This window comes from Agaribacter flavus (assembly GCF_042646125.1).
Taxonomy (GTDB): domain Bacteria; phylum Pseudomonadota; class Gammaproteobacteria; order Enterobacterales; family Alteromonadaceae; genus Glaciecola; species Glaciecola flavus.
The window spans coordinates 1-115,343 of sequence record NZ_JBHRSW010000006.1; the positions used below are offsets into that span (position 1 = coordinate 1).

100 protein-coding genes (1 of these 100 running past the window's edge) are annotated in these 115,343 nt (G+C 41.6%); 51 read left to right on the forward strand and 49 right to left on the reverse strand.

All coding sequences use genetic code 11. The features are described 5' to 3' along the window. Nucleotides 1-218: 218 nt before the first annotated feature. From ACFOHL_RS04285 to ACFOHL_RS04305, 5 genes are all read right to left on the reverse strand, one after another. Complete coding sequence (locus ACFOHL_RS04285; RefSeq protein WP_376918966.1) at nucleotides 219-1,115, reverse strand: hypothetical protein; 897 nt, start codon at nucleotides 1,113-1,115, stop codon at nucleotides 219-221. An 84-nt stretch (nucleotides 1,116-1,199) separates the two neighbouring features. Further along, a complete protein-coding gene (locus ACFOHL_RS04290; RefSeq protein ID WP_376918967.1) occupies nucleotides 1,200-2,174 on the reverse strand; it encodes a hypothetical protein in 975 nt (324 codons plus the stop codon). Between the two features lie 42 nt (nucleotides 2,175-2,216). After that, nucleotides 2,217-3,707 (reverse strand): oligosaccharide flippase family protein, encoded by a 1,491-nt coding sequence (locus ACFOHL_RS04295; protein WP_376918968.1) that lies wholly within the window; start codon nucleotides 3,705-3,707, stop codon nucleotides 2,217-2,219. A 180-nt stretch (nucleotides 3,708-3,887) separates the two neighbouring features. Further along, nucleotides 3,888-4,772 carry a glycosyltransferase family 8 protein gene (locus ACFOHL_RS04300; RefSeq protein ID WP_376918969.1) on the reverse strand — a complete coding sequence of 295 codons (885 nt, stop codon included), beginning with the start codon at nucleotides 4,770-4,772 and terminating at the stop codon, nucleotides 3,888-3,890. 56 nt (nucleotides 4,773-4,828) lie between these two features. Beyond that, nucleotides 4,829-5,680: a DUF707 domain-containing protein gene (locus ACFOHL_RS04305; protein ID WP_376918970.1), complete on the reverse strand. Its 852-nt coding sequence runs from the start codon at nucleotides 5,678-5,680 to the stop codon at nucleotides 4,829-4,831. Between the two features lie 264 nt (nucleotides 5,681-5,944). Between ACFOHL_RS04305 and ACFOHL_RS04310 the strand changes: the two genes are divergently transcribed. Then, nucleotides 5,945-6,754 (forward strand): polysaccharide pyruvyl transferase family protein, encoded by an 810-nt coding sequence (locus tag ACFOHL_RS04310; RefSeq protein WP_376918971.1) that lies wholly within the window; start codon nucleotides 5,945-5,947, stop codon nucleotides 6,752-6,754. A gap of 14 nt (nucleotides 6,755-6,768) precedes the next feature. Here ACFOHL_RS04310 and ACFOHL_RS04315 read toward each other — a convergent pair whose 3' ends face one another. Further along, complete coding sequence (locus tag ACFOHL_RS04315; protein ID WP_376918972.1) at nucleotides 6,769-7,704, reverse strand: glycosyltransferase; 936 nt, start codon at nucleotides 7,702-7,704, stop codon at nucleotides 6,769-6,771. A gap of 608 nt (nucleotides 7,705-8,312) precedes the next feature. On the opposite strand from ACFOHL_RS04315, the gene ACFOHL_RS04320 reads away from it, so the two are divergent. Next, nucleotides 8,313-9,146 (forward strand): hypothetical protein, encoded by an 834-nt coding sequence (locus ACFOHL_RS04320; protein ID WP_376918973.1) that lies wholly within the window; start codon nucleotides 8,313-8,315, stop codon nucleotides 9,144-9,146. Nucleotides 9,147-9,340: 194 nt separating this feature from the next. After that, complete coding sequence (locus tag ACFOHL_RS04325; protein WP_376918974.1) at nucleotides 9,341-10,408, forward strand: glycosyltransferase family 4 protein; 1,068 nt, start codon at nucleotides 9,341-9,343, stop codon at nucleotides 10,406-10,408. A gap of 29 nt (nucleotides 10,409-10,437) precedes the next feature. Here the strand turns inward: ACFOHL_RS04325 and ACFOHL_RS04330 are convergent, their stop codons facing one another. From ACFOHL_RS04330 to ACFOHL_RS04370, 9 genes are all read right to left on the reverse strand, one after another. Beyond that, nucleotides 10,438-11,292 carry a glycosyltransferase family A protein gene (locus tag ACFOHL_RS04330; protein ID WP_376918975.1) on the reverse strand — a complete coding sequence of 285 codons (855 nt, stop codon included), beginning with the start codon at nucleotides 11,290-11,292 and terminating at the stop codon, nucleotides 10,438-10,440. 14 nt (nucleotides 11,293-11,306) lie between these two features. After that, a complete protein-coding gene (locus ACFOHL_RS04335; protein WP_376918976.1) occupies nucleotides 11,307-12,632 on the reverse strand; it encodes an O-antigen ligase family protein in 1,326 nt (441 codons plus the stop codon). Further along, nucleotides 12,633-13,730, reverse strand: a complete 1,098-nt coding sequence (locus ACFOHL_RS04340) for a glycosyltransferase (RefSeq protein ID WP_376918977.1) — start codon at nucleotides 13,728-13,730, stop codon at nucleotides 12,633-12,635. Beyond that, entirely contained in the window at nucleotides 13,723-15,690 is a 1,968-nt protein-coding gene (gene asnB, locus ACFOHL_RS04345) for an asparagine synthase (glutamine-hydrolyzing) (RefSeq protein WP_376918978.1), read from the reverse strand. The genes ACFOHL_RS04340 and asnB overlap by 8 nt, the downstream gene beginning before the upstream one ends. Before the next feature lie 69 nt (nucleotides 15,691-15,759). Continuing rightward, the gene (locus tag ACFOHL_RS04350; RefSeq protein ID WP_376918979.1) at nucleotides 15,760-16,341 is read right to left on the reverse strand and encodes an acyltransferase; all 582 of its coding nucleotides are present in this window, start codon (nucleotides 16,339-16,341) and stop codon (nucleotides 15,760-15,762) included. After that, entirely contained in the window at nucleotides 16,328-17,551 is a 1,224-nt protein-coding gene (locus ACFOHL_RS04355; protein WP_376918980.1) for a TIGR03087 family PEP-CTERM/XrtA system glycosyltransferase, read from the reverse strand. Before ACFOHL_RS04355 ends, ACFOHL_RS04350 begins: the two co-directional genes overlap by 14 nt. A 4-nt stretch (nucleotides 17,552-17,555) precedes the next feature. Further along, complete coding sequence (gene xrtA / locus ACFOHL_RS04360; protein WP_376918981.1) at nucleotides 17,556-19,052, reverse strand: exosortase A; 1,497 nt, start codon at nucleotides 19,050-19,052, stop codon at nucleotides 17,556-17,558. Nucleotides 19,053-19,055: 3 nt separating this feature from the next. Continuing rightward, nucleotides 19,056-19,904, reverse strand: a complete 849-nt coding sequence (locus ACFOHL_RS04365; RefSeq protein ID WP_376918982.1) for an XrtA system polysaccharide deacetylase — start codon at nucleotides 19,902-19,904, stop codon at nucleotides 19,056-19,058. A 3-nt stretch (nucleotides 19,905-19,907) separates the two neighbouring features. Further along, nucleotides 19,908-21,317 carry a TIGR03013 family XrtA/PEP-CTERM system glycosyltransferase gene (locus ACFOHL_RS04370; protein ID WP_376918983.1) on the reverse strand — a complete coding sequence of 470 codons (1,410 nt, stop codon included), beginning with the start codon at nucleotides 21,315-21,317 and terminating at the stop codon, nucleotides 19,908-19,910. 255 nt (nucleotides 21,318-21,572) lie between these two features. Between ACFOHL_RS04370 and ACFOHL_RS04375 the strand changes: the two genes are divergently transcribed. From ACFOHL_RS04375 to ACFOHL_RS04390, 4 genes are read left to right on the forward strand one after another with little or no spacing between them, the layout of a single operon-like run. Beyond that, complete coding sequence (locus ACFOHL_RS04375) at nucleotides 21,573-22,205, forward strand: XrtA/PEP-CTERM system exopolysaccharide export protein (protein WP_376918984.1); 633 nt, start codon at nucleotides 21,573-21,575, stop codon at nucleotides 22,203-22,205. Between the two features lie 20 nt (nucleotides 22,206-22,225). Then, complete coding sequence (locus ACFOHL_RS04380) at nucleotides 22,226-23,812, forward strand: XrtA system polysaccharide chain length determinant (protein ID WP_376918985.1); 1,587 nt, start codon at nucleotides 22,226-22,228, stop codon at nucleotides 23,810-23,812. Then, nucleotides 23,809-24,726, forward strand: coding sequence for an XrtA-associated tyrosine autokinase (locus ACFOHL_RS04385; protein WP_376918986.1), 918 nt, complete (start codon nucleotides 23,809-23,811; stop codon nucleotides 24,724-24,726). The genes ACFOHL_RS04380 and ACFOHL_RS04385 overlap by 4 nt, the downstream gene beginning before the upstream one ends. An 11-nt stretch (nucleotides 24,727-24,737) precedes the next feature. Continuing rightward, a complete protein-coding gene (locus tag ACFOHL_RS04390) occupies nucleotides 24,738-26,426 on the forward strand; it encodes a hypothetical protein (protein WP_376918987.1) in 1,689 nt (562 codons plus the stop codon). A 59-nt stretch (nucleotides 26,427-26,485) separates the two neighbouring features. Here ACFOHL_RS04390 and ACFOHL_RS04395 read toward each other — a convergent pair whose 3' ends face one another. Both ACFOHL_RS04395 and hldE read right to left on the reverse strand, forming a co-directional pair. Continuing rightward, complete coding sequence (locus ACFOHL_RS04395) at nucleotides 26,486-27,553, reverse strand: XrtA/PEP-CTERM system-associated ATPase (RefSeq protein ID WP_376918988.1); 1,068 nt, start codon at nucleotides 27,551-27,553, stop codon at nucleotides 26,486-26,488. An 87-nt stretch (nucleotides 27,554-27,640) separates the two neighbouring features. Beyond that, entirely contained in the window at nucleotides 27,641-29,056 is a 1,416-nt protein-coding gene (gene hldE, locus ACFOHL_RS04400; RefSeq protein WP_376918989.1) for a bifunctional D-glycero-beta-D-manno-heptose-7-phosphate kinase/D-glycero-beta-D-manno-heptose 1-phosphate adenylyltransferase HldE, read from the reverse strand. Nucleotides 29,057-29,101: 45 nt separating this feature from the next. Between hldE and ACFOHL_RS04405 the strand changes: the two genes are divergently transcribed. Beyond that, entirely contained in the window at nucleotides 29,102-29,416 is a 315-nt protein-coding gene (locus ACFOHL_RS04405; RefSeq protein WP_376918990.1) for a GIY-YIG nuclease family protein, read from the forward strand. Nucleotides 29,417-29,511: 95 nt separating this feature from the next. Here ACFOHL_RS04405 and ACFOHL_RS04410 read toward each other — a convergent pair whose 3' ends face one another. Next, nucleotides 29,512-30,420: a DUF350 domain-containing protein gene (locus ACFOHL_RS04410; RefSeq protein WP_376918991.1), complete on the reverse strand. Its 909-nt coding sequence runs from the start codon at nucleotides 30,418-30,420 to the stop codon at nucleotides 29,512-29,514. Nucleotides 30,421-30,513: 93 nt separating this feature from the next. Between ACFOHL_RS04410 and glnE the strand changes: the two genes are divergently transcribed. The 3 genes from glnE to ACFOHL_RS04425 all read left to right on the forward strand — a co-directional run bounded on the left by glnE (nucleotide 30,514) and on the right by ACFOHL_RS04425 (nucleotide 35,548). Beyond that, nucleotides 30,514-33,438, forward strand: a complete 2,925-nt coding sequence (glnE, locus tag ACFOHL_RS04415; protein ID WP_376918992.1) for a bifunctional [glutamate--ammonia ligase]-adenylyl-L-tyrosine phosphorylase/[glutamate--ammonia-ligase] adenylyltransferase — start codon at nucleotides 30,514-30,516, stop codon at nucleotides 33,436-33,438. Nucleotides 33,439-33,920: 482 nt separating this feature from the next. Further along, a complete protein-coding gene (locus ACFOHL_RS04420) occupies nucleotides 33,921-34,448 on the forward strand; it encodes a hypothetical protein (RefSeq protein WP_376918993.1) in 528 nt (175 codons plus the stop codon). A gap of 8 nt (nucleotides 34,449-34,456) precedes the next feature. Continuing rightward, nucleotides 34,457-35,548 (forward strand): hypothetical protein, encoded by a 1,092-nt coding sequence (locus ACFOHL_RS04425; protein WP_376918994.1) that lies wholly within the window; start codon nucleotides 34,457-34,459, stop codon nucleotides 35,546-35,548. Nucleotides 35,549-35,614: 66 nt separating this feature from the next. Here ACFOHL_RS04425 and ACFOHL_RS04430 read toward each other — a convergent pair whose 3' ends face one another. The 7 genes from ACFOHL_RS04430 to ACFOHL_RS04460 all read right to left on the reverse strand — a co-directional run bounded on the left by ACFOHL_RS04430 (nucleotide 35,615) and on the right by ACFOHL_RS04460 (nucleotide 41,126). Continuing rightward, the gene (locus ACFOHL_RS04430; protein ID WP_376918995.1) at nucleotides 35,615-36,391 is read right to left on the reverse strand and encodes a YdcF family protein; all 777 of its coding nucleotides are present in this window, start codon (nucleotides 36,389-36,391) and stop codon (nucleotides 35,615-35,617) included. A gap of 87 nt (nucleotides 36,392-36,478) precedes the next feature. Further along, the gene (locus tag ACFOHL_RS04435; protein WP_376918996.1) at nucleotides 36,479-37,099 is read right to left on the reverse strand and encodes a TcpQ domain-containing protein; all 621 of its coding nucleotides are present in this window, start codon (nucleotides 37,097-37,099) and stop codon (nucleotides 36,479-36,481) included. After that, a complete protein-coding gene (gene lpxL / locus ACFOHL_RS04440) occupies nucleotides 37,083-38,024 on the reverse strand; it encodes an LpxL/LpxP family Kdo(2)-lipid IV(A) lauroyl/palmitoleoyl acyltransferase (protein WP_376918997.1) in 942 nt (313 codons plus the stop codon). The genes ACFOHL_RS04435 and lpxL overlap by 17 nt, the downstream gene beginning before the upstream one ends. A gap of 103 nt (nucleotides 38,025-38,127) precedes the next feature. Further along, entirely contained in the window at nucleotides 38,128-38,400 is a 273-nt protein-coding gene (locus ACFOHL_RS04445) for a DUF3081 family protein (RefSeq protein WP_376918998.1), read from the reverse strand. Nucleotides 38,401-38,505: 105 nt separating this feature from the next. Beyond that, on the reverse strand, nucleotides 38,506-39,084 hold the full coding sequence (locus ACFOHL_RS04450) for a hypothetical protein (RefSeq protein WP_376918999.1): 579 nt from the start codon (nucleotides 39,082-39,084) through the stop codon (nucleotides 38,506-38,508). A gap of 8 nt (nucleotides 39,085-39,092) precedes the next feature. Further along, nucleotides 39,093-40,331, reverse strand: a complete 1,239-nt coding sequence (locus ACFOHL_RS04455) for a hypothetical protein (RefSeq protein ID WP_376919000.1) — start codon at nucleotides 40,329-40,331, stop codon at nucleotides 39,093-39,095. A gap of 3 nt (nucleotides 40,332-40,334) precedes the next feature. Next, nucleotides 40,335-41,126, reverse strand: a complete 792-nt coding sequence (locus ACFOHL_RS04460) for an outer membrane lipoprotein-sorting protein (RefSeq protein ID WP_376919001.1) — start codon at nucleotides 41,124-41,126, stop codon at nucleotides 40,335-40,337. Nucleotides 41,127-41,363: 237 nt separating this feature from the next. On the opposite strand from ACFOHL_RS04460, the gene ACFOHL_RS04465 reads away from it, so the two are divergent. The 5 genes from ACFOHL_RS04465 (at nucleotide 41,364) to ACFOHL_RS04485 (ending at nucleotide 49,715) form a co-directional block, all read left to right on the forward strand. Further along, entirely contained in the window at nucleotides 41,364-43,607 is a 2,244-nt protein-coding gene (locus ACFOHL_RS04465; protein WP_376919002.1) for an acyl-CoA dehydrogenase, read from the forward strand. A 122-nt stretch (nucleotides 43,608-43,729) separates the two neighbouring features. Beyond that, on the forward strand, nucleotides 43,730-44,311 hold the full coding sequence (locus ACFOHL_RS04470; RefSeq protein WP_376919003.1) for a thymidine kinase: 582 nt from the start codon (nucleotides 43,730-43,732) through the stop codon (nucleotides 44,309-44,311). 56 nt (nucleotides 44,312-44,367) lie between these two features. Beyond that, nucleotides 44,368-45,960 (forward strand): serine hydrolase, encoded by a 1,593-nt coding sequence (locus ACFOHL_RS04475; protein WP_376919004.1) that lies wholly within the window; start codon nucleotides 44,368-44,370, stop codon nucleotides 45,958-45,960. Continuing rightward, nucleotides 45,957-48,470 (forward strand): PHP domain-containing protein, encoded by a 2,514-nt coding sequence (locus tag ACFOHL_RS04480; RefSeq protein WP_376919005.1) that lies wholly within the window; start codon nucleotides 45,957-45,959, stop codon nucleotides 48,468-48,470. The genes ACFOHL_RS04475 and ACFOHL_RS04480 overlap by 4 nt, the downstream gene beginning before the upstream one ends. Nucleotides 48,471-48,473: 3 nt before the next feature. Continuing rightward, nucleotides 48,474-49,715, forward strand: coding sequence for a hypothetical protein (locus ACFOHL_RS04485; RefSeq protein ID WP_376919006.1), 1,242 nt, complete (start codon nucleotides 48,474-48,476; stop codon nucleotides 49,713-49,715). Here ACFOHL_RS04485 and ACFOHL_RS04490 read toward each other — a convergent pair whose 3' ends face one another. From ACFOHL_RS04490 to ACFOHL_RS04515, 6 genes are all read right to left on the reverse strand, one after another. Continuing rightward, a complete protein-coding gene (locus tag ACFOHL_RS04490) occupies nucleotides 49,716-50,147 on the reverse strand; it encodes a DoxX family protein (protein ID WP_376919007.1) in 432 nt (143 codons plus the stop codon). A gap of 28 nt (nucleotides 50,148-50,175) precedes the next feature. Beyond that, on the reverse strand, nucleotides 50,176-50,952 hold the full coding sequence (locus ACFOHL_RS04495; protein WP_376919008.1) for an HvfC/BufC family peptide modification chaperone: 777 nt from the start codon (nucleotides 50,950-50,952) through the stop codon (nucleotides 50,176-50,178). A gap of 10 nt (nucleotides 50,953-50,962) precedes the next feature. Continuing rightward, nucleotides 50,963-51,853 carry a DUF692 domain-containing protein gene (locus ACFOHL_RS04500; RefSeq protein WP_376919009.1) on the reverse strand — a complete coding sequence of 297 codons (891 nt, stop codon included), beginning with the start codon at nucleotides 51,851-51,853 and terminating at the stop codon, nucleotides 50,963-50,965. A gap of 6 nt (nucleotides 51,854-51,859) precedes the next feature. Beyond that, nucleotides 51,860-52,150 carry a BufA1 family periplasmic bufferin-type metallophore gene (locus ACFOHL_RS04505; RefSeq protein ID WP_376919010.1) on the reverse strand — a complete coding sequence of 97 codons (291 nt, stop codon included), beginning with the start codon at nucleotides 52,148-52,150 and terminating at the stop codon, nucleotides 51,860-51,862. 138 nt (nucleotides 52,151-52,288) lie between these two features. Further along, complete coding sequence (locus ACFOHL_RS04510; RefSeq protein WP_376919011.1) at nucleotides 52,289-52,774, reverse strand: YHS domain-containing (seleno)protein; 486 nt, start codon at nucleotides 52,772-52,774, stop codon at nucleotides 52,289-52,291. 173 nt (nucleotides 52,775-52,947) lie between these two features. Continuing rightward, nucleotides 52,948-53,289 carry an MGMT family protein gene (locus ACFOHL_RS04515; protein ID WP_376919012.1) on the reverse strand — a complete coding sequence of 114 codons (342 nt, stop codon included), beginning with the start codon at nucleotides 53,287-53,289 and terminating at the stop codon, nucleotides 52,948-52,950. Between the two features lie 25 nt (nucleotides 53,290-53,314). Between ACFOHL_RS04515 and ACFOHL_RS04520 the strand changes: the two genes are divergently transcribed. Both ACFOHL_RS04520 and ACFOHL_RS04525 read left to right on the forward strand, forming a co-directional pair. Next, a complete protein-coding gene (locus ACFOHL_RS04520; protein ID WP_376919013.1) occupies nucleotides 53,315-53,725 on the forward strand; it encodes a secondary thiamine-phosphate synthase enzyme YjbQ in 411 nt (136 codons plus the stop codon). Nucleotides 53,726-53,829: 104 nt separating this feature from the next. Next, nucleotides 53,830-56,508, forward strand: a complete 2,679-nt coding sequence (locus tag ACFOHL_RS04525) for an MGH1-like glycoside hydrolase domain-containing protein (RefSeq protein WP_376919014.1) — start codon at nucleotides 53,830-53,832, stop codon at nucleotides 56,506-56,508. Nucleotides 56,509-56,558: 50 nt separating this feature from the next. On the opposite strand, the gene ACFOHL_RS04530 is transcribed toward ACFOHL_RS04525, so the two are convergent. After that, nucleotides 56,559-57,041, reverse strand: a complete 483-nt coding sequence (locus tag ACFOHL_RS04530; RefSeq protein WP_376919015.1) for a YchJ family protein — start codon at nucleotides 57,039-57,041, stop codon at nucleotides 56,559-56,561. 461 nt (nucleotides 57,042-57,502) lie between these two features. Between ACFOHL_RS04530 and nirB the strand changes: the two genes are divergently transcribed. From nirB to ACFOHL_RS04585, 11 genes are all read left to right on the forward strand, one after another. Next, on the forward strand, nucleotides 57,503-60,061 hold the full coding sequence (nirB, locus tag ACFOHL_RS04535) for a nitrite reductase large subunit NirB (protein WP_376919016.1): 2,559 nt from the start codon (nucleotides 57,503-57,505) through the stop codon (nucleotides 60,059-60,061). A 10-nt stretch (nucleotides 60,062-60,071) separates the two neighbouring features. Continuing rightward, complete coding sequence (gene nirD, locus ACFOHL_RS04540; RefSeq protein WP_376919017.1) at nucleotides 60,072-60,413, forward strand: nitrite reductase small subunit NirD; 342 nt, start codon at nucleotides 60,072-60,074, stop codon at nucleotides 60,411-60,413. 2 nt (nucleotides 60,414-60,415) lie between these two features. Further along, the gene (locus ACFOHL_RS04545) at nucleotides 60,416-63,184 is read left to right on the forward strand and encodes a nitrate reductase (protein ID WP_376919018.1); all 2,769 of its coding nucleotides are present in this window, start codon (nucleotides 60,416-60,418) and stop codon (nucleotides 63,182-63,184) included. Then, nucleotides 63,184-64,080: a uroporphyrinogen-III C-methyltransferase gene (gene cobA / locus ACFOHL_RS04550; RefSeq protein ID WP_376919019.1), complete on the forward strand. Its 897-nt coding sequence runs from the start codon at nucleotides 63,184-63,186 to the stop codon at nucleotides 64,078-64,080. Before ACFOHL_RS04545 ends, cobA begins: the two co-directional genes overlap by 1 nt. After that, a complete protein-coding gene (locus ACFOHL_RS04555) occupies nucleotides 64,077-65,075 on the forward strand; it encodes a glycosyl transferase family protein (RefSeq protein ID WP_376919020.1) in 999 nt (332 codons plus the stop codon). The genes cobA and ACFOHL_RS04555 overlap by 4 nt, the downstream gene beginning before the upstream one ends. A gap of 310 nt (nucleotides 65,076-65,385) precedes the next feature. Further along, the gene (locus ACFOHL_RS04560) at nucleotides 65,386-65,991 is read left to right on the forward strand and encodes an ANTAR domain-containing response regulator (protein WP_376919021.1); all 606 of its coding nucleotides are present in this window, start codon (nucleotides 65,386-65,388) and stop codon (nucleotides 65,989-65,991) included. A gap of 3 nt (nucleotides 65,992-65,994) precedes the next feature. Further along, on the forward strand, nucleotides 65,995-67,038 hold the full coding sequence (locus ACFOHL_RS04565; protein ID WP_376919022.1) for a CmpA/NrtA family ABC transporter substrate-binding protein: 1,044 nt from the start codon (nucleotides 65,995-65,997) through the stop codon (nucleotides 67,036-67,038). Nucleotides 67,039-67,324: 286 nt separating this feature from the next. Further along, nucleotides 67,325-68,728: a CmpA/NrtA family ABC transporter substrate-binding protein gene (locus tag ACFOHL_RS04570; protein ID WP_376919023.1), complete on the forward strand. Its 1,404-nt coding sequence runs from the start codon at nucleotides 67,325-67,327 to the stop codon at nucleotides 68,726-68,728. 101 nt (nucleotides 68,729-68,829) lie between these two features. After that, on the forward strand, nucleotides 68,830-69,756 hold the full coding sequence (locus ACFOHL_RS04575) for an ABC transporter permease (RefSeq protein WP_376919243.1): 927 nt from the start codon (nucleotides 68,830-68,832) through the stop codon (nucleotides 69,754-69,756). A gap of 27 nt (nucleotides 69,757-69,783) precedes the next feature. Then, the gene (locus tag ACFOHL_RS04580) at nucleotides 69,784-70,641 is read left to right on the forward strand and encodes an ABC transporter ATP-binding protein (protein ID WP_376919024.1); all 858 of its coding nucleotides are present in this window, start codon (nucleotides 69,784-69,786) and stop codon (nucleotides 70,639-70,641) included. 101 nt (nucleotides 70,642-70,742) lie between these two features. Then, nucleotides 70,743-71,951 (forward strand): alginate export family protein, encoded by a 1,209-nt coding sequence (locus ACFOHL_RS04585; RefSeq protein ID WP_376919025.1) that lies wholly within the window; start codon nucleotides 70,743-70,745, stop codon nucleotides 71,949-71,951. A 101-nt stretch (nucleotides 71,952-72,052) separates the two neighbouring features. Here ACFOHL_RS04585 and ACFOHL_RS04590 read toward each other — a convergent pair whose 3' ends face one another. Further along, on the reverse strand, nucleotides 72,053-72,715 hold the full coding sequence (locus ACFOHL_RS04590) for a methyltransferase domain-containing protein (RefSeq protein ID WP_376919026.1): 663 nt from the start codon (nucleotides 72,713-72,715) through the stop codon (nucleotides 72,053-72,055). A 74-nt stretch (nucleotides 72,716-72,789) separates the two neighbouring features. Continuing rightward, nucleotides 72,790-74,871, reverse strand: coding sequence for a TonB-dependent receptor plug domain-containing protein (locus ACFOHL_RS04595; protein WP_376919027.1), 2,082 nt, complete (start codon nucleotides 74,869-74,871; stop codon nucleotides 72,790-72,792). A 313-nt stretch (nucleotides 74,872-75,184) separates the two neighbouring features. On the opposite strand from ACFOHL_RS04595, the gene ACFOHL_RS04600 reads away from it, so the two are divergent. From ACFOHL_RS04600 to ACFOHL_RS04615, 4 genes are read left to right on the forward strand one after another with little or no spacing between them, the layout of a single operon-like run. Beyond that, nucleotides 75,185-76,030: a MipA/OmpV family protein gene (locus ACFOHL_RS04600; protein WP_376919028.1), complete on the forward strand. Its 846-nt coding sequence runs from the start codon at nucleotides 75,185-75,187 to the stop codon at nucleotides 76,028-76,030. Continuing rightward, nucleotides 76,020-76,427, forward strand: a complete 408-nt coding sequence (locus ACFOHL_RS04605) for a DUF3019 domain-containing protein (protein ID WP_376919029.1) — start codon at nucleotides 76,020-76,022, stop codon at nucleotides 76,425-76,427. Before ACFOHL_RS04600 ends, ACFOHL_RS04605 begins: the two co-directional genes overlap by 11 nt. Nucleotides 76,428-76,451: 24 nt before the next feature. After that, nucleotides 76,452-77,162: a response regulator gene (locus tag ACFOHL_RS04610; protein ID WP_376919030.1), complete on the forward strand. Its 711-nt coding sequence runs from the start codon at nucleotides 76,452-76,454 to the stop codon at nucleotides 77,160-77,162. A 15-nt stretch (nucleotides 77,163-77,177) separates the two neighbouring features. Continuing rightward, a complete protein-coding gene (locus ACFOHL_RS04615; protein WP_376919031.1) occupies nucleotides 77,178-78,482 on the forward strand; it encodes a sensor histidine kinase in 1,305 nt (434 codons plus the stop codon). 83 nt (nucleotides 78,483-78,565) lie between these two features. Here ACFOHL_RS04615 and ACFOHL_RS04620 read toward each other — a convergent pair whose 3' ends face one another. The 4 genes from ACFOHL_RS04620 to ACFOHL_RS04635 form a co-directional block, all read right to left on the reverse strand. Beyond that, nucleotides 78,566-79,036 (reverse strand): DUF3718 domain-containing protein, encoded by a 471-nt coding sequence (locus ACFOHL_RS04620; RefSeq protein ID WP_376919032.1) that lies wholly within the window; start codon nucleotides 79,034-79,036, stop codon nucleotides 78,566-78,568. A gap of 396 nt (nucleotides 79,037-79,432) precedes the next feature. Further along, on the reverse strand, nucleotides 79,433-79,747 hold the full coding sequence (locus ACFOHL_RS04625; RefSeq protein WP_376919033.1) for a GyrI-like domain-containing protein: 315 nt from the start codon (nucleotides 79,745-79,747) through the stop codon (nucleotides 79,433-79,435). Nucleotides 79,748-79,753: 6 nt separating this feature from the next. After that, nucleotides 79,754-80,365 carry an SRPBCC family protein gene (locus tag ACFOHL_RS04630; protein ID WP_376919034.1) on the reverse strand — a complete coding sequence of 204 codons (612 nt, stop codon included), beginning with the start codon at nucleotides 80,363-80,365 and terminating at the stop codon, nucleotides 79,754-79,756. Between the two features lie 153 nt (nucleotides 80,366-80,518). Next, nucleotides 80,519-80,980: a hypothetical protein gene (locus ACFOHL_RS04635; RefSeq protein ID WP_376919035.1), complete on the reverse strand. Its 462-nt coding sequence runs from the start codon at nucleotides 80,978-80,980 to the stop codon at nucleotides 80,519-80,521. 119 nt (nucleotides 80,981-81,099) lie between these two features. On the opposite strand from ACFOHL_RS04635, the gene ACFOHL_RS04640 reads away from it, so the two are divergent. Beyond that, the gene (locus ACFOHL_RS04640; RefSeq protein ID WP_376919036.1) at nucleotides 81,100-82,686 is read left to right on the forward strand and encodes a sugar porter family MFS transporter; all 1,587 of its coding nucleotides are present in this window, start codon (nucleotides 81,100-81,102) and stop codon (nucleotides 82,684-82,686) included. A gap of 89 nt (nucleotides 82,687-82,775) precedes the next feature. On the opposite strand, the gene ACFOHL_RS04645 is transcribed toward ACFOHL_RS04640, so the two are convergent. Next, nucleotides 82,776-85,142, reverse strand: coding sequence for an Ig-like domain-containing protein (locus tag ACFOHL_RS04645; protein WP_376919037.1), 2,367 nt, complete (start codon nucleotides 85,140-85,142; stop codon nucleotides 82,776-82,778). Nucleotides 85,143-85,594: 452 nt separating this feature from the next. Here ACFOHL_RS04645 and katG point away from each other — a divergent pair, with 452 nt between their 5' ends. The 3 genes from katG to ACFOHL_RS04660 all read left to right on the forward strand — a co-directional run bounded on the left by katG (nucleotide 85,595) and on the right by ACFOHL_RS04660 (nucleotide 89,497). Then, complete coding sequence (katG, locus tag ACFOHL_RS04650; RefSeq protein WP_376919038.1) at nucleotides 85,595-87,871, forward strand: catalase/peroxidase HPI; 2,277 nt, start codon at nucleotides 85,595-85,597, stop codon at nucleotides 87,869-87,871. A 65-nt stretch (nucleotides 87,872-87,936) separates the two neighbouring features. Then, nucleotides 87,937-88,923: a cytochrome-c peroxidase gene (locus ACFOHL_RS04655; RefSeq protein ID WP_376919039.1), complete on the forward strand. Its 987-nt coding sequence runs from the start codon at nucleotides 87,937-87,939 to the stop codon at nucleotides 88,921-88,923. Nucleotides 88,924-89,023: 100 nt separating this feature from the next. Then, a complete protein-coding gene (locus tag ACFOHL_RS04660; protein WP_376919040.1) occupies nucleotides 89,024-89,497 on the forward strand; it encodes a Dps family protein in 474 nt (157 codons plus the stop codon). Nucleotides 89,498-89,510: 13 nt separating this feature from the next. On the opposite strand, the gene ACFOHL_RS04665 is transcribed toward ACFOHL_RS04660, so the two are convergent. Beyond that, nucleotides 89,511-90,494 carry an alpha/beta hydrolase family protein gene (locus ACFOHL_RS04665; RefSeq protein ID WP_376919041.1) on the reverse strand — a complete coding sequence of 328 codons (984 nt, stop codon included), beginning with the start codon at nucleotides 90,492-90,494 and terminating at the stop codon, nucleotides 89,511-89,513. Nucleotides 90,495-90,633: 139 nt separating this feature from the next. Here ACFOHL_RS04665 and ACFOHL_RS04670 point away from each other — a divergent pair, with 139 nt between their 5' ends. Then, a complete protein-coding gene (locus ACFOHL_RS04670; RefSeq protein ID WP_376919042.1) occupies nucleotides 90,634-91,107 on the forward strand; it encodes an NADAR family protein in 474 nt (157 codons plus the stop codon). Nucleotides 91,108-91,160: 53 nt separating this feature from the next. On the opposite strand, the gene arfB is transcribed toward ACFOHL_RS04670, so the two are convergent. Further along, entirely contained in the window at nucleotides 91,161-91,574 is a 414-nt protein-coding gene (gene arfB, locus ACFOHL_RS04675) for an alternative ribosome rescue aminoacyl-tRNA hydrolase ArfB (protein ID WP_376919043.1), read from the reverse strand. A gap of 155 nt (nucleotides 91,575-91,729) precedes the next feature. Here arfB and ACFOHL_RS04680 point away from each other — a divergent pair, with 155 nt between their 5' ends. Then, complete coding sequence (locus tag ACFOHL_RS04680) at nucleotides 91,730-92,041, forward strand: SEC-C metal-binding domain-containing protein (RefSeq protein WP_376919044.1); 312 nt, start codon at nucleotides 91,730-91,732, stop codon at nucleotides 92,039-92,041. Nucleotides 92,042-92,112: 71 nt separating this feature from the next. On the opposite strand, the gene ACFOHL_RS04685 is transcribed toward ACFOHL_RS04680, so the two are convergent. Then, the gene (locus ACFOHL_RS04685) at nucleotides 92,113-92,469 is read right to left on the reverse strand and encodes a DUF1428 domain-containing protein (RefSeq protein ID WP_376919045.1); all 357 of its coding nucleotides are present in this window, start codon (nucleotides 92,467-92,469) and stop codon (nucleotides 92,113-92,115) included. 561 nt (nucleotides 92,470-93,030) lie between these two features. Further along, entirely contained in the window at nucleotides 93,031-93,222 is a 192-nt protein-coding gene (locus ACFOHL_RS04690) for a hypothetical protein (protein ID WP_376919046.1), read from the reverse strand. 649 nt (nucleotides 93,223-93,871) lie between these two features. Here ACFOHL_RS04690 and ACFOHL_RS04695 point away from each other — a divergent pair. The 11 genes from ACFOHL_RS04695 to ACFOHL_RS04745 all read left to right on the forward strand — a co-directional run bounded on the left by ACFOHL_RS04695 (nucleotide 93,872) and on the right by ACFOHL_RS04745 (nucleotide 106,228). Further along, on the forward strand, nucleotides 93,872-94,207 hold the full coding sequence (locus ACFOHL_RS04695) for a hypothetical protein (RefSeq protein ID WP_376919047.1): 336 nt from the start codon (nucleotides 93,872-93,874) through the stop codon (nucleotides 94,205-94,207). Between the two features lie 22 nt (nucleotides 94,208-94,229). Then, nucleotides 94,230-95,021: a DUF2145 domain-containing protein gene (locus ACFOHL_RS04700; protein WP_376919048.1), complete on the forward strand. Its 792-nt coding sequence runs from the start codon at nucleotides 94,230-94,232 to the stop codon at nucleotides 95,019-95,021. Nucleotides 95,022-95,181: 160 nt separating this feature from the next. Further along, the gene (locus tag ACFOHL_RS04705) at nucleotides 95,182-95,421 is read left to right on the forward strand and encodes an HTH-like domain-containing protein (RefSeq protein WP_376919049.1); all 240 of its coding nucleotides are present in this window, start codon (nucleotides 95,182-95,184) and stop codon (nucleotides 95,419-95,421) included. 34 nt (nucleotides 95,422-95,455) lie between these two features. After that, nucleotides 95,456-97,978, forward strand: a complete 2,523-nt coding sequence (locus ACFOHL_RS04710) for an N-6 DNA methylase (RefSeq protein ID WP_376919050.1) — start codon at nucleotides 95,456-95,458, stop codon at nucleotides 97,976-97,978. Then, a complete protein-coding gene (locus tag ACFOHL_RS04715; protein ID WP_376919051.1) occupies nucleotides 97,975-99,021 on the forward strand; it encodes a PDDEXK nuclease domain-containing protein in 1,047 nt (348 codons plus the stop codon). Before ACFOHL_RS04710 ends, ACFOHL_RS04715 begins: the two co-directional genes overlap by 4 nt. Then, on the forward strand, nucleotides 99,011-99,154 hold the full coding sequence (locus ACFOHL_RS04720) for a hypothetical protein (RefSeq protein WP_376919052.1): 144 nt from the start codon (nucleotides 99,011-99,013) through the stop codon (nucleotides 99,152-99,154). The genes ACFOHL_RS04715 and ACFOHL_RS04720 overlap by 11 nt, the downstream gene beginning before the upstream one ends. Beyond that, nucleotides 99,151-100,551: a restriction endonuclease subunit S gene (locus ACFOHL_RS04725; RefSeq protein ID WP_376919053.1), complete on the forward strand. Its 1,401-nt coding sequence runs from the start codon at nucleotides 99,151-99,153 to the stop codon at nucleotides 100,549-100,551. The genes ACFOHL_RS04720 and ACFOHL_RS04725 overlap by 4 nt, the downstream gene beginning before the upstream one ends. Nucleotides 100,552-100,553: 2 nt before the next feature. After that, the gene (gene darT / locus ACFOHL_RS04730; RefSeq protein WP_376919054.1) at nucleotides 100,554-101,204 is read left to right on the forward strand and encodes a type II toxin-antitoxin system toxin DNA ADP-ribosyl transferase DarT; all 651 of its coding nucleotides are present in this window, start codon (nucleotides 100,554-100,556) and stop codon (nucleotides 101,202-101,204) included. Then, a complete protein-coding gene (gene darG, locus ACFOHL_RS04735) occupies nucleotides 101,204-102,268 on the forward strand; it encodes a type II toxin-antitoxin system antitoxin DNA ADP-ribosyl glycohydrolase DarG (RefSeq protein WP_376919055.1) in 1,065 nt (354 codons plus the stop codon). The genes darT and darG overlap by 1 nt, the downstream gene beginning before the upstream one ends. Nucleotides 102,269-102,305: 37 nt before the next feature. Next, nucleotides 102,306-105,482, forward strand: a complete 3,177-nt coding sequence (locus tag ACFOHL_RS04740; RefSeq protein ID WP_376919056.1) for a type I restriction endonuclease subunit R — start codon at nucleotides 102,306-102,308, stop codon at nucleotides 105,480-105,482. Next, on the forward strand, nucleotides 105,482-106,228 hold the full coding sequence (locus ACFOHL_RS04745) for a M48 family metallopeptidase (protein WP_376919057.1): 747 nt from the start codon (nucleotides 105,482-105,484) through the stop codon (nucleotides 106,226-106,228). Before ACFOHL_RS04740 ends, ACFOHL_RS04745 begins: the two co-directional genes overlap by 1 nt. A gap of 91 nt (nucleotides 106,229-106,319) precedes the next feature. On the opposite strand, the gene gcvP is transcribed toward ACFOHL_RS04745, so the two are convergent. The 3 genes from gcvP to gcvT form a co-directional block, all read right to left on the reverse strand. After that, entirely contained in the window at nucleotides 106,320-109,259 is a 2,940-nt protein-coding gene (gene gcvP, locus ACFOHL_RS04750) for an aminomethyl-transferring glycine dehydrogenase (protein WP_376919058.1), read from the reverse strand. Nucleotides 109,260-109,404: 145 nt separating this feature from the next. Beyond that, on the reverse strand, nucleotides 109,405-109,794 hold the full coding sequence (gene gcvH, locus ACFOHL_RS04755; RefSeq protein ID WP_376919244.1) for a glycine cleavage system protein GcvH: 390 nt from the start codon (nucleotides 109,792-109,794) through the stop codon (nucleotides 109,405-109,407). A 36-nt stretch (nucleotides 109,795-109,830) separates the two neighbouring features. After that, nucleotides 109,831-110,919, reverse strand: a complete 1,089-nt coding sequence (gene gcvT / locus ACFOHL_RS04760; RefSeq protein ID WP_376919059.1) for a glycine cleavage system aminomethyltransferase GcvT — start codon at nucleotides 110,917-110,919, stop codon at nucleotides 109,831-109,833. 147 nt (nucleotides 110,920-111,066) lie between these two features. Between gcvT and ACFOHL_RS04765 the strand changes: the two genes are divergently transcribed. Beyond that, on the forward strand, nucleotides 111,067-111,912 hold the full coding sequence (locus ACFOHL_RS04765) for a LysR substrate-binding domain-containing protein (protein WP_376919060.1): 846 nt from the start codon (nucleotides 111,067-111,069) through the stop codon (nucleotides 111,910-111,912). A 493-nt stretch (nucleotides 111,913-112,405) separates the two neighbouring features. Here the strand turns inward: ACFOHL_RS04765 and ACFOHL_RS04770 are convergent, their stop codons facing one another. The 3 genes in view from ACFOHL_RS04770 to pepP are tightly spaced (each overlapping or abutting the next) and all read right to left on the reverse strand, a layout consistent with a single transcriptional unit that may run on beyond the window. After that, on the reverse strand, nucleotides 112,406-113,614 hold the full coding sequence (locus tag ACFOHL_RS04770) for a UbiH/UbiF/VisC/COQ6 family ubiquinone biosynthesis hydroxylase (RefSeq protein WP_376919061.1): 1,209 nt from the start codon (nucleotides 113,612-113,614) through the stop codon (nucleotides 112,406-112,408). Next, a complete protein-coding gene (locus ACFOHL_RS04775; RefSeq protein WP_376919062.1) occupies nucleotides 113,611-114,807 on the reverse strand; it encodes an FAD-dependent monooxygenase in 1,197 nt (398 codons plus the stop codon). The genes ACFOHL_RS04770 and ACFOHL_RS04775 overlap by 4 nt, the downstream gene beginning before the upstream one ends. Beyond that, nucleotides 114,807-115,343 carry the end of a Xaa-Pro aminopeptidase gene (gene pepP, locus ACFOHL_RS04780; protein ID WP_376919063.1) on the reverse strand. It continues 786 nt past the right edge of the window, so only the last 537 of its 1,323 coding nucleotides appear in the window; its start codon lies off the right edge, out of view — the gene reads right to left on this strand; its stop codon occupies nucleotides 114,807-114,809. The genes ACFOHL_RS04775 and pepP overlap by 1 nt, the downstream gene beginning before the upstream one ends.

Genomic DNA, 115,343 nt, shown 5'->3' on the forward strand with positions numbered 1-115,343 from the left:
AAGTGAAAGGCACATTATCAAATCATTGCTGGGCGTTAACTAGGTGTAATTGTTTTGACTGACACCAGAGTTCAGCGCTTTGCCTAGTTGTAATGGTCAGATCACTCAAGAAAACTTGCCTGAGAATTGACCATGAGACAACAGGCATGGTCGATTTGGTCTGATCACATCTAAGTAGGTGTTTTAAGACAGGCGATAAAAAGTATCCGATTTATGGTTCAATTCTTTCCAAAAAAGGCTCGCCTGAGCCTCTGAGTCATAGGAAAAATTCCGATACCACCGCGTGGGTCTCCTCGCAGACCACGTTTTATTCCCTTTGCTATACTTAATAATCTATACAGAACGCTTCCAGTTTTTGAAGATAGGCGTGAATTAGCAGAAAATCTTGTAAGTGAGGCATTTGTGTGTTGAACACGATATATTACCGCTCTAAAGGGCACCGCAAGCCAATGCCCTTCCTCAACTTTGAAGCGCTTGAATATTAAATGATGACTTCCGATCTCAGCGATACCGTAATCATGGTTTACCATACCCAGTGAGTTCAACTCATTCTCGTTGAACATAGCATAAGCATTCTTAGGAAGTATCAAAGTGGATCCGCAAAATTTGTGGATATTGTCAATTTTACCAAGGCGCTTGGTTCCGCTCTCCCAAAAGTATCCTTTTTCGACATAAAAAAATTTCTGTTCAACCTTATCTGTAATGAAAGAAACCAAATTCTCGTGTAACAAATCATCGTCGTCAACTACCATCACTAGCTCGTCGTCTTCCACACAGTCCATAGCTGCAGCGATTCTGCTACCTTTATCATGGCGAATCGCAACAAACATTTCTTCCCTAGTCAAGCTCGCAACCTCATGGTTTGAAGGTCTAATGTTAACGTAAACGACATGAAAATTCTTTGGTAATTCAGGGAGTTTCTGCTCTGTATTGCAAGCAATATACACTTTCCAAGCATTGCAGTTTTGATTGTCAAAAGAACGAAATAGTTGAGATAAGCAGTCTTGCTGGTGTTCTTTGTCCTTTACCGTATCTGGGTGACGTATTGGTACAATAAAATTTAATACTCGAGACTTTCCAAGCGAGTTAGTTCTGAGCCGAAATTCTTTGTGCATATTTAAGTGTAACACTGCTGTTTGTGTTACATACTATCACTTCTTTAAAAAAAATACTGTTGTCTTTTTTATCAAATTGTAGCTTTAAAGGTAGGTAACAATAGATAACCATCGAGATTCAATTCTTGCATCATTAAAGTTGTTTTGCGACTGCTGAACCAAGGCCTCTCTATCAATATCCGCCAATAATTCGAGATCATTGGCTATCGTCGTTCTAGAAAACAAGGGGGTATCACCAATCTCAGATTTTATGTAATGCCCAAAATCACCTTTAGAAATCAAACATGGCACACCTAAACTGATCGCATGAAAGTATACGCCGGTGACTAGCATTGAGTTATCTGCATGCGGTAGTACAACAAATTTCGCTGACTTTATTTCGCGTTCAAGCTCTTCTGCCGACAAAAAGGCGTTTACAAATGTACAGTTTAGCTTTCGACTCTGTATTACCGTATGTATTTCTTTTTCTAAGTCTGAGTCACTGCACTTACCGACTACTCTAATCGTTAAGTTTGCGGGCCACACCGATAATAACTCGACTATACCTTTATACTTTTTTACCACTCCCACAATAAGAAATGGTGCAGTGGCACTTGCTCGTGATACAAGTACCGCTTTTGGTAGATACAGTGGATGAGGTATATATTCTATATCTAACTGCTGCGTTGGCCGATGAGCAACAACTGCGTCAGAGAAGCTTGACAATAGCTTCCTCAATAGTGAGAACCACCTGAAAGCTTTGCCACTATGTGGGTTTAGATTGTGCCGCACCCAAATAATTTTTCTAAACTTAAACCGACATACAATTAGAATGAAAGTAGATTTGATAATTTCAAGTAACGCAGAGCTTCGATAAGATACACGGTCTTCAAACCAGTTTAATATCAGCACACTCTGTTTATCAATAGTAAGAACATGGCGAATTTCACTTAATAAAAGATCGGTTTGTTCCACCGAAAAGCCGCAACCTTTCCATATCCGAGTATTTAAGTCTATATATTGATTTGTATTGTTTACTCTTGGGTAACAAACTATATGTGTTTTTTTTGCGTTGGCCATAATTTACTCAAACATAATAGTCTAAAGGTAATGCACCTAGCTTTATTCGACAAAAGGCTTGTTTCGTCCAAGTCTAAGCTGAAGAGTCTGCATAAATTTATGGAACAAATTAAACAGATATTTCCAAACTCGGCTGCGTTTCTTCATCACGATTAGCATAGTATAAGTAAGGGGCAGATAAACGCACAAGAACAACAAACCGCATAATAATGCCTCAACGAGCAAAGGTAAGGTACTAGGTACAACTGCATTTGTGATGGACGCAAGGACTACAATAATTGATATTAAGGCGAACTGGAAAAAAATTTGCAAAAGTGTTTTCCAACCAAAATATTTTACAATGATAACTACGGAAAACAGAGTAGCAAGCGTGGCTTCTATTGCGACTTTTGTTATCGCGAATGCTTGAATAGAATCCAAACTTAACAACAAAAGTGCGCTGTATATCGCCACGAAACTAAATGTTTCGATAATAAAACACATTCGAGTATTGCCATCAATAATGAGTAGTTGGATTGTATTTCCAAGCAAAGTTGAACTTATCAATGATATTGAGAAAACAGCGAACAAAATCGAGTACTCCGTCCAACTACCTCCTAAAAAAACTTCTGTTATCAACAAATGATTCCCAATCATAAATCCAACTATTGGCGCAGCGAATAAAAATAAGGCAATCATAATGACAGCAAACTGTTGTTCAAAATATGATTTATTATCTCGAATTTCTGATAATTGAACGAGGAGAGGTTGCGTTGCTGGACCAATAAAATAAGTTACTGGAAAAGAAGACAAGTATTTGATGGTGTGATAGGAGCCAAGACTGGCACTAGAAAATGAGGAACTCACAATTATTGTATCAAGCTGAGCCTTGCCATACCCCATCAAAGACTGTAGCCACAACCAACTTGAAAAACTCCACTGCGCTTTAAAGTTCACCAAGGTAAATTTGGGTCTGTGGGAATGTATAATATATGAGCCGGCACTTGCTACAATAGCCATCGTAAACTGCCCTGCAATCAAAGCCCAATAATTTTTCAAGGTAAAGGCTAAAGTCACTGAAATAATAACAGCCAATACTTTTCCAGCAATACTAACCTTCGTAATCGGTACGTAGTTCTGTGCTCGCTTTAAGTGGATTATTCCAGGATTTGCTAAACCAGACACAATAAACATACTGGCGCACACGTATAGAATATTTTGTAGCCTATCGTCTCCGTAATAGCTAACAAAGAGGGGTGAAAAAATGATGAGCATTGACGATGTAAATACGTTGCTAATAAAGCTGATTGTCCAAGTAGTGTTTATCATATCGTCATTAATAGTTTTAGAGCGCATCAAGTATGCTCCTCCACCAAGCTGTTTTAGAGCGTCAAAAAAGCCCATCACCAACAACGCGATTGCAATAATACCGAAATCTTCAGGTACTAATAGTCTTACAAGTATTAATGTGCTGACCAAGCCAACCATTTTTCGAAATACTTCTGCTCCACTCAACAGCATACTTGCTGAAAAAAGTTTTTTAACATTTGCCATAAAAGTGAATGTCCAGTTTGGTCAAATTAATAAGAAATGAAAATAGCTCATAATGCAATGTTAGCATTACCGTAAAAAACACTGCGAAATCCCTAACAACTAATAACAAGGCGAATAATACGTAAGGAAAAAGCGACATATAGCTAGTGATAACTTTTCAGTATAGCCACCAGTAGCAAACTATATGATTTTATGTGTAAAGTAATACGCTTTTACTACCAAATAGCGCACAACCTGTCTAAGTAAACTCTCTGAAACATCCCTGCGCAAAGCGCCAGTATAGTATCGTCGAAACAATTTGGCTCTTGGATGGGGATCTAAATAAAACCACGGTTTGATCCCAGAAGAGTAATGCATGATAACAGCTTTATCTAACGCTTCCCTCAGCGTTCGTTGTTCTACTTTGTCAAAAAGGTGTATTTTTCTAATAAAAAACGTTTGATAGTTATAAATTGCATCCATTTGATAAAAACAACCATTCACCAAGTGATTGAACACATCCTGATCATGGAAAATTAAGTGTTGACCTTGCTTGTTAATATATTCATGTGCTCGCGCATAAAATCCAGTTTGTCTCATCATTTTTAAATTCATCAATAACACACCAGCATTGAAATATACCGCATCCGAATGCATATTGAGTGCTTCATGGCGAGATGAAAATGGATTTTCCACTGCTCCTAAACAATAATCAGAGATGTCTGTCTCCCAAAGTGGCAAAAGATCGTCCAACACAATGATATCGCCATCTAAGTACAAAATTTTATCAAGCCCGTCGATTGCCTTAATAATCTCAAATTTAACAAATGTAGCTTTAGATACATGGTTCTTAGGACCAACATCATCAACCAAAATGTCCGTGCTAACAAAATGAATCGACAAGTTTTCAGATTGGTGCTGCTCAAAATAGGATTGATTTCTAATAGACAGATCATTAAAAACCAAATGGATATCAATAGCATTGTTTGCATTAGTCGCCGCAATCGAGCGGATAACCGCATCTACTTGTTGAACATAGTTGTCATCCAAGCAAAAGGCAATTTGTATTCTAGAGTGCTGTCGCATTTTTTCTCGCAATCATACAAAGACTAGTTGATGTAAGCTGTATACGCACCAAACGTCTAGGGATAAGGCTGACTAAATGTAAGTTTTTTGTATGTGTGATATAACACTTTAAAAAACAATACCTTCAAGCTTGGCAATATAGTAGCGATAAAGCGCTGAGGTCGCACGGCGCGATATTCTATTTTTTGATAATTTCTTTCAATACCTAGTTTTTGAGATTTTATGTCCCAACTTTTCATTCGATCGTCAAAACTCACCGCGGTATCAATCTCACGTACTCCCCCCTTAGCAATTTGATCTCTAGGGTTACAGCAAGGGATAATATCAAAAATGGCTATTTTGTTGCGCTCCGTATCCTTGTCTGCAAGACGGCTCGAGTACCAATAATCCACACCGATTCCCACTACCTCAGCATCGTACTCTTTAAGAAACATCAACAATGATTCACGTTCAAATAGAGGCGAATTGACTTCCACAAAGTTGGTATACCGCATATAACTGAATGGTTTAGCTTCATTAATTTTGTGATTTACTTTGCCTCTTCGGTGAAATGCAAGCTGCGACAACCATAGTTTTTCTGCTTTATGCATGGCAAAATGGCGATTAAAATCCTCTGCGCGTAAAGTCAGATCATCATCAATCACCAGAATATAGTCGTAACGATTAAGAATATCCGGCCAATGTTGGTAAACCCAAAGTAAATTAGGAAATTTTGCACCTTTGTGCTTGACGAAATAATCAGACGAAGACGCTAAGTTATCCTCATTTCCTTGTGCGTAATACACACAAAACAAATCGAAGTTTTTATCACCAAGTACCCAGCTGGTTAGTGCCGTCTTATTACCTGCAGAAGTAAACACTAAATAGGGATGATTGCTTTTATCTAAACTTTTGGAAAGAACAGTCAAATCAAGCTTCACTACACAATATTGTAATTGTATCTAAGGTGCTTGATAGTACAATAATACTTACCCAATTTACCAGAGACTGTTTTATCTTTGTTTGCTATTTATCACAACGTAATTATGCATGGCTGGAAGTTTCTTAGCAGAATCAACCATGCTGAAGATACGGCTATGCGACTGAATAAGCATTTTTTCATCCAATATAAATATATTTCAAATTTACCGGGACAAATTTAAGTATATGTTTTTCAATAATTGAGAAGGTCAATGTTGTTTAAAAAGAAATTAAAAAAAAGATCACGCTTAGACAAGGCACTAGAGCACAGAGATTTTGCCTATTTTTGGCAACCAAAAGATGGTGTACCTAACATAGGTGATTACTTAGCGTTTGAAACAGTGAACTATTGTCTAAATTTGGAAGATAAAGACGTATCTCAAATTAAATCAGGTAAATTATTGTCTATTGGTTCGGTGCTACATTTTGCAGCCAATGGCGATACACTTTGGGGAACGGGCAAAAACGGAAAAATATCTGAACATATGCATGTTTATAATACCTTGAACGTCTCCGCAGTAAGAGGACCTTTAACCCGTCACTATCTTTTGTCTAAAGGTATTGATTGTCCCGAAATATATGGTGATCCTGGAATACTTGCGCCGTTTATTTACCCTGCTTCACTTTTGCAATCAAAAACAGAGAAAAGAGATTTTGTTATTGTTCCGCAACTAAACGACGATATGAATAAATATAAAGCCTATACCGAGAAACTTATCTCGCCTCGCTTAATGCCAAGCCAATTCATTAAAAAGTTACTATCTGCGAAAAAGGTAATCTCTAGCAGCTTACATGGAATTATACTAGCTGAAGCCTATGGTATAGAAGCGGTTTTTTATGACTCAGGTAGTGGAGAAAGCGCTTTTAAATATGAAGATTATTACAAAGGCACGGGCAGAGACACTTTTCACAGCGCCAAGAGTATAGAAGAGGCGCTGATAGCAACAATGCCTCCCATTCCAGATTTATTGACACGCCAGCAAGCGCTAATCAAGGCATTCCCATATGATTTATACGAATAATGGACGAATAGCCCTTACTTAATAAGAGTAAAATATAATAATATGGGCAGGGTAGAAACATTAACATTTTGTCTACAGCGCCAAATAATCTCTTGGCGCCAAACTGCATCGAACAAATGCTTTTTCCTAAGTGCTTTTATAAATGTTATGACTTCTTTTAACTCTCGAAAGGTCAAGCGATAGTTGGGTAGACCTGCGAAAACGTTATACCAAAATTTCTGAAAAATACTTTCTGATATATTAATCTGGTAATAACGCTCGATGAATTCTTGTGAAATAACAATGGTTGAACACCACATCTTCATTCGTTTTTCAAACGAATCTGGAGTGAGTCTATATTGGATCAGATTTTGATTTATTCCTCCTAAGGTAAACCCACTCATCACCAAGTCAACCCAAAGTCGATAGTCTTCAGAAATACCGTATCCACTAGTGTACCCACCAAGCTTTTCTAGCACTTCAGTTTTAATGAATAAAGATGGATGTCTCAGTCTTGAGTTAAAAGCAAGTTCTGCGGCCATAGTTTCATGTTCTGTAGATACACCGAGTGCACTTTGACGTTTGCCTCCTTCGTCTATGATAATTGCGCCAGTAAAACTGGCGTCAATCTGGGGATTATTTTGCATATATTCCAATTGTTTTGCTAGTCGCTGTGGTTCAGCAATATCATCAGAATCGTGACGAGCAAGCCATTTGGTATGGGTGTTTTTTAATCCAATATTGAGTGCATTTACGATGCCACCGTTCTGTTCACAGTTGATTAACCTAACTCGCTCATCTGAGCATGCAATCTTATTTAGAAGTGCACTAATCTCTGCACCACTACCATCATTCACAATCAGAAATTCAAAATCTGTGAGTGTCTGCCCCAGTATACTGTTGATTGACAGTGTTAAGTGTTTCTGATTGCCGTTATACACGGGCATCAACACTGTGATTATTGCTTCCATTGACTGCCTTGTAATAGTTCGCTCGTGTTATTATTTTTAGTTGAACATAGGGATACGCAAATGTATATACTGATAACACTTTTTGCAGTAAGATTTTTGCGTATTTTAGAGACTGTTTATCTTATGTGGACTCGCCAGTTGTCAACATAAGATAGACAGCCTCTAGTATAAAAATACTTAACCCATATCGTGATGTAACTTACTATTTTTGAAGGGAATAAAAATTGACTTATGGAAATAGGACGCGTAATCCCGCTGTAACGCTGTCGAAGTATGACTACCTAGTGATGCTTACGATTTCAATTGCAACGTTTACTATAGTATTCCTTGGAGCAAACACACTTAATTTTTATGCGCTTAGTCATGGCGATAATATGTGGTTTCAAGCAGACACCACAAGGTACGTGGAGATTTACATTTCGAGGTGGGAAGATCATTCACGCACCAACCTACACCCTCTCCTATCCTTGTTGACGAGTCTCCCAACACAAGCATTGCTATTTTTGGGGTTCGCTCCGAAAGAAGCAATAAATATTGTACTAGCTACTTACTCTGCTTGCTGGGTATGCATATTGTTTGTGATCGCAAGAAAGCTAGACCACAGCTTTATGTCATCATTGATAATTGTATTATTGGGTGTATCTTCCGCATCTTTTTTGTTTTTTGCCATCATTCCGGAGAGTTTTCTTTTGGGCTCGATCAGCATGCTCGTTGTCATGCTTGTGATGTGCACCAACGAGAAAAATAAATACAGTTATTTGTTCTATATTCTAGCAAACATTGCCGCACTGTCCGTAACGGTGACAAACTGGATGGCTGGATTTATCGCGACATTTATGCGATTCCCAAAAAAACTGGCGATAGAAATACTTAAAACGACATTTATTATTGTTGCAATCTTATCAGCAATACAATTTAAGATTTTTCCATCTTCTGAATTTTTTCTATTTATAGGAAATGAAGCTCAATATGTCTTTATGGAAGAGTCTGGTACGTTCATTGACAAACTACGAGTATTTTTCATTTCTTCGTTTGTGATACCCGAATTACATGCATTACCTAATCCTTATGCAGAAGCTTTTCCATTGTTCTCAATTCAGACATTGCGTAGTCAGGGTGTATTAACACTAAATAATCTCCTAGCATTTTCATGGCTCGCTCTTTTAGTTTACGCGGCTTTCATTTACTACCAGTCAAACAAGACGCAAACCAACAATTTTTTGTTATATTTGATTATTGGCCAGTTGTGTTTACATGCGATTTATGGCGACGAAACCTTCTTGTATTCGCTTCATTGGATGCCTTTCCTCGTAATATTTGTAGCAAATATTATGCTGCATCATAAACAGGTTTGGGTAAAATTTGCGTTTTTAAGTTTTATTGGTTTGCAGATGATTTCAAACCTGAAACAATTGCAGATAGCAAGCAATATTATCGCTTAACTTAGCCCACAACTTCTTGATAGTGCTTCTAACATATGAACCCTCAGTTTCAGAGTCGACTATTTTCTACCTTGTCAACTTCGCAGACAGCACGCTAGTTAATTTATTTATTTCCTAGTTTTGACATTCTCTTGAACCCACAATATGAAGTATTGCATACTGACTATGTTTGGTAAGAGATTTGGGGTAATACTTTGAAGTATATTGGATTTTTTTCACAAGCACCATTTATCAGTGGAGCAGAAAGGTGCTTGCAAATTATATTGCATGAAATAAATCAGCACCCCAAATTCGCGCCAATACTCTTTGTACCCGCTAAATCACCAATGATTGCGTGGGCAGCATCGGAAAACATTCCTTGCGTACAAATTGAGCTCCTTGCAAACAAGTTAACTGCTGCGCAACGATTGATTGTTCAAGCAAAAATAATTTTTTGGTGTATACGCTATCGGATACAAGTTATACATAGTAATCAGATTTGGACATATAAAATTATTCCGAGCCTACTTAAGCTTTTGGGTATCAAAACAGTTGTTCATTTAAGAGACCCAATTGACTCAAGTACAACATGGTGGTTTGATCAAGGTGCGAATGCCGTGGTCAGCATAAGTTCATTCATTAAAAAGAGCTTTTCAGAAACCTTCCCCCTCTATTCAGGGCTTAACGCCCAACTTATTGATCCGATCAACAAACCTCAACGCGCAATCCACTCTAGAGCCAAAGATAGTAAAATAGTTATAGGGTTTATTGGTCAGATTCGCGATGAGAAAGGCTTATTTGAACTAGTTAAAGCCTTGGAAAAGGCAAAGTTAACATATTCTTGGCAACTGCGGATTGCAGGGTGCGATAACTCAAATACACAGGCTTACATCCATCAAGTACAGTCTTTTATCGACGAGCATAAGCTTACTTCACAGGTAGAATGGTTGGGTTTTGTTAACGACTTAGATACGTTTTACGACTCAATTGACATAGTAGTAGTGCCATCAAAGCAAGAGCCATTAGGCCTTATTCCTTTAGAAGCAGCAATTAGAAAACGTCCTGCCATAATCAGCGCAGTGGGCGGTTTAGTCGAAAATGTTCAGCACAATACCACAGGTTTTATATTCCAAGACTACGAGACTGATCTTATTGATACCTTGAGGGGTCTAAATACACATCCACTCGAAAGAATGGGAGAAGAAGCACATATGGCTTTGGATCCAAATACCTCACCAAAACAACACGTCAGTGCCTTATTAGAAATATTTGAGGATCTTTGACAAAAAACGCTATAGACTGTTTATCTTGGTTATTTTTTCTTAACTAATTTACTCAACCTAGCTTTCACCAATCTTTTCTTATAAAAAGACAGTGATTTAGTATCCTCTTCAAAATTCTGCGCGATCTCTTCATTGATCCCAAACATATTCTCTGGCCAACACTTCACACTTAATGCATCCAAGTACTTCTCTTGTATTTTACCCAATTCATAACGAGCAATCCTGTTGAAATATAGCTTGATATCATCAAGATTAAGCGGGGAAAGACTTGTAAAGGAATAACCAACCCCTTCTAAATAGGTTACTCGATTAGGTAAGTTGTAGTCAAAAAACTGGAGATCTGTGTTGACTGCTTTTGTCAAAAATGAATCAATCCAATTCAAACCAATCGGCAAATGAAATTGTTCTTCTTTTATTCTGTTAACAAAACTATTTTTTAATCCGTACAAATTACCAAAAAAACACGCTCTCTCGATAACTAAAGAACGATAGAAATCGATATTTCGACCACTCAATGGAAAGCCTGCAATCGCCACTGTCGACTCTTCTGTATGCTCCAGCTTTTCGTGCATTTGTTCAAAACAGTTTGGGGAAAACTTAACATCGGCATCAACAAAGAAATGTATTTCCGTATCTGAACTTAGATTATGCATATAGTGATTCCAAGCATTGCATTTGTCGCCAATATCCAAACTAATTACATTTAACTCGGTAAAATCCAGCTTGTTTTTTAAATTTTCCGCCTCCTCTGTCGTGGCGTCTGTGCATCCGTTCGCGATAAGATAAACTTTATTGAGCTTAGCACCTTTGTTTTCAAATATGCTACGCAAAGACGATTGAATGTTCTTCTCTTCGTTGTACGCGAACATCACAATGTTGTACATAAAATAGTCCCTAGTTAAGCTCTTGTTGTCTTAGTTTGTTTGAGGTTGTCGACAACAGCTTGTTGTTTGTCACCAAGCTGAGAAATCAAGAAATTATTGGCTACGAGTAATATCAACAGGAAGAAAAAAGGTTCGAATATTATTAGGTCTAAAAATAAAGCACCGAAGAAAAAACCTACCATAGAACAAATAGTTGCATTGTTCACAAACTCAAATAACTTGTCGGGTGATTCCTCAAGTTTCTTTTTATTTTGTTTAAACATTCGCCAAGCTTTGTAGAAAAAACCCAAGTAGATAAAACCAGCAAAAATTCCTAGGTTTGCAGCAAAATTCACCAAAGTATTATGGGCAACGTGAGGTGAGCGGTTATCGGTATAGAAAGAAGAGGCTTCAAGGAAGCGTTGTGGCCCCACACCAAATAGAGGCCGGCTCTTAACTAGCTCATACCCCACTTTCCAAGAAACAAGGCGAGGGTTTAGGGGCTGTTCAGTCTCTGATCTTGCTTGTTGGACGGTAGAAACCGTTCGGCTCATCAATTGCGCGCCTTGATCAATAATAAAAATACCCATTCCAAGCGCCAGTATTATATTAAAAGCTTTTGAACGTACTATAGTGGCGGCGAAAAGTGTTGCCATACCAGTACTAAGTAGTGCGCCTCGTGAGGCACACAAAATAATTGCATGTAAAATGAGAGGAATACAGCATATAAGCCCTACTTTCACCCAAATACTCTTTACATTAAAAATAGAAAAGATGATAAAAGGCATCCCAATAACCCATATGATAGACAATACATTGCCATCACCATATGGACTGCCAAATGGTCCTGTCAGTCTGCCATTTTTAAACATGGCCCAATTACCTGAAAAATACAGTTCATTTGCCCACCAGGCGTAATACAAGGTGAGTGCGATAAATCCCCAAGACAAAAACTGAACTGCTAATTTGTTGTTGATTAAGCCCAAAACGACGATGAACATGAGAACGATAGTAAAGTAAATACCCATTACCAAATCTGAGCTAACCGATGAGCTGTATGATTTAAATGGCGTAAATAGCTCTGACAAGTGATATAGAGCCAACAGAGCGATTACCCCAAAAAAAATAAAGTTGTTGTAAACACGCCAGTTAATCTGCCCACGCAACATACAAAAACCCCAACCCATAATAGCGATACCGGCCGTAATTTTGAATAAAGACACATTTTGAAAGGCCCAAAACCAAATGTATTGCGGCTGCAACATCGACAAGAACGCATAGCTCACTGCAGCAACCCAAGGGGCGGAAATAAGCAGTATGATAGAACCTGCTATAAGTAAATATACAAAGGTGACAAACATTTATTTACCGTAAATCGAGAGATATTGTTGATTCATAGTCACCGAAGAGAACTGTTCCTGATAAATTTTTAAAGCATTGCTAGCATACTCATTTAATAAACCAATATGCGAAGCTAAACCAAACATTGCATCTGCAAATGCTTGTTGGTCGTCATTTGGCACAACAAGACCATTGACTTTATGCTTGATAATTTCAGAATTACCGCCAGCATCGGTTACCACACTGGGCTTAGCCAAAGACATTGCCTCTAGTAAGGTCATCGATGTACCCTCACTCAAAGAAGAAAGTAAAAACACATCCATAATATTTAAGTAATCGGCAGGATAAGGTTTGTATCCAGTAAAAATTACTCGCTTTTCAATATCAAGTCGCTTAGCAAGTTGTTGCAAACTTTCCATAAGTTCACCATCACCCACTACCAGCAAAATTGCATCCAGCCCTCTAGATATAACATTAGCAAAAGCTTCCAACATCATTGTCTGGTTTTTGATTGGGTCTAAGCGAGCGATGGTACCAAACACCACCTTTCCTTCTGAAATATCGAGTGCTCGTTTTATTTCGACTTGGTCTTGAGACGGAATGACTTTTTCAATACCGTTGTACACGACTTTGATTTTACTTTCAGACAGAAATTCATAGTCGACCAATGCTTGTTTAGTTGCTGCTGAAATCGCAGTAATGCTTTTGGTCATATTTGAAAGTAAGGGGTTAACCAGGCGCCTTTTCCAGTTAGAAGAGTCAGGATAAAAACGCCCATGTTCTGTAAACAAAACACGAGCCTTTGTTCCAAACGTTGCAATCGCACCGTATACCCATGGCGTATACTGATGGCAATGCACGATATCAATCTGCTTATTGTTGATAACCTTTCGTATCGCCACTATCAATCGCCAATCAAAACCCTCTCTACGCTCAAAGCTATGGCACGGGATACCTTCTTCAATGAGATCCTTCCCCCATTGACCAATTGGTTCTTCAATGCAAAACAAAGACATATTTACATCGAGTTTCAACCCATTGACAATATTTTTAATCACCATTTCCGTGCCACCAATGCGCATGTCATAGGTGATATGCAGTACGTTTTTTTTAGGCATTTCGCATATACCTATGCCACCACATTTCAAACATCAGCATCGACCATAACACCGCGCTATGATCTTCACTCCCTGATTGATGCTCATGCCACAATTTGCTTACTTTGTCTTTGTCAAAATAATGCGGTATCCCTTCGGCTTGCTCCAGCAAATACTTCGACGCAATGCTTTTTAGTTCGACTCGAAACCACTGCGCTAGCGGAACTGAGAAGCCCATTTTTTTGCGGTACAAAATATCCTCACTCAACATGGATTTAAAGGCTTCTTTTAAAGCATATTTCTTTTCTGTTCCTCGCAGCTTCATGCTAGACGGCATAGTAGCGGCAAACTCGATGACCTCTTTATCCATTATAGGAGCTCGCACTTCTAAAGAATTCGCCATGCTCATTCTGTCTACCTTAACCAGAATCCCAGCACTCATGTACGTTTTCATATCTGTGTACAAAATCTTACTTAAGTGATCGTTTCCATCTGCAGAAGCATAATGCTGTAAGGTATAGATTGAAGGGTGGTAGTCACCGAGCTCTTGACGAATCTGTGGTTTAATAATGTCCTGCCATTGTTCGTCAGTAATAAACGAGTTACTGATGTAAAAGCCCATATCGGGTTCGACACTCAAACTACGAAGCAGACTTTTTGCACGCTTGAAGGTGCGTATGTTAATCAAGCCACAAAATGACGCTAAACTAGGAAAAATGTACCGCCTGATCCAAGAAGGAAATTTTTCTCGGATGCGGTTTTCTATATAATCAGTGGTATATTTTTCATAGCCTGCAAAGACTTCATCCCCTCCATCACCGGCAATAGCGACTGTGACCTCTTTCCTCGCTAATTCTGACACAAAGAAAGTAGGAACAAGTGATGGATCACCAAAAGGTTCATCAAAAAAGCTCACAACATGCTCGATTGAGTCTTCTACATTTTGGTTTACTGCGAATTCGTGATGTTCCGTTTTATATTGTTCAGATACTAATTTAGCGAATTCTGCTTCATTGTATTTTTCGTTGTCAAAAGCAATGGTGCAAGTTTTTATCGGCTTTTCAGATAGAGCGGACATCGTCGCCACTACGCCGCTCGAATCGACACCGCCACTCAGGAATGCCCCCAAAGGAACATCACTGATCATGCGTCTTTTCGTGGCATCGGCAATAAGTGATTTAACCTTTTCAACTGACTCTTGCTCATTGTCGCTCGACTGATTAGCAAAGCTTAGTTGCCAATATTTTTCTATCGTTAGCGTCCCCCCTTTAACAAGCATATAATGTGCGGGAGGCAATTTATGAATATGTTTAAAAATACTTTTGGGGTCAGGGATATATTGATAAGCAAAAAAATCGCTGACCGCGTCTGTTCTTACCTCTTTTTTAATATCAGGTAATGTCAACAAGGCCTTAATTTCTGAAGCAAAGGCAAATTTGCTATTCGAATTAAAATTATACGCAAAACTAGCGTTTTCCGCTTTGCTAACAGAGGCGTCGCTGCCTTCGGATGTATATGTATCGTCAGACATATAGTAGTACAAAGGTTTTTTACCTAAGCGGTCACGAGCAATAAAGAGTTGTTCTTGCTGTTTGTCCCATAGAGCAAATGCAAACATGCCGTTGAGTAGCGGTAGACAATCAATACCATCTCGCTCATAGAGCTTAATGATAACTTCTGTATCTGAGCTTGATTTGAAATGACAACCTTGTTGCTCTAACTCCGCACGTAGTTCCAGAAAATTGTATATCTCTCCATTGAAAACAATCACGACGTTGTTGTCTTCAGAATACATTGGCTGGCGGCCAAGCGGAGACAAATCCAAAATACTCAGCCTGCGATGGCAAAGGCCGACTTGTTCATCAAGGTGCTCACCACTCGCATCCGGCCCCCGATGCGCTATCGCCTCTCCCATTTGTTTAAGGTGCTGCTCAGTGAGGTTTGCGTAGTTATTTGTCAAGAATCCGGCTATGCCGCACATAATGTTCCTTTTAATCCATATCAATAGATACGTGACTTTTGCTACTACCTATCGAAGATCGAACGCAATTCAAGCGCGCGTTTTAATCAATACTGCTGGGTTTCCGCCTACAATACTATTCGCAGGGAAGGATTTTGTTACTACACTGCCGGCAGCAACTATAGTGTTATCGCCCAAATCAGCCATGACAATAGCCCCGTTGCCTATCCAACAGTTTTCGCCAACTCGCACTTTGGTTAATGCACCTTTTTGGTCTTTGATTGGAACGCGTATGTCTTCAAAGCCATGTTGATTTTTTCCACTCAACACATGCACCCCACTACCCAACAAGCTATTTCTACCAATTTGACAGGAACCTAAGTTCGACTGTGGACCGATGTAAGCACCCTCTCGAATATCAATATCAAGTTGCGACAACAACACACCAAATCCTACAAAGATATCTAAGTCTACATCTGTACAAAGCCATTTGTAAAAGCAGATTCGACAGAAGCTACCTAATTTGCCAGGAACTAGGCTCAATAGCTGACAAAAAGATTGAAAAAGCGCGTCTTTTTCACTTGTCACCGCACTTAAGAGTAGATAGAGAAGGAACAAGGGAAAAAGAGCCACCGATAGGAAATAAAAGATAAACTGTTTAGCTACTTTCATTTAACTCCCCAGTAATAGTTTGTTTAAACACTTGTAAGTGTTTTTCCCAAGAATATTCCTCCACAATTTTTTGTCTGGCATGCTGCGATATAGTACGAAAATGATCACCCTCCAAGAGAAAATCGAGCGAAGCTAGAAAAGTGTCCGGTTCATCGGCAATGAGAATGTCCTGTCGATGTTTACAATTGATGCCTTCTGCCCCTTTGGAACTCGTTATCACAGGTAGGCCTGTGGCCATAGCTTGAAGAATTTTATTCTGCACGCCGCGAGCAATAGTAAAAGGTGCAACAAATATATCCGCACTTCTAAAATATTCACTTACATCATTAACTTTACCCGTTACTTCGATACCCTTTCGGTCTGCGAGCTTTATTACCTTGGGGATAGGAGACATGCCAACTATTCTAAATCTTGCCTGTGGGTACTTCGACACTATTTGTGGCCAAACGTTTTCGACAAACCAGAGTACTGCGTCAACATTCGGTTTATAGTCCATTACCCCAACAAACAAAAACTCTAGGGAACTATGCTCTTTTAGAACGAAGGAACTCTGCCTTTCCGACGGGTAAAATTCAGAGGTGTCGATACCATTACCGACAGCCAGTGGCAAAGACGCATTATCGGGCAAAAAATTAGCGATGATCTCCAGTTCTTTTTCGGCAATTAAAAAGCAGCGCTCTAATGAAACACAACTCTTTATCTCGAGTTCTCGAATGAGCCGAGCCTCTCGTTTGTAAATCCACTTCATTACGAAACCAGCCGTCTCTGCATACTGATGCCATTTGTCAGAATCCACATCCATGAAGTCGCAATACGCACGAATGTCAGTTGTTTGGCTCATCCGCCACCAATAGGGCGTCAAACTAGATGCCGAAAAAATCACTGAGTCGATTTTAACGGTAGATAATATACGCTCGAACGTGCTTTGCACCTCACTATCATAAAATTTGGCAACGCTCAGAGCAGTCTCGGTTAACAGCCCTTTCATGTAGTTAAACACATTGAATTTGCGCATGATAGGATAAACATTCAATCCAAGAGAGTCTCTAAGCTCCCCAGCATCTCTCAACTCTGATTCGCTCTCTACTGGCGCTAGCACTTCTACGTCAATGCCGCTCTCTTGAAGATACTTAATCTGATGATAAGTTCTTAGCTTCTCACCTTTGTTTGGAGGAAAAGGTAGGCGTTGACAAACAAACAATATTCGCATGCGTTTACAATTTTGTTTGTAACTGAACACGCTGACGCAGCTTTGTAAACCGCTCAGTAATTTGCGCCTGAGAAACCGAACTACTGTCATCCATAACCGCTATTGCTATCATTGCTCCTCGCGCTTCGCCTTGACTTAATTTTTTCCACGTCTCGTAGATTTTTGCCTTTGTTTTATTTGTGAACAGTTTGTCATGAATCAAGTAGGCAGAGTAAATCACCATATTTTGATTTGTTACAGACACCACGCGTTCGGAAGAAAGTGGCGTATTTTCGTCGACATATAGACTAGCTTTGCTTTCTATTGTCCAGCGATCTTGCGCATACAGCCGGTCTTGATTTCGGACTATTTCCCCTTGGGCAGTCGAAAACAAAGCGACATACTCTACGAAACGAGCGTTACCTATCTCAAACGCATTATTTTGAATAGATACCGCTTTATCAAAAGAGGGTTGCCAACTAATGACCGACTGAACTTTTCTCTGTTGATCTTGTGTCTCAAAAACTGGCGTAAATTGAGGTGCAACTATGTCTTGATTGAGAGCATAGATTTTCCCTAAACCAGCTATAAGCCCGCACAACATTATTCCCAAGGAGACTTTGCTATTTGTTGATCGTAAATAGGGCTTCGTTTCATAAAGAGTGCTTGGCGCTTCTTCAAACTTCGAGGAAATGGGCTTTTCATATTTTCGTATTATTTCGCCAATCACAAACAAAACAATCAGTACAAAAGCAAAAAAGAACCAACCGTATATTAAATGATCAGCACCAACAGCATGTTCCATATCTGTAAGATGACCAATCATTATAATGCCATATACTCTAATAACATTGGCAAAAATCGGAAAAGCAATACTGAGACCAACAAAAAACAATCTTGTCTTCCAACGCTTGAGATTTAAATAGGCGTAGAGATTTCCTAAAACGATGGAAGCAATAAGAAAGCTAATACCCGAACAGGCCTCAGCAACTAAAAACTTGCCTTCTGGTATTTCTATATACAGACCACTTTTGAATACGGGAACACCCGATCCCTTGAGTAATATTACTGAAAAATCTGCCGCTATTTCTTGTAATAGCGGTACTAATTCTTCTCCTATCGGGATGCAAAAAATGACGAAAAATAAAGGAAACATAATAGATTTCGCTATCTGATTTCCCAACATGAACCACGGGAGGGAGATTAATAACGAAAATGCAGCAAGGTGCATGAACAAATTGATATCGCCCGCATAGCCAAACAAATACAGCAAGATTTGCGAGAAAATAATAGGAATGAGCCAAGCTTGAATATGGGCATTTTGCCATGGTACTTGCTTACGCTTTTCCCATATAAGATAGACACACGCGGGAAGGACAATAAAACAATGATTAAAGATCTCTGACACATACCATATTTTTACAGCAGTGACGACCCCAGTCCAAGTGAAAGCCAACCACAATGCAAACACTACAGCCATTAACAAAAACATAGGCTTAGAGCTATTTCCTTGCTGCAACATCGCTTATCCTTGTATTGCGTCTTTGTAAACTTCTGACATTGTTGACCAAGCGTAGTCTTTAAAAAGCATATCTAGCTTCTTTTCCATCGCATGCAAATTGACATAATGCCTCAATTTGGACTTAAAGCTTGCTTGCTCAACCCTAGGCTGATTCACGTCAATTTCCCAAGGGTGAAAATAAAAGTTATACGGGGCATTAACTTGCCTAATGTAACTTTCGATACGTCGCTTAGACAACCAGTAAGGATACAATCTAAAATATCCACCGCCCCCTATTCCTTTATTTTTGCCTTTTTGCAAAAGAGTCGAAACAGGTATTTCTACGATACCCTCTTTTCTCTTATGCACAAAACGCGGCCATGAAGGAACACCGTATAAATCATGCGTAATCGGGTAAGTACTCGATGAGTATTTAAATCCCATTTCAACTAATAGATCAAATACATACTCATTCGACTCATCGATAGAAAAACTAGGCGCGCGATAACCATCGACGGAAATACCTGAAATATCTTCGAGCACGTGCTTGCTTTTTAATATGTCTTCTTTTACTTCATTTTTTGATAAGGCAGTATTGCGACGATGATTCGAACCATGACTAGCCAGTTCGTGTCCCTCGTTTACAATTCGCTTGATGAGTTCTGGGCATCGTTCAGCTACCCAACCTAAAGTAAAAAATGTCGATTTAACATTGTTTTCATTGAAAATATCGATTAGCCGGTGAGTATTATCACCCACTCGTAGCGCTAGAGAGTCCCAATCATTTGGGGAAATCACGCTTTCAAACGCAGAGACATGAAAATAATCTTCTACATCAACCGTCATCGCGAAAAGTTTATTATTATTTTCCATTCACTAACGACCTTTGCCAAATAAGACGATTTCAACGGTACGAACTAAGATAAGCAAGTCCAACAACAAGCTCTGATGCTTCACGTAATAGAGGTCAAACTTCAGTTTTTCTAATGAATCAAGTACGCTCGCGCCATAAGGATAATTCAGTTGAGCCCAACCGGCTAACCCAGGCTTAACATTGTGGCGCTGCGCATAGTACGGTACTTCTTTAATTAATTGTTCTACAAATTCTGGCCTTTCTGGCCTTGGACCAATAAAAGACATATCGCCACGTACTACATTAAACAATTGAGGAAGTTCATCAATGCGATACTTTCGAATGAATCCACCGATTGCAGTGACTCTGGAATCATTTTTTGCAGCCCATTTTGCACCGTCTTTCTCGGCGTCTGGTCGCATACTTCTAAATTTCAGAATATTGAAAGGTTGCCCATCTTTGCCAATACGCTGCTGCTTGTAGAGCACTGACGTTTTTGTTCGATATCCGTCATCGATATATATTGCAATAGCCGTCACCAGCATGATTGGCCACGTCACCGCTAAAATAATTGTCGCCAGTGTTATGTTGATCCAAAAATCAACCAACTGCCTGAAATAATTTTGAGATTGAAAGCCATTTGAATATATTACCCAACTCGGATACATCAAATCTACTGCGATTTGCCCTGTTTCTCGTTCCATAAAATCCAAGAGATCAGTGACTCTCACACCTTTTAGACGAGCATCAAAGAGTGCTGCAACGGGCAAAGTACCTCGCCGTTGGTCGCATGCAATGACTATTTCGGCTATCTCGTTATTAGTCAAGAACGAGGGCATTTCTGTATCAATGTCGATGGATATTAACTTTTCATTTTTAATACCATTGTCCCTATCATCGCTAGGCATTGGAATAAAGCCAATTAAATCAAAATTTGCACGATCGACATCTCTTCTCATCCGTTTTTCTATCACCGATGCTCTTACACCAGAACCAATGACCACTATTCGAGGTTTGCTGTAAAACGTATCAGTAGTGTGAATGTGATATCTGAAAATAACGAGTGCAAGAATGATTAAAGGGACTGCAGTCGGTGCATATAGTGGGTGGGGCGAAAGAGATGTAAACAACACCCCTGAAAACATAGCTACTACAAAGAAAGATAAAATTGCGCTGACAAATATTCGTCGAATTATGCCCCGAAAGGGTTCTCGCAATTTAGCCTCATACAAGCCTACCGACAAATTGATTATGACAACCGAAAGTGTGAACACAACAACATTTGCAAAGGTAATCGTAGTGTTAGCATTGGGAATAATATCCAGCCACGCCAAGCTCAGAGCAGCAAAATAGGCGACGTAAGCGATAATTGCAGCTTCACTTATTACAAGTTTATACGATCTACGACTTGGAGATTGCTGAGATTTGGCCATTGATGGGCTTTCATTCCTTTTGCTTGTGCTGAATACTGATAATTGAGTACTTAATTACGCCCAATCAATTGAGCACACTCAGTCCGAAGTTTCATTATATAGAGATTTTTATCGGTAGGTAAACCCAAGATTTTAGCGCATAATAGTGAAAATAGCTTAGCGTTGGTGCATAATCACGCTAATGAAAACCCATTAACTGTCGAATTATATTTCTGATTCTATTAATATTGTTAGCTACCATTTAAGGATTTTTGTATGAAACCGTTATCGCTAATTGTTTCTATAATGGGCCTCACTATTGCAGGTGCATTGCTAGGAGGCTGCGCTACACCCGAGTTGCCCACAGCAACTTCTAGGGCTTCGTTAACAACAGATGTCAATGACTATCAATACCTCATTGGGCCCGGTGATCAGCTGTCTATTTTTGTATGGCGGAATCCAGAAATTTCCGGTGCGTTTATCGTACGCCCTGATGGGAAAGTCACCACATCACTAGTTGAAGATATTGAAGTGTCTGGTCGAACACCCACAATGTTGGCTCGCGAATTAGAAGAACAGCTCTCGACCTACATAAATAATCCCCGAGTAACTGTATCTGTTACTAACTTCAGAGGACCATACAGCGAACAAGTACGCGTAATTGGAGAGGCATCAAATCCACTTGCCATCAATTATACCCAGTATATGACTTTGTTGGATCTCATGATTGCCGTTGGCGGGCTAACTGAATTTGCCGACGGAAATGACGCAAAACTGGTGAGAGTTATTGACGGTAAACAAGTAACATACAATGTATTTATTGAAGATTTAATTAAAGATGGCGATATCACTAAGAACGTAGATATGCTTCCGGGTGATATTGTTATTATCCCAGAAGCTTGGTTCTAGACTAGGAATAGTTACTACTTATGCAGGATTTACAGCAGACTATCCAGATGGTCTTCGATTATATTCGAGGGATATGGATAAAAAAACGCTATCTTATTATATGTTCATGGCTGATATGCCCCATAGGGTTCGTATACGTTGCAAAAATGCCCGATGTATACCGCTCCGAAGCACAAGTGTATGTAGATACGCGGTCGATGCTAGCCCCCATTTTAGCGGGCATTTCTATCTATAATAACCCCGAACAAGAAGTTCAGATGATGGCGAGGACACTAAAAAGTCGCGCAAATATTGAAGAGATAGCGAGGGAGTCTGATTTAGATATTACAGCAACAACCGATGCCGCTTATGAAGGGCTAATCAATCGTTTGACAAACGGTATTCAGTTGCGCACCACTGGCCGCCAAAACATTTACACAATTTCCTTCACCGACACTCGACCAGATATAGCCCGCACGGTTGTACAAGAAACACTCGATATTTTCGTCGAAGGTTCACTTGGTGGCAACAGAAGGGGCACAGACAATGCATCTCGCTTTCTGGACGAACAAATCGCCGAATACGAGTCACGATTGACTGATGCTGAACAACAAAGAGCAGATTTTCGAAGACAGCACAGCGATATACTCCCTCTCAAAGGCACATTTCACGGAAACTTGGTCGAATTGAATGAGCAACTTGGTACGACAAGACTACAAATTAAAGAAGCTGAGCAGCAAATCTTGAGTTTAGAGGCTCGACTATCCGGTAAACAAAAAGCTTCAGATGGATTTGCTGTGCGCAGCGGCGACGAAACGCCAGTTATTACAACACGATTCGACTCGAGAATTTTAGCGCAAGAAGAGAAACTGGATGCTTTAAAGTTGCGATTTACAGACAAGCACCCAGATGTTATCGAGACGCAAAATTTACTTAACGCATTGATAAAATCTCGTGATGCGGAAATCAAAGCATATTTGGAACAAGATCCTAATGAAGATAGTTCACCGATATTAAATCAGTTAAATCAAGAAATTACGCTTGAAATCAGTAAGCTTGAAAGTGCAATTGCGTCTCTAAAAGTAAGAGAAACCAATTTTATATCTAAAATCGAAGATTTGAGAAACAAAATTGATTTGGTACCACAAATTGAAGCAGAAGGTATCGCCAAAAATCGCAATTACGACATCATCAAACAAAAGTATGAAGAGTTACTTTCTAGGAAAGAAGCAGCCGATATTTCTGAAAGAGCGGCTATTTCTTCAGAAGAGCTCCAATTTAGAATTATCAAACCACCATTAGTACCAACTGCGCCCACGGGACCTGAACGCTTTATGAATTATACTGTTGTTTTAGTGCTAGGATTTGGCGTTGGCATCGGTATCGCTTTTTTAATGTCACAACTCACACCGATTTTAGTAAGAGGTCAACAATTAGCCACTATCACAGGCTTTCCAGTTCTCGGCGCGGTAACCCACTTGGATTTGGATAAGATTAGACGCAGAAATAAGTTACGCATGTTTTTGTTTATTTTGTCTTCTGGAGCCATCGTGTCGATGTACGCAATTTTAGTCGCTGCTGACACGATGAATATAGACTTAATCAGTAAATTTAAGGTGATGCTGTGAAAAGTACGATAGAGAAAGCACTGCAGAAGCAAAAAGAAGCTCAATCAGTTTCTGGTGAAGTTTCTTCCAGCGAATTGCCCAATCAAAAGATTCAGGAGACAACGCCCGCTCCTAAAGACCACGAAAGCCAAGTTCTTGGAGACAACGAGAAACTTTTTACGCCTGTTGAAAACTTTTTCGATATAGATTTAGCCCGTTTGGATGAGCTTGGGTTTGTCACCACATCAGATAACAGACGCAGAATTAACGAAGAATATCGTGAGATAAAACGCAAATTAATACTCAATGCTTTCGGGCCACTTTCCAGTACACTCAACAACAGTAATATTATCATGGTGACGAGTGCTCGGCCGTCTGAAGGAAAAACATTTACTGCTGTTAATCTGGCTTTAAGTATCGCAGCTGAACAAGATAAAACAGTATTGCTTGTCGACGCAGATGTATTAAAGCCCAATGTGCTTCGTACCTTAAACCTAAAACCCCAAAAAGGATTGATGGACTATTTGTTGAGTGAATCAGAGCCATTAAGTCAGTTTATATATAAAACAAATGTAGATAAGCTCAGAGTTATCCCGGCAGGAAGCTCCCACCACCTTTCGACAGAACTTTTGGCCAGTTCGATAATGCAAGAAACGGTGAATGAGTTCTCTACACGCTACCCAGATCGAATAGTGATCATTGATACTCCACCGATTATTGGCATAAATGAGTCAGCTGTCCTTGCAAGCTTTGCAGGTCAAGCAGTAGTAGTTGTGGAAGAAGGCACATCTAAATTACGAGACATACAAACCTCAGTAGAACGACTCAATCAAGATATGGCTGTAGGTTTTGTCGTCAACAAATCGATCAATATCTCTGAATCAGGCGGGTACTATGGCTATTATTACTATGGCCACAATCCGGATAAAGAATAACTGGAAACGGAATGGACTCAAATCATCTAAAATTTAAGTGCTTTCTATTATTGCTCGCCACCCTGAATCACACAAACGGGTATTCTGGTGAATTGAGTTTTGATTCTGGTATAACTGGGAGCTATACGCGCCAAATTGCCGAATCAAAAGACGGTAGCGAAAAGTTTGCTGCCGATAACTGGACATTTTCTCCGTTTCTGAGTGCTATTTATACCGCAAAACGCATGAATGGAGCGGCAAGAGCGCAACATCAGCATATCCGTCGTTCACTCGACGGACAATCATTGACCAACAACTACACCAATTATCGAGGGAACGTAAACCTTACCCTTGTCGAGAATCTACTCCAAGCGAGTGCCAATGCTTCTCAAAATTTTCGGGGGGTTAACCTCAATAGTGTTGGGGTCGATGATTTCCTTCTCAATGAAGATGATTTAGCAAAGATCAACAATTATGGTGGTTCGCTTACACTTAGTCTTAGACCAAAAGATTACTTTGGTTTAAACGCCAATCTTCGGTATTCCAAATTCGATGCAGAAAACAATGTAAATGACACTATTGAAAATGAGAATATTAATTTCGGTAGTGAGAATTTCGGCGCTCAGTTCAGTTTGCAAAGTGGCCCTGACTTTAGGCCATTTGCAATGCAAGTGCGCGGCGCGACTTCTGTGACAAAACGAACAGAAAGAAATGATTTTGAATCTTCGAGAGCGAATGCGAACTTCGGTTTTCCAATTTTCACTCCTAAACTGCTATTTACTACTGTATTTTCATATGAAAATAATGAAGTACCAAGTGTTCAAACAGGTGAGAACCTGTTGAGAGAATTTTATTCTTACGGCGCAGGTTTGACTTGGCGGTCTTCTCAAAACAAGTTTATCCGAGTGACTTGGAACCAATCAAAAATCGCCTCAGGTGCTGGTTTTCAAGAAGAAACAGATAATTTTTTAGCAGGAACTATCAATTGGCAATTAAGTTCTCGTACCGAACTTAGAGCAGACTATTCGAGACGTTTTTTCGGAGAGACAGCAAACATACTATTTCGCCACAACACAAGACATTGGAGAAATGTGCTGAGTTACACTGAAACAATCTCAACGGCCTCTAGTATCATTCAAAATGAAGAAGTTAGTTTATTTGCATGTCCAAATACAAACAATATATCAATAAACGACTGTGAACTCCTTGATAGCCTTGATCCCGCGAACTTGCCCCCCGATTCTGTTTTTGTGCCATTTCAAGAGATTAGTTTTGAATTAAGTCCAAATGTAGTTATTCGCAAAAGAGCGCTATATACGTCTGGGATACAACGCAGACGAAGCAATTTGTCACTGACTGTTTCGCGCACAGAAGACGAAGATGTGGAGAGAGACTTAGTTAACACCATTGACTCACTTCAATTATCAGCATCAATTAATATTAGCAGTCGCTCAAGTATTGTATCTTCGATCGTGTTCTCTGACCTTGAACGACGTACAATAAACTCAATTGAAGAATCAAGGGTGAATCGTTTTAACCTTGCCTTTGAACGCCAAATATCTAGAAAACTTAGAACGGCTATCGGTTACACATATCTTGATCGAGATGGCGACAATGCTCAAAATGCGGGAGGCTTTGGCGCAAATGGTCTAATTCGTATAGATGGACCATTGACCGATAATCGAATTACAGCTTCATTGACTTATAAGTTTAGTAAGTAAACTAAAAGTCTGCATGGAATAAAAATTCAGCGCGACTAAAAACTGCAATTATTTAGCACTTATACATCCTTGTCCGTTTTAAGCCGCACATACGCTTGGTATTTTTGCTTAAGCAACTTGTCGATGTATTGCGTAAGTTTTATCTTGTGTTTGATGGCATCATCTAAGGCATCCACTAATTCTCCAAGCATCGCCTTGTAGTATGCCGCATCTTCAATTTTATTGCCGTTGGGTGTGAACTCAGTAGGCCTTTGTTTCGTTTTTTCAACACTTGCTACTTCTTTATCAAAGCTCTCAGTATTTGCATTTTCAGGAACAAACATCTCAGCCTTTACTTCATCAATCACTTGATTGGCCGCGTCTTCATCAATCCCGTCCAACTCTTCTAAGAATCCAAACAATAGCACTCGATCCATCAGTGTATTTACTTTCCGTGGCACACCATTAGTAAATGTATAGATAGCGTCAAACGCCTGATTTGAGATTAAGTTGATGTTTTCACAGCCGGCGTGTGCTAATCGGTATTCAACGTATTTTTGCATTTCTTCGCGGCTAAGTGGGGCAAGATGACATGATGCTACGATGCGCTGTCGAAATTGCTCCATATTAGGCGCTCGCAAGATCGGTTGCAACTCTGCTTGTCCTAACAAAAAGCTCTGCAAAAGTGGTTTACCCTCTTGCTGAAAATTAGACAGCATACGCAGTTCTTCAATGGTTTCTAGAGGTAAATTTTGTGCTTCATCAACCAGTAATAAGGCGCGTTTTCCTTGAGAAGCAAGGGTCTGCAAAAATGCTTGTATGGCTTCGAGTAATTCTGACTTAGTACGACCTTCAACCGGCAACATCAGCTTGGATGCCACCATTTTGATCAACTCGTCAGGATTGAGTTTTGGGGTAACAATTTGGACAGCATAAATGTCGTTTTCTATCTCATTTAGCAAACTGTTTGCAATTGTTGTTTTTCCTGTCCCTATATCGCCGGTGACAACAATGAAGCCTTCAGCTTGGGAGAGACCGTATTGCAAATATGACATCGCTCTTTTGTGCAACTTGCTGGCATAAAAAAACTCTGGATCAGGCGTCAGCTGAAAAGGTTTAGAGTTTAGTCCATAATGACTTTCGTACATGTCGTTAATATCCTATTGTGATTTATGCAAACCTGCTAGAGGCTGTTCTTTTCTGCAAACTAGTTGTACTCGCATGCTATGATTGAATTATCTATCGAGAATTTGCAAAATAATTGCCGTTGTTGATACGCCATCTTCAAAACTTAACACACGGACTTCTCCACCATTTTCTATCACCTCTTTGCCGCCAACAATATCTTTCAATTGATAGTCACCGCCTTTTACCAAGACATCAGGCATAAGTGCAGTAATGATTCGAAGCGGCGTATCTTCATCAAATTCAACAACCCAGTCAACCGATTGTAAACCCGCTAATACTGCCATCCGTCTCGCAACGCTGTTTACAGGTCTCCCATCGCCTTTTAAACGACTAACAGATTCATCACTGTTAACTGCAACAATTAGTCTATCGCCCAAAGCCGCAGCTTCCTTGAGGTAACTAACGTGCCCCGAATGCAATATATCAAAACAACCATTGGTAAAGACAACCTTCTCCCCTTCTCTCTTTGCTTGCATTAAAGCCTGCAAAAGTTGAGACTCTGACAATACTCCCCCGTCAGGGACTTTGTGAGAATGAACAGCCAAAGCCAGCTCTGTGGCAGTAACAGTGCTGGTACCCAATTTGCCAACAACGACGCCCGCCGCATGATTTGCCAATTGGCAGGCAAAAGATATTTCACTTCCCGCAGCAATAGCAGAGGCAAGTGTTGATACAACAGTATCTCCCGCCCCTGTCACGTCGTACACTTCTTTAGCCAAGGCAGGAGAGTGTTTTACTTCATCTGGGGAAAACAATGTCATGCCGTTTTCTGAGCGAGTAAGTAATATGTTTTTTATATTCAGGGATTTACACGCGCTTAATGCACTCTCTTTGAGAGATGTTTCATCCTCATGCTCGCCAAATACTCCTTCAAATTCCTGTAAGTTGGGTGTGATCAAATCAGCACCTGAATATTTAGAAAAATCACTGCCTTTGGGATCCACAACAACAGGGATAGACTGTTGTTTAGCTATTTCAATGAGCGCCGATACCTCACTAAGTGCACCTTTGTTATAATCAGAAAGCACGACCACATCGCAAGTCGCGATAGCATCAGAGAAGCGCTTACACAACTCTTCTTTACTCACACTCTTAAATGATTTTTCAAAATCCAATCGAAGCAATTGCTGGTTTCTGCTCATGATACGCAACTTGGTTATCGTGTCATAACCCTTGACTCTGATAAACTGACCGTCAATATCATGTGCAAGCAACTTCGATGCGAGAATATCAGCACTTTCGTCTAGACCAGTAAAGCCAAGCAATGTAACCTTGGCTCCCAGAACAGCAGCATTTACTGCTACATTAGCCGCTCCACCCGGTCTATCCTCCACGTCTGAAACCTTGACTACGGGAACAGGTGCCTCGGGCGATATCCGTCCGGTACCACCAGACCAGTACCTATCGAGCATAATATCGCCGACAACTAATAGTCGAGCTTGGCTAAAATCTGGTAATTGCATATAGAAAAAATAAGATGATAAAAATTAGGTGTAGCGAGTATACCAGTGAATCAAAAAAAAGCAGCAGAACCCTGGTTTATCTATCTGATAGAAACAGCTAAAAACAGTCTGTATTGTGGTGTCACCAAGGATTTAGAGCGTCGTTTCAACGAACACAAAGCGCAATCAACGAAAACCGCTAAAGCGTTAAGAGGAAAAGCGCCGCTACGACTTGTATATGCCGCTCAGTTGAACAATAAATCTGAGGCCTTAAAAGCTGAAATTTGGATAAAAAAAAGAACACGACTGGAAAAATTGGCGTTGATCGACGGACATAAACTCATTCCAAATCAGCACAAAAAGATATTTTTACAGGAGTAACCGAAACAGTAGAATGTCAAACAAATTTACTGTACTCATCTTCTGAACTACTTGGCCTTATAAAGTTTTCACACAAAAGCAAACATCAACAGGCTCTAAGTACTCACAAATACATTTGAAAATAATAGAGCTATACCAATCGATAAGACAGCCTCGATACTCGCTACGCCAATATTGTGCTGCAGCGCGACTTCTGACTTCCAGTTTACACCTAACAAGACGACTCTTTTAGCGACAGAGGTAATTAACATAAGAGAAAAAGCCAAGCCTAAGCCCACTATCAACCAACCAGTTAGATTGCTGACATATGCTGTTGCTTCAAAAGCCAACAACTTCGAAGCCGAGGACACCGCTATGGCAATGCCGATTAAATTCCCACTATGCTGAATAGCCAAGGCAATCTGGCCATTACAAAGCGTTTTTTGAAAAGACGAATTTTGGTTGCTTTCTGCAAATCTGTATTCATACAAGCGAGTAGTAAACAATAGCACCGCCAGTACCACGAGAGCGCCAGAAAACACCGCAATAAACGCATTCACATCAGCTCCTTGCGCCCAATCGATAATGCTTTTTGCAATAATTGCTGCTGCAATACCGCTTGACGCGTCGACCAGAGCAACAGACACATTTTTTTGCGCTATCATGTCATCCTTGTCTAATCTGTTAAGCACCAATTTATCATGCGCAAAACGGCCAATTTTTACCAGTAGGATGCCCATAGCTCCAAACAAAAACATGCCTACAGCGGCAGCTTCAAAGCCCATATTCACATGCCGTCCGACAACAGCAGACAACACAATTGTTAAAGAAAGCATGCGGCCAGCAATACTAATACCAAAAGCAAAATTATCTTTTTCACCCAGTTCTTGACGAACACTGATCTTGGTAAAAAAGCCCGACAATGACCGAATGGCAAACAACAAAAGTATTGCAATACTGATGTCAATGGCCAAGTAAACCACCGTGTCTCCGGCTATGGGAAGTAATTTGACTAATTGTTCCATGTGTCTAAAAACCACTCCAATAAAACGCGCAGATTTGCGCTCAAGCTATGTGCCTTATAATATGAACAAATTTGCCCAAATACAAAGACATTGATGAGCCTATCCGAAGCAGATGTTAAATTATTAAGCGACAGCATCACAAAACATTTTCCCAATCAACATGCTATCGATGATGATTTTTCCGATGAATGTGCCGCACTATCTCAAGTGTTTATACTCAGTGACTTTGTTTGCCGAGTGGCTAAGCAGTTTTCTGCGCAGTTTTCCGCCGGTTTTTATACCTTAATCAATACACCAAATAAGCAGCAAGATTACTATGCTCTTTGTAAGAAAGCGGCTGAAGACAGCACAAACGAACTTGAACTTGATACCGCTATCCGCACTATTAGACAAGTGCAGATGAGCCTGGTAGCTTGTGCTGACCTGCTTGAGCTACAATCGATTGAAACGTCGATGCGAAAAGTATCGTCCTTGGCCGATGCGCTTATCTATCACACATATCGTTGGCACTACCACAAACTCGCCTATCGATATGGCTACCCCATCACTACTGAAGGTAAAAAACAACATCTGCAACTCATGGCTATGGGAAAACTTGGCGGACAAGAATTGAACTTTTCCTCGGATATCGATTTGATTTTTGCCTATCCAAGTGTGGGAGAAACTAATCACCCTCGTAAGCCTATTGAAAATCAAGTTTTCTTCATTAAGTTGGCACAAAAACTCATTAATGCACTAGACAAAATCAATCAATTTGGACAAGTCTACCGAGTTGACATGCGCTTGCGTCCCTTGGGAGAAAGTGGTCCCTTGGTCATACCATTTAGTGCCTTTGAAAACTACTATCAAGAACAAGGCAGAGAATGGGAACGATTCGCGATGCAAAAAATGCGGATCATCAATGAAAGTGAAGAGGAAAACAAAGCTTTCGCACAGGAGCTATACGCTATTGTAAAACCCTTTGTATATCGTAAATACCTTGACTTTACTGCCATCGATTCCATTCGAGAAATGAAGACTCTGATTGAAAAAGAAGTCAGACGAAAACAAATTAAACAGAATATTAAATTGGGTAAAGGGGGGATTAGAGAAATTGAGTTTTTCGTCCAGAGTCTCCAACTCATCCACGCTGGGCGCCACCCCGCTTGCCAACAAAAGTCGTTGATTGACGCTCTGGAGGCCTTAAAGTCTGCCGCGTTTATTGATGCTCCTGACTATTCACGTCTGCGTGAACACTATTTAAGCTTGAGAAAAATAGAGCAGTACCTACAAATATTCGATGATGCTCAAACCCAAACCTTGCCACAATCCGAAATAAACCAAGCGCGACTGACTCGCTTGTTAAAAAAACAGAACTATCAACAGTGCGTTGAGGAAATTGAAAGAATCATGGACGACGTTCACACCTTGTTCAAATATGTTATCGCGACGCCCGACGAGCAAGACACCCCTGCGGCTGATATACAAACTATGTATCATGACCTATGGTTATTGCAACTTGTCGAAAACGAGCAAATCACAATATTGAGTACAGTGCTTTGTGAGGCACATTCCAGAGTATTAATCAACGCGCTAAATAACTTTAAAGAAAAGGTAAATAAATCCAGCTTGTCAGAAAACGCACAACGCTCACTCGCTCGTCTTATACCCGTTCTTCTTGCAGAGCTATGCGAGAGTGAACAAGGTAGCTTTTCCAATAAAGTTACCGGTATTTTCAAAATTATCACGACTATCTTAGGACGTACAACCTACATAGACCTGCTAGAGCAATCCATCGATGCTCGTCAGCGCCTCATTCAACTTTGTGAGAAAAGCACTTGGTTAGCCACACAAATTGCGCATTTCCCGATGTTACTGGATGAATTACTTCATCCGAGTTACTTATCGCCTGACACGCGATCTTTAGAGGAGGTAAAACATACTTACAAAGCCGACCTCCGTCAGTTTCTGTTGAGAGTGTCAAAAGAAGATGACGAAGCTCAAATGGACGCATTGAGACAATTTAAGCATATTCACCAATTGCGTATTGCGGCAGCTGATGTAAGTGACACAATATCCATCAATAAAGTAAGCGATCACTTAACTGTGTTAGCAGAAGTCATAATAGAAGAAGTGGTACTGCAAGCCTGGCAACATACATCAGGTAAGTTTGGTCACCCTAAGTTAGACAGTATTGACGAAAGCTTCGCTATTGTCGGCTATGGAAAACTAGGCGGCTATGAGCTGAGCTACGGCTCAGATTTAGATATTGTTTGTTTGTACAACGCAAAAAGAGATGATTCAACTGACCATTCAGGCACGCGCAACCCCATTAGCAATCAACAGTTTTTTGTCAAACTCGTGCAACGAATATCTCACTTGTGTATCACCCAAACCTATCAGGGCATACTATATGAAATAGATTTACGATTAAGGCCTTCTGGGAATTCAGGTTTACTCATTTCTCACATCAATAGTTTTGAAGAATACCAACAGTCAGAAGCATGGACTTGGGAACATCAAGCATTGGTTAGAGCGCGAGTAATCTATGGAAATGGCAGTATACAAACTGCATTTGAACGCATACGCCACCAAGTACTTTGCCAAGCACGAGACACGCAAAAACTAGCTAAAGACATCTATGACATGCGCGAAAAGATGCGAACTCATCTGGACAAAACATCAAAGCACCATGTAGATATTAAACAAACAAGAGGTGGGATAGTTGATATAGAGTTTGGTGTGCAGTTTTTAGTACTCTTGTATGCCTCAGAATTTCCAGCGTTGGCAAAATGGTCAGATAACTTGCGGATATTAGAGGAGGTAAAACTAGCAGGGCTTTATCCAAATGATGCAATCGATAGTCTGAAATCCTGTTTTTTGAATTTACGAAATATTGGACACAAGTTGCAATTAGATGAAAAAGAAACCAACGAACTAAGTGAAAACTTGCGCGAGATACTCTCAAGCGTAGAACAAAATAGTCCAATGTTCAGCCTGGTAGAAAGCCTAAAACTAGGCAATGTTGAATCGGTATAATTATATAGTGGAGCTTGACGGTATATTACCTAGCGATTTTGAGCTAATAACACTGGAACAACAAACGGTTCTTTTTATCGACGAGGCATTAGGCTGACTAGAGTATTTGACTCATCGTTAATTAACAAGCTCGGTTTAAGGCTGACCAATAGCATTCTTCTCTAGCTCAGATATATCAATGGCTGGATTGTCTTTCTTTAGACTGCACACCAATAAATCAGCCATTAAATCTAATCATTTTACCGGTTGATTTTAAGGTGCAATAAAAAAATATATTGACAAAAAACTTTGTGGTTGATAGCGTCGTTTGTGATGGAATTCATAGTGTCATAAAGGGAAATATAGATGAAATATAAACATAGTGATCCAACAGCCAACAGCCAACAGCCAACAGCCAACAGCCAACGAAATACGTTAGAAAACTTTTTACTCAACTAAGAGTTATTTATACTTTTTTATTAGCTATTAGTTTTTATTCTCAAGTGGCAAACGCATGCATTGGAAATACAGGTCCAAGTGGTGACACTAGCGAACAAGAAGTTCCTTGTAGGGATGATGATGAAAACAACGCTGGAACTTCACCGCCATATACTCCAACCCCAACGCAGCCTTCTCCACCTCCTTCTAGACCATCTGCTCCGGGTGGCGAACGGCCTTCTACGCCTCCCGATGAACCTTCTTCTCCACCTGAAGAGCCCAAAGAAAAATCGCCACGAATAAAATGTCTCGAGGAAAATCAAATAGCAAGTGCAAATCATGCTGAGTGTGAAGCTATAGCTGCTAGTAAGCATACTGACGAAATGAAGAACATTTGTGCTGGTGGTGGAACTATTCAATTTGGCCTCTCGGCTGAAGCAGGATATCTAATTGTAACAGGTGGTGCGTTTGCCTCTATTTCTATAGACCAGTATTCGATATGTAAAGACAAACGAGATTCAAAACGCGAAACAATGTATAAGAGTTGTAACGTAATTTTGCAGCGGGACACAAAAGTTTGCCCTGGGGATTGATTTATAATATGCCAACGAAAGAAAAATTAGTATCTTGGACACTGTTAATAGGCATATTACTAGCAATAGGAGTTGCGATTTTTAGCCTTATTAATGAAAACGGGTCTTTGAAAACCGATAGTCCACACAATGATACACTTATGTCAGGTAAGGATAAGATTGATATGATTGCTCAAAACTCGGATGAAGCTAGTTATTCGACTATAGCCGAAGTTGTAGCTGCTGATGCTGGTCAAGATTTTAGTATTAAAGAAATAGATAAATCTATTTCAAATTATATATCGATTGATGACGACTGGTGCGAGCCGGAAGAGGAGTTGAATGATAAAGATATTCAGTATGCGGCAACCATAGAACAAGACTGGAACGAATATGTAGGTTTATCGTATCGGGAGATGCCTGATATCGGTTATGGCGATGAAGTTTTTGACCGCTATAATGGTTATATCGCTCCATATACAGACTTGCCTATTGATGAGCTTGAAAAACTAGCTTTAGGTGGCAATAAATGGGCAATGGTAGCATACGTACAAGACGATAGATTCATTGTATCTCCTCCAGAACAGAAAGAAGTTGCTCGCCAGTTGTTAATTACAGGAGCATCCTACCATGCAGTTTCGTTTCTTATCTTAGAAGAACTAGTTGAGGCGCAAGCAAATTTCAGAAAAACAAAAAGTTATGAAACCAGTCGCGAGCATCTAATTAACGCTATCGCATATTTGTTTTTTGGATTACAAAACTATCATACAAGTGCACTAAATGCTTACTTTGGAAACATTTCATCCAATGAGATGTTTACGGGTGTATTAAATCCTAGCTATGTTTTAGCTGGTGCTGAAGAAGAGATAAAAGCAAGATATGAATCGTTAGTGTCGGAAATTGAGCAAGAACGAAACGAGCAAGCTATAACTGTTGAAAAGCCCCCGGAAGTTGTTAGGAAATTGTTTACGTTTGATTTGGCCATCTATCAGTTTCATCACCCTGAAATTATAGAATGGTTAAAGGACATTAACATAACCTCTGACGTCGATTTAGGTGAAACAGATTGCACACATAAGCATATGCAAAGGCTCAAAAAAGTAAGCGGATATCTCAATTAATGGAGTGCGCAAAAGCGCTATTCTTGACAAGGGACATAGTTTTTCTGCTGCCTATACAAGCTGAGTTTAATTAAAAAAATATCCCGACTTGATCAGCGCAGCATATTCGTAAAACGCGTGCTGCGTTCTCAATAAATTGCCATGGCTAAATTCAAAGGCAGATGATAGCTCTAAACCACCGTTCATGTGACCCACCGAAAAATAATGAAGCTGTTCAAATCCCTCAATATCGAGAAGTTGAACTAGTCGCTTCGTATGAGTGGTGTTCGATACTACCGCTAATTCAATCTGGTTTGTTAACTTTTGCTTTAAAGCGACGATTTCTTCATGGGTGTTTTTTCCCTCAGGAATAACGACTATATCCTCAGTTTTCACGCCTAGCTCAACCAAAAAATCATGAGCGCGTTTCGCATAAGCCACTTCCGAATTCCGCATGAATGTTCCGCCTGTCACCACTATCTTTGCTCTGGTTTTGTTGTAAAGGATGAGCGCTTGTGTAAGCCTTTTAAGAGAGCAGTCTGTCCATCGGCTAACAAACGGATAGTGATCAACATCGCGATAGTAGCACGCTAATACATGCACATAGTGCTCGCTAGTAACGTTTTCATAATCACTTTGTTGTTCACGGCTAAACTTTTCTAGAGGCTCTATGATTAGATAACTGAACCATGTTTGGGAGCAAAGTAGTACCCAAGCAAATGCAATGACAAAAGGATAAGCATACTGCCTTCGAGGAAAGGACCACTTCACACCTGCTATCCAAGTGGAAATTAGCCCTAAGACTATGATAATAAAAGCTTGATTAACTGGGCTAATCGCAAATTTGGCAAAAGAATCAAACATTCGATTCGAAGCAGATTAAAAACATTTAGAAGAGCCTAACACATTAGCATTGTTAGATCTTCGCCAATCGCGAAAGATCAATATCAGTTAGCTGCCCTCATAAACTTGACAGTTTACTTGCAGATACTCTGTTACATTGTCAGTGATAACTAAGGTTCGCTTTTTCCCACAAAAGTATACCTTGAGATCAGCAGGAAAGTTTGCATCAATCGCACCAGCAATCTCATATAGCATGCCCGCAACCGAATTTTCAGAAACAAAACGTTTCTTAATCACAAAATCTTGGTCAAGATCCCATATTAAGGTCATGCCGTTATTAATAGCATGCTGTTCGGCCTCGGCCTTGAGTGTACTCCCCTCGCCAAAGGCACGCTGTTTATAATCTCCTTCCCAATTGTCAAGAGGTGGGAAATTAACCTTTGTAACCGCTTGAATTTGAGCTTCAATAGGCGCGCTACTTTTCTCAATTGGGACGACATAATCCCCATACTTTTCTTTGATCGGATCTCTTGAACTTAAACGAAACTCAGAGTAAAACCGACTCACACTCTCCTGCAGAGAATTGCTCTTAGGCTTAGACACAGAAGTATCGCTCGATGCGGTATTTTCTTCTGGTTTAAAGATTAGAAAAGCCACTGCTCCGGCTATCACAGCCAGCATGACCAATATGCGTTTTAACCAAAATTGAAAATTACTTGAGCCGCTCATATAGGGATTCAGGCGCCTCCTCAGGCCGTGTTTTGAATCGCTTATGCATCCATAAATAGCTTTCTGGCTGTAACTCAACTATAGACAATATGTCTTTGTTTAATTGTGTTAAAGCCGCGTCTATATTGTTATCGGCAAAATATTCAATCGCTGGAAAAAATTTTATCTTATAGCCTGTGTTGGTATACATTGACGTCACTAACATAGGTACACAATTTGCCCTTTCAGCAAACATGAGGGTTGCCGTTGTTGTTGCCGTTTTTTCAACACCGCCAAATGGCACAAAAATACTCTGTGCGGCTCCGTAATCCTGATCAGGTAAATACAAACAAAGCTCACCTTGATTCATTGCCTGAATAAAAGCTTTCGCATTTCGCTTGTCAATCATGTATTTGTTTGAGCGACTCCTGCCATGATATTGCAAATAGTCAACTAAAGGGTTGTTATGCTTTCTGTAAAAACCAATACTGGGTTGTCGATAGCCAATGGCTCGGCAGGCAAACTCCAAGTTAACATTGTGCAGCGCCAGCCCAAATAGTCCTTTACCTGAAGAAAGCACTTTTTCGACGTGTTCAAAACCTTCAATTTCGATGTGTTTTTTGACCCGCCAACCAGGCCACCACCATCCCATTGCAGTTTCAAACAATGCAATACCTGTGCGTTCAATATTCGCTTTAAGTACCGCTTCTTTCTTTTCTTTATTCCACTGAGGGAAGGTTAATTCAATATTCCTTCTTGCCACTGCAACGCGCTTTTTCGCGAGAATTTGCAACAAATATCCTACCCCCTTGCCTACTCTTAAGATCATAGAAAAGGGCAACCATGAGATGACATAGAGAATTGCCATACCAAGCCACACAGGCCAATACTTGGGTAGCAAAAATCGAAAGGTAAACTTGGGAGTAGAAACAGATTTTACAGGCACTTATCAATCTCGTCAATCAAACTACACAAAGGCTATATCCTCTTTACAAAAGAGGGGTGCATATGCTCGTGCAAAAGTGGAAGTCTAACAGAATACAATAAACTTAAAAACGCTCGTCGATATTGTCTATTTTCTTTTCGAAATTAGAAAGTTGAGAAGAGTCCTCGTACTCAAAATGGTATTGATTGTGAAAACCGAAGGAGAGACTCACTGTGGCATCTTCAATAAAAACAGTGTAGCCGTCAAAATCGGTGTAAGCGGTGAGCCCCTCTAGAAAATGAACCGTTCCTTTTTGTTCATTTTTCTTTGATTCCCCATGCTTTCGGATTTTATCAAAAACGCGAAGCAACTTTTTTGTATCAAGCTCGTTTTTCATTTTTGCCCATATTCATGCGTTTTTACGCATTTAGCGGTATTCACATTATTGCAGATAGTTCTCAAATTAACGTTTATTCGGAATACTGAATACTTTGGATCACAGTTAAAAATTTAGTCGTACCCCCAGATATACCGCGGCGGCCGAATAATCCTCTTGTCCTTTTAGCCATTCGATTTCTGTTCGTAAAATGGTTGAATGGTGAATGTAAAAGTCGAAGCCTAAACCAAATTGTCCCGCGACAAGACTTTGATCAAAAGCACAAAGCTGCCCCAACGGACGCGTGCTGAGTTGCTGAGGTACTTGACAGCCTTCACTCGAAGGCACAGATTCTATCGTAGAACTGACTTGCATCACGCCCAAGCGGTAAAACAATTCTCCATATGCCCCTTGTGCCTTGCCTAAGGCAGATAAGTACAACGCAGAATACTCGGTGTTGATTCCATCAACACTAGGCAGTTCGCCAACATTTTCCTCGCCTAAGGATTGAAACCCTGCTTCTAAATACCATTTTGGAGCAAGTTCGTAGCCTATCCCTAACTTGTATGAAGCACTATCAAGCTCCAAATCAACCAAGTCACTTTGCGCATACCCCAACGATATAATGCCGTAAAACCCCTGATCAGCCTTGGCATTCGAAATACAAAGTGCGCTAAAAAAAAGAACAATTACTATACCTTTCATTACCACTCCTAAAAGAAATACTCGAGTTGAATGCTCAGATGGTCATCTCTGCGAATAGCAAACGTCGGATCCGTGTCTACGTCGCTCGAAAAAAAGTATGCGTTTACTTCTACTCGCCAATTTTGACTGAGGCGAGTAGCACCCTCAACAAAAGCAGAATAACTACTACTTTCATCTAAATCTTGAACAAAACCAAATAAAAACTCGGTACCGGAAAAGTCATTCATCATAAAACGCGCACCAAGCATGAGATCATTTTGTCCGAATACTACAGGGTTGTTTTCACGTTCGTCGTATTGATGTTCCATCAATATCCCCAAGTCATAGCCTGAGCTCAATATATCGACAAGCGTATATTCAAACCCAGCCACGTACGCAGAGTATTCTTGATCTAGCCGCTCAGCTTTGATCGCTTCAAGTTTTAGCAGCCAACCGCTCAATACATACAAGGCATCAACACTGAACTGCTGTAGTTGCGGATAGAATGTAGCCAAGGATGGTTGCTGGATTTCGTCAAACTGTATCAGCGCGTCAGGCACGCGATCTGTACCATCAAAATATGATATTCCCAACTCCAATGCACCAATGCTTTGTTGCCAGCGAACAGCAAAATCAAGATTGCTCTCTTCATCTTTTGATTCATAGAAAACACTCTCGGTATCAATTGGAATAGGCGCGCGTAAGCGCCCTTCGGTTCCCGGAAATGTCCGCTCTCTAAAATAAGGTAAGGCGTAAATACTTATGTATCCCGTGTCCAATAGATATCGTATATCGAGCATGGGCTGCCCTAGTTTGTCTTCCGTATCGATTGACTCAACCATGTCTGTTTGATTGATAATATCAACTAAATGCAAGGATTCGGTTTGTCCCCAAAAAACCTTACCAATGCCCGCTCGTACTTCAAATTTATCAAAGTACACTGAGTACAACGCCTCTCTGATGTCAACATGTGTACGCTCACTGTCTCGTTGGTCTAGTCTGGCAAAAGGAGAAAAGGTAAAAACGCCACTGCCTCCAATGCTCGTTTCTATTTGCGGTGAAAGCGCCATTGATACTTGGCTTTGTGCTTGTTGAGGGTAAAGCGCATCCTCAAAGAAATAACGTTGCTGAATACTCACACTGCCTGAATAAGAGGTATCTGCATACAGGCTACCTGATGCGCCTACAGCAATAAGTGCAGTAACACTCCACATAGTAAAGCGCCCTTTTGAAGCCTTTGGTGTTTTTTTATAAAAATCTCTCTTCATGACTTACCTTGCTCTTCTTAGCGCATTTTTATCAAAATCTTGCTCGTCAAGACCGGTTTTGAACACAATATCGCTGGTCAAAAGAGTGGTACTTTTACCCGTTTGAACGTTCTCCATATCAGCTCTTAGCGCGCGCCAAAACTTGTTTTCATATTGTTCATACTCGTCCATGGTTAGTACTTTCAACAGTGCATTTTTTCTGTCGTAATACTCAATCTTGTGCACACGATAATGCTCCTTGTCTATCCATGCTACTTGCCGCTTATATCCGGAATATTTGTCTACAGGTACTTGTTCAACAACAAAGCAATCAATATCGTTGAAAGTATCATCTTGCAAATAAGCAAATGTATACTTTTCAATCTCAAATGAGGCCATATCCTCGTAGGCAAATTCACTGCCCATGAAAGGACCGGACTTGTTTCGTGTAGCAATGCGTTTTACTCGTTTAATAGCCGGTAAATATATCCATTGGTCATCAGGCCCTACTGGATGAGAAAAGCTCAAGAATGCGGTTCCAGCGACATCTCTTGGCTGATCAAAAATGGTTAAGGACTTATCGCCGTCCTCCAATATTTCAAGTGTTTTTACACGAATATCACGAATAGACTCTCTACCATCAGGTGAGCGCAAAATCATTTGAGTTTCGGCAAGGGTATCGACCCAGCCTTCATCGCGCTTTTTCATTTCTTTGGCGATTTCTAGGCCTTTCGCTGGATCACCTGAATGCGCACACACACTCATTACAGTAAAGGAAAAAATAAGCAGTAATTTTAACTTCCAAGGGGTATTCATGACTCTTCTCAAACTAGGTTTTTACATGCTATATCGTTAACGGCATATTCTGAAAAACGTTAAGCATGCAGATCGCAATGACACGACATACCCGCGTATGTTTTTCAATACGCAGCAGAATTTTTAACTCACCTAAGATACACAAGCGTTTATTTTTCAACCAAAACACTTTGACCTGAGCCCAAATTTGTGTCAGTATCACAAAACCAACTGGTCAGATGAGCGGATAAGTTAAATATGAGTATCAGAACAAGCCTTAAAAAAGTACTACCTCCTATTTCTGTCACTGAACAAGAAGCATTGGATGCTGGCGACGTTTGGATAGAGTCGTCGATATACCAAGGAAAACCTGACATGCAAACACTGCGTGATTTACCCCACGCAAAATTGTCTGCTGACGAACAAGCGTTTTTGGATGGTCCAGTTCAGAAATTATTGAGCATGATCGACGACTTTGACTTGCAAAACAGCAAGCACATCCCACAGGCAATTCTCGATTACATCGCTAAAGAACGCTTTTTTTCCATGATCATCCCCAAAAAATTTGGGGGCTTAGAATTTAGTCCTTATGCAAACTCCACGATAGTCGCCACTATCGCGGCAAAAAGTTCAGCCATTGCGGTCACTGTGATGGTGCCAAATAGCTTGGGGCCAGGTGAGTTATTAATGCACTATGGTTCCGAAGCGCAGCAAAATTATTGGCTTCCCAAATTAGCTATAGGAAAAGACATCCCATGCTTTGCATTAACCAGCCCTGAAGCAGGTTCAGATGCTGGTGCTATTCCTGATGCCGCGATTGTTACAAAGGGTCAGTGGGAAGGCGAAGAAGTGATTGGTTTGAAAGTTACTTGGGACAAACGTTATATTACCCTTGCGCCAATTGCCACTGTGTTAGGCTTAGCATTTAAAGTGTTTGATCCGGAGCAATTGCTCGGAGACCGGCTTGAACTTGGTATTACCTGCGCTTTATTGCCTAAATCCCACCCCGGCGTCGAGTTGGGTAATCGTCATGATCCTATGGGCGCCACTTTCTACAATGGCACCACACGTGGAAAAGACGTATTTATACCCATGGAATTTATTATTGGTGGCGAGAAAAATATCGGTAAAGGCTGGCAAATGTTAGTCAGCTGCTTAGGTGCTGGACGCGGTATTTCATTACCTGCAATGGGCACGGCAAGTGCGCAGTCTGCCTTTAAATCCACTGCCGAATATTCGTTTGTTAGAGAACAATTTGGCGTACCAATTGGTCGTTTCGAAGGAATACAAGAAAAACTCGCTGATATTGCTGGAAAGACTTTCTTAGTAGAAGCCATGAGGGTATTAACAACAGAAGGCTTAGGTGAAGGAATCAAGCCATCAGTTGTCACCGCCATCGCAAAATACCATATGACTGAAATTGGTCGAGAGGTGTGTAATGCTGCTATGGATGTGCAGGCAGGTAAAGCCATTCAACGAGGCCCACAAAATACGCTTGCCAATACTTATACCTCACAACCCATTGCTATAACAGTAGAAGGCGCTAATATTCTCACTCGAAATCTGATGATTTTTGGTCAAGGAGCCATGCGCTGTCACCCCTATCTCAAGCAAATGGTTGACTTAATCCACAGTGACGATGTTCATGCCGATGAAGCTTTCAATAAAGTGCTAGGCAAAACCGTTAAATTCAGTGTAAAAAACTCACTTCGCAGTTTAGTCAACAGTTATCTGCCGTTTATGCGAAGTGCCGAATCAAGTTTATTAGAAGTCCGTCCATATGAGCGTCGCCTAACGGCTATATCAGCGAAACTCGCTCCGCTTGCAGACTTATCACTGCTTGTACTAGGCGGGGAACTCAAAAAAGCAGAATTGCTATCTGCTAGACTTGGCGATGTAATTAGTCACGTTTATGGTGGCATGGCTGCCATTCGCTATTACGAACAAAAAGTTGAAAATAGGCAAGAAGCGTTACCCTTCTTTAAATACGCGATGGAATGGTCTTTAAGTGAAGCAGAAAAAGCGATAAGCAATTTTGTCGCGAATTTCCCCAATTTGCCTACGCGCCTACTCATGCGTGTATTGACAAATAACTATACCGGCGCCACAGCAAAAATAAGCGACGATCTTGTAAGAGAGCTCTCCACTGCCGCTTTGCAGGATTCAAGCATAAAAAGACAACTGTCCCATCTAATTGTCCCAATTGAAGGAGACGGAAACTATATTAACGAGCAAGCGTTTAAAGCTAAACATGCTGCGATGCCCCTGTTATCTAGAGTGCAAAAAGCACTCAAGCAGGCACCCGTAATTCCATTTTTATCATTTGAAAACGCCGTCAACAAGCTGCATGAGAGAAAAGAGCTTTCAGATAGTGAAAGAGAAACCTTACTCGCGTACAATGAAAAACGTAAACTGGCGGTACGGGTAGACGAGTTTACCTTTGATTTAGAGAATTTAGATCTGAGCAAGCAAACTCCTCAAGAACCTGCCAATGCCGCATAATCTGTAAGCATAGCCCAGTGGAGTGCCCGTCTTTTGCAGTGATATCAATCACCTGATAGAGACAAACACTCCCCAAAAGGTGTGCCGGTAAGCACACCTTTTTTTTCGCTAAGGCAAACCAAATGGCGCAGTTATATTTTTATTACTCAGCAATGAATGCGGGCAAATCTACCTCCCTGCTTCAATCGGCATACAACTATCAAGAACGCGGTATGAAAGCCTTACTCTTTACTGCCGCTCTCGACGACCGCTTTGGTAAAGGCAAAATAGCGTCAAGGATAGGTCTTTCTGCGCCTGCTGAGTTGTTCGAGCCGACAAGTGATTTGTTCACTGAAACGAAGCGTTTTAATCAAACAAAATCCCTAGGCTGCGTCTTTATCGACGAAGCCCAATTTTTGACGAAAGAGCAAGTTAAGCAATGCCTACGCATTGTTGATCAGTTAAATATTCCCGTCCTTGCTTACGGTTTACGCACTGACTTTAAAGGTGAAACCTTTGAAGGCAGTCACTATTTGCTTGCTTGGGCTGACAAACTAAGTGAACTAAAAACCGTCTGCCATTGCGGACGTAAAGCGAATTTCGTAGCACGAACAGATCAAGACGGGAATGCCCTTAGAGATGGGGCACAAGTCGATATCGGAGGCAACGATAAATATATATCTTTGTGCAGGAAACATTATGCAGAACTTAGTCAATTCTATTGAAAATCAGTCGTAATTCAAACAGACTAGCAATACATAGACTCTCACCATAGTTCCACATGTATCTGTTATCACTGCGAATTGTCATATTTGGTATTTGCTGTAGCTTTACGTCACTTCTGTACGCCCAAACAATTATCGACGAAAACGAATTAGAAGATACCGTTCTGCAAGCCTTGGAAAGTTTTAACACGCCTGGGATGTCAATAGCCCTTGTTTATCAAGGCAAAACGATTCTAAGCAAAGGTTATGGCCTCAGTAACTTAGAGCAAAACACTCCTGTTACTCCTCAAACTTACTTTCGCTTAGCGAGCACCAGTAAAGCTTTTACAGCCGCAAGTCTAGCGATACTTGTAGATGAGGGAAAGTTGAATTGGGACGACTTAGTTATTGACCACATACCTCAATTTAGGCTGAATGACTCCTACGCGACACAACATTTTACTGTTAAAGACTTGCTCACACATAACTCAGGTTTAGTCGGCGGCGCAGGTGATAGCATGATTTGGCCTGAACCCAGTGGTTTCGACCGTAAAGAGGTCATTGAAAATTTGCGCTTTTTAAGTCCTGAGTATCCTTTTCACTCTCGCTATGCATACAGTAACGTGATGTATATTGTTGCGGGTGCTCTGGTAGAGCGCGTATCCAATATACCTTTCGAGCGTTTTGTCGACCAGCGCATTTTTAAAGCTTTGGACATGCCTTGTTATAGTGGCTCTCATCCCCAAGCAGTCGCACAAGCCAGCGCAATGGCCTACGGTCACAACGACCGAAAGGGCTTGTACCCCATTCCACGCAATGCAATAAAGGAGGATGCGCTCATGTCCGCGGCCGCGGGAGGAATGATATGTAATGCTGAGGGTATGAGTAAATGGCTGACAGCGCTGACAACCAAAAGCCGGCTACCATTTAGCGAGGCGCAACTTGAGATGATGTGGACTGGGCATACCTTATTGAACCTTTCCAAAGATGATCAGCAATGGTTTGGTAGCAATTTTCACAGTTACGGTCTAGGCTGGCGCTTGTCAAATATTGGCCAGTTTAAACTTATTTCTCATACGGGTACTTTATCTGGCTACCAAGCTTATATTGCTTTAATACCGGAACTTTCACTTGGCATAAGTATATTGAACAACGGCTCAAACTACGGTGCCCGCAGTGCGGTAATGAACACCATATTAAGCCACTTTGTGCTGAAAAACCTAAACAGTGAAAACTCGACACTGTCAGCAAATGTTGATTGGGTAGCACGTTTTATCGAAATCTTGAAAGACAGAGAACAAAAATGGCTAGCCAATAATCCAACTCCCGTCTCAAAATCGCGCGTAAGCATACCAAAGACTTCAATAATAGGAGATTACCAGGACGAATGGTTTGGGGGCTTAAAAATTTGGCTTAACGATAACAAACTTCGTATAAAATCTATGAGAATGAAGACACTTATTGGTACGCTTACTCCGTTTCAAGACAGTACATTTAAAATAGATTGGGACAATGAAAACGCGCAAGCCGATGCTTTTATCGAATTCGAGCTGAATACTGCCCGAGAGGTTACGGCCGCAACATTGCGACCATTTTCTTTAAAAACAAGAAAAAACCATGCATATCGAGACATGTATTTCATAAAAACAAACGGCGGCGATGCCAAATGAGAGTGAAAAAACGTCGCCTGTTTCCCCTCGTGTTTGTTGTAGTGTGCCTTATTCTCGCAGTTGATTTTTCTCGTTCTGTTGAGATACCCCGAGGTATCCAGCCAGAGCAGGTAAAACAGGCACGCGGTAGGATAAAGGCTCTGGTATCTGGCCTAGCTTCAACACAAGGTTCGATTCAGATGTCGATTTCACCTGATGAGGCTAAGGCTCTGGGTGTTGCAGCTTCTGCAATTTTGCCCAATACGACGGCAGATATTGCTTTTGACTGGCAAGCTGCACATCTAAAGTCCTCCACAGCTATTGTTGCAAACTCAATGTACTTAAATGTAAGTTGCAAAATTACCCTCGACTTTGGGGAAAGCCGACTTTCCTATTGCTTTATCGGTGATTTACCTATTCCGGGGATTGTGGTGTCATCGTTTAGCTACCTAACGAATGCCATTGTTTTTGACAGTGAAGTGGCAAAAACGATTAACAATATCCTAAGCGGCTGGACTTATGATCAAGGTAACTTGCGACTTTTTGCCTTAAAACCCGGCGATTTTAAGGACAGAGTAAACCAATCGATTGATTCGGCAAAACAGGTTGCTCGGGTAGCTATCAGTCAGTCAATTCCACCCGCAGAAAAAATTCAAACATATGTGGCAAGTCTTGAATCTCAGTCATTTCCAGATGATTCATTAGCTTACCCCATTCAACATTTATCCCTGCTCGCTTCGGTAGAATCTTTGGAGGGTGATCCAATACTCGAGAATCAAGCACTAATTTGGGCTTTAGCACTCAAATATGGTGGCAGGCGATTTGCTAAAATGGCTAGTCTTCCTCCTGTCGAAGTAGAGGGAAAAACCTTGAGAGGTAGACGAGACCTCGCACTTCATTTTATTTATTCAGCGATATTGCAACAAATTGGAGACAATCAAATTAGCTTTGCAATAGGTGAACTTAAAGAACTATACGATACCAATGCCGGTGGCAGTGGTTTCAGTTTTGCGGATTTAGCCGCAGACAAGGCAGGTACACTGTTTGCGGACAATTTAACAAAATCCAAACGCCACGCAATTGAGATGCAAAACAAAATGAATGGCATTCAAGATGAAAGTAGTTTTATGCCTTTTATCCATGATTTGCCTGAAGGTCTTAGCTTAAGCAAGTTTGAACAGCTCTTTGGCAGCACAGAATCTGAGTACTACATCGCCTTTGAAGATGACATTCTAGAGCGTGTATTGGCGCTTCCGATCTATGCCGATGAGAGCCAAGAAAAACAAATTTCCTATTCTAATAAGGGAATGAGCCTACCATTTCCCAGAAGAGGTCAGTATTTCGTAATCGACACCCATATCCACACCCGCTACTCTGACGGCGCTTACTCGATAGAAGACATTGCTGAACAGTCTTCTAGTTTCGGCTGTGACGCAATTGCAATTACAGATCACGGTGACAAAAACTTATCGGGTGTGCTGTCTAATGAATGGTTTGCAGATATAGATTTTGCGCGCGCAAAATTTCCCAATCTCACGATCATACCCGGATTGGAATGGAACATTCCCCCTTTTAACGGCAGAGAGCATGCAACACTGCTATTGCCTAAAAACCGAGATGAAAAACAAAATTTACGTACATTCCGAAACAATTTTGACCATTATGGTCGAATCAATCGACAGCTAATATCGACTGAAGCGGCATTTAACTGGCTTAACGATGTTTCGGCATCAAGTGATATATCACCTGTAGTTGTTTACAATCACCCCAGTAGAAAAGACAAAGACACCTCAGAAAACTATTTTGATATGTTGAACTGGATGTCTCAGTCAAACGCGCTGATTGGTATGTCAGCAGCACCTGGTCATCAGAAAAAGCGCGGAAAAGACAATGGTTCCTATAATAGCCGGATCAGAACTATCAATGGTTTTGATCCAGCAACAGCGGTAATCGGTGGTGAGTGGGATCGATTGCTGCAAATAGGGCAACGAGTGCTCGCAGCGCGAGCTGCTTCAGATTTCCACAATACGTCGATGGATTTCTGGCCTTGTCAATTTTCACGTACTCATGTTTTCGCAAACTCTAGTGCACAAAACGACATTCTTCAAGGCTTACGACTGGGTCGGACATGGGCACAGCATGGAAATTTTGTGAAACACTTAGCATTTTATCTAAGTCACCAAAGCAGTGAGTATCATAGTGGTCAGACGGTTTCTGTGGAGGCACTTGCTAACTCCGAAATGTCGGTATCCATTCAACTACAAAAAAACGACTGGCAAGGTTTACCTGCTACACTCGACGAACTTCAAGTTATTATTGTACTTAAGCATAGGGTAACTGCGGTCGACTTACTACCCTACGTAAATAAGGTCGGGGATGAGCTAAACGTTACTCTGCCCCTTTCACAACTTCTGGGTGTAGCAGCTGACAGCCTAGTCGCTCTGCGTTTACAAGGTCGCAGTATTCAAGCCGAATTACATGACTACATGTTTCTCACGAATCCAATTTTTATTCAAGGAAATGAGCAATAAAAGATGGTCAAGCAATCAAGTATATTTATTTTTAGTGTGTGTTTTCTCTTTAGCTGTGACTCACCTGTAGATGCTCCAAAACAAACAACATTCGATCGCAGTGACTTTGGCGCCAAATTCCAAGCGATTAACGCGAATCACTTTAAACCACCAACGCTTAGTAAAATAGAGGGTAGTTATAAATACAATGGGAATGCCATTTGGGGAGCGACGGGCAGAGATAGACAAGGTAAAATTTACTTTGGTGTATCCAACTTGGTAAATCCTGAAAGCAGTGCTTACTTATATCAACTTGATCCAAATACGCAAGATATTAACCTACAAAGTGATACAGTTAGCCAACTTAAACAGAGCGGTAAATTTACACTCGGTATGGGTCAGAATAAGTTACACTCTAAGTTCTACCAAGCATCTGATGGTTACCTTTACTTTTCAAGTTTTGATGAACAAGGCGAGTCCAACTCTCGAATACCGCAATATGGCGGAGTGTTGTGGAGAAAACTTCCTGAGAGAAACGAATGGGAATTTGTTTTTTCGAGTGACGAAGCACTTATCGCGCTCAACTCAAATGGGCGCTATGTTTACGCCTTAGGTTATTGGGGACACGTGTTGTACCAATATGATACTGAGCTAGACTCAATGCGAAAAATTGCAGTAGGCAGTATTCCTGGGCATATATCACGTAACTTTTTGGTGAATCGAGATGGCCATGTTTTCATCCCCAAAGTATATGGCGAAGAGCCGATGGTGGAGTTAGTCGAATACAGTCCCAAGTTGCACCAAGTGAATACCTTTCCATTTGATGGCTACACCCATCAAGGTGTATTTAGCAATCACGGAATCGTTAGCTACGTTAATATGAAAAACGGTGACATTTATTTTATGACGGCAACCGGTATTTTGCACCGTATCGAACAAACAAAAAATGGCAGAAGTAAAGTCGTCAATTTAGGATCGCTAGACGAAAATGGTGGAAATACGTATGTGGGTGCACTTTTCTCTCCTGATGGAGCAGAAATGATAGTTGGGCTTGGCAGAGATCACGGCGACACAAATTACTACTGGATTTTATACAATATTGCAGCCAATACCTCTGTTAAATACCCAATACTTGATGTTGATTTAAAGGGCCATCTTTTATATGGCTCATTTACGACAGATAATAATGGTAATTTTTATATTGTAGGATCAGATAGACGGGACAACAGTAAACATTATCCCGTCATATTTAAAGCAAGCTACTAGTTATTTGATTTTTAATAGCTGGTCTACGCCTAACTTTCCTGCGCCCCAGATGATGTTGCCTAACAACAAGACACCCCATACATAATGCAAGTACAGTGCGGCTGCCGGAATATCTTCAAGGCTTATAACAGCAACGTAGTTTACAATAAATAACCCAACCGCCGCCTTTCTTGTAAATAAACCAACGGCTAACAACACTGGCAAGACAAGTTCGCCAAAGGTTGCTAGATAGGCTGCGAGTTCAAAATTTAATACAGGTACCGCATACTCATATTCAAAAAGGAGTAGCGTTGATTCCCAATCGCCAATTTTAGTTAAGCCCGACTTAAAAAAGACCCAAGCTACATATAGACGAGCACCCAATAGAGCTGGATGTTCTAGATGAATCAGCCACCCGAATACTTGGTTATACAAATCAATTATCTTTTTCATTAGTGTTTCCTTTAGTCATGCATATTCATCAAGAATGTGTTGGTTTAACGGCACAAATTTGTTGTTTTGCTATACAAGTTTGTAACCAGTTCGACATCTGCTCTTCGGCATCGCCAAAATTGCTTAGTACCGCTTCTACGGATTGACCTTGCAACATTGCGTCAAATGCCTTTTTAGAGAGTTCATCTACTGGCATTAATTCAGCTTTGTATTGCTCTCTCCACAATACAAAAGACCGAGGCTTATCTAGATTAATTGCATCATTAATTTCTTTTTTTAATGCATTTAATATGTTTTTTTTCTCTAAGGCAGTATCTGGTGATTCAGATAAATTCGCCAATTGTTGGAATGACATCATTGGGAAAAAATAGTCAACACGTTGCAAACCATAGGCAGCAACAAACACTACATCGCTTGCTGGTGAAGTTGACAACAAACTAAAGCTATCCACGTCCACTGTAGTATTTTTTGATCGCTCAGTTTGTTGTTTTGCCCAGTCATAACGAGCGAGTTCAAATAGAAACGGGGACGATTGCGTAATGTCTTGATCGAGTAAAAACTCAGCCATTTCAGCACCGAAATCTGCCCAGTCAAATACAATCTTATGATGTTTAGCTAAATAGGCAGCGGCTAGTTGTCTAAATCCTTCTTCCCCCATTATGTTGGCAAGCGTGCTATAGGTAATGGAAAGTGCGCGGATACCATTCTCAATATAATTGTTTCTATATACCTTCATTGCTGCAAGGGGTGTTTGATGAGAGCTTGACATAACAATGCTATTCACCAAAGTAGTTTGATAGTCCACACTTTATTCCTTAACTTGCTGCGATATGTCTTGCCGTACTTGCTTGTGCAACAAGCACCGACCATTCAGGAAGATTATTGTCCCATTCAATTAGGGTTGGCTTGTTACCAAAGCTCGACACAATATACTCATACAAGTCCCAGCATTGTTGAGAAACCGCCGCACCATGATCGTCTACGATAAATCCTTCAACTTTCTTATCAGTAAAGCCTGCAAGATGGATTTCACCTATAAGATCTGCAGGTAAAGGCGTTAACGCTGACTGAATTGATTGCAAAGGGTTTTCAACGTTCTGATTTAAGGCATTAACGATTAAATTGTTCAAATCCAAAAGCAAACCACAACCCGCACGTCGACACATTTCTGTGAGAAACTCAATTTCAGACATCGTATCTTTTACATCCCCACTCAGATCTTGCGGAGATAAATAAGCAGATAAATTTTCAATCAGTATTGGTCGCTTTATCTTATTTTGCACATGGTCAATGTGTTCAACAATGTTGAGTAAAGACGCATTATCGTATGCAATCGGCAAAAGATCACCGGTATGAACGACTTGCTTGTCGATTGCAGCGCGATTAAAACATAAATGCTCTGATACTAAGCGAGGTTGCGTAAATTCGACTAAATCCGCAAATTTTTCGAGGATATCATTGGGCACGGGTAACTGTGATCCAAGGCCTAGCGAAGTACCGTGTACACTCAAAGCGTACTTATTACAAACATCTTCCAATAGAGCGCGAGTAATGCCGCCCTCTGCAAAAAAATTTTCCGCATGAATTTCTACAAAATCGATAGGTATTTCTGTTTGATTATGGGAAAGTGATTGTTCGTAGTGGGGGTGGCGAAGCCCAACGCCGATATACGGGTTGGGCTGAGAGTGCGAAACAAAGTTGTTCAAAACAACCTAGCTAGCTTTTTTCTGCATTTGTTTCCAGATTTTCTTGGCTTCTTTTTTGTCGTAGCCGCCAAGCTCTTTACAAGTACCTGCTTCAACTAATTTCCACTCACCGATATCATTATCAACAGTAGATTGACCTGCACAGCTGTGAGTACCTGCTAGGTTACCACAGTCGTTTTGGCCAGCAGGAGAAATACCGTAGCACTTTTCTTTTTTCTTTTTGGCTTCTGCAACATCAGCAACACCAATAGTTAAAACAGTAGCAATAGCAGCAGCAACAGCGATATTAGTTTTCATAACAATTCCTCAATTAAATCGTAGTAGTTTATTTGTTTAAGTTAGCGTTTATATGTTAACGCTTAAAGTATTAATAGTGCTTGTACGTTCAGACATATATACCGAATATACACCTGAAAAATTTCATTATTCTTTCAATTAAAGCTCAGACGCTGGTGTATTTTCAATATCAGTCCAAATATCGTTAGCATCAGAGATCAATTCTTCTTTGTTCAACACCCAACGACTCTGTACTTTAGCATTTAAGTTCAAGTATAGCTTGTCGTCAACAATTGCCCAAGCGGTAGGGTCAGTGTCGAATTTCTTCTCTTTTGAAACACCAAATGCGCAGTAACCACCATATTGCGGCGCGTACTTGTCAGGATTGCCCTTAAACAAAGATTGGTGCTTGGCAGATGCAAAATAATATACCGCACCATTGTGCTCTGCAGAAAATTGCTTGTCACCCTGTACCGGCTTTGACTCAGTAAAATACGCGACAGGATCATAACCTTTTATTGCAGTACGTGTTTCGTCAACATTGACCGCGTCAATTGAAGATTTAGCCTGTGACGGAATGAGTCCACATGATGTTACTGTAAATGCAATAACAACCGCGAAAATAGTAATGAGTTTAGAAGGCATATTGGTTTGCTCCATAAATTAAGTTTTAGTTTTATCTGCCAAAATATTTAACAGAAAGTACGTAAATTAGACCTATATTGTATTCAGCTAATTTCGTGAGAACTATAAAGAAACCATAACAAATTATCACAATTCTATACTAAACAAACCATAATAACACTATCTATATGAAATTACTCATAAAAACTTGGTTTCCATTGAAATTCAGACATGCTTACACGATGATTTAATACCGCAATATTTTCTTCCTGAAGTTTTGAAGTTTGTATTTTTGCTTGCTCTGAACCCTTTTCAAACGCCAATTGACCTGAACTACGCACCACCCGATGCCAACTGATAGCGCGACTGGCGCAAGCTTGTCCCAAATATTTTCCCACCAGTCGCGCACGTCCGGGCAAACCTGCTAATTCGGCAATTTGACCATAAGACGCAACACAACCAAAGGGGATCAGATTGATGACATGATAAATAAGTGCTTGTTTTTCATTTGGCTCGCTTAAATAATCTATTTTCATTCTTGAATACTAAATACAAAACAACATGATAAGACACTATAAAATAACCCTCCCGCCATTCCAACGAGGCTTTCATTTGATCACTGAAAAAATCATTGATGCTGTAGGCGACATTCCTGACCAAGGCATTCTTAATGTGTTTATACAGCATACCTCGGCCTCACTATCCATAAACGAAAATGCTGACCCTACTGTTCGGCAGGACTTTGAGAGCCACTTTAATGTGATGGTGCCCGAAGATGCACACTATTATATTCATACTTACGAAGGCAGTGACGACATGCCTGCACATTTGAAAACGTCTCTACTTGGCAGTAGCGTATCCGTGCCAATAATAGACGGTCGACTTGCTCTTGGTACATGGCAAGGAATTTATTTAGGCGAACATCGCAATCATGGCGGTGCTCGTAGACTCATAATTTCGGTATATCAATAGGGTCTGAGGATCTTTGTTTGTTAATTCCCAGTGTGCTAGTTTAGGCCTTAGCAATATAGGCCGTAGCACTAGTTTCTAGCTCTACAACCATTAGGAAACCATAAATGTCAGAACGCTCGACAGAATCGACGCCAGAGTTTAGTCACCTACTCGCGCAAACTAAAGAAAAGCAGAGACTAGAACAGCATCAAAATGCAAGCAATCAGTGGAAAAAATGGGGCCCATATTTGAGTGAGCGGCAGTGGGGCACTGTACGCGAAGATTACAGTGCGAATGGCAATGCTTGGGACTATTTACCGCATGACCATGCGCGAAGTCGCGCCTATAGATGGGGAGAAGACGGCATTGCTGGCTTTAGCGACTTTCGGCAACGCATTTGCCTGTCCTTAGCTTTATGGAATGGTCAGGATCCAATACTAAAAGAGCGCTTATTTGGTCTAGCAAACGAGCAAGGTAATCACGGAGAAGATGTCAAAGAGTTATATTATTATCTCGACGCTAGTCCTAGCCACTCTTACCTCAAAATGCTTTACAAGTACCCACAAGCCGCCTACCCCTATGCTGAACTTGTGGAAAAAAATCGGCACCTGAGCAAACAAGAAAAAGAATTCGAACTCCTAGATACAAATGTGTTCGACGACAATGCCTATTTCGACGTATTTGTAGAGTACGCACAAGCAGCACCTGAGGATGTGTTGATGCGTATTAAGGTTCACAATCGAGGGAGTAAAGCAGCGAAAATACACGTTCTCCCGCAGCTAACCTTGAGAAATACTTGGGCTTGGACGAAAAACATGGAAAAACCAAGTTGTATCCAAGATACAGAAAACAGTATCCGCATCACCCACCCCGATTTGGGCGAATATTATTTTTATACCGAGAATTGTGATCACTTACTTTTCACAGACAACGAAACAAATACGCAAAAGCTATTCAACAAACCAAACGACGCAAGTTATGTAAAAGACGCTTTTCACGAATTCATCGTAAATAAACGAAAAGACAGTGTTAATCCAAGCAACTCCGGCACTAAAGCAGCGGCGCTTCATGAGCGAACAGTGCCTGCGCAAGATCATATTGAGATTTACGCACGGATATCTAAAAAGGCACACGCTGAGCCATTCGCTGGCTTTGTTGACATAATAGCTGAAAGAAAGCAGGACACGGATACATTCTACGACGCTCTACAAGAGAATATGGCAAGCGAGCAAAGACTTGTGCAACGACAAGCTTTGTCGGGACTTATTTGGAGTAAACAGTTTTATTGCTTTGATGTGCATCGGTGGTTAAAGGGAGACGAAACGCAGCCAATACCAGAACAACATCGCGAGCATATTCGCAATGGCGAATGGAAGCATCTTTACAATGCCGATATTATTTCAATGCCCGATAAGTGGGAATATCCTTGGTATGCGGTATGGGATTTAGCCTTTCACTGCATCCCTTTCGCTTTGATCGATCCTGATTTTGCAAAACGACAAATGCTGCTGTTTACGCGTGAGTGGTATATGCATCCAAACGGACAAATACCCGCTTACGAGTGGAATTTTAGTGACGTTAACCCGCCCGTTCATGCTTGGGGAGCTTGGCGCGTATATCAAATTGATAGAAAGCAAAAGGGCAAGGGAGATCGTGTTTTTCTTGAAAGTACCTTCCACAAACTGATGCTCAATTTTACGTGGTGGGTCAACCGTAAGGACAATGACGGACTCAACATTTTCCAAGGTGGTTTTTTAGGTCTAGACAATATTGGGGTGTTTGACCGGAGCAAGCCTTTGCCTACTGGGGGTTACATCAATCAAGCTGACGGCACCAGTTGGATGGCAATGTACAGTTTAAATCTCATGCGCATTGCGCTTGAATTGGCAATAGAAAACCCAGTCTACGAGGATATTGCATCAAAGTTCTTTGAGCACTTTTTACACATTGCTGGCGCGATGACCAACATTGGCGATAGTGACATTTCGTTGTGGGACGAAGAAGACAAGTTCTTCTACGACGAATTGCGTTTGCCCTCTGGCGAGCTTATTCCTTTGCGCGTAAGATCGATGGTCGGCCTCATTCCTTTATTTGCTGTCGAAGTCCTAGACGCAGAACATATCAATCGCTTTCCGGGCTTTAAAAAGCGTTTAGACTGGCTGCTGGAGCACAGACCAGAGTTAAATAAACTTGTGCCAAGGTGGAGCGAGCCAGGAAAAAAAGACCGACGCATGTTTGCGCTAACGTCGGAAAGAAAAATCCGCAGTATTCTACAACGCGTGTTAAACGAAGAAGAATTCTTATCCGATTATGGTATTCGGGGTATGTCGAAAGCGCACGAGGCGTCTCCCTATGTATTCAAGTGTAGTGGCGTCGAAGTCAATGTCGCATATGAACCAGCAGAATCCCAGAGTGGTTTATTTGGTGGTAACTCCAATTGGCGAGGTCCTATTTGGTTTCCACTCAACTACTTGCTGATTGAATCACTACAAAAATTTCACCACTATTTTGGCGATGAGTTTACGGTTGAATGTCCCGTTGGCTCTGGGCAACAACTCAACTTAAATCAGGTAGCGGAATTTTTAAGTGAACGATTGTCACAAATATTTTTAAAGGGGGAAGATGGTGCTAGAGCGGTCTATGGGCACCGTCCAATAATGGATCAAGATCCGTATTTCAAAGACCATATACTGTTTTACGAGTACTTTGACGGCGATACTGGGCGTGGGGTTGGCGCAAGCCATCAAACTGGTTGGACAGCCTTGGTTGCAAAGCTATTGCATCCCAAGGCTAAAATTCAGTGATCTACACCATCTACGGTCATTCGAAATGATAAGCACTAGACGTAAAAACTTCAGGAACCACAACATTTTTTGAATTTCTTTGCACTGCCACACAAGCATTGGTCATTTCGTTTTGGCTTTACTTCACCTGAATCCTTGTGAATATAGCCATCGGTGTAACGCCATTGCTTGTTCTCCAACACAAAATTAGATGTTTCGTGCAGCACGTAAAATGACTTCCCTACTTGATACCAAGCTTTAAATTCGACAGTGTTAATATCACTAGCAAGAACATCTAAAGACAGCCACTTAGTTCCTTCGTTAGACTGGCGGATTGCATTTTCATTTAGTTTAGTGGATTCTTGCTGGCAATATGTGTCAACAACATAGCGGTAAGACTGAATTTTGAATGCCACGAAGCGAGACCGCATAAGTTGCTCTGCAGACTCAGCAAATTTAGTCCCATTAATTAGAGGCAAACAACAAACGTCAATTTGTTTAACCGAACCGCAAGGACACGGCGTATTAGTTTGGCTTGAGCGGTGTAATTTCAAATAATCATTCCTCGAGGCTACTTATCTTCGTATTTCAAAATTTCAGAGCTCCGCAATAAACTCACACCATGCAAAACAACTGTGAACGACCAAGTATTTTACATCAAAGACGAGAGAAAACTGTAGAAACAGAGAAAATTCAAAACTTGGCTTTTTGCACCAAAAATCGCGCAACCGCACCAAAGCAGTGCAAAAAAATGAAAGATTGGTGAGCGCTCTTGCTTTTCAAAACCAATATTTACAAGCACTTATAAATTGGTACAATAAGTGCTACGAGTTCGTGAACATTTTGAAATCTGACTCAAAAAAAGTGGTAAGCACTCACGGCGAGTGTCACTTAACGAATTTTCTTGAAATAGCAATGTTGCTATTTCAAACGGCATCGAAGCCCGCAACTACGCACATTTAAAGAGTGCAATAGTTCGCGGGTTTTTTTATGCCTGATTTACAAGGGTATATGCATGACTTCTTCAAACACACCTTTAAATATAGTGGTTGTTGGCAACGGAATGGTTGGACATCACTTTGTTGAGCAGCTCCACCAGACGCTGCCTTCTGCGAAAATTACCGTACTCAGCGGAGAACCTCGCTTAGCCTATGACCGCGTGCACTTATCTGAGTATTTCTCAGGGAAAAGTGCTGAAGAACTCGCGATGACAACACCTGAGCTATATGACAGCTGGGGCGTAGAACATCACTGCAATGCTTTTGTAGACAGTATTGATAAAGCAACCAAAGTAGTCACCACTAAAGCTGGTGAATCTTATAGCTATGACAAGCTCATCCTTGCTACAGGCAGTTATCCATTTGTACCCCCTATTCCTGGTCATGAACAGGAGCACTGTCTGGTCTACCGTACCATAGAAGATCTTGAAGATATCGAAGCGAGTGCCGCAAAAAGTAAAGTCGGTGTAGTCGTTGGCGGTGGCTTACTAGGTCTCGAAGCGGCAAACGCGTTAAAAGAAGCAGGCCTCGATACTCACGTTGTTGAATTTGCGCCTCAACTAATGGCGGTACAACTTGACGAAGGCGGCGGCCGCTTGCTCAAAAATAAAATCGAAGATTTAGGCGTCAAAGTGCACACAAGCAAAGCCACCTCAGAAATTGTAGCCGGTGAAAGCCGTCGCTACCGGATGAATTTTCAAGGCGGTGATTTTTTAGAAACAGATTTAATTCTGTTTTCTGCAGGTATTCGTCCGAGTGACCAACTTGCGCGAAGCTTTGATTTAGACATCGGCGAGCGCGGCGGTATTGTAATTGATGACAAATGTAAAACCTCTGATCCTGACATTTATGCGATCGGTGAATGTGCTCTCTGGCAAAATCGCATCTTTGGTCTAGTCGCACCCGGCTACACAATGGCGAGAGTAGCGGTTAGTGACTTAGTGGGTGGCGACTTGGCCTTCGAAGGTGCAGATATGAGCACCAAATTGAAGTTACTCGGCGTCGAAGTAGGTTCGATTGGAGATAGCCACGCAAAAACCCCAGGGGCATTGAGCTACACGTACGAAAACCAACCACAAGGCATATACAAAAAAATAGTGGTTGATGAGGCTAATAATACCCTTTTAGGCGCAGTTTTAGTTGGCGATACCGGCGAGTTTGACACGCTATTACAATGTTCACTAAACGGCATAGAGCTGCCTGAATTTCCAGAAACACTCATTTTACCCTCTACAGAAGGTGCCGCTCCCACACTTGGCGCCGATGCGCTGCCTGATTCGGCGAGTATTTGTTCCTGTCACAATGTCACTAAAGGTGACATCATTGCTACTATCGACGCTGGTACAACCGACTTTGCAGGCATAAAATCGTGTACCAAAGCCAGCACAGGATGTGGCGGCTGTGCTGCCCTGCTAAAAAATGTCGTCGATGCCGAGTTAGAAAAACGCGGCGTCGAAGTGAAAAAAGATATCTGCGAGCATTTCGCTTATTCGCGCCAAGAAATATTTCATTTAGTTAAGGTAAATAAGATTCAGACCTTTGATGATTTGCTTGCTAAGTACGGCAAAGGTTTGGGTTGTGATATATGTAAACCCGCAGTCGCGTCAATTTTAGCGTCTGTATGGAATGACTATATTCTCGAACCTGACCACGTCAGTCTGCAAGACACCAACGATACCTATTTAGGCAACATGCAAAAAGACGGTACTTACTCAATTGTACCTCGTGTTGCCGGCGGTGAAATCAAGCCAGAGGGCTTAATCTTACTGGGTGAAATCGCTAGAGACTACAAATTGTACACCAAAATTACAGGTGGTCAGCGTATCGATTTGTTCGGTGCAAAAGTTGACCAATTACCTGAAATTTGGGGAAAGCTCATTGCTGGCGGATTTGAAACGGGCCACGCTTATGCTAAAGCCCTACGAACCGTAAAATCTTGTGTAGGAAGTACTTGGTGCCGTTATGGTGTGCAAGATTCTGTTGGCGCAGCAATAGAAATTGAAAACCGATACAAAGGCTTGCGCGCTCCACACAAAATGAAAATGGCGGTATCTGGTTGTACGCGTGAATGTGCAGAAGCACAAAGTAAGGATGTCGGTATCATTGCGACTGAAAACGGCTGGAACCTATATGTCTGTGGCAACGGTGGAATGAAACCTCGCCATGCTGATTTGTTTGCTACTGACTTAGATAAAGAAACCTTAATCAAATACATTGACCGCTTCTGGATGTTCTACATACGCACCGCTGATAGATTGCAACGGACAGCAACGTGGATGGATAATTTGGAAGGTGGCTTAGACTACTTAAAAGATGTGATTATTAACGACTCACTCGGCATAGCTGAAGAACTCGAAGCGCAAATGCAACACGTCGTGGACACTTATCAATGCGAATGGAAAACGGCCGTTGAAAATGAAAACTCGCGCAAGCGCTTTAGACGTTTTGTAAACTCCGAATTGGAGGATAACAGCGTGGTATTCGTAGAAGAGCGTGGCCAAATTCGACCCGCTACAGAAGCAGAAAAATTGGCTGACATAAAAGTAATCGACACCACTGAAACAAGCGAAGTCTAAGGAATTCATTATGAGTATTGAATGGCACAATGTCTGTGGTACAGACGATTTAGTTACAAACAGCGGTGTTTGTGCACTATTAAATGGTCAACAAGTCGCGATTTTTAAAGTAGGCAAAACGGCTACTGATGGTATTTTTGCTGTTGACAACTTTGACCCAATAGGAAAAGCGCAGGTCTTGTACCGAGGGATCATCGGCAGCATAGGTGACAAAACAGTTGTTGCCTCACCACTGTACAAACAGCACTTTGATTTAAGCAGTGGAGAATGTTTGGAAGCGCCTGAACACAAACTCAAAGTTTGGCCTGTTCGAGTAGAAGGCAATAGTGTACAACTAGGTACTGGCGCTTAGTAATGAATGCAAGTGTAAGCAATACCCTCTCCTCAGAAAAAACCTCCCACACCACTTGTCCGTATTGTGGTGTGGGCTGTGGTGTAGAAGTTACGGTGAGTGAAACAGAGAGTGGTCAACAATCACTGTCTCACCTTGAGGGAAATAGGCAACACCCAGCTAATTTTGGACAGCTGTGTGTAAAAGGCAGTAATTTGTTAGACACAAATGACCTGTCAAACCGATTACTTCATCCAATGATCGAGGGTGAACGCGTTAGTTGGCCGGATGCTTATCAACACATTGCTGACAAATTTACTGCTATCATCAATGAATACGGTTCTGATGCCGTAGCTTTTTACGTATCGGGGCAACTACTTACCGAAGATTATTATGCAGTTAATAAACTGGCTAAAGGGTATTTAGGTACGGCAAATGTAGATACCAATTCGCGTTTATGCATGTCGTCGGCAGTCAGTGCTTATAAGCGAGCATTTGGTGAAGATATTGTTCCCTGCGATTACCAAGATCTTGAAAACACGGATTTACTGGTACTCATAGGCTCTAACGCTGCTTGGACACACCCCATTTTGTTTCAGCGTATGGAAAAAGCCAAAAAGCTAAATCCAGAAATGCGTATTGTGCATGTTGATCCCAGAGCTAATGCCACATCTTCGCTCGCTGACCTGCATTTAGGCATCAAACCAGGTTCAGATGCTTATTTGTTTAATGGTTTGTTGAACTATATTTCAAAAAGTCATGCCTTTGACCGTGCCTTTGTGGAGTCTCACACGAATGGCTTTGATGCGGCATTATCAAGTGCTTCGTTGAGTATTGAGGAAGTAGCATCTCATTGTGACATCGACGCCAAGACTGTAAAACAATTTTACGAATTGTTTGTTAGTTCACCGAAAGCCATTAGCTTTTACAGTATGGGAATCAATCAATCGAACTCTGGCGTGGATAAGGCAAACAGCATTATCAACTGTCATTTAGCGTCTGGAAAAATAGGAAAAGAAGGATGTGGTCCTTTTTCTATTACCGGTCAACCCAATGCAATGGGAGGTAGAGAAGTAGGTGGCTTAGCAAATATGCTGGCTGCACACATGGATATAGAAAACCCAACACACAAAGCACGGGTTAAAGAATTCTGGCAGTCACCAACCATTGCAGAGCAAGGAGGACTAAAAGCCGTCGATCTGTTTGATAGCTTAGAAAATGGCAAAGTTAAAGCTGTTTGGATCATGGCAACCAATCCTCTGGTCAGTATGCCAAATCGCAATAAGATTGAGCGTGCATTGAAAAAAGCTGAGTTAGTTGTAGTGTCTGATGTCGTATCTGAGAATGACACCTTAGCTTATGCTCATGTTAAATTACCGGCGACTGCATGGTCAGAAAAAGACGGCACTGTGACTAACTCAGAACGCCGAGTATCGAGGCAGCGTGGCCTACTCATCCCACCTGGTGAAGCTAAACACGATTGGCAAATTATTAGTGAATTTGCTCAGGCTATGGGCTTCAAAGAAGGCTTTAATTACACACACCCTTCGCAAATTTATGCTGAACATGCCGCTTTGTCTGGCTACGAAAACGATGACGAGCGTTATTTTAATATTTCAGCACACAAAAATATATCACTGAACACATACAACAACATGAAGCCTTACCGCTGGCCACTACCTGAAGTCGGTGCAACACAAAACAGTCTCCCAGATAGTAAACGCGTGTTTTCAGACGGTAAGTTTTACACCGAAAATCGCCGAGCTAATTTCATCCCGATAGATCCTAGAATACCTGAGCAATGCACTTCTGATGACTATCCCTTTGTGTTGAATACCGGCAGGCTACGCGACCAGTGGCACACAATGACTCGCACAGGTAAAACAGGAAAGCTCGCACAACATATTAGCGAATCGTCTATTTATATGAGAGCAGAAGACGCGGCCAAATTGAGCGTTAGCGAGGGCGAATGGGTACACATTAGTTCGGCTATGAGCCAAGCGGAACAAGTATGTCTGCCCGTCAAGATAGATGAAAAACTACGTCTGGGCACATGTTTTGCGCCTATACATTGGAATCAAACCTTCGCTTCTTCAGCGTCAATAGCACGTCTATTTACCGACGCCAGAGATCCTTTGTCAGGTCAGCCCGAACTCAAGCACGCAGCCATTAAAATTGAGAAATCGCCTGTTGTGCAATATGTGCAGGTTTTCCAATCCAAGATAGACGTACTTGAGCTCAAACAATTGTTTGATCACTGGCAAAAGTCTGTCCGTGATGACGTAGAGTGTTTCACCGCAGCGCTTACCCAAAAAGAGTCGACCGCCAGTAGTATTTTCAACAAAATCGTCACTGAGTTTAGTCACTTAGGATGCCAGATATACTCTCGCATAGTGAATAGCTTAAGTATCATTGTTGTCAGTAAAGATGAGGTCATAAAAGCGGTGATTGTCATGAGTGATAAACCAATAAACTTAGCACAAGATTGGTTAGCTCAACAGATATATAAAAATATAGAAGAAATTGACTTACCTTCCCTATTACGAGGTATACCGGATGAATCTTTCACACTAGGTCGGCAAGTATGTAGCTGTTTTAATGTGCGAGAAAAAACCATTGTAAACGCAATAAAGTCGGGATTTGCTAGTGTTTCCTCACTCGGCGATAAGTTAAAATGCGGGACAAACTGCGGCTCCTGTAAATCAGAGCTAGCAGAGCTCGTCAAAACACATAGTGGGAATATTCCTATTTCTGTCGTGACCGAAGTGCATGACTCCGAGGATGTCGTTTGATGAAAGCCTTCTCCCCTGCTCGCGTAAAGTTTTCTCAATTCTTCAGTGGTCTTGATGGTCTACTTTCAAAACTTACGCCTTTGCTTAAAAATAGCAAAGGGCTTGAAAGCGATAAAGGGCAAAGCATACCGAAAGGAAAAGTCTTTATAGTAGGCGCCGGACCAGGCGACCCTGAATTATTAACTCTGAAAGCCGCACGCTTGATACAAAACGCCGATGTTATTCTCTATGACGCCTTGGTCAATGACGAAATTTTAAAGCTAGCGCAAAAAACCGCATTGTGCCAATACGTTGGAAAACGAGCTGGACAACACAGTATGCGTCAAAAAAACATCTCAGAATTGATGGTCGCTCATGCTCTAGAGGGCAAATCGGTTGTTAGAGTAAAGGGTGGTGATCCTGGGCTTTTCGCCCGCAGCGCAGAAGAATGCATCAAACTTGCTGAGAAAAACATTCCCTTTGCTATCGTGCCCGGTATTACCGCGGCCTCCGGAATGTCTGCTTATACGGGTATTATGCTAACGGATCGCGATTATGCGCAGTCGGTACAATACATTACGGCGCGTTTTCAAAACGAAGCAGATGAGCCAAATTGGCAACATATTGCTGCCCACGCTGAAACACAAACTACCGTGTTTTATATGGGTGTACAACGCCTTTCCCTGATTTCCGAGCGCTTGTTGGAAGCCGGAATTGCACCTGATATGCCGATGCTCCTTTGCGAAAAAGCAAGTCAAAAAGAACAAAAGCTGATTGTATCTACCGTGTCGTCTTTGGCAGAAAAAGTGGCAGGTAAAAATATCACGGGACCAGGTTTAATTGTGCTAGGACGGACTTGCCAAAGAAGGCATAATGTCGAGCAAGCATTAATGGAGAACCATGACTTATATCTATGATCAAAGACTACATCAAAAAAATTGGCCGAGGAAAAGGCGCCGGACAATATTTGAGTTTAGAAGAAGCCGAAACGGCTATGAACCATATACTGTCAGGCGAAGCCAGCGAAGCACAAACCAGTGCATTTTTGATGTTACTTAGGTACAGAGAAGAATCGGTAGAAGAAATAGCAGGCTTTATCAAAGCCTGCAGAAAACACAATCCTAGCTTGCAACACCTTGCCACCTCCATTGATCTTGATCTTCCGGTTTATGCAGGCAAAAGAAGACACATACCTTGGTTATTGCTCGCTGTATTTGTTTTAGCGCAAAACGGTAGAAAGATATTTTTGCACGGCACCCAAGAGCCAGACTCTAAAAGACTGTATATTGAAGATGTACTCAGTCAATTTGGTTATAAAGTCGCAAGCCACACTCAGCAAATAGACGAACAACTAAATACGCTTGGGTTTTCATACGCTAATTTACACACCTTAAACCCTAATTTAGACAAACTCATACAAATGCGCGCTTTTTTGGGTTTGCGCTCCTGCGCGAATACCCTAGCTCGTATGATAAATCCTTTACAAGCTCCCGTTAGTTTACAAGGAGTGTATCACAAAGGCTTGGATATAAGGCATAGTCGCGTTGCCACACTACTGAATGACCCACGCATTGCCGTCTTTCGTGGAGAGGGTGGCGAAAATGAGTGCAACCCCGAACGCCCATTTGCATTAATTTCTACTAAAGGGCAACAATCAACATCAATAGACTGTCCTGCTTTACTCGAACAATGGACAATCAAACCCAAACTGATGGATGTACAACAGCTCAAACACTTCTGGTGTGAGGATAACGCAGGCGGGGCACTAAACTCAGAATATGCGCATGCAGCAGTCACAGGTACCTTAGCAATAATGCTTGTCGCTCTGGACGAACTAAATTTTAAAGAGGCCAAAACTCTAGCAGACGCGCTATGGTCAAAGCGAAGTAAAGTTTGGCCCTTGCACAACTAAAGGGCATTTCAGGCGCAAAGCGTTTGATCATTTAAACGATTAACGCGATAATTTACCGAAATACGCGCAAGTCATCCATTGGTAAGAAATTTGCTTTCTTTTTAAGCAGTATTTATTGAAAGCGATTATTTATGGCGTGAGGGACACCCAAGTAAAGTAAAACCGCTGCGAGTACATCCATGTACGCTTGTATTTTTCTTCCGTGAAAAATACATTTTACTTTACTTGGGTGTCCCTCACGCCATAAATAATCGCTTTCAGACTCAGCATGTGACTTCTTAAGTTTCTAACATCGGTGTTTTTTGACTACATGGATTCGAATTCAACAAAATTTGAACTTTCTATCTTACTGATAGACGACAACAAAGAGCGCGCAGAGTCTATCCAATCTGCATTAGACAATTCTCGCTACTGTATCAAACACATTACTAGCCCTAAATTCGGCTTGCTAAAATTGGTTGACGAATTTCAACCTGATATGATTGTTATAGATATTGAATCTCCAAGTCGGGACATGCTCGAAAGTTTGCATACAATCTCAGCGTTCAATCCAAAACCAGTCGTAATGTTTTCTGAGAAAGAAGATACTGAGACCATTAATCTATCAGTCAAATCAGGGGTGAGCGCCTACGTTGCAGGGGATACTGATCCCGCCAGAGTACGTGCGATTTTAGATGCTGCTGTCGCGCGTTTTGATGCATTTCAACAGTTACGACAAGAATTGGATGACACTAAGCAAGCATTGGAAGCGCGTAAAACCATTGATCAAGCAAAGCGCTTATTAATGGAACAAAGCGGCTTGAGTGAGCAAGAGGCCTACAAGCGGATGCGTAAAATGGCTATGGATGCCGGCCAAAAACTAGAAGAAGTCGCCAAAACCCTCATTGCTGTCATGCAAAATATGAAGATAGGATAAATAATGTCTAGTCCCGATTTAAACATCGGCTATATGCCACTCAACGATGCTGCCCCCTTGATCATCGCGAAAGAATTAGGTTTTTTTGAGCAAGCTGGTTTAGAAGTGCAACTTCGCAAGCAAAATTCTTGGGCAACACTGCGAGATAAATTACATGTTGGCCTGCTAGATGCGGCACATATGTTAGCACCTATGCCAATAGCTAGTTCACTAGGATTAGGCTGTCAACCAACGGCGGTCGTAGCCCCGCTGATCATGAGCCAAAACGGCAACGCCATCACTTTATCCAATCAGCTAATTGAAGAAGTTAAAAAAGCTAACAATCTCAAAGATCTAGTTTTTCCGATGTCATCTGAATTGTTAGTACCACTCATCCAAAAAAGAAAGTCTCAAGGCAGTGCAAAACTGCAATTTGCTCATGTTTTTCCATATAGCTGCCACTACTATCAGCTGCTAGATTGGTTGCGACAAGGCGGTATTGCGCTTGACGAAGTAGAAGTACATGTCATTACACCCGCCGATATCGTCGATGCAATGCTAAATAATGACATCGACGGCTTTTGTGTTGGCAGCCCTTGGAATGCGAAAGCGGTTAGAGCAGGAGTCGGCGTCACGGTGACCACCTCCTTTGATATATGGGGCAATGCACCAGAAAAGGTACTTGGCATACTCAAGACACGATATGAAGAAGAACCAGCGCTTTTCAAGCGTCTTATCGATGCGATCACAGCTAGCTGCGAGTGGCTCAGTATTTTACCCAATCGCTTTGAAGCCGCACTCATTTTATCAAAAACCAAATATCTAGATACGCCTTTAGAAGTGGTAGCGCCTTCTCTAATTGGAAGCTGCCTAACCAAAACCAATACCACGCCAAGAGAATTACCCTTATACAACGTGTTTGGTTCCAGTGAAAACGATAACGTAATCGACACCAACATTGAAGACTTCGAAGCCTTACAAAAGCACATGCTATTTGCAAAACAAATTCATAATGAAGTACCTCAATCTCATTTATTTGAAATTTTTAAGCCTTCAATGAAAGGTTAATAAAAGGTTAAATAATCACCTTTGTTGTGCGTGTTGCACCATTATCATGATTGCATATAAGGTGCATCATCTTGGTGAATATACTAAGTTGTTGTTTTAATTGATATATAAATACTGGCACGCAGAATGCTTTACGTTCAATGAGTTTACACCCCCCTGTGTAAATCTAATAACTAAAATTTAGGTTGTATTTGCAAAGAAGCTTTTACGGCCACGGCATTGTAGCCCATCAAGATATCGTGAGATGTCTTGCTGGGCTTTTTTTTTGGCTATAGAGGATTGAAAAATGAAATTGCATAAACGACTTTCGAGTAGCTTAGTATCAGTTAGCTCGAAAGTATCTACACTACTTATCTCATGTACAGCGGCACTTTCTCTCTCAGTGTCAGCAAATGCAGAAGAATTGGGCTGGCCAGAAAAAGAAGAATTAAAGTTCGGTTTCATTAAGCTAACGGATATGGCGCCACTCGCCGTTGCCTACGAAAAAGGATACTTCGAAGACGAAGGTCTTTATGTCACCTTGGAAGCACAAGCCAACTGGAAAGTATTATTAGACCGCGTAATTGATGGTCAACTAGATGGTGCCCACATGCTTGCAGGTCAACCACTTGGTGCTACGATTGGCTTTGGTACACAAGCCCACATCATCACTGCGTTCAGTATGGATTTAAATGGTAACGGTATTACGGTATCCAATGACGTGTGGGCTGAAATGAAGAAGAATATTCCTCATGAAAATGGCAAGCCTGTGCACCCAATTAAAGCCGATGCCCTTAAACCTGTCGTAGAGAAATATAAGTCTCAAGGCAAGCCGTTTAACATGGGGATGGTATTTCCTGTTTCTACGCATAACTATGAGCTTCGTTACTGGTTAGCCGCTGGCGGTATCCACCCTGGTTACTATGCACCGCACAAAGGTGACACAAGTGGCCAGATTGACGCAGATGCATTATTGTCAGTTACGCCTCCGCCACAAATGCCAGCCACCATGGAAGCAGGCACCATTTATGGTTACTGTGTAGGTGAACCTTGGAACCAACAAGCTGTATTTAAAGGTATTGGTGTACCTGTTATCACCGACTATCAGATCTGGAAAAACAACCCAGAAAAAGTATTTGGCGTGAGCAACGAGTGGGCTGAAAAAAATCCAAATACGCACATACGTGTTGTAAAAGCGATGATCCGCGCGGCAATGTGGTTGGATGAGAATAACAATGCGAATCGTCCTGAAGCAGTAAAAATCCTAGCAAAAAGCCAATATGTTGGTGCTAACGAGGAAGTTATCGCTAACAGTATGACAGGTACCTTTGAGTTTGAGAAAGGCGATAAGCGCGAAATTCCTGACTTCAACGTATTCTTCCGTTACAACGCTACCTACCCGTACTACAGTGATGCTATTTGGTACTTAACGCAAATGCGTCGTTGGGGACAAATCGCGGATAACAAATCAGATGATTGGTATATGGAAACAGCTAAGCGTGTGTATCGTCCTGACATATATGCCGTTGCTGCTAAAGCGCTAATCAAAGAAGGAAAAGCAAAAGCAGCTGACTTCCCTGATTTTGCTAGCGAAAGTGGGTTCAAACCACCACAAACAGAGTTCATCGACAACATCACCTTCGATGGCTCTAAACCAAACGCTTATCTAGAACAGTTTGCGATTGGTTTGAAAGGCGACACTAAACTTTAATCGATGACAGCAATAGGAGTCATCAAATGATAGATTCAACTAACACACACAACGTAAGCTCACTTTTTAGCAACGTTAAAAGCAAACTCTCTGGAGAAAAAATGAATAAAGTAGCAATGAGTTTTGTTCTCCCCATACTCGGGTTAGCCTTCTTCGTAATGCTATGGAGCTTAGTCGCTAAGAACATCAATACTTCGCTAGGCCAGTTCCCTGGCCCTGCGCAAGTAGCTGAGCAAGCAAGCGCCCTCTGGCAGGAGCATAAAGCAGAATCTGAAAAAGCCGACGCTTTTTACAAACGTCAGGAAGAGCGCAATGCTCAAAGAATGGCGCAAGACCCAAACTATGAGCCAAGAATTCGCGCCTATACAGGTGCACCTACATTCTTTGCTCAAATTTGGACAAGTTTGTACACTGTGTCAGTCGGATTTGTGCTTGCGTCAATCATTGCTGTTCCACTTGGTATAGCTTGTGGACTTAGCAAATCTGTATATGCTGCGTTGAATCCTATCATTCAAATATTCAAGCCAGTGTCTCCGCTGGCTTGGTTACCACTCGTCACGATGGTCGTGAGTGCTGTTTATGTCAGCTCTGACCCGATGTTTTCAAAATCTTTCGTTACCTCTGCGTTTACTGTTGCTCTCTGTTGCTTGTGGCCCACATTGATCAACACCGCTGTTGGGGTATCAAGTATTGACAAGGATCTGATCAATGTATCTAAAGTCCTTCGATTAAAACCTTTGGCTCACGTCATTACTATTGTGCTGCCCTCATCGATACCAATGATATTTACTGGCTTAAGACTATCACTGGGTATCGGTTGGATGGTTTTGATCGCAGCAGAGATGCTTGCACAAAACCCAGGCCTTGGAAAATTCGTGTGGGATGAGTTCCAAAACGGTAGTTCAAACTCATTGGCACGTATCATGGTTGCAGTCATCACGATTGGTATTATTGGGTTTCTTTTAGACCGTTTAATGCTTCTTCTTCAACAAAAAGTCAGTTGGGATAAGAGCGTAGAATTACGCTAGTACTAACACACTGCTTAAGGAAAAATTATGGATATTGATAATCATTTAGAACTTACGCAAGTTGGTATGAAGTTTCCAACACCAAAAGGCGAATTTGTTGCACTAACTGACGTAAACTTAAAAATCAAAAAAGGCGAGTTTATTTCCCTTATCGGTCACTCTGGTTGCGGAAAGTCAACCGTTCTCAATGTTGTTGCAGGTTTATATAAAGCAACAGATGGGGGTGTCATTCTCGATAACACAGAAGTAAATGAGCCTGGTCCAGAGCGTGCAGTTGTGTTCCAAAACCATTCATTGTTGCCTTGGTTGAGCGTATACAAAAACGTAGAACTGGCAGTGAAGCAAACGCGTCAAGGACGCACTAAAGCTGAAATGCGCGAATGGGTAGAACACAATCTTGAGCTTGTTCACATGACGCACGCTAAGGACAAATTACCCTCTGAAATATCGGGTGGGATGAAACAGCGCGTAGGCATTGCAAGAGCCCTAGCGATGGAACCAAAAGTACTGCTCATGGATGAACCGTTTGGTGCATTGGATGCATTGACACGCGCGCACTTACAAGACTCGCTGATGGACATACACAAAGAGTTAGGAAATACCGTCATCATGATCACACACGATGTAGACGAGGCAGTTCTGCTGTCTGATCGCATTGTCATGATGACCAACGGTCCTTCCGCAACCATTGGTGAAATCCTTGACGTTGATCTACCCAGACCAAGAAATCGCATTACCTTGGCAGATGACCCTGCATATAACCACTGTCGTCATGAAGTACTGAGCTTCTTGTACGAAAAACAGCGAAAAGTGGAAAATGTAGCGGATCATCAAAAAAAGCGTGAAGACAGTTCCGAAGATAAAAAAGCCTCTTCAGCTGCTTGATCGCAAATATAACAAGAAATACTACACTTAACATTGAAACACACCGCCCTTAGCCACTCTCACGAGTGGTGACGGGCGACTAACACTCACTGAGGACTATTATGAACACTTTTTCAAAACGCGTATTAGCGGCATGTGTAACAACTGCTCTTCTGGGCGGTCTTCAATCAGCGCAAGCTAACGAAACAGTATACGATGCACTCGCTAGCAGTAAAGCATTCGGTAGCTTTGACTTACGCTACGAAACTGTCGAACAAGACAATGCACGAAGAGATGCCAGCGCACTCACCCTTCGTTCTCGTTTTGGTTTCAAAACCGGTAGCTTCAAAGGTTTTTCTGCGCATGTAGAAGCAGAAGACAACCGAATTGTATTGGGTCAAGGTGACTACAGTGTGCCATTCACTGGATACAATGGCGCCGAATACTCAGTTATTGCCGATCCTGAGCACACAGAACTTGATCAGGCATTCGTTCAGTACAAAGGCGGTAAATCAACTTTTAAAGTAGGACGCCAAGTTATCACTCACGATGGGCACAGACACATCGGTCACGTTGGCTGGAGAAATGACCGTCAAACATTTGATGGTGTGCGCTACGTTTATGCTGATGACGCGTTTAGTTTCGATTACAGCTATCTGACTCAAATAAATCGAATTTTTGCAGAAGCAGCCGACTTTGACGCCAATAATCACTTGATCAGAGCTAGCTACAAAACCAGCCTAGGAACAGTAGCCGGTTATGCGTACTTATACGATCATGAAAACCAAGCAACGGGTGCGACCATTTTTGACGCAGAGACTTATGGTGTGCGTTTTAGCGGGCAACAAAAAGCAGACAATGTAAGCTATTTGTATGAAGCAGAATATGCTACTCAATCAAATGGCGATTTTGATGCTGATTACCTTCACCTATCAGGTGGTGTGGGCTTTAGCGGCGTGACGGCAAAACTTGGTTATGAAGTACTGGGTTCTGATGACGGACAGTATGGCTTTGCTACTCCTCTTGCTACATTGCATAAGTTCAATGGTTGGGCTGATATTTTCTTAGGCACAGGCGCTGCCGGTCTAAAAGATACCTACGTTAGTTTAGGCGGCAAATTAGGCCCAGGAAAATTCTTGGCCGTTTACCACTCTTATTCTGCAGACGTATCGTCAGAAACAATGGATGACCTTGGTTCTGAAATCAACCTCCAATACTCTGCAAAAATCGGTAAAAACTACAGCGCTGCGATTAAATACGCGAGCTATTCTGCTGATGATCGCGCAGTAGACACAGACAAGTTGTGGATATGGTTCAATACTAAATTCTAATCTTTTGTCGCAAACCGTGTTCTCTGCGGCAACTTAAAGCTTAGTATTTACTTTCTAGCGGTGCTTATGCACCGCTTTTTTTTGCTTAAGTTTCCCACATTTTACTTTTTGAATACCATCACATCAGTGTCTTCAAATACTACCGAACGCCCGTACTTTTTAGCGATGAAACGAAACGTAGCTTTGCAGTAAAAAGCAATGTGGGTAGGATCATTCTTGTAGTGCCAAGTAGTAAATCGGTCTTTATCAATCAATAACTTGGTCATCACAACGGCAATTCCCGCCTCAGTTAGCAGAGAAAAGATTTGCTCAAACCCTAATTTAGGCGAAGCAAAGTGCTCAACCACTTCAGTACAAGTAACAAAGTCGTATTCATTTGCCAAGCATGCGCTGTCAGAAAAATAATAAGGGTCATAGATATCCATTGGGTAGCCCAAACGTTTCATTTCACAGGCGAGTGCGGGAGCGGGGCCACAACCAAAATCTAGGCCGCAAACAGTGTCCTCCGACAAGGCTTTTACATGCTTTATTAAAGGGTGGATACTACGATACAAAAACCGTAAATATCCCTCATCGTTCAGTGCATTTTCATGTTTGTCGTATTCCGCTTTTTCATCTTCTTTTGATAAATGGTATTGCGGGGGCACAAAGACCAATTGGCAGTTTTCACACTGATAATACTCTCGACGCTTATCCGCATGATAAAAATCTGTATTTTCACCCAAACACAAGGGGCAATGACTCTGTTGTTTCAATTGTGACAATCAATAATACTCAATTTTTTTGGGTATTATTGACTGCCATCCAATAAAAGACAATCTACCAAGGTCTGCTGACCCTAGAAACTGATTGAAAAGCCGAAAGAGGGAAATACGCCTATCCCCTCTTCGGCACCAATGGTGTAATTTGACAAGGTATCTCCTTCCTTTGCTTCGTAGTAGTAACCAGATATATTGTCGCTGGCAAGCGCATTTATTAAGGCAAAGGTCCATGTGGCATCGTAACCGTAATAACGGGTGACGTAATCAGCTTGCAAATCCAGACGACTGTAATTAGGTAGTTGTCGAGAATTTAATTCTCCGTAAACAGGCAAAAAATTATCGGGAAAATCAGGGTTTTGCTTAATCGCAATAATTGGAGAGTATCTCGCCCCGCTTCTAAAGGTATAACGTAACCCCAATGACCAAGAATCTGATAAATCGATATTGTAAACCCAATTTATTACTACTGGTGTGTCGAGCTGATAGCGATTTGTCACTCTCGTTATTTCATCGGTTCTGTCACTTGTTGACCAACTGACAGACAACCAAGTATGCCAGTCTTGATTGCCTTTCGCCTTTTCTAACAAAAGCTCCAGCCCTTTTGCTTCGCCAGATACATCATTCGTATACCTCCGTTGCGCAATATCTTTATCTAGCTCAATAGCCCTAGGGTAATGAATGATATCTTTAAAATAAGCCTCTGCTGATAGGGACCATAAATCGTCAATAGACCAGTTTGTGCCAACGGCTAACTGAGAAGATTCAATCGGCTTCAAATCTGGATTACCTAAAAGTCGAACAGTATATTCAGCTTCCTGCAATTGACTATACTTGCCGGCTCGGAAGTGAAAGCGCAGATCATTCCGAGGCATCCAATTCAGCCTCACGCGAGGCATAATATAACGTGAATCTGAGTAGTTTTCTTTTTCTGCTCGTAGGCTACTCGTTAATTGCCAATCTGGGTGTAAAGTCCAAGTATCCTCTATATATCCTGACATAATGGCAATGTCTAAGGTGTCTCTATCTTGAATTCTGTCGCCCTTTTGATCAACGCAATTGTTTGTCTGTTCAGTACAAAAGTAAGGTATCAAATTAATGCTGTAGTCGACCTTGCGCTTTTCTATGTCAAGCCCCGCTTTTAGACCATGCCGTTTAAACCTATTTGTTTTCAAATAAGTACGGAATAACCATGTATTTTCGTCCACATCAATAAATTGATTGTCCCCAAAGTATTCGTTTTGCGTTTCTGAGACATGAGATACGAGTGAAGAAAACTGATACTGACGATTGGGGAAAAAATCCCATCGGATACTTTGGCTATCAAAGGCAGTTTTTCCAAAAGCATCGCCAACAATATCAGGATCAGTGCGCCCCTCTTCTGACTGTTCTGAAAAGCTCAGGCCTAACTTGTCGCTAGCGCCGCCGAGGGAAAATGTTATTTTATGACTATCGCCGATTAACCATTGGTATTTTCCTTGATAATCATCGCTTATTGGTGCTTCAAATACCTTGACTCCTTCATCTTCATCCCCCTCAGGAAAAAATAGCTGCAACAAGCTATGACGATACGAAAAATAAAATGCCTGATTGTTCGTTACCGAGCCTTCAGTAAAAACACCGACTTTTAAAAAACTGGCGTCTAAAGTTGTCTTTATATTTTGATGCCGAGGGTCTCTCAATTTCACATCAAATACCCCTCCGGTTGCATCGGAATAAGCAGCACCATATGCAGCAGAGTACAAATCGAAAGAACGCACAAGATTTTTGTTGAATATACTGTCACCAAATAGATGAAATATGTACTCGACAGGACTATCGTCGACAAAAAAAGCATTGTCATCAGGTGAAGAGCCTCTGATTGCAGGTTCTCCTCCGTAGTCACCACCTCCATAAACGACGCCGGGAAGACTAAAAATTGCGGCCAACGGATCGTTATCTATACCCGCTGTGGCCAGTAGCCGTTGCGTTTCTTCTGTTGGCTCAGTACTGGGACTATTTCGGCTTCCCCTCACGTGTATTTTTTCTATACTGCTAGGTGTTTGTTCCGTTTTCAGCTTTTTTTTTTGTGAGCTAGTTAAAAGCGTTGTAGCATGAGATTGACTAACTGCATGAGATGAAAAACAAGCACATAGAGCAGCTGTGATAGCAGTGTAACGCATGATTGATTCCCATTATAAAAGTGTGTTTTCTGGGAAGAATTTTACGGAATGCAAAACAACTGTCTGTTGTAAAAGTGTTGATGGAACATAAGTTTTCTTACAAAGTTTAAACACTTTTGCGGATAACACATATGTAAGCCATCACAGTATATTGTTAATATACAATTTCGATTTACTAAGGCAGAACGGGGATTATCCTTTGCGACCAATCGCCTACTAGAATCATAATTTGTTTTTCATGGATGAAAAACAAATTATGATTCTAGTAGGCGATTGGTCGCAAAGGATAATTCCCTTATCTATTCTGGAGAGAATGCGTATCTTTTCAATACAAAATAAAATTGGAGGCTTGCTTTGCCTGATGATGATGTCAGGGTTCGCCGCAGCCTCTTCAGATACTGATGACGGATTGCAATGGAATGTTGAAATCGCTGCTGCGCTCATTTCTGATCCATCAAACATTATTGGTGCTGAACAGAAAGACGCGTCAAATTATTTGGGCGCAACGGTCATTCTCGATCTTTATTACAAAGGTTTTTTCATTGAGTCCAATCGCCATCGACTCAACTATCACTTATTGCCGACTGACATCGGCTACGAACTTGTCTCTGCCGAAGACTATGAAATCGACTTACTCGCTCGCTCTTACATCAAAGGATTCAACGAGAGGAGTGCTGGCCTTATTTTCGATAAAAGTATTGAAGAACTCAAAGGCATTGACTCAAGAGACGAATTCCTCCTGCAAGGACTTCGATACACAGCTTATTTAAATGAAGACGTGTATTGGCTGAGTTTTGGTATAGATATACTTGATGGTGTGCACCATGGCTGGGTGCTCGACGGTTTTTACGCATCGACCTACCATCTAAGAAACTGGGACGTGCAACTGGGTGCAGGTGCAACCGTTTTTTCAGCCAATATGAACCAGTACTACTTTGGTGTTGAAACACATGAAATCAGCGAAAACCGGCCTTATTATTCACCAAACGCTGGCTACAGAGGAGAACTAGAAATCAGTGGACGATACCCAATTAGCGAAAGCTGGCTATTAACCACTGGTCTTACACTCAGTCATTACTCAAAAAGCATTTTCGATAGTCCGTTAACGACTAGAAGAAATGTATTGCGCTATGTGCTAAGTGTGAGCTATGTATTTTAAATATTTCAGTTTCATTCTATTGCTATTGGTTAGTGCTGCCTCAAATGCCGACAATAGCGATTTAACATTATCGGCACATGGGCTTGAGATAAAACCCAATAAATGCGTTGCCTTAAATGAAGGGCGGGCATGCTACACAGAGGTAAGTATTTCATGGCATACCGAAACCGCAGACGAATATTGCCTCATACAGATCAATTCGCTTGCCGAAGAAAAGCAATTTGGCTGTTGGTTCGCGCGTAAAAATGGCACTATAACGATAGACTTAGCGCTTGAGCACAGTGTGGATTTCCAATTAGTACGCAAAAACAATCAAGAAGTACTTGCATCAACGACGTTTCAGGTCAGTTGGTTGTATGAGTCTAGGCCAAGAAAACGCCGTTGGCGGTTGTTTTAAAAAAGTGGAGTCATAGGATAGCCCATGAAAGAGTATGCAAAAATATTACTGGTTGAAGATGATGCTTCGCTCGCACAATGGGTGAAAGAATATTTGCAACAACAAGGTTTTTTGGTCGATCACTTAGCTTCTGGCGATATCGTTGTCGAGCACCTCAACAAGGGAAACTACGATTTAGTGTTACTGGATGTGATGCTGCCGGGTCTTGATGGCATAGAGGTGTGTAAACAAGTGCGTCGTTTCTCTGCTATTCCAATTATCATGATGACGGCAAGAGCGGACGAATTTGATGAGGTTATTGGTATTGAAGTTGGTGCAAATGATTACGTTATAAAGCCTGTCAGGCCTCGTGCACTCTTAGCCAGAATCAAGGCAATGTTGCGCAATCTTAACAATACCTCCGACATTCACCTACCGGTAAAAGAACTAAAATTTGGTGAATTATGTCTACATTGGGATTTTAAGCGTGTTGATTACAAAGGGGAACGTATTGACCTGTCAATGAGTTTGTTTTCATTGCTTTGGCTGCTGGCATCAAATGCAGGTAAAGTCGTCGATAGGGATCTCGTTTTTCAGGAATTAAAGGGGAGAGAGTACGATGGCCTCGATCGTCGCTTTGATGTCATGATTTCTACTTTGCGACGCACTTTTAACGATAATCCGCAAAAACCAGAAAAAATCAAAACGGTCTGGGGTAAAGGTTATTTATTTGTACCCGACATGTGGAACGACTAGTGATCTGATCAACATATGAAGAAGATTTATCTCGGCATCGTATTGACCGTAGTGATGGCTCTATTTGTAGTTGGATGGGCAATCGATCAATTTGCAGCATTTAACATGGACGAAAAAGACAACGATGCAAAAATTTACGACAGTCTAATACGCACGCTTGCTATTGCTTTGGACGAACGACCTGAAACAGAGATATCTGCCTATCTCAAGCTTGTTTCAAATGAAACGAGCTTAAATTTTAACATAGAACAACTAGACAGTATTGCTTTGCCCTCAAGCCTGCGCGACACGCTTGACAAAGCAGAGGTACTCAGTCTGCAAACTGAAGCCAGTATTTTTTACCTATACAAACTTAACACTCACCCCAATACCCTGTTGAGCCTCACCGTACAAAACACTAATGAAGAGACAAGTTATGTCAATCTTGCCCTGACGCTAAGTTTATATATTGGTATTTCGATTGCCTTGATCGCTTGGTTGTTACCCCTTACGCGCAGACTTTCAACTTTGGATGCCACTGCCGATGCATTTGGAAAAGGTAAACTAGATAGCCGAATCAAACCTGTATCTTGGTCATATATTTCAAGTATTGAAAAGAACTTTAACCGTATGGCCACACAAATAGAAAAGCTCGTTGCAGATAACAAAATGCTGGCGGGTAGCTTGTCTCACGACCTTCGTACACCTCTGTCCTGCTTGCGCTTTGGTATTGAGGCAGTGAAAGATTGCGATAGTGTTGCTGAACAAGCAAGTATATTTGAACGCATCGACGACGAACTAAATAGAATGGAAGCTATGCTCGATGCATTTTTAAACTACGCGTCGATGGAACGCCAAGGTATCAATTTGAATCTCTCGAATGTAGATATTGGGCAACTACTGATGGATTTACAAGCTGAACTCTCCCCTTTAGCCCAATCTAAAGGTATAGAAATCAAAATACATCGCGAGATGGATATCGCCATTGAAGTAGATCGGCATTGGTTGGGGCGTGCGATCATGAATTTGATAAGTAATGCAATCGACTATGCAAAAACTGAAATAACTGTTGAGGCAAGTTGTAGCCATTCACGTTTTACCCTGTCTGTAAAAGATGACGGAGAAGGCATACAAGAAAGTGCGATACAAACTATATTTGAGCCTTTTACTAAAGGGGATAGTGCGAGAAATAGAGCAAGCAACAAATTTGGCTTAGGATTAGCCATTGTTAAACGCGTTGTTGAATGGCACAACGGACAAGTAAAAGCCGCAAATATAGCCGCCAAAAACGGAGCGTGTTTTAGCTTTAGCATTCCCTTACAACAGGGCAATGCAACTTAGGACGGAGCCCCCTAAAAAAACAGCCAAACTCAAAAGAGTTTGGCTGTTTTATCAAATTTTAAAATACGACTATCTTATAAAGATTAGTCTGCAGACGGACGAACAATAACGTCACGGTTTGCGTATTGTTTAACAAACTTTTTAAGAGGCTTAAAGTTACACATTACGGTTTCATTTTCAAAGCCGTACTTTTGTCTTGCTGCATCTTCACCTAATACAACTGCGTCCATACATAGTTTTGACTCGACATTGCTGTTTTCTGCTACAAGGGCAATCACTTGCTCAGCTTCGTCTTCACTTGATTCTACATGATACTGCTTGGCAAAAGACGTGATTGACATGCCGTTACAGAATACTGAGAACACAAAACGTTTATAGTTTTGGTTGTTTCCTTCAATAAAATCCTTGGCCGCATCCATACCATCAACAGCAGCAATTTTACATGCTTGGGTTTCAAAGTTGTCATCCACTGCTTTGAATACAACATTTGAAGCAGAAGCACTAAGTGAAGCAAATGATAAAACAGCAACAGTAGCGATTGTAGATAGTTTCATAGGTGGCTCCTAAAATTTCAAAAAAATATATTTAATTACTTAACTGACTATCATTATCGACAAAAATTTCGATTGCTCAAGCTTTTTCTGTAATTAAATTACACTTTTTGTATTTTTTTTCATCAATAATACAATGCAATGTAATTTAGCTACATTATTTAACATTCGCGTAAATTATAGTCACATTTATTAACATGAATAATGTAAAAATGCAGTAAAAATAAGCTTTACAAGCAATTTACACTTAAAAAATGGGATAATTTAAATCTGAAAATGGTTTAAAAACACATAAAAAAACCAAAATCATGCAGATTTCGGTTTAATAAATTTTAGCAAAATTCTGTAATAAAATTACACTTTGATGACTTTTACGATTACGAGATAAAGATGAAGAAACTAAATTACAGGAAAACATACTGTTGTCAGTAGTTGCGCTTTGCTGACTTGCTCGGGGGAGTTTTCATACACTTCAAACGGCTTCACTGACTTATTGCACTTTATCTCTTTATTTCTTTCCATTGTGTAGAGTGTTGTCCAGACATTGCCTAAGTGCTGATAATCTCCAGTATGCGTAATTTGGTAAACCAGTACTTTGGGGACATGATCAAAGACAAATTCATTTGGCAGATTATCGGGTTGTTTGCCGACGGCTAGAGCGGCAGTGTAAATTGCCTCTCCTTTTACGACATCCCGCTTATGATATATAGACATCGCCTTTCAGGGTTTCAAACCTTCCTGGCCATCAACATAAGCAAGTACTTTATTAAAATCCCTAGTCATGCTGTCACCAATATCTTCCAAGCGACAGCGAGTCTTGATGCCAATATACGGGGTATGAGGAAACGGCGCTTCTCCAACAAACGACATAGCAGAGGCAATACTGCTGGTTTCCACCCATTCTTTTAACATACTTAAACCACGCTGGTAATCCATACCTACATATTTCTCCGTGGCTTTTTTCATCCAAAACAAAAAGAAGGGCAAAGCACTATCCATTGTCCAAGTAACGTGGGTCACATCATCCTGTGTGCTTAAGTGAAACGACACATCAGCGTATGATTTCCAAGGCTTTAAAAAATTGAGTGCATATTTGACTATTTTGGCGTTGCCTTCGTCCAGCTCACTGACTATGGTCATGTTTCCTGAACCGACTCTGCTACCATCCCAACTGTAATGCTTACCATCTTCGTCAACTTCCACTTTTGCGTCCGGCTCCATCAATAGCCATGGAGACCAAACCTGCCATTTATGAAAGTCATTTACAACTTCATAGACACTGTCTATTGTCGCTTTAATATCAACGGATTTTTCAATGTGTAATCGAGGCATGACGGCTAGTTCCTTGTCTTTATTCGAGACGAACGCAGTCCCCTACATTTAGGGTAAATCTGCGTCCACCAAATTTATCATTAACTTCAACTCTGTATTGCCAATAGGTACTACTAGAACCTGTACAATTTTCAATCAAAAAATAGCACAAATTTATTTTCCTGTAAGCAAGGTCGTATATTTGTGTAGCCAAGCTTTTGGTTCTGTTGACAATTTAATGTGTAGTGCTAACAAGGGCGTATTTCCAAGTACCCTAGCCTTGTGACCGATTCCCTCATCTTCAAGGGTTTTCAGGTGTAAATAATCAGCGGCGATAAATTGCTCACCCAAACCAAAACGCCGCTTTTCTCCAAGCCGCGTAACAAGCTCGATAGCGCCTTGTTGAATAGTAATTAAAGTCGGATCGCCAGCAACATGCCAATCACTCTCGTAGCCACTTTCGCTAAAGCGATGACGATAGTTTAAAGCGGATTGTCGCTCTGAGATAAACATACCATTATAGTCGCTCAAACTCAGTGAGAGTGTTTTAAAGATAGATTGCTCGTGTTGATTAATGGTAAGTACAGGTAGTTGAATAGAGTTCATAAGCGTTTGAATACTAATAGTAGACGCCACTTCCCTTTGTTTTTTGGTAAAGAGGCCTCAAGAGATAAGATAAAACAGATCTTACTAGAACCTTTTGTTAAAAACCTCTACTATTAGCATCAAATTGTTAACAATTTGAGAAGTTATTAATGAATCAACCCCAACGAAATGCCTTGTATTATGCGTTCATCGTCGCATTAGGTGGTTTTATTTTCGGCTTAGATATAATGTTAATATCTGGCACACATGAGTATACAAAAGCGGAATTTGGCCTCACTTCGCTTCAACTGGGTAATATTGCCGCAGGTCCCGGCTACGGTGCACTACTTGCACTGTTGTTCGCGGGTTACTTTAGTGACAAATTTGGCCGCAAAAACACCTTGATAATCATTGCCGCCTTATACACCATATCGGCAATAGGATCGGCTTTTGCGCCAAGTTATTTTTGGTTGTTTATAGCAAGGCTAATTGGCGGGCTAGCATTTACGTCTTTGAGCCTCGCATCTATCTATATCGGCGAAATTGCCCCCGCAAAAATGCGCGGCAAGCTTGTTGGTATGAACCAGCTAAACATCGTCATAGGTGTGTTTGTTGCCACATTAGTGAATTACTTTTTAGTCAATACGGCACAAGAAGCGCCAAGTTGGGCGCAAGCAATATTGCTAGATGAACAACATGTATGGCGCTGGATGTTAGGTGTTGAAATCATTCCTGCGATGATTTGGCTAGCCTTACTCTTCGTCATTCCTCGCAGCCCTCACTGGTTGATTTTAAATGGGCACCAAAAAGAAGCAGAGTCGGTAATGGAAAAAATTCGTCCTGCTGAAGACGTTGCACAAGAAATAAACGACATAAAAGTCAGTATCAATAGTGCTGAGAGCACGCCCAGCTTGCTAGAACAAGCAGAAGCAATATTCAGTAAACCAATGAGAATAGCCCTGTTGATAGGCGTATTCATGGCTTTAGTTCAGCCACTTACAGGTATGAACGCTATGTTGGCATTCATGCCCATGATATTCCAACAAGTGGGGGGTGACAGCTCTGCCTTTGCGCAATCCGTAGTGGTCAACCTTGTTGGTATTTCATTTACGATTTTAGCTATGCTATTGATTGATAAACTTGGTCGGCGTTTTATATTACTTGGCGGCCTCACGGTCGGCACGGTAGCAATGGCAATCGTGGCTTTTGCGTTTTTCAATGCCGTCTATGTCATTACGCCCGATACCCTCTCTGCAATGAATGTTGCCGTTGAAGATGCCGGAAAATTTGCCCCTCTGCTCAATACTGAGTTTTACAGTGACGTCGATATAAAAGAAGCCGTGCTAGGCACTGTTGGTCAAGAAATGTACTCTACCGTAGAAGCTAACCTGATTATTTCTACCGCGAGTATGAATGGCACACTCGTGTTTATAGGCATCGTTACTTTTGTTTGTGCATACAACTTTTCTATTGGGCCTATCCTTTGGATATTGTTCTCAGAGGTATTTCCGACAAAAGTACGCGCACTTGCCATTACTGGATGCGCGTTTATTACCTCAGTATTTGGGGGCGTAGTGGTGCCTACCTTATTTCCAGTACAGATGGAAACTATCGGTGCCGCTTTCACCTTTGCAATTTACGGCGTAATGTGTGCGATTGGCCTGTTTGCAATGGCGAGTATTTTGCCAGAGACCAAAGGAAAGTCTATTGAGGAAATCGAAGAAGAATTAAAGGCGCGCAGTTTAGGTAAGACCTAGTTTGAATTGCTAACTTCCACGATTAATTTTGATAAAGAATTAAGGCAAGAGCATAAGCTCTTGCCTTTTTTATTGGCTTGACGCTATGGCTAGAGCTTGCGGAATCTGCGCCTCACACAGCTAAACGCTGATAACAATCCCAACACCAACCAAGTTGTACTTCCGCCACCACCGGAAGAATCTGACTGCGTCGGCGGTGGTGAAGCAGGAGGGGGCGTCGTAGTCGCAGGCGCGTTCACCGTCACGGTTGTGGAAGACGAAAATCCACCGTCTTCTGTCGTTACCGTTATCGTGGCACTCCCTGCAGATACCGCCGTCACTTGCCCTGCCTCGCTAACTGTGGCAACAGCCGTATTGCTAGACGAAAAGCTTAGATTCGTATTTGATGCATTGTCAGGCGTAATAGCTACCGTTAACGATTCACTTTCCCCTTCCGTCAGTGTCAGTGACGCGGGTGTCAAAGACACACCAGTTACAGCCAAGCTTGTATTTCTAAGCTCATCACTAAACGTAAATTGCTGTAAGCTTACGCTTGAAACATGGCCACCATCATCAGAAAAAGTAATTTCAACCACATTGTTGTCTTGCAGTAAGCTATTCGAAACTGGGATTTCGAGCAAACCAAAAAACTGGTCGCGATTAGCCTGATCATCACCTTTTACATTGCTCGGCACTGCTAGGCTGGCACCATTAAAACGAACCGTTGGTTGCAAAGATTTACCATGTTCACGACCTAGACCAACTCGAAGTATTGCCTCGCCAAATTCGGAAACCGAAACATCATTTATGTTAAATACATCAGCCTGATTTGCCGCAATTTCCTGCAAATAGGTGTCTGCATAATACTTTGTTTCAGTCGATGTTTGATCCAAGCTTATCGCTTTGTCATAGGTAAACTCAATGACTGCCGACGCTTCTCGCCCTAGCGTAAATGTACTCAAACTTTCACTTTGCTGGCTTTCTGTTAGCACTGGTACACCAGTGTCATCTGATCCCTGAATATGCAAATGTTTTATTCTTACATTTTGCAATACTGCATCAGAATCACTCTGCATGTTTAAAGACACAACTTCGTCGTTTTCATTGAGATTAGATAGAGCAAGATAGACCTTATTGTCATTGACGTAAGCGTCGATAAGAACATCAGAGTTAGAAACACGCGCATCGACTCGATTACCCACGACATCAGACCAAAGCTCAAAGAACTTAATCTGTTCAGTAAACACGTAGCCAGAGCCTGTTTCACCTTCTGCCTCTCCCACTTCTCTGAGCAAGCGCCAATCGTATTTATTGCCATTCTCTTCCGAGTGCCACAGTGCTTTCGTTAATACAAATGGCACGGTTTTCAACATCCGATCTGGCTTTGCCATAAACTGCATCATCATCGGCGAAAACGACTTCATAAAATGCCAGTCACGGTTTGCTGACCAATCCTGAAAAACCTCTAGCTCGTGATCTCGCCCACCGTATTCAGAAATAATAAATGGCTTCACTTCTCCTAAAGCGAGCAGACTGTATTGCTCCATCAGGTCTAAGGTCGCCTCAATTCTGCTGCCTTTAAAGTTAACATTGCTGATACAACATTGATTGGTTTCTCTGTTCCAAATAGTATTGAAGTCATATAAGTGGATAGAGAAGAAATCCATATGCTCACCACTGGTGTCAATGAATAACTTCATTCTTTCTTCCCAACGAGCAAAGTCGCGCTCTTCGAATATTGGGAATGCCGTTGTATACCCGCCAATGAGCACATCACTATTTACGCGGCGCACCGCACTTGCTACTTCGTTGTGATAATTGAATATTGCGAGAGGATCGCCCCCTTCAGTATCCACGTATTCAAATAACGGTTCGTTGACAATTTCTAAAAACGGCGGATTTGGATGCCCCTCGCTTACATCAGTACTACCCACAGGGCGGTATGCATGATTGAGGTATAAGCCCATGTACTCACCAATGGCGTCGTTGTTCGCAAAGGACCACCCACCAGCGCCCGTGTGGGTGTTCGCAAGCACGCTATCCCCTGCCCACATGGGGTGCAACTGCCCACCCACCATCAATGACTGAGAGCGGTCGTCGTATTGATTTCTGTCAGCGGCATTGGCGTAGTTATTTCTTATCCAAACTGGGTAAGATTGCAGATGATTGGGATCGGCATAACCTGGGCGATTGGGATCTTCGTTAACTTGTGAGGCAACCCAATTTATGGTGCCATTGTCGCGACCAAAATAGACGTTCAAGCTCATCAGATAATCAAGTTCTGCTTGGCTGTTATTCCATTCGTTACCATTTACTGCATCGTGCATAACAATATACTTGCTGCGATCAAATTCGCTGTGGCCATCCACGCTATGTTGAACATTAATATTTACAGTTGCTTGCGTATTTGCATTGGCATGCAAAGAAAACGCTACAGACATTGCTAGGCATGTCAGTTTAAGGGACGTACTTCTCATTCAGATTCCTCATTGCCATGGTAACTATTTTTTAAACAAAGGTTAGCATTTTTATTGTTTAATGTTAACAAACTAATAATAAACCACTTTAATAAATGCGCTATTATTGGTCACAACACGGTATAAAAGAGCGCTAGACCGCCCAATACCAATGGAACCGTGGTGAGAGTATAATTGGAAGTTTCCCTTTCCTTTGTCGCAAAACCGCTGCGGGTATATCCATATACGCTTTGATTTTTCATCCATGAAAAATAAATTTTGCGAAAAAAGAAGGGGAAACTTCCAAGCATAATCCCATCGTGCAATACGATACGTTCGTTGTATTCAAAATTAAGATTGGTTTTTACGATTAGACCAATCTAGTGAATGAATTGTTACAAGAAAAAATGCTTTGTTAGTCTTTTCCCGACTTAGATGAACTGAGTCTAGTCAACTAATACAGAGGAAAAAACATGCAAACAAAATCATTTTTTAAGGTGTCTGTTCTAGCAGGTCTAGTCACAATGACACTGGCACAAGGGGCATTTGCGCAAGAGCACAAAACGGTAAGTAAGCCCAAGGGTGCTATCGGTATGGGCAAAGTTGCGCCAAATCAAGCAAAAAATAACTTATTCTGGTGGCCAGATTCTCTCGACTTAAGCTCTCTTCGGGATCATGACAGGCGTTCCAATCCATTGGGTGAAGACTTTGATTACGAAGCCGCTTTTGCTCAACTAGACATGGCCGCATTAAAAAAAGACATCAATGCAACACTCACAGATTCACAGGCTTGGTGGCCAGCCGACTGGGGTAACTATGGTCCGTTTTTTATACGGATGACATGGCATGCCGCTGGCACCTATCGCACGCACGACGGTCGCGGCGGCGCGGGTGGCGGGCAACAACGTTTTAATCCACTAAACAGCTGGCCTGACAATGCTAACTTAGACAAGGCCAGACGTTTACTTTGGCCAGTCAAACAAAAATACGGCGAACACATCTCATGGGGTGACCTAATTGTTCTGGCGGGCAATGTCGCACTAGAAAACATGGGCTTCGAAACTTATGGCTTTGCAGCTGGACGAGATGATGACTGGGAGCCCGATTTCGTATACTGGGGGCCAGAAGTAGAAATGCTCGCGAGTGACAGGCGAGACAGCAATGGTGAACTGATCAAGCCTCTCGCAGCCGTACACCAAGGCTTGATCTATGTAAACCCAGAAGGCCCAGGTGGCGTGCCTGATCCCCTAGCCTCTGCACGCAGTATTCGAGAGTCATTTGGTCGCATGGCCATGAACGACGAAGAAACACTGGCCTTGATTGCGGGCGGACATACCTTTGGTAAAGCCCACGGCGCCAAAAAGCCAGATAACTGTGTCGGGGTTGAGCCTGGAGCAGCACCCATTGAAGCGCAAGGACTCGGCTGGAAAAACAGTTGTGGTAAAGGTCACTCTGAAGACACGATAACAAGTGGTTTAGAGGGCGCATGGACCCAAGCACCGACACGATGGACATCTTTATATCTAGCTAATTTGTTGAACAACGATTGGGAACAAACTCGCTCACCTGCAGGCGCAATTCAATGGGTTCCAAAAGGTGGCGCACTAAAAGGCTCGGTTGCAGACGCCCACGTAAAAGGCAAATTCTCGACGCCAATTATGTTTACATCTGACTTGGCTTTAAAAGAAGACCCCGCCTATCGCGAGATTGCTGAGCGCTTCTTGGCCGATCCTAGGGAATACCAAAAAGCGTTTGCTAAAGCATGGTATAAGTTGACCCACCGCGACATGGGACCTAGAGCAAACTATTTAGGTAATGCTTTTCCTGACGAAGCGCTCATTTGGCAAGATCCAATCGATAAGCCTGATTACAAGCTAATTGACGAGAAAGATATCGCCAAACTCAAGGCACAAATATTGGACTCAGAACTGTCTGTTCAATCTCTGGTGCGTGTTGCTTGGGGATCGGCAGCTTCTTATCGTGACTCTGATATGCGTGGTGGTGCAAATGGTGCGCGTATAGCACTTGCTCCTCAAAAAGATTGGGCGGTAAATAATCCACAAGAACTTGAACAGGTACTCAGTGTACTAAAGGGTGTCCAAAAAGACTTTAACAGCGGAATATTTAAGTCCAAGCAAGTATCTCTAGCGGATTTAATTGTATTAGGTGGAGCGGCAGCGATTGAAAAAGCCGCGGCAGATGCTGGATTTGATGTGAATGTACCGTTTGTGCCCGGTCGTGGCGACGCCACACAAGCACAAACTGACGTCAACTCGTTCTCAGTTTTAGAACCCAAAGTAGATGGCTTTAGAAATTTCTACACAGAAGGTTATTACCTCTCTCCCACTCAAGCATTGATCAATCAAGCAGACCAACTGGCATTGACCGTACCTGAAATGACTGTATTGATTGGTGGGATGCGTGTACTAGGAGCAAATACGGACGGCAGCAATACCGGTGTACTAACCGATAAGCCAGGCAGACTTAGCAATGACTTTTTCGTGAACCTTTTGGATATGTCGACCAAATGGGAAAAAGCCGGCACAGGCTATGTCTATAAAGGGGTAGATCGGGCGACAGGTCAAGTAAAGTATACGGCAAGCCCCGTTGATCTTATCTTTGGTTCGAGCAACGAATTGCGCGCCGTAGCAGAAGTCTACGCTTTTGATAACTCAAAGGAGCGTTTTGTAAATGACTTTGTTAAGGCTTGGTCTAAAGTCATGCAAAATGACCGCTTTGATTTAAAATAAGTGAACACACAACGGAGCCTTAGGGTTCCGTTGTTTCCGATTTCTGCACTTTGAGCGTACATGTAATGCAACACATAATTTGTTTAATCTTAGTCAGTCTGAGCATGATGTTTACCAGTACCCTGACTATGGCTGAGAATATAGACAACAATACCATACGAAAACAAGCCTTGAGCACTATCGGCTTAATCCCTGCAACTATGCCAATGGCAAGCCATGACACAAAAAAACAAATCGAACTTGGTGAAAAACTGTATTTTGAAACGGCATTGTCAATCAATCAAAAACAATCTTGTAATTCGTGTCATAACATTCTTGCGGGTGGACATGGCGTTGATGGCCTCCCAGTATCGATTGGAACATTAGGGAGTGTGGGTAAACGCAACGCCCCGTCCACATGGAATGCAGGGTTTCAGTTTGCTCAAAATTGGGATACGAGTGCACAAAGTTTAGAGGAACAGGCACACAAGCCCTTGCTTGACCCAAATGAAATGGCCATGCAATCAGAGGCGCAAATTCTTACTCGCCTTGAGTCATACCGTTCAGCTTTTGAGGAAGCATATACCGAAACCAAAGATCCATTATCACTGCAAAATGTAATGCACGCACTAGCTGCTTTTCAGCGCACACTGATTACTCGAGATAGATTCGATCAGTTTCTCAGAGGTGATGACAATGCCCTGTCCAAGATTGAAAAGGAAGGTTTCATTGCTTTTCAAAAAAATGGCTGTTTAAGTTGCCACAGTGGTCCACTAATGGGTGGTCAATTTGCCATGAAAATGGGCTTGGTCATACCTTACCCTAACACAGAAGATAAGGGCTTAGGAGCGCTTACTGGTCGGCCTTCACATAACTATTTGTTCAAAGTACCTATCTTACGCAATGTCGCCAATACAGCACCTTACTTTCATGATGGCAAAGGAAAAACACTAGAAGAAGCGGTATTCTTAACCGGCTGGCATCAACTTGGCAAAAAAATGAGTGAGCAAGAGGTTAAACAAATTACTGCATTTCTTAAAAGCTTGGACAATGTACAAGCGTACGTTCAATAAAACCGATTGAACCTATCGTTTTATCTACTTGGATATTAAACACAGCCATTGCCATACTGAGCTCCATAGAAATGTAGAGCTTAGAAAAAAGGAAACAAACATGTCAGTCACTAACTCCATCGGATTAAATATTGAACAGAGTCAAGAATTAGTCAAATCACTAAACAAACTGTTGAGCAGTTACCAAATTCAATATATGAATTCACGGGCTTTTCATTGGAACATTCGAGGCACAAAGTTCTTTGAGCTGCATGTAAAATTTGAAGAAATCTACAATGACTTGCTACTAAAAGTTGATGAAATTGCGGAGCGAATCTTAACGATAGAAGGAACGCCTTTGCACGCGTTTTCAGATTACATAGCAAATAGTATAATAAACGAAGCTAAAAATATTACTGATGGCAATCAGGCAGTGAACAATCTTTTGTCTGGGTTCACTACGCTGATTGTAGAGCAGCGCAAAATTCTCTCGCAGGCAGGCGAAGCCCAAGACGAGGGCACCGCGTCCTTGATGGGCGATTACATCAAAGAGCAAGAAAAACTAGTGTGGATGTTAAAAGCTTACTTGGGCTAGCTTAACAAATACATCACGGTTTTAAATGCTGCGCCAAAAACGCCCAAGTAATATTCCAAGCCTTGATTTGATCTGCTGTGTCTTTACGTTGAAGTGTATCCAAATCTACTTGTCGGTTAAAATAGTGCCCATTTGCTGGATCTTGCCATACCATAGCTGTGGCAAGCTCTGGCTTTTTCGCTTGTAAGGCGTTGACTAAGGCTTCGGTTTCGACAAAGTCTGCATCGTCATCGTTTGTAGCGACCATGACTAAAGCCGGTATTTTTAACTTATCGACATGAAATAAAGGTGAGCGGTCAATATATACATCAGGCTTCTCGTGCGGTAAAGCGGCTATACGAGCTTGTTTTGTAAACACCTGCTGGTACTCTGGTCCTTTGTAGGCCATTCGAAAGATTAAATTAGATACGGGTACAAAGGCTACTACAGCTTGAAACAGCTCCGGAGCCTCGCGTGTAACCGCCAGAAGACTGATGAGCCCACCGTGACTCCACCCCATAACACCAATGCGGCTGCTATCAACTATCGACACGGAAGATTTCAAATAGTTAGCAGCGGATATGGCATCATTTACCTCATAGCCACCGTAATCAAGTGCATTGTAGTATTCCTCGCCGTATCCCGAAGCCCCTCTGTATTCCGGCGCGATAACGACATACCCTTGTTCAATTGCCTCTTTAATAAAAGGAAAGTAATTGATGCCAAAATAGTCATGGATACCGCCATATACCCATACAATGGCTGGATGCTTACCTTCGCCTTTTGCTTTAATAGGCTTAAACACGTATGCAGGAATCGCTAGTCCGTCTACCTCACTTTTAATCTTGACTTTATCAAGCTTCATATGCCCTTTTGCTGCTTTAAACAAAATGCTGTCCAATTTTGCCGTTCTAGCCAGTGCCGCCTCATGATCTATTGCAAAAACTGGCAAAGAAATAACCGCTAAGATAAGCGATAGGAAGGCAGACGAAATAAATGATGTTATTGTTATTTTCATAGTTATACTGATTCAGATTGTTTGCACAAAAAATCTACGTTACCCCGAGTTCGTCAGGAATGGAAACATTGAGAGTCTGAAGGCCAACAAGCAGTCATGGCGGACTAATAGTTACAAGATCATCAACAAGGAGCATTGATTGTTTCAAACAAATTTGCAGATGGAAGAAGCATATCGCTTTTCTCGCTTTGATATTAGCAACCCACTAGCTAGTTGCTCGGCACACCCTATCGTGTTAGAAGATCGCAATTGGACGACCTGTGAGCACTACGTTCAAGTCAAAATCTTGCGTTCAAAGTCGCAAGCCGACTATGCTGATAAACTGCCGACAGCGGAACAAGTCATTGCGTATGCCAAATCTTGGTTTCGACTTAAAATCCCCAATCACAAAAAAATACTCCCCGTTCTCATGACTCGCGCGTTGTATACAAAAGTGCAAATGTATGACGAAGTGAAGGATGCCCTACTAGCAACAGGGGATAACCTGATTATCGAAGGCTCTCAGTACGACTATTTTTGGGGCGTTGGACGTGACTTGCGCGGTTACAATCACCTTGGAAAAACTTGGATGAATATTCGAGATAAAATAAAGCAGGACGCAAAAGCAGGTTAATTTGTTTGGCTGTCATGCGCGCCCTAGAGGCTGAATCAATTGATCACGCAAACTCAATAATCCACTTTTCGCCGCAAAGCCTTAGTTTTTCCATCGCGCTTTTTACTGTCGAGGCGTTTGCGTTTGGCACTTAAGCTTGGCCGTGTCGCTTTCCTCGCTTTTAGTTCTTTGGTCACCGATAAAATGACTTGTTTTAAACGTTCGATAGCATCAATACGATTTTTTTCTTGGGTACGATAACTCTGCGCCTTGATGACAATATCCCCCTCTTTCGAGATGCGCTTGTCTTGTAAAGCCAATAGCCGATTTTTATACTTTTCATCAAGCGACGAATTTTGAATATTAAATCTCAGATGGATAGCACTTGATACTTTGTTGACATTCTGCCCACCACTTCCCATTGCTCGAATAGCACTAAGCTGAATTTCATCTTCTGATATGTGTATATTGTGGCCAATTTCAATCATTGTTCAAGTCTACTCGCACGGCATTACAACAAGGCTTTACAGCCTAACAAAACTAAAAGCAGCGTATCACGCGATAAAGAAGCCGGACAGTGTAAAAGATCATTAAAAATAAGCCATTGATTTGTTTTCGACCGTAATATTCAAGTTTTGGATATATGCGCGGCGTAGAACTCGTTGACTGGCCTGAGTTACCAGAAAATATGGAACTTGAGTTAGAAGCCATTGCACTGCATGGTTTAGAGGAAAATTTTGAAGTATTGGAATCCCTTAGTCTGCAAGAGCATCAGGAGCTGGCTCAAGAAATCTCTCCAGCAGCGGTCGCTTTGCATCGCTATTTTTTAGCTCAGCGTACACCAAATTTTATGAACCCCAAGAAGAAAACCGTAACAAACAGACCCAAAGTCGGCCGCAATGAGCCATGCCCTTGCGGTAGCGGGAAGAAATTCAAAAAATGCTGTTTACACTAACTATGCAGTTTAGCTTGATAAAAATTCTTCGGGACTAAGTGAAGACTTAAGACCACTCAGTTCAAGGCATCTTACATCTCAAGAATTGTTTGAAAACCGCCGAATATCATTCGTTTTCCATTAAACGGCATGGTACTCATATCCCAATCGCTAAACCTTTTGTCTTTCATTGCCGCCTTGTTTCCTGCTTCACGAGCGGCTTTAGAAGGCCACACTATCCAAGAAAATACGACTATTTCAGATTCATCACATTTCACTGCCATAGGCAACGAAGTAAGCTTGCCCTCGGGTACATCGTCAGCCCAATTTTCTACTACCGCAAGGGCACCATGGTCTTTAAACACCTCAGCCGAAGTGCGTGCCAAACGAAGATATTCTTCCTTTTTATCCTTCTTTACCGGCATCACATAGCCGTCTATATAGCTCATTTTCTCTTCCTCTACCAAGAATCAACCTTTGTTACTGTATACCCTTTTTGCTAGGAAAGCCCATTTTTAACTCGTCAGCCAGAGGCTTTTAAGGTAAGCATTGGGTCGTCAGGACGGTATTTAAGATCTCTACAACGGCGTCACACTCATGATCAATGTGCGCAAGAACATTAAATCCAACGTTATCTCCGCATAAATGAACACGTAGCAATCCATAACAATGAAAGTACATACGCAAATGCTATTGAGATAATGTCAATTAAATCAAAATATAAGTAATTAATAAATGTTTGAACTAGCTCGTAAGTTATTGACGCGATGAGAGCGGAATGAGCAGGTTTGTAACGTCTTAGATCAGAATAAAGTTTTATGAAAAAAAGCATGCAATAATATCCGAAAAAGCTTGGGTACACGTCAATAAAGAAGTTAGTCTCGTGGTTAGTTCGAATCCCTGATATGTCAATAATTAAGACAACACTAAAGGATACTATCATCAACCAAAGATTTACGTTTTTTTTGTTCTTTGTCCCAGGCTTTTTAATCATTGCTTAAAACGAACTTCTAACCATTACAGTTTCTTGACATTTGACCAGAGCAACTGCGATTAGCAGGGGCGTTTTCTTTTGCATATTTCAAAAATGCCTTCCCTGCTGCTTTTGCAGCATCATATGTTGCAGCTACTACAAGCCCAATACCTATAGCTCTCGCACCACCAGTTACTTCATTTAATTGTTCCCAATTGAGTTCTTTCATCTGTAATATTTTCCTTAATAAAAAAAGTTCTAACATATTTTGCAGCAAGCAAATCACTAGTTTTATTTTGCTCGTTAACTGCAGATTAATTATTCATATTTTTCGTAAAACAAACAGCTGTACTCTGTTATGAATCGGATATCCTATGTAGCTCATGAAAAACGCAATTATGAAGATATTGATGTTGAAGCCGTTCAACAAGCGCTGTTAAAACAACAGCGCTCTAAATAACCTTTGATCCATGATCGGGATTTCTCTGTGATGGCCTTGGTTCGCTTGCTTAACCTAAACTCATCAAAAAATGAAATCAACAGGGTCATTTTATGATTCCTCCAGGGACGTGTTAGCTAACACCAACCGTTCAGGCAGAGCAATTGAATCCCACTCTCTGGCCGTGCAACCTTTAGTACTTTATAGCATACCCTTTTTGCTAGGAAAGCCCATTTTTAACTCGTCAGCCAGAGGCTTGTAAGGTAAGCATTGGGTCGTAAGGATGGTATTTAAGATCTCTACTACCGTGTCATTTGACTCAGAACGTATATTTTTTTAATACTAAAAGGGTATTTTTTTACTACATTTCGTATTAATGTTCACCTATAAAATACTTTGCGTTAGTGTTCATGTCGTCAACTAACTAGAGGAATGACACATGAAAAAAGCCAATTTCGTCCTAATTTCAATACTCACATTATTTTCATTTACCACACTTGCAGAAAGTGGCGCTTCTCATCACAGCGGACAAGCGAGCAAACACTCAGTATTAGCAAGCGGGCATACTATTGCGTCCACCAGTGTTGTCGCCAGTGCAGTAGTGGCTGTGCCATTAATTTCCGCTGGCACCGTCAGTGTCGCTGCTGGAAACACAATAGCAAAGTCGAAAACAGTAGTTGTTAAAACGAAAACTACAAATAACTGTGATACCCCGCTCATCATTACCGAAAAAGTGATCACGGTTGACCCAGCTCCCAACAAAATAAACCAGTAAACAAAGTTAAAACGGAGGCACTATGCGAGTCTTACTATTTATCTGTTGTTTGCTACCTCTAAGCACATTTGCAGGTAGCCAGACTAACCCAAAAGCCATCTTTGCACCTGAGCGTATAGTCAAATTTTCAAAGGAAGTAGAGCGATATGCGGCACAACAAGGCGCGAGAGCCTTCATTATTGGACGTGTAGGCAGACATCCCAGTGACTTACCCAGAGATATTTCATTCACCCATACCGCCATAGCAGTGTATTCAAGCATCACTCTAGACAATGGCGAAATTACGCAGGGCTACGCCATTCACAATTTGTATCAAAAACCAAACGATGCCAGTCATTCAGTACTCATGACCGACTACCCCGTCGATTTTTTCTGGGGCGCACAAGATTTGAAAGCAGGCTTAATTATCCCAGAGGCAAGTGTGCAGTTGGCATTGCTTCAGCTGTATGCCAATGACAAAGCTAAAACCTTACACAATGACAAATATTCCGCCATTGCTAATCCTATTAACAGTCAATTCCAGAACTGCACGGAATACACATTGGATTTGATCAACGCCGCCATTTATCAAACCACCGATATTCAGAGGCTAAAAGCCAATGCTCAGGCTTATTTTTTACCACAGCCAATCCACAAAAGTCGATTAGCCTTGGGCATAGGCAGTGCATTTATGCCAGATATCACAACCAGTGATCACAAAGGAAAGGTCAAAACCACCACTTTTACATCAATAGCTCGTTATCTGCATCAATACGACCTGTTAAGAGAAGCGACAGTCATCGATCAAAATCTTAAGGCCAAGCCACTGATTTAAGGCTTTGGTTTGTAACCGATCATTAGGGGCTGTTTATCTTATGTGGGACAAACAAATCCAGCACCAGAGCGCTGCGGTTGGACAAATACCCTTGCTTATTTATCTAATTTATATAAATTAGATAAATTAGATAAATAAGCATTAAAAGAAGAATAGCCTTATGAAAGAGCAAGCGATCTTCGACCATATCAAACATGCATTAGATGATGCGCCACGCAATCAGTACACCACTGAGTTGCATCTGCAAATGATCAAATACGCAGATAGCTTAAAAAGCATGACTGCCAAAGAGTTTTGCGAAGGTGTTGGCCTAAAACCCAGCTTCGGCACTGAATTTTCTAAAATGCGTAATCTCACTCACCGTTTAAAAGCCGCAGGCTTAAACACCGACTTGCTCTAACAGCGCTCTATCACAAGGATTTAAAAGAACACACATGGCAATTAAAAAGACAGAACTTTATTCATCATTATGGGCAAGCTGTGACGAGCTGCGTGGCGGGATGGATGCCAGCCAATACAAAGACTACGTGCTAACCATGCTTTTCATGAAGTACGTTAGCGATAAATACAAAGGCGACCCATATGGCATGATTGTCGTGCCAGAAGGTGCAAGCTATGACGATATGATAGCCGCCAAAAACGACAAGGAAATTGGCGATAAAATTAATAAGATCATCGCAGCCCTTGCGGAAGAAAATGACCTCAAAGGCGTGATAGACGTTGCCGACTTCAACGATGAAGACAAGCTCGGAAAAGGCAAAGAAATGGTAGACCGCCTAACCAAGCTAATCGGTATTTTCCAAGGCTTAGATTTATCTTCCAACCGTGCTGGCGGTGATGATTTATTAGGTGACGCTTACGAGTATCTAATGCGCCACTTTGCTACTGAATCAGGTAAATCTAAAGGCCAATTCTATACACCATCGGAAGTGTCTCAAATTCTAGCGAAAGTGGTAGGCATTAAAGAAGACACTTCTCAAGATGCTACAGTGTATGACCCAACTTGTGGTTCAGGTTCTTTGTTATTAAAAGCTAGTGATGAAGCTCCACGTGGTTTATCTATATTTGGGCAAGAAATGGATGTAACTACATCTGCACTATCTAAAATGAACCTGATTTTACATGGACATGTATCTGACATACGAACAATTGCTCAAGGGAATACACTTTCATCTCCAGCTTTTAAAGATGGAGCATCATTAAAAACATTTGATTTTGCGGTTGCCAATCCTCCATTTTCAAATAAAAACTGGACCAGTGGCTTAACCCCAGAAAACGATTTATATAACCGTTTTACTTGGGGTATTCCACCGGAAAAAAACGGTGACTACACCTTCTTACTGCACATTATCAAAAGCTTAAAAAGCACAGGTAAAGGTGCGGTGATCTTACCCCACGGTGTATTGTTCCGTGGTAATGCTGAAGCTACGATTCGTGAAAATCTTATCAAACAAGGTTACATCAAAGGCATTATTGGTTTACCTGCCAACTTATTCTACGGCACTGGTATTCCTGCTTGTATTATCGTGATTGATAAAGAGCACGCACAAAAAGCCATTTTTGAATCAAGTGGTAGCTTTAACGATGGTGATGAAACACTACCAACCGTATCAGGTCGCCCAATCTTTATGATTGATGCCAGCAAAGGCTTTATCAAAGATGGCAACAAAAACCGACTGCGCAGCCAAGACATTCATAAAATTGTTGATGTATTTAACAAAGGCTTAGAGCTTGAGCGTTACAGCCGCTCAGTGGGTATTGATGAAATTGCCGCAAACGACTACAACCTTAACATACCGCGTTATATCGACTCGTCTGAACCAGAAGACTTACACGATTTAAGTGCTCACCTGCAAGGTGGCATTCCAAACCGTGACATTGATGCCCTTGAGCATTACTGGCAGGTATTCCCTAGTATTCGTGCAACTTTATTTAAACCAGAACCAAATCCAAAAAGAAGCGGCTACAGCCATGCACTCGTTGAAGCAAGCCAAGTAAAAAGTACCATTTTGGCTCACCAAGAATTTAAAGACTTTGCCGCCCGTAGCCTATTTCCATTCAAACAGTGGATACCTGAAGCCAAATTAAAAGAAATCAAAGTTGGCGACAACCCGAAAAGCTTTATCTTTAACATTTCAGAGAATTTATTAAACAGCTATGCCAATAGCGACCTATTGAGTAAATACGATATTTACCAAATCCTTATGGATTACTGGGCTGATACCATGCAGGACGATGTATATGTATTAGTACAGGACGATTGGCAAGCAGGTAATACCTTACGCGAACTAGTTGCGGTAAAGGGCGAGAAGCTTAAAGAAACACCTGACTTAATCATCAACAAGCTTAAGTACAAAGCTGAGATTATTCCACCAAGCTTAATGGTTGCCCGTTATTTTGCTGACGAACAAGCGCAAGTAGATGCCCTGCAAGCCAAACAAGACGAAGCCTCCCAAGCTCTTGAAAGTTACCTTGAGGAACATGCTTCTTCTGGAACTGGGAGCGAAGACGGCTTATTAGTTGAAGCCCTAAACGATAAAGACAAAATCACCAAAGCCAGCGTTGCCGCCAGAACAAAACTCGCAACCGATGCAGATGAAGTTAAAGCGCTGAAACAAGCAACTAAGCTATTTAATGCAGAAGCGGCAGCCAAAAAAGCTGTTAAAGAAGCCCAAGAGGCGTTGGATTTAAAGGTATTTAACCAATATCCAAAACTCACTATTGATGAAATCAAAACCCTGATTGTCGATGACAAATGGCTTGCTACATTACAAGCCAATATTGTTGCTGAAATTGAGCGTGTTACCCAACAAATGGCAAACCGTGTTAAACAACTGGAAGAGCGCTACAGCACGCCATTACCAACCCTAGCGCAATCTGTTGACGACCTTAGCGATAAAGTTGCAGGCCACTTAAAAGCAATGGGTTTGCCAATTGGTTTGGAGTGGAGTGAATGAGTCATAATCAAGTTAAGCTCAACCAGTTAGCCGACTCAATAGTCACCTTTATTGAACAGGCACGCGCACAAGTTCGTCATGCTGTTAACAGTGCGATGGTGCAAAGTTATTGGCAAATCGGCCGGGTAATCGTTGAAGACGAGCAACAGGGTGAAAGCCGCGCAGCCTATGGTAAACAACAACTACAGCAATTGTCACACACCCTAACCGCAAGATTGGGTAAAGGGTTTGATGTAACCAACCTGCGTAATATGCGCAGTTTTTATCAGGCATTTCCAATTCGAGAGACAGTGTCTCTCGAATTAAGTTGGTCGCATTACAACCGATTAAGTAAAATTGACAACGCCACTGCGCGCCAATGGTATCAGCAAGAAGCAATCAACAATAACTGGAGTGTGCGAGCATTAGACAGACAAATAGCATCCCTGTATTACGAGCGTTTACTCGCCAGCAAAGATAAGCACTTAGTGGAGCAAGAAGCACAGACCAACACCCAGCCACTGGTCGAAACCGCCAAAGACTACCTACGCGACCCTTACATTCTCGACTTTTTAAACTTGCAGGATAAAACCTATCAAGAAAGCGAGTTAGAGCAAGCCATTATCAGCAATCTGCAACAGTTTTTATTAGAGCTCGGCAAAGGGTTTGCATTTGTTGAGCGCCAACAACGCATTCGTTTTGATGACGAGGACTTTTATATTGATCTGGTGTTCTACAACTTCAAGCTCAAATGTTTTCTATTGGTTGACTTAAAACTCGGCAAACTTAAACATCAAGACATAGGCCAAATGGACACCTATGTGCGACTTTACGATGAACAACGTAAAGGCAGTGATGACAACCCCACCATTGGCCTAGTATTGTGCAGCGAAAAAAGTGAAGCGATAGTGAAATACTCGGTACTTGCTGAGCAAAAACAACTCTTTGCCGCCAAGTACTTACCTTATTTACCCACCGAACAAGAACTAAAACAAGAACTAGAGCGCGAACGCGCACATGCTTTGGCAAAATTACAACATAAGGAGCTGGGCGATGACGCATAGAATGGAATACCGCGTAAAACAATTGGAAGAACGCTATAGCACACCACTGCCAACATTAACTCAGTCTGTCGATGACCTCAACGATAAAGTCTCAGGCCACATAAAAGCAATGGGCTTGGAGTGGCCACTATGAGTACTTTAGAACAAACAGTTCCACAGGGGTATAAACAGACTGAGGTTGGTGTTATTCCTGAAGATTGGGAAGCTAAATCTGTTGGAGATGTTACTGCTTGGCTATCAGGTGGGACGCCAAGCCGAAAACGTGAAGATTATTGGCAAGGAAATATACCTTGGATTAGTGGCTCAACCTTAAAATCTTTAGAGCTTTCAACATCCGATCAGAGCTTAACAAAAGAAGGGGTTGAAGCCGGAAGTAAAATGGCCCCATTCAATTCAACATTGTTATTGGTTCGAGGGAGTGCACTTCATAACGAGATCAGAGCCGGATTGGTGGTAGCTCCTTTATGCTTTAACCAAGATGTGAAGGCTCTAATCCCTAATAGCAACATTGTACCAAGGTACTTAACTATTTATTTGCTGGCAATGGAATCTGAGTTGCTAAAGCTAGTAAGTTCTGCGGGAAATAGCGCTGGTGTTTTAGATACAGAACTAGTTAAAAACTTCAAATTTTTAAATCCACCACAAGAAGAACAAGCCGCCATTGCCAATGCCTTATCCGATGTCGATGCGCTGTTAACGGAATTGGAAAAGCTGATCGCGAAAAAACAAGCGATTAAAACCGCCACCATGCAGCAACTGCTGACAGGCAAAACCCGTTTACCGCAATTCGCCACTTACACCGAAGAAGAATGGCAGGCCAGACACAAACATTCGTCTGGAACGAATGTTAACGTCGGAGCTTGCGACGACGGCTCGAAGAGCGGAGGCATGGATAGCCGACGTAAAGGCACAAAGCCCAGCGAACTAGGCGAAATCCCTGAGGATTGGGATGTGTTTACGTTTGGTATGTTGGCGCAACCGTCTAATAAGCGCGTTAACCCTCAGATTATGGGAGGTGGTGATTTCTGCATCGAGCTGGAGCATGTAGAACAAAATAAGGGATGCCTTAGAGGATCAACAATAACTTCAGAATCATCAGCGATCAAAACTGTCTTCGGTAAACAGGATGTATTATTTGGCAAGTTGAGATCTTACCTTCGTAAGTATTGGTTAGCTGACAGAGATGGGGTATGTTCGACTGAAATTTGGGTATTAAAACCGCAAAATAATTTAGTTATTTCACCTTTTCTCTATCAATTGGTTCAAATGGATTCATTTATAGCTGCAACAAGTGAAGCTTATGGAACACATATGCCTCGAGCTGATTGGAATGTTGTAAAAAATCACTTTATCAGAGTACCAAGGATTGAAGAACAAACCGCCATCGCCACCATCCTCTCGGATATGGATAACGAAATCCAAACCCTTGAACAGCGTTTAGCAAAAACCCGCCAAATTAAACAAGGCATGATGCAAGAGCTACTCACTGGCCGTACACGTTTGCCATGGAATAAGTCAATGGAGATGTAAGCATGGCCTATGACTATAGCCATACACTTAACCCTAAAAAAGCACTGATTTGGCGAATTGTGCACCGTAATAATATTCCTTGGATTTTGGATAATGGTTTGTATTGCGGCAATAGTCAGGTACAAGCCCCCCATTGGGAGCAAATAGGCAGTACAGAGTTAATAGATAAACGGGCTTCACATCCCGTACCGATTGCGCCTTATGGTTGTTTAAACGACTATGTGCCGTTTTACTTTACCCCGTTCTCACCCACGTTGATGAATATCAAATCGGGACGAGGGGTTGTGCAACGACCAAACCAAGATATTGTTATTTTGGTATCCTCGCTACACAAAGTTGAACAGTTAAACTTGGACTTTGTCTTTACAGACATGCATGCGTATTATCAATGGGCAAACTTTTATTCCGATTTGAATTCCTTAGGAGAGATCGATTGGGCTATTTTACAAGCAAGAAATTTTGCTAGAGATCTGAATGATCCAGCGAAGTTCGAGCGATATCAAGCTGAGGCATTAATCAAACAGCATTGCCCAATAAATGCGTTATTAGGCATAGCTTGCTACAACGCTCAAGTTGAGCAACAATTAGAACAACATATTCAACAGCGCAATATGAATTTAGACGTTATTGTACGTCCAGGATGGTACTTCTAATGATCACTTATACACAAGGTAATTTACTTGAAGCTAACGCAGATGCATTAGTTAATACAGTGAATACTGTAGGGGTTATGGGAAAAGGCATTGCGTTAATGTTCAAAGAACGCTTTCCTAAAAATATGGCAGATTACGCAAGTGCATGTAAAGCCAAGCAAGTAAACACAGGCAAAATGTTTGTTACTGAAACAGGCGAATTAATGGGACCTAGGTGGATTGTAAACTTCCCTACCAAACAACATTGGCGTGCAAAATCTAAAATGGAATGGATTCAAGATGGTTTAGTCGATCTTCGCCATTTTATAGAAAAAAATAATGTCAGTTCGATAGCAATTCCGCCTCTTGGCGCTGGGCAAGGTGGTTTATCTTGGCCTGAGGTGAAATTCGAAATCGAAAAAGTATTATCTGATATTGAAAATACAAACATTATTGTGTTTGAACCTACCAGCAAATATCAAAATGTCGCTAAAAAATCAGGCGTAAAAAAACTAAGCCCTGCAAGAGCATTAGTTGCAGAACTGGTAAGGCGCTATTGGATATTAGGCATGGAATGTAGCCTGCTAGAAATTCAAAAGTTAGCTTGGTTTTTACAGAGAACCATTGAGCATAAAGGTTTGAAAAACGAGTTAAAGCTCAAATTTGAAGCAAATTATTATGGTCCTTATGCCAACAATTTAGAGCATTTGTTAAATGCTTTAGATGGTAGCTATTTAAAATCAGATAAACGTATTCCTGATTGCGATCCTTTAGATGTCATCTGGTTCAATGAAAAAGAGAGGCAAAAAGTTTCGACCTACTTAAGTACCGAGGCGAAAGAGTATTTACCTGCATTAGAAGAAGCAACTGAAGTAATTAATGGCTTCGAGTCTCCTTTTGGTCTTGAGCTTTTATCTACAGTAGATTGGCTCGTTACTAGACAAGGATGTGCTAAGAATGTTGAGTCTATCAAGCAAGGCATCGCAAATTGGCCAGCTGGGGCAAAGTGGGCACAACGGAAATTAACTCTGTTTGGTGATAAAGAAATTGAATTTGCTTTATCTAGCTTGGAAAAACTAAGTTAAATAAGTTAGTCCAATAAAAAGAATATAAAGGAACTATATGAGCAATGTCGGCCAGATAGAACGTAAAACCCAAAACCGAGTGGTTAAGTTTTTTGAAGATCAGCTTGATTACGATTACTTAGGTAATTGGGAATACCGTGAAGGTAATAGCAATATTGAAAAAGACCTGCTCACTAAATGGCTTAAAGGGCGTGGGATTCCTGACTCACTAATTACCCGAGCATTACGCCAGCTTGATACTGCCGCAGCCCTTGGCGAAGGTAAAAAGCTCTTTGATGCAAACAAAGATGTTTATCGTCTTCTACGTTATGGTGTAAAAGAAAAAGAAGGTGCGGGTGAACTAAACCAAACAGTTTGGCTAATTGACTGGAACAACCCAGAAGCTAACAACTTTGCCATTGCTGAAGAAGTTACCGTAAAAGGTGAGCTGAAAAAGCGCCCTGATATCGTGATTTATGTAAATGGTATCGCACTTGGAGTAATTGAATTAAAACGCTCCTCGGTCTCTGTCAGTGAAGGAATTCGCCAAAACTTAGACAACCAAAAGAAAGCGTTTATTCGTAACTTTTTTACCACCATGCAGCTAGTAATGGCAGGCAATGATACCCAAGGTGTCCGCTATGGTACGATTGAAACTTCTGAAAAATATTACCTTGAATGGAAAGAATGTAGCGGTAAAGAAAACCCCAATCCATTGCCAGCAGGCGATATAAAAACAGAGAACTTACTCGATACCCATATCGCGCAATTGTGCGATAAAAAGCGTTTCCTGCAACTCATTCATGACTTTATTGTGTTTGATGCTGGGGTGAAGAAAACATGCCGACACAACCAATACTTCGGCATCCAAGCTGCACAGAAACACGTAAAAACGCACGAAGATGGCATTATTTGGCACACGCAAGGTTCTGGTAAAAGCTTAACGATGGTTTGGCTTGCCAAATGGATACGTGAGAATGTAACGGATTCGCGGGTGCTTATTGTTACTGACCGAACCGAATTAGACGAACAAATAGAAAAAGTATTCTCTGGTGTTGATGAAGAGATCTATCGTACCAAGAGCGGACGGGATTTGGTTGCCACGCTTAATCAACCTAACCCTTGGTTGTTCTGCTCACTAGTACATAAGTTTGGTCGAAATGGCGAAGCGCTGACTGAAAAAGAAAGTGAAGAAGCCGACATACAAGCAACAAAAGACTACCTTGAAGCGATAACTAAAAACCTGCCAAGCGACTTTGCCGTAAAAGGCAACTTGTTTGTGTTTGTCGATGAGTGTCATAGAACTCAATCGGGCAAGTTGCACGAAGCGATGAAAGCCTTGTTTAGCAAGGGAAATGGCCCTGAAGCTATGTTTATCGGCTTTACGGGTACACCTCTGATGAAGAAGGACAAGAAGAAGTCCTTAGAAGTCTTTGGTCCATATATTCACACCTACAAATTTGACGAAGCGGTAAGTGACGGTGTGGTACTAGATCTGCGTTATGAAGCAAGAGATATTGATCAGCATTTAACTTCAGAGAAAGGGGTTGATACTTGGTTCGATGCAAATACACAAGGCTTATCTAACCTAGCCAAAATGCAGCTCAAACAAAAATGGGGAACCATGCAAAAAGTGCTCTCTAGTAAATCTCGACTAGAACGTATTGTGATGGATATATGGCTAGATATGAAAAGAAAGCCTGCACTAATGTCTGGTAGAGGTAACGCTATGTTGGTGTGTGCCAGTGTCCATCAAGCCTGCATGGTTTATGAGATGTTTTCTAAAACAGATCTTGCTGGTAAATGTGCGGTAGTAACCAGTTATCAGCCAGTCGCAGGCGCTATAAAAGGCGAAGAATCTGGTGAGGGGTTAACTGAAAAGCTGTTTAAATATGACACCTATCGCAAGATGTTAGCGGAGTACTTTGAACAAAGCGAAGAAGAAGCCGCTAAGCGAGTTGAAGAGTTTGAAAAAGCCGTTAAGAAACGCTTTATTGAAGAGCCGGGGCAAATGCGTCTGCTGATCGTTGTAGATAAGCTGCTCACTGGCTTTGATGCCCCTTCTGCTACTTACCTTTATATCGATAAAAAAATGGCTGATCACAACCTATTCCAAGCTATTTGTCGTGTAAACCGATTGGATGGTGAAGATAAAGACTACGGTTACATCATCGACTATAAAGACTTATTCCGTTCACTTGATAAAGCTATTAAAGATTACACAGCCGAAGCGTTTGATGGCTACGATGCTGACGATGTTAAAGGGCTATTAAAAGATCGATTACAAGAATCTCGTACTGATTTAGATAATGCGCTGGAAGCAGTACGAGCGTTATGTGAGCCAGTGAAAGCACCTAGAGATACTAAAGATTTTATCCATTATTTTTGTGGTGAGTCAGGTGTTGAACCAAAGGATGAAAATGAGCGCACAGAAAAAGAAGCACTGCGTTTAACTCTATATCAATCGGTAGCTAAGCTAATCCGCGCTTATACTAACCTTGCAAATGAAATGGAACAAACTGGTTACACCTTTGTAGAAGCGAAAAGTATTAAGAAAGAAGTCGCGTACTTTGAGAAAGTGCGAGATGAGGTAAAGCTTTCCAGTGGCGATCTACTCGAAATGAAGAGGTTTGAGCCTGCTATGCGTCAGTTACTTGATATGTATATTCGAGCTGATGACAGTGAAAAACTTATGGATTTTGAAGAATTAGGCTTGATTGATCTAGTGGTAAATAACAACGGTAAAGGTTTAGAAAATTTACCTGAAGGCTTGCGTGATAACGAGGACGCAATGGCAGAAGCCATTGAGAATAACGTCAGAAAAACTATTGTTGATGAAAATCCAGTAAACCCTAAATACTTTGATAGCATGGCAACGCTGCTCGATGAAATCATTAAGCAGCGAAGAGAACAAGCTATTAGCTATCAAGAGTATCTAGAGCAAATACGAGCACTAGCGAACAAAGTGATTAACCCAACTAAAAATAGCAATCAAAGCTATCCCACTTCTGTTGATACGCCAGCTAAACAAGCGATTTATGACAACTTCGGTAACAATGAAGTACTCACTACTAAAATTGATACGGCTGTTCGCTACACTAAAAAAGCCGATTGGCTTGGAGATAGATTTAAAGAACGTGAGATAGCTAACGCAGTGCGAGAAGAAGCGGTAGGTTATGACATAAATATTGTTGATGTCATGGAGCTAATTAAAGCTCAGAAGGAATACCATTAGTGCGTCATACCAAAAGCAATGCTCAACGTATTGAAGTAGTTCGCATTGGTGACATTGATGTTGAGCTAAATCGAAGAGCCATTAAAAACATTCATCTATGTGTACTTCCGCCCAATGGCAAAGTGCGCCTGTCCATTCCAAACGATACGAGTGAACAAAAGGTGAGGTTGGCTGTCGTGAATAAACTTGGATGGATAAAAAAACAGCAATCTGACTTTGCAAGCCAAGAACGCCAATCAATTCGTGAAATGGTGAATGGTGAATGCCACTATTTATGGGGAAGAAAATACCGCTTAAGGCTTTTTGAGGCAAAAGGTAAATACAGTGTTACGGCAAAGGGAAATGGTCATTTAGTAATGGCGACTGCTGAAAATACGTCAGCCGACAACAAATTAAAATTACTTAACCGTTTCTATCGAGCTGAAATGCAGCGCTCACTTGAGAAACTATTACCTCAATGGGAAAAAAAACTGGGGGTAAACGCTGGCTCTCTCAACATCAAAAAGATGAAAACCAAATGGGGAAGCTGCAATATTCAGGCTAAGCGCATATGGCTCAACCTCGAACTTGCTAAGAAGCCACCAGAGTGCATAGAGTACATCCTTGTCCACGAATTAGTTCATTTACTAGAACGTCACCATAATGAGCGATTTCGCTCACTTATGGACAAACATATGCCTAACTGGAAAGAACGCAGAGACTTGCTTAATAGCCTGCCTCTGGCCTATGAAGACTGGAGTTATTAAAAACAAAAAAGCGGCGCGTTGAGATCCGCTTTTCAATTTGTGCTTAAGCTGAATTAACCTACTTAATTACATGACCACAACAGTTCGCCCCCTACTCCCGATAAGCATCCATATCTGGGCAAGAACACACCAAGTTCCGATCACCAAACACATCATCAATCCGATTGACCGTTGGCCAAAACTTGTCTTTTGCAACTGCTTCGACTGGGTAAGCGGCAAGCTCTTTACTGTAGGCGCGATCCCAGTTGGCATCAACTATGTCTGCCAAAGTGTGGGGTGCATTGTGCAAAGGGTTGTCCGTTACGCTCCACTCACCACTTTCTACTTTTGCAATTTCTTGCCTAATACAAATCATCGCTTCAATAAACCGGTCAAGCTCGACTTTAGCCTCAGACTCCGTAGGCTCTATCATTAAAGTGCCCGCAACCGGAAAGCTCATCGTCGGGGCGTGAAAGCCATAGTCGTTAAGGCGTTTGGCAACATCTAGCTCTGTCACGCCGCTTGCTTCTTTTAAGGGTCTTAAGTCTACAATGCACTCGTGTGCGACTCTGCCATTTGTGCCTTTGTACAAAATCGGATAGTGACCCGATAACTTTGAAGCAAGGTAGTTTGCATTCAGTATGGCAACTTCTGTCGCGCGTTTTAAGCCTTCACTTCCCATCATTTTGATGTACATATAACTGATTGGCAAAATAGAGGCACTGCCCCAAGGCGCGGCTGAAACCGCGCTATTGCTTCCAAGCTCGTCCCCAGTACCTGCTGCATTTAGGCTTATCACGCTGTGACTAGGTAAAAATGGTGCTAGGTGTGATTTTACGCCAATCGGTCCCATACCAGGCCCGCCGCCACCATGCGGAATACAAAAGGTTTTGTGCAGATTTAAGTGCGATACATCCGAGCCAATAAGTCCAGGGGATGTAATGCCTACCTGCGCATTCATGTTTGCACCATCCATATACACTTGCCCGCCAAATTCGTGAACAATTTCACAAATCTCTTTTACGGTTTCTTCATATACACCGTGGGTAGACGGATAGGTGATCATCGCACAACTCAGTGTGTCTTTAACTTGCTCTGCTTTATTGCGTAAATCATCCAAATCAACATTGCCTTGAGCGTCACAGTCGACTACCACGACCTTGAGACTCACCATTTGTGCAGAGGCAGGATTAGTACCATGGGCTGATTGTGGAATTAAACAGACATTTCTGTGCCCTTCTCCTCGGCTTTGATGATAGCGTTGGATTGCAAGTAGACCGGCATATTCTCCTTGTGCGCCAGAGTTTGGTTGCATAGACAGCGCATCGTAACCGGTGATATCAATGAGCCAATCACTCAACTCATTAATCATATGCTTGTAGCCTTGCGCTTGATCCAATGGCGCAAAAGGGTGAAGCTGACCAAATTCAGGCCAGGTAACAGGGATCATTTCGGCAGTAGCATTTAATTTCATAGTACAAGAGCCAAGCGAAATCATCGAATGATTTAGCGCTAAGTCTTTATTTTCTAGTGACTTTATATACCTTAGCATCTCTGTTTCGGAATGATAGCGATTAAACACTTCATGGTTTAGAAAAGATGAGCTGCGCACTAAATTTGCAGGAATCGACTCGCTACCTTCATTGATAAGCTGCTGATCAAGGGCAAGCAGATCAATGCCGTGTGACTCCCCCAAAAATACTGTAAACAAATCGTCGATATCAGCGCGTGTTGTTGTTTCGTCTATACTTATGCCAAGCGCGCCGTCTAGGTCGTGACGCAAATTGATCCCCAGCGAATAGGCTTTTTGTAGTACTGACGCCTTATCTTCTACCACCACAGACAAAGTATCAAACCAACTTGTGTGTTTAAGCTCGAGCCCTTTTTGACGCAAACCTAGCGCCAATATGTCGCAAAGCCTATGCACGCGATTTGCAATCGCTGTCAGCCCTCTAGGGCCGTGATAGACGGCGTAAAAACTCGCCATATTTGCCAACAAGACTTGCGCAGTACATATATTTGAGTTGGCTTTTTCGCGACGAATATGCTGCTCACGGGTTTGCAATGCCATGCGCAATGCAGGTCTGCCACGGGTATCTTTACTCACACCAATAATGCGACCGGGTAATGAGCGTTTGTAGTTGTCTCGCGTTGCAAAAAATGCGGCATGTGGTCCACCATAGCCCATCGGTACACCAAACCGCTGTGCGCTGCCAAAGGCAATATCTGCGCCGAGCTCACCTGGGGAACGAAGCATAGTTAAGGCCAACAGATCGGTCGCAAGCGCAATAACTGTCTTTTTAGCCTGCAGTTCGCTAATTAAGCTACGTAAGTCAATCAGTTCCCCACTCGATGTTGGATATTGAAACAGCGCGCCAAACAAATCGTAATTGTTGATCTCGCTAATATCACCCACCAGCAATTCAAAACCAAACATATCGGCACGTGTTTTGAGCACGTCTATCGTTTGAGGGTGCACAGAATTAGCTACAAAAAATTGATTGGCTTTTTTGTTCTTCGATACACGTTTAGCGAGTGCCATGGCTTCTGCTGCGGCTGTCGCTTCGTCGAGAAGAGAGGCAGATGCCAGCGGCAACCCTGTCAAATCAATCGTCAATTGTTGAAAATTTAATATTGCTTCTAGTCGGCCTTGCGCAATTTCAGGTTGATAAGGTGTGTAAGCGGTGTACCAACCGGGGTTTTCTAAGACGTTTCGCAAAATCACGTTTGGCGTGTGAGTATTGTAATACCCCATGCCAATGAATGAGCGATTGATCGTGTTTTGTTGGGCAAGCTGTTTTAAATCTTTTAGCGCTTCTTCTTCACGAACACTGTCACCCACCCCTAATCCATTTGAACGAATACCTGCCGGCACGGTTTCAGCAATCAATGCATCTAAAGACTCAGCCCCAATGTTGGACAGCATTTGGTCAATTTCTGCTTGACCTGGGCCTATGTGTCGACGTAGGAATTCATCTTTATTTTCGAGCGTTTCAAGACTTACAGAAGACAAAGCAGTAAGAGCAGTAGATGCGGGATTCGCAACATTCATGATAAAACCTTAGAAAAAACCATGCTGTTAGATACAACAGCAAATACAAAATATAAAAACATCCTGAGGAGAACACATTCACTTTCTCCGCACGCCATTAATTGATGTGTTGGCACTCATGTTCTGTGAGTACCAAAAAGCTGAATTACTCTTCGTCAATCACATTAGTGTAGGCTTCTGCATCCAATAGGCCATTCGCCTCTTCGCTATCTTCGGCTTTTATTTTGAACAACCAGCCATCACCAAAAGCATCAGAATTCACAAGTTCGGGGCTGTCTTCCAAGTCTTCGTTTATTTCGACGATTTCACCTGTTATTGGCGCGTAGATATCAGAGGCCGCTTTTACTGATTCTGCCACTGCGCATTCGTCGCCTGTGGTGACAGCGTCACCGACGTCAGGTAAATCAAGAAAAACCATGTCACCTAAAAGCCCCTGCGCGTGCTCGGTAATACCAACTGTGAAAACACCCTCGCCTTCAGATCTGACCCATTCGTGTGTATTTGTATACTTAAGCTCTTGCGGAATATTACTCATCATTGTTCCTAATTATTTTTTTCTAAAAATTTACGGTTAAAGTAAGCTCTTTCCGTTTCTAACAAAACTGGGCTTAACGATTTGCACGTCGACTAATTTTTTGCGTAAAGCAACACTTACTGTATTGCCAATTTCAGTCGCAGAGCCAACGGGCACACGCGCAAATGCAATACTATGACCAAGTGTAGGAGAAAAAGAACCAGAGGTAATAATACCTTCACCCGCCTCAGTGATAACTTTTAGTCCGGCTCGCAATACGCCCTTGTCTTTCATGACCAAGCCAACGAGTTTTTCAGAACAGATATCACGACTGGCCTCAAGTGCTTCGCGCCCAACAAAAAGTCTATCATCAGGCTCCCAGGCAACGGTCCAAGCCATATTCGCTTGAAGTGGTGATATGTTTTCGTCCATATCCTGACCGTACAAATTCATTCCTGCTTCTAGTCGAAGTGTATCTCTCGCGCCTAAACCACAAGGCTTAACGCCGGCTTGATTCAAGGCCTGCCAAAAATCAACCGCCTTGTCTTTTGGCACCAAAATCTCGTAACCCGCTTCGCCAGTATAACCAGTCGTAGCAATAAACAAATCTTCGGCTTGTACGCCAAAAAAGGGTTTCATTCCACTTACCGCTTCTCGCTGTGCTGCAGTAAATACTTGCTCGGCTTTGGCTTTTGCATTGGGTCCTTGCACCGCAATCATACAAAATTCATCACGAGCTTGAATGCTTACATCAAAGTTGTCAGCATTCGTATTTAACCACGCAAGATCTTTTTCTTTTGTTGCGCTGTTTACTACCAGCCGATAATTGGTAGTATCAAAAAAGTAAACAATAAGATCGTCTACCACGCCGCCTTCGTGATTTAACATTGCAGAATACAAGGCCTTTCCTTTGGACTGCAACTTTGCCACATCGTTTGCTAGTAAGTATTGTAAATACGCCTGAGCATCATTTCCTGTCACGTCAACAATAGTCATATGAGACACGTCAAACATGCCAGCGTCATTTCGGACTGCGTGGTGCTCTTCTATTTGCGAACCATAATTGATTGGCATTTCCCAACCAAAAAAATCAACCATTTTTGCATCTGCCGCTAGATGCGCTGGGTGTAAGCTGGTTTTGTTCATTTTATATAGTACTTATTATTAAATTTATACGAAAAGTATAGGTAGCCAACACCATACAAACAAATTAAAAGTTTCAATACATACATAATTTTTGTTAATGTTTGGATGTATTAAAATTAATATTTATTATCCTAAAGGTTACACTTCGTGAAGCAATTATCTCTAGATGTCCTACGCACCTTCACCCAAATTGTCGAACTAGGCAGTTTTAAAAAGGCAGGAGAAGTACTAGGACGCACACAACCGGCGGTGACACTTCAGATACAGCGCTTAGAAAGTCAAATCGGCAGGCGCTTGTTTGACAAGCAAGGGCAACGGTATCAGCTAAACAAAAATGGGGAATGGCTATACGGAAAAGCGAAGCAAATGCTGAGCATTAATGATGGTGTATTTCGCGATTTAGAGGAGAACTCGCTACAAGGCCAACTAAAACTGGGGATTCCAAGTGAGTTTGCCAGCACCTTGTTGCCCAGTATCATTGGCGAATTTAGCCAACGCTATCCAGACGTCACGCTGGATGTCACGTCTGCGTTGAGCCAAAACTTATTGAGTGAGCAATATAAACGTCAATTTGATTTGATTCTCGCGCTGGTAAGGCCGGATGCAAAACCAGAAGCAGAACTGTTAAAAAATGATGAATTAGTGTGGGCCGGAGATGCATCGTTTGCTCTGTCGCAACACATGATTTCTTTGGTTCTAGCACCTGAAGGTTGTATTTATCGCAGTCGCGTCATACACAAATTAAAACAACAGACACAAGCTTGGAAAATAAGCTACACCAATCCCGATCTTTACGGTTTAATAGCTGCTATTAAACAAGGCTTAGGCGTAACAGCCCTAGCAAAATCAAGCCTTCCGAAAGAACTCGATATAATCAAAGATAACCGCCTACCCACTCTTGGTAATATCGATGTATGCCTGTTCAAACAAAGTACCCAACATCCTCAAGTCTCAGAAGCCCTGGCGAGCTATATACGCGCCAGGATAAAGTGAAATGAATATTGGATAGGTATATTTTCACGCAAGTTAAGCGAAATTTATGTTGCCAATTAGAGACAAAAAATTACCATATATTACAAACACATAGTTGCTTTGTGATGAATTTGTGCAATTTTTTATAAAGTTTTGTTAACAATTTCCGTTCTTATTACGTATAATTAACCTGTTCTTACAACTCGTAAAAATAAGACACTACCATGTATAAACACAATTATTTCTTTATAACTCGTTTAATGCGTTTTGTATTATTGGGCTTGATGCTTTCTGCTCTATTTGTGGGCGCCAAAGCACTTGCGGCTGATAGTGATTCTTCTCTACTTCAGCAAGTTAGCTCCAATTCGAAAATTGATAGCCTAGCTACAAAAAGAAATGCTTAAACCTGAAGGACAAGAGAAGTAAAAGGAATTACGAGTACAAATCATTTCAAAATTACATAGCTTACGCTGTATAGCGCACAAATTTGTCACTAATATTTGTCGCTAATTAGCTATGCTTTTGACGCGCTAGTAATAAAAAACTGCTTAAGTAACGGCATTTTATCGGCTGTCGATAACGCCACATTTCGAGCAACTTTTTTAAAGCTATTTGACCCTGCAAATATACGCTTAAAGCTTTCCATACTCGCTATGACAGCAATAGCTTGAGACTTTCTCGCTCGTTCGTATTTACGCATACTGCGGTAGTCGTTCACTCTTCCACACTTCGCTATAGAATCTGCAACACTATTGGCTAAAGCTTCGGCGTCAGCAATACCTAAATTTGCTCCCTGCCCTGCAAGCGGGTGAATAGTGTGTGCCGCATCACCGACTAGCACTGCAGAGTCTTGATACCACTGTTTCGCATAGCGCATTTTAAGCGGAAAACTGTAACGCTCAGAGCTAAGTGTACAAAGACCGAGTTGCCCATCAATATCTTTTAAGAGTACTTTACAAAACTCAGTAGGCGACAAGGCCAATAGTCGATTGGCTCTTTGTGGGGTCTGCGACCATACAATTGAGCACTGATGGGGGTCGGGTAGGGGTAAAAAAGCCAAGGGACCGCTGGGCGTAAAGGCTTGTCTGGCTATGGCGTCATGTGCATGTTCTGTCTTAAGGTTAGCAACAATTGCTGTGTGCTCGTAATCCCAAAATACTTCAGCAAAACCTTTTATCTTCTTTACTATGGAATTCGCGCCATCCGCACCAATCAACAAATCAGTAAGAATGTCCTGCTGATTATCAAGTGAGATTTGATACTGGCTTTTGTTACTGTTTGCATTCAAAAATTGAGCCTTTACGAGTGAAGTACCTTGCAATACTTCAACATTTTTACGCTGCTGGAGTTTAGTCAATAATGCGTCAGTCAGGACTTGGTTTTCGACAATATGCCCGAGTGAAAAGTTAGGCCTATCGCGGCCATCAAATTGTATGCGCCCAAATCCGTGCTGATCCCACACTGACATTTGTTTGTAAGCCTGTTTGCGATGAATGGTCTGCCACACACCCAGATTATCAAAAATTTGTTCGCTCGCTTGACTGATGGCGCTGACTCTAGCAGAAAAATGCTCAGACTGAGAGGCTTCGCTAAGTGTTCTTTCTGCTTTATCTATCAGTAAAATGTGTATGTTGTGTTTACTCAATAGCAGCGCAAGTGTAAGGCCGACTATACCGCCTCCAACGATACAAACATCGGGTGTCGTCAATTTGGCACAGTTCAATACCTTTCTCCCATAGCGACTTTTGAAAATTTTCTTTTTAGACTTTCAGAGTGATTTAGCGCAAACAAGCCTGCATTGCGTCCAATAACTAAAGGTTCGAAATGATTAGAAAACATATGTACCAAGCTATCTGTCGCGCCAATAGTCATTTGCTTGTCGCTATCACACAGAACACGATAATGTTTGATTTGTGCAAACGAACCCAGACTAGCCTGTTTTCCACTATCGTTTTTAGTTGTCATCGATATCAATAAATTAGCTACGTCACGTATCCCCAAATTAAAGCCTTGCCCAGCAATCGGATGTAAGCTTTGTGCGGCATTGCCAATGCAAATCACACGATGATGGGTGTATGAGGTGGCTTCTTTGAGCATTAGTGGATAAGAAAATCGCGCAGAACTTGCTTTTATGTTACCCAAACGATACCCAAATAGACTTTGTAGCTGAGCACAAAAAGTGTCCTCTTCTAACGCTAAGATTTCACTTGTTCTGTCGTTTGGCAATGTCCACACTACCGACATCCAATGTTCACCCTTAGCCAACTGCATCGGTAAAAACGCCAGCGGTCCATATTTTGTAAAGCGTTCGTAGGCGTGATTATTGTGCGGCATTTGCATGCGTACATTACTGACAATAGCCGTTTGTTGATAATCATAGGTTTTTACTGGCAACTTGAGTAAGTCGCGAGTAGGCGAATTTGCTCCTTCGGCTATCACAAGTAGTTTGGCTGAAAACACATGATTTTCAGTTGTGGCAGTGACTTTTTCTTTGCTAACAGATATATCAGTAATGCAGTCTGGAGAGATATAGTCAATCCCCTGTGATTTGAGCTGAGAGTATAGTGACAAGCCCAACTCTTCCAATCTGACCACCTTGCCAAAATAAGAAAAACCAAGCTTTTTGGCGTCTAAATGCGTTTGCCCAATATGTTTGCGATCAGAGATGTGAATAGCTTCAATCAAGCCCATGTCAATATCGTTTAACTCAATATCGAATTCACTCAGTTGCTTGATGGTCTGACGAGCCAGTGCAATCACCTTAGCGTCAAAACTGGGATGAAGATCATTTTGTTTAGGTGGGTGTTTTTCAATAATGGCAACCGAAAAATCAGTGAGTTTGGAGATAGCCAATGCGGCAACACAGGCTACAACACCCCCACCCGCAATAATAATGTCAATGTCTTTGTTCAGCATCACAAGGCATTCTGTAACATCAAAGTTTCAATGTCTTTTATGGTTTTTGGCACTTTGTCTGTGAGTATTTTATTGCCACCTTCAGTTATCAATATATTATCTTCTATCCTTATACCTATCCCTTTATATTGCTCTGGTACATCCGCATCGGGAGAGATATAAATCCCAGGTTCAACTGTCATCACGATGCCAGGTGTAAGCGGGATGTCTGCGCCATTTACCTTGTAAACCCCTACATCATGTACGTCCAGTCCTAAATAGTGACCTAGACCATGCATGAAAAAATTTCGCCATGACTGGCTTTCAATAGCACTTTCAAAATCTTGCTTAATAATGCCCAGTCGAATCAGACCTTTGGTAATAATTTCAACGGCTCTATCCATTGCCACACTGATTTGTCCGCTGGGTTTTAATAAGTCCAAACTGGCTAACTGTGCATCTAATACAAGCTGGTAAATCTCTGCTTGCGCAGGTGTAAACTTGCCATTAATCGGAAAAGTACGCGTAATGTCAGCTGCATAACCATGTAACTCACA

What these genes read in the sequence shown, in the direction of transcription:
- ACFOHL_RS04285 (WP_376918966.1), bottom strand. Translation starts at nt 1,115, where the DNA reads ATGCACAAAGAATTTCGGCTCAGAACTAACTCGCTTGGAAAGTCTCGA.
- ACFOHL_RS04290 (WP_376918967.1), bottom strand. Translation starts at nt 2,174, where the DNA reads ATGGCCAACGCAAAAAAAACACATATAGTTTGTTACCCAAGAGTAAAC.
- ACFOHL_RS04295 (WP_376918968.1), bottom strand. Translation starts at nt 3,707, where the DNA reads ATGGCAAATGTTAAAAAACTTTTTTCAGCAAGTATGCTGTTGAGTGGA.
- ACFOHL_RS04300 (WP_376918969.1), bottom strand. Translation starts at nt 4,772, where the DNA reads ATGCGACAGCACTCTAGAATACAAATTGCCTTTTGCTTGGATGACAAC.
- ACFOHL_RS04310 (WP_376918971.1), top strand. Translation starts at nt 5,945, where the DNA reads ATGTTGTTTAAAAAGAAATTAAAAAAAAGATCACGCTTAGACAAGGCA.
- ACFOHL_RS04315 (WP_376918972.1), bottom strand. Translation starts at nt 7,704, where the DNA reads ATGGAAGCAATAATCACAGTGTTGATGCCCGTGTATAACGGCAATCAG.
- ACFOHL_RS04320 (WP_376918973.1), top strand. Translation starts at nt 8,313, where the DNA reads ATGTCATCATTGATAATTGTATTATTGGGTGTATCTTCCGCATCTTTT.
- ACFOHL_RS04330 (WP_376918975.1), bottom strand. Translation starts at nt 11,292, where the DNA reads ATGTACAACATTGTGATGTTCGCGTACAACGAAGAGAAGAACATTCAA.
- ACFOHL_RS04335 (WP_376918976.1), bottom strand. Translation starts at nt 12,632, where the DNA reads ATGTTTGTCACCTTTGTATATTTACTTATAGCAGGTTCTATCATACTG.
- ACFOHL_RS04340 (WP_376918977.1), bottom strand. Translation starts at nt 13,730, where the DNA reads ATGCCTAAAAAAAACGTACTGCATATCACCTATGACATGCGCATTGGT.
- asnB (WP_376918978.1), bottom strand. Translation starts at nt 15,690, where the DNA reads ATGTGCGGCATAGCCGGATTCTTGACAAATAACTACGCAAACCTCACT.
- ACFOHL_RS04350 (WP_376918979.1), bottom strand. Translation starts at nt 16,341, where the DNA reads ATGAAAGTAGCTAAACAGTTTATCTTTTATTTCCTATCGGTGGCTCTT.
- ACFOHL_RS04355 (WP_376918980.1), bottom strand. Translation starts at nt 17,551, where the DNA reads ATGCGAATATTGTTTGTTTGTCAACGCCTACCTTTTCCTCCAAACAAA.
- xrtA (WP_376918981.1), bottom strand. Translation starts at nt 19,052, where the DNA reads ATGTTGCAGCAAGGAAATAGCTCTAAGCCTATGTTTTTGTTAATGGCT.
- ACFOHL_RS04365 (WP_376918982.1), bottom strand. Translation starts at nt 19,904, where the DNA reads ATGGAAAATAATAATAAACTTTTCGCGATGACGGTTGATGTAGAAGAT.
- ACFOHL_RS04370 (WP_376918983.1), bottom strand. Translation starts at nt 21,317, where the DNA reads ATGGCCAAATCTCAGCAATCTCCAAGTCGTAGATCGTATAAACTTGTA.
- ACFOHL_RS04375 (WP_376918984.1), top strand. Translation starts at nt 21,573, where the DNA reads ATGAAACCGTTATCGCTAATTGTTTCTATAATGGGCCTCACTATTGCA.
- ACFOHL_RS04380 (WP_376918985.1), top strand. Translation starts at nt 22,226, where the DNA reads ATGCAGGATTTACAGCAGACTATCCAGATGGTCTTCGATTATATTCGA.
- ACFOHL_RS04390 (WP_376918987.1), top strand. Translation starts at nt 24,738, where the DNA reads ATGGACTCAAATCATCTAAAATTTAAGTGCTTTCTATTATTGCTCGCC.
- ACFOHL_RS04395 (WP_376918988.1), bottom strand. Translation starts at nt 27,553, where the DNA reads ATGTACGAAAGTCATTATGGACTAAACTCTAAACCTTTTCAGCTGACG.
- hldE (WP_376918989.1), bottom strand. Translation starts at nt 29,056, where the DNA reads ATGCAATTACCAGATTTTAGCCAAGCTCGACTATTAGTTGTCGGCGAT.
- ACFOHL_RS04410 (WP_376918991.1), bottom strand. Translation starts at nt 30,420, where the DNA reads ATGGAACAATTAGTCAAATTACTTCCCATAGCCGGAGACACGGTGGTT.
- glnE (WP_376918992.1), top strand. Translation starts at nt 30,514, where the DNA reads ATGAGCCTATCCGAAGCAGATGTTAAATTATTAAGCGACAGCATCACA.
- ACFOHL_RS04425 (WP_376918994.1), top strand. Translation starts at nt 34,457, where the DNA reads ATGCCAACGAAAGAAAAATTAGTATCTTGGACACTGTTAATAGGCATA.
- ACFOHL_RS04430 (WP_376918995.1), bottom strand. Translation starts at nt 36,391, where the DNA reads ATGTTTGATTCTTTTGCCAAATTTGCGATTAGCCCAGTTAATCAAGCT.
- ACFOHL_RS04435 (WP_376918996.1), bottom strand. Translation starts at nt 37,099, where the DNA reads ATGAGCGGCTCAAGTAATTTTCAATTTTGGTTAAAACGCATATTGGTC.
- ACFOHL_RS04445 (WP_376918998.1), bottom strand. Translation starts at nt 38,400, where the DNA reads ATGAAAAACGAGCTTGATACAAAAAAGTTGCTTCGCGTTTTTGATAAA.
- ACFOHL_RS04450 (WP_376918999.1), bottom strand. Translation starts at nt 39,084, where the DNA reads ATGAAAGGTATAGTAATTGTTCTTTTTTTTAGCGCACTTTGTATTTCG.
- ACFOHL_RS04455 (WP_376919000.1), bottom strand. Translation starts at nt 40,331, where the DNA reads ATGAAGAGAGATTTTTATAAAAAAACACCAAAGGCTTCAAAAGGGCGC.
- ACFOHL_RS04460 (WP_376919001.1), bottom strand. Translation starts at nt 41,126, where the DNA reads ATGAATACCCCTTGGAAGTTAAAATTACTGCTTATTTTTTCCTTTACT.
- ACFOHL_RS04465 (WP_376919002.1), top strand. Translation starts at nt 41,364, where the DNA reads ATGAGTATCAGAACAAGCCTTAAAAAAGTACTACCTCCTATTTCTGTC.
- ACFOHL_RS04470 (WP_376919003.1), top strand. Translation starts at nt 43,730, where the DNA reads ATGGCGCAGTTATATTTTTATTACTCAGCAATGAATGCGGGCAAATCT.
- ACFOHL_RS04475 (WP_376919004.1), top strand. Translation starts at nt 44,368, where the DNA reads ATGTATCTGTTATCACTGCGAATTGTCATATTTGGTATTTGCTGTAGC.
- ACFOHL_RS04480 (WP_376919005.1), top strand. Translation starts at nt 45,957, where the DNA reads ATGAGAGTGAAAAAACGTCGCCTGTTTCCCCTCGTGTTTGTTGTAGTG.
- ACFOHL_RS04485 (WP_376919006.1), top strand. Translation starts at nt 48,474, where the DNA reads ATGGTCAAGCAATCAAGTATATTTATTTTTAGTGTGTGTTTTCTCTTT.
- ACFOHL_RS04490 (WP_376919007.1), bottom strand. Translation starts at nt 50,147, where the DNA reads ATGAAAAAGATAATTGATTTGTATAACCAAGTATTCGGGTGGCTGATT.
- ACFOHL_RS04505 (WP_376919010.1), bottom strand. Translation starts at nt 52,150, where the DNA reads ATGAAAACTAATATCGCTGTTGCTGCTGCTATTGCTACTGTTTTAACT.
- ACFOHL_RS04510 (WP_376919011.1), bottom strand. Translation starts at nt 52,774, where the DNA reads ATGCCTTCTAAACTCATTACTATTTTCGCGGTTGTTATTGCATTTACA.
- ACFOHL_RS04515 (WP_376919012.1), bottom strand. Translation starts at nt 53,289, where the DNA reads ATGAAAATAGATTATTTAAGCGAGCCAAATGAAAAACAAGCACTTATT.
- ACFOHL_RS04520 (WP_376919013.1), top strand. Translation starts at nt 53,315, where the DNA reads ATGATAAGACACTATAAAATAACCCTCCCGCCATTCCAACGAGGCTTT.
- ACFOHL_RS04525 (WP_376919014.1), top strand. Translation starts at nt 53,830, where the DNA reads ATGTCAGAACGCTCGACAGAATCGACGCCAGAGTTTAGTCACCTACTC.
- nirB (WP_376919016.1), top strand. Translation starts at nt 57,503, where the DNA reads ATGACTTCTTCAAACACACCTTTAAATATAGTGGTTGTTGGCAACGGA.
- nirD (WP_376919017.1), top strand. Translation starts at nt 60,072, where the DNA reads ATGAGTATTGAATGGCACAATGTCTGTGGTACAGACGATTTAGTTACA.
- ACFOHL_RS04545 (WP_376919018.1), top strand. Translation starts at nt 60,416, where the DNA reads ATGAATGCAAGTGTAAGCAATACCCTCTCCTCAGAAAAAACCTCCCAC.
- cobA (WP_376919019.1), top strand. Translation starts at nt 63,184, where the DNA reads ATGAAAGCCTTCTCCCCTGCTCGCGTAAAGTTTTCTCAATTCTTCAGT.
- ACFOHL_RS04555 (WP_376919020.1), top strand. Translation starts at nt 64,077, where the DNA reads ATGATCAAAGACTACATCAAAAAAATTGGCCGAGGAAAAGGCGCCGGA.
- ACFOHL_RS04560 (WP_376919021.1), top strand. Translation starts at nt 65,386, where the DNA reads ATGGATTCGAATTCAACAAAATTTGAACTTTCTATCTTACTGATAGAC.
- ACFOHL_RS04565 (WP_376919022.1), top strand. Translation starts at nt 65,995, where the DNA reads ATGTCTAGTCCCGATTTAAACATCGGCTATATGCCACTCAACGATGCT.
- ACFOHL_RS04570 (WP_376919023.1), top strand. Translation starts at nt 67,325, where the DNA reads ATGAAATTGCATAAACGACTTTCGAGTAGCTTAGTATCAGTTAGCTCG.
- ACFOHL_RS04575 (WP_376919243.1), top strand. Translation starts at nt 68,830, where the DNA reads ATGAATAAAGTAGCAATGAGTTTTGTTCTCCCCATACTCGGGTTAGCC.
- ACFOHL_RS04580 (WP_376919024.1), top strand. Translation starts at nt 69,784, where the DNA reads ATGGATATTGATAATCATTTAGAACTTACGCAAGTTGGTATGAAGTTT.
- ACFOHL_RS04585 (WP_376919025.1), top strand. Translation starts at nt 70,743, where the DNA reads ATGAACACTTTTTCAAAACGCGTATTAGCGGCATGTGTAACAACTGCT.
- ACFOHL_RS04595 (WP_376919027.1), bottom strand. Translation starts at nt 74,871, where the DNA reads ATGCGTTACACTGCTATCACAGCTGCTCTATGTGCTTGTTTTTCATCT.
- ACFOHL_RS04600 (WP_376919028.1), top strand. Translation starts at nt 75,185, where the DNA reads ATGCGTATCTTTTCAATACAAAATAAAATTGGAGGCTTGCTTTGCCTG.
- ACFOHL_RS04605 (WP_376919029.1), top strand. Translation starts at nt 76,020, where the DNA reads ATGTATTTTAAATATTTCAGTTTCATTCTATTGCTATTGGTTAGTGCT.
- ACFOHL_RS04610 (WP_376919030.1), top strand. Translation starts at nt 76,452, where the DNA reads ATGAAAGAGTATGCAAAAATATTACTGGTTGAAGATGATGCTTCGCTC.
- ACFOHL_RS04615 (WP_376919031.1), top strand. Translation starts at nt 77,178, where the DNA reads ATGAAGAAGATTTATCTCGGCATCGTATTGACCGTAGTGATGGCTCTA.
- ACFOHL_RS04620 (WP_376919032.1), bottom strand. Translation starts at nt 79,036, where the DNA reads ATGAAACTATCTACAATCGCTACTGTTGCTGTTTTATCATTTGCTTCA.
- ACFOHL_RS04625 (WP_376919033.1), bottom strand. Translation starts at nt 79,747, where the DNA reads ATGTCTATATATCATAAGCGGGATGTCGTAAAAGGAGAGGCAATTTAC.
- ACFOHL_RS04630 (WP_376919034.1), bottom strand. Translation starts at nt 80,365, where the DNA reads ATGCCTCGATTACACATTGAAAAATCCGTTGATATTAAAGCGACAATA.
- ACFOHL_RS04640 (WP_376919036.1), top strand. Translation starts at nt 81,100, where the DNA reads ATGAATCAACCCCAACGAAATGCCTTGTATTATGCGTTCATCGTCGCA.
- ACFOHL_RS04645 (WP_376919037.1), bottom strand. Translation starts at nt 85,142, where the DNA reads ATGAGAAGTACGTCCCTTAAACTGACATGCCTAGCAATGTCTGTAGCG.
- katG (WP_376919038.1), top strand. Translation starts at nt 85,595, where the DNA reads ATGCAAACAAAATCATTTTTTAAGGTGTCTGTTCTAGCAGGTCTAGTC.
- ACFOHL_RS04655 (WP_376919039.1), top strand. Translation starts at nt 87,937, where the DNA reads ATGCAACACATAATTTGTTTAATCTTAGTCAGTCTGAGCATGATGTTT.
- ACFOHL_RS04660 (WP_376919040.1), top strand. Translation starts at nt 89,024, where the DNA reads ATGTCAGTCACTAACTCCATCGGATTAAATATTGAACAGAGTCAAGAA.
- ACFOHL_RS04665 (WP_376919041.1), bottom strand. Translation starts at nt 90,494, where the DNA reads ATGAAAATAACAATAACATCATTTATTTCGTCTGCCTTCCTATCGCTT.
- arfB (WP_376919043.1), bottom strand. Translation starts at nt 91,574, where the DNA reads ATGATTGAAATTGGCCACAATATACACATATCAGAAGATGAAATTCAG.
- ACFOHL_RS04680 (WP_376919044.1), top strand. Translation starts at nt 91,730, where the DNA reads ATGCGCGGCGTAGAACTCGTTGACTGGCCTGAGTTACCAGAAAATATG.
- ACFOHL_RS04685 (WP_376919045.1), bottom strand. Translation starts at nt 92,469, where the DNA reads ATGAGCTATATAGACGGCTATGTGATGCCGGTAAAGAAGGATAAAAAG.
- ACFOHL_RS04690 (WP_376919046.1), bottom strand. Translation starts at nt 93,222, where the DNA reads ATGAAAGAACTCAATTGGGAACAATTAAATGAAGTAACTGGTGGTGCG.
- ACFOHL_RS04695 (WP_376919047.1), top strand. Translation starts at nt 93,872, where the DNA reads ATGAAAAAAGCCAATTTCGTCCTAATTTCAATACTCACATTATTTTCA.
- ACFOHL_RS04700 (WP_376919048.1), top strand. Translation starts at nt 94,230, where the DNA reads ATGCGAGTCTTACTATTTATCTGTTGTTTGCTACCTCTAAGCACATTT.
- ACFOHL_RS04705 (WP_376919049.1), top strand. Translation starts at nt 95,182, where the DNA reads ATGAAAGAGCAAGCGATCTTCGACCATATCAAACATGCATTAGATGAT.
- ACFOHL_RS04710 (WP_376919050.1), top strand. Translation starts at nt 95,456, where the DNA reads ATGGCAATTAAAAAGACAGAACTTTATTCATCATTATGGGCAAGCTGT.
- ACFOHL_RS04715 (WP_376919051.1), top strand. Translation starts at nt 97,975, where the DNA reads ATGAGTCATAATCAAGTTAAGCTCAACCAGTTAGCCGACTCAATAGTC.
- ACFOHL_RS04720 (WP_376919052.1), top strand. Translation starts at nt 99,011, where the DNA reads ATGACGCATAGAATGGAATACCGCGTAAAACAATTGGAAGAACGCTAT.
- ACFOHL_RS04725 (WP_376919053.1), top strand. Translation starts at nt 99,151, where the DNA reads ATGAGTACTTTAGAACAAACAGTTCCACAGGGGTATAAACAGACTGAG.
- darT (WP_376919054.1), top strand. Translation starts at nt 100,554, where the DNA reads ATGGCCTATGACTATAGCCATACACTTAACCCTAAAAAAGCACTGATT.
- darG (WP_376919055.1), top strand. Translation starts at nt 101,204, where the DNA reads ATGATCACTTATACACAAGGTAATTTACTTGAAGCTAACGCAGATGCA.
- ACFOHL_RS04740 (WP_376919056.1), top strand. Translation starts at nt 102,306, where the DNA reads ATGAGCAATGTCGGCCAGATAGAACGTAAAACCCAAAACCGAGTGGTT.
- gcvP (WP_376919058.1), bottom strand. Translation starts at nt 109,259, where the DNA reads ATGAATGTTGCGAATCCCGCATCTACTGCTCTTACTGCTTTGTCTTCT.
- gcvH (WP_376919244.1), bottom strand. Translation starts at nt 109,794, where the DNA reads ATGAGTAATATTCCGCAAGAGCTTAAGTATACAAATACACACGAATGG.
- gcvT (WP_376919059.1), bottom strand. Translation starts at nt 110,919, where the DNA reads ATGAACAAAACCAGCTTACACCCAGCGCATCTAGCGGCAGATGCAAAA.
- ACFOHL_RS04775 (WP_376919062.1), bottom strand. Translation starts at nt 114,807, where the DNA reads ATGCTGAACAAAGACATTGACATTATTATTGCGGGTGGGGGTGTTGTA.